Annotated in this window: 87 protein-coding genes and 1 tRNA gene (1 of these 88 only partly in view); 48 read left to right on the top strand and 40 right to left on the bottom strand. The window is 68.2% G+C overall.

Annotated elements, in window-relative coordinates:
* The first annotated feature begins 170 nt into the window (after nt 1–170).
* On the top strand, nt 171–1,412 hold the full coding sequence (locus JM664_RS15010) for a helix-turn-helix domain-containing protein (protein WP_406675811.1): 1,242 nt from the start codon (nt 171–173) through the stop codon (nt 1,410–1,412).
* Between the two features lie 69 nt (nt 1,413–1,481).
* Nucleotides 1,482–2,615, top strand: a complete 1,134-nt coding sequence (gene ispG, locus JM664_RS15005) for a flavodoxin-dependent (E)-4-hydroxy-3-methylbut-2-enyl-diphosphate synthase (RefSeq protein ID WP_227420726.1) — start codon at nt 1,482–1,484, stop codon at nt 2,613–2,615.
* Between the two features lie 70 nt (nt 2,616–2,685).
* Here ispG and JM664_RS15000 read toward each other — a convergent pair whose 3' ends face one another.
* On the bottom strand, nt 2,686–3,426 hold the full coding sequence (locus tag JM664_RS15000; protein ID WP_227420725.1) for a DsbA family protein: 741 nt from the start codon (nt 3,424–3,426) through the stop codon (nt 2,686–2,688).
* 133 nt (nt 3,427–3,559) lie between these two features.
* Between JM664_RS15000 and JM664_RS14995 the strand changes: the two genes are divergently transcribed.
* Nucleotides 3,560–4,699 carry a pyridoxal phosphate-dependent aminotransferase gene (locus tag JM664_RS14995; protein ID WP_227420724.1) on the top strand — a complete coding sequence of 380 codons (1,140 nt, stop codon included), beginning with the start codon at nt 3,560–3,562 and terminating at the stop codon, nt 4,697–4,699.
* A 3-nt stretch (nt 4,700–4,702) separates the two neighbouring features.
* Here the strand turns inward: JM664_RS14995 and JM664_RS14990 are convergent, their stop codons facing one another.
* From JM664_RS14990 to JM664_RS14960, 7 genes are all read right to left on the bottom strand, one after another.
* Nucleotides 4,703–5,467, bottom strand: a complete 765-nt coding sequence (locus JM664_RS14990) for a sulfite exporter TauE/SafE family protein (RefSeq protein WP_227420723.1) — start codon at nt 5,465–5,467, stop codon at nt 4,703–4,705.
* A gap of 37 nt (nt 5,468–5,504) precedes the next feature.
* Nucleotides 5,505–6,488: a D-2-hydroxyacid dehydrogenase family protein gene (locus JM664_RS14985; protein ID WP_227420722.1), complete on the bottom strand. Its 984-nt coding sequence runs from the start codon at nt 6,486–6,488 to the stop codon at nt 5,505–5,507.
* Nucleotides 6,485–8,155 (bottom strand): thiamine pyrophosphate-binding protein, encoded by a 1,671-nt coding sequence (locus JM664_RS14980; protein WP_227420721.1) that lies wholly within the window; start codon nt 8,153–8,155, stop codon nt 6,485–6,487. Before JM664_RS14980 ends, JM664_RS14985 begins: the two co-directional genes overlap by 4 nt.
* A 28-nt stretch (nt 8,156–8,183) precedes the next feature.
* Nucleotides 8,184–9,296, bottom strand: a complete 1,113-nt coding sequence (locus JM664_RS14975; protein WP_227420752.1) for a 4-oxalomesaconate tautomerase — start codon at nt 9,294–9,296, stop codon at nt 8,184–8,186.
* Nucleotides 9,293–11,308 carry a tripartite tricarboxylate transporter permease gene (locus JM664_RS14970; protein WP_406675810.1) on the bottom strand — a complete coding sequence of 672 codons (2,016 nt, stop codon included), beginning with the start codon at nt 11,306–11,308 and terminating at the stop codon, nt 9,293–9,295. The genes JM664_RS14975 and JM664_RS14970 overlap by 4 nt, the downstream gene beginning before the upstream one ends.
* A gap of 74 nt (nt 11,309–11,382) precedes the next feature.
* On the bottom strand, nt 11,383–12,477 hold the full coding sequence (locus tag JM664_RS14965) for a type 2 periplasmic-binding domain-containing protein (protein WP_227420720.1): 1,095 nt from the start codon (nt 12,475–12,477) through the stop codon (nt 11,383–11,385).
* Nucleotides 12,478–12,647: 170 nt separating this feature from the next.
* Entirely contained in the window at nt 12,648–13,718 is a 1,071-nt protein-coding gene (locus JM664_RS14960) for an AbrB family transcriptional regulator (protein ID WP_227420719.1), read from the bottom strand.
* A gap of 100 nt (nt 13,719–13,818) precedes the next feature.
* Between JM664_RS14960 and tcuA the strand changes: the two genes are divergently transcribed.
* Nucleotides 13,819–15,225, top strand: a complete 1,407-nt coding sequence (gene tcuA, locus JM664_RS14955; RefSeq protein ID WP_227420718.1) for an FAD-dependent tricarballylate dehydrogenase TcuA — start codon at nt 13,819–13,821, stop codon at nt 15,223–15,225.
* The gene (gene tcuB, locus JM664_RS14950; RefSeq protein WP_227420717.1) at nt 15,212–16,372 is read left to right on the top strand and encodes a tricarballylate utilization 4Fe-4S protein TcuB; all 1,161 of its coding nucleotides are present in this window, start codon (nt 15,212–15,214) and stop codon (nt 16,370–16,372) included. Before tcuA ends, tcuB begins: the two co-directional genes overlap by 14 nt.
* On the opposite strand, the gene JM664_RS14945 is transcribed toward tcuB, so the two are convergent.
* Nucleotides 16,305–17,543 carry an SAM-dependent methyltransferase gene (locus JM664_RS14945; RefSeq protein ID WP_227420716.1) on the bottom strand — a complete coding sequence of 413 codons (1,239 nt, stop codon included), beginning with the start codon at nt 17,541–17,543 and terminating at the stop codon, nt 16,305–16,307. The two genes, tcuB and JM664_RS14945, sit on opposite strands and share 68 nt — an antisense overlap.
* 207 nt (nt 17,544–17,750) lie before the next feature.
* Between JM664_RS14945 and aspS the strand changes: the two genes are divergently transcribed.
* Entirely contained in the window at nt 17,751–19,523 is a 1,773-nt protein-coding gene (gene aspS, locus JM664_RS14940; RefSeq protein ID WP_227420715.1) for an aspartate--tRNA ligase, read from the top strand.
* Nucleotides 19,520–20,212, top strand: a complete 693-nt coding sequence (locus JM664_RS14935) for a GNAT family N-acetyltransferase (protein ID WP_227420714.1) — start codon at nt 19,520–19,522, stop codon at nt 20,210–20,212. Before aspS ends, JM664_RS14935 begins: the two co-directional genes overlap by 4 nt.
* On the opposite strand, the gene gpt is transcribed toward JM664_RS14935, so the two are convergent.
* The 3 genes from gpt to fabI are packed head-to-tail and all read right to left on the bottom strand — an operon-like array spanning nt 20,209 to nt 22,155.
* Nucleotides 20,209–20,712, bottom strand: a complete 504-nt coding sequence (gene gpt / locus JM664_RS14930; protein ID WP_227420713.1) for a xanthine phosphoribosyltransferase — start codon at nt 20,710–20,712, stop codon at nt 20,209–20,211. The two genes, JM664_RS14935 and gpt, sit on opposite strands and share 4 nt — an antisense overlap.
* A gap of 16 nt (nt 20,713–20,728) precedes the next feature.
* A complete protein-coding gene (locus JM664_RS14925; protein ID WP_227420712.1) occupies nt 20,729–21,340 on the bottom strand; it encodes a LysE family translocator in 612 nt (203 codons plus the stop codon).
* Nucleotides 21,337–22,155: an enoyl-ACP reductase FabI gene (gene fabI / locus JM664_RS14920; protein WP_227420711.1), complete on the bottom strand. Its 819-nt coding sequence runs from the start codon at nt 22,153–22,155 to the stop codon at nt 21,337–21,339. The genes JM664_RS14925 and fabI overlap by 4 nt, the downstream gene beginning before the upstream one ends.
* A 123-nt stretch (nt 22,156–22,278) precedes the next feature.
* Between fabI and pdxH the strand changes: the two genes are divergently transcribed.
* The 3 genes from pdxH (at nt 22,279) to JM664_RS14905 (ending at nt 23,988) form a co-directional block, all read left to right on the top strand.
* The gene (gene pdxH, locus JM664_RS14915; protein ID WP_227420710.1) at nt 22,279–22,875 is read left to right on the top strand and encodes a pyridoxamine 5'-phosphate oxidase; all 597 of its coding nucleotides are present in this window, start codon (nt 22,279–22,281) and stop codon (nt 22,873–22,875) included.
* A 124-nt stretch (nt 22,876–22,999) separates the two neighbouring features.
* Nucleotides 23,000–23,533 (top strand): cold-shock protein, encoded by a 534-nt coding sequence (locus tag JM664_RS14910; RefSeq protein ID WP_227420709.1) that lies wholly within the window; start codon nt 23,000–23,002, stop codon nt 23,531–23,533.
* Entirely contained in the window at nt 23,530–23,988 is a 459-nt protein-coding gene (locus JM664_RS14905) for a DUF192 domain-containing protein (protein ID WP_406675809.1), read from the top strand. Before JM664_RS14910 ends, JM664_RS14905 begins: the two co-directional genes overlap by 4 nt.
* A 13-nt stretch (nt 23,989–24,001) precedes the next feature.
* Here JM664_RS14905 and JM664_RS14900 read toward each other — a convergent pair whose 3' ends face one another.
* Nucleotides 24,002–24,751: a hypothetical protein gene (locus JM664_RS14900; protein ID WP_227420708.1), complete on the bottom strand. Its 750-nt coding sequence runs from the start codon at nt 24,749–24,751 to the stop codon at nt 24,002–24,004.
* An 84-nt stretch (nt 24,752–24,835) separates the two neighbouring features.
* Here JM664_RS14900 and JM664_RS14895 point away from each other — a divergent pair.
* From JM664_RS14895 to JM664_RS14870, 6 genes are all read left to right on the top strand, one after another.
* Nucleotides 24,836–24,912 (top strand) — tRNA-Pro (locus tag JM664_RS14895).
* A gap of 269 nt (nt 24,913–25,181) precedes the next feature.
* Nucleotides 25,182–28,829, top strand: coding sequence for a vitamin B12-dependent ribonucleotide reductase (locus JM664_RS14890; RefSeq protein WP_227420707.1), 3,648 nt, complete (start codon nt 25,182–25,184; stop codon nt 28,827–28,829).
* A 229-nt stretch (nt 28,830–29,058) separates the two neighbouring features.
* Nucleotides 29,059–29,655 carry a VOC family protein gene (locus JM664_RS14885; protein ID WP_227420706.1) on the top strand — a complete coding sequence of 199 codons (597 nt, stop codon included), beginning with the start codon at nt 29,059–29,061 and terminating at the stop codon, nt 29,653–29,655.
* Nucleotides 29,656–29,690: 35 nt separating this feature from the next.
* Nucleotides 29,691–30,149, top strand: a complete 459-nt coding sequence (locus JM664_RS14880; RefSeq protein ID WP_406675808.1) for a GNAT family N-acetyltransferase — start codon at nt 29,691–29,693, stop codon at nt 30,147–30,149.
* Between the two features lie 41 nt (nt 30,150–30,190).
* A complete protein-coding gene (locus JM664_RS14875) occupies nt 30,191–30,871 on the top strand; it encodes a molecular chaperone DjiA (protein ID WP_227420704.1) in 681 nt (226 codons plus the stop codon).
* Nucleotides 30,872–30,902: 31 nt separating this feature from the next.
* Nucleotides 30,903–31,202, top strand: coding sequence for an AAA+ family ATPase (locus JM664_RS14870; RefSeq protein WP_227420703.1), 300 nt, complete (start codon nt 30,903–30,905; stop codon nt 31,200–31,202).
* Here the strand turns inward: JM664_RS14870 and JM664_RS14865 are convergent.
* Genes JM664_RS14865 through JM664_RS14850 form a run of 4 tightly spaced genes read right to left on the bottom strand, consistent with a single transcriptional unit; the run spans nt 31,199 to nt 36,725 of the window.
* On the bottom strand, nt 31,199–32,719 hold the full coding sequence (locus tag JM664_RS14865; protein ID WP_227420702.1) for a Ppx/GppA family phosphatase: 1,521 nt from the start codon (nt 32,717–32,719) through the stop codon (nt 31,199–31,201). The genes JM664_RS14870 and JM664_RS14865 overlap by 4 nt on opposite strands.
* 53 nt (nt 32,720–32,772) lie before the next feature.
* On the bottom strand, nt 32,773–34,938 hold the full coding sequence (locus JM664_RS14860; protein WP_227420749.1) for an RNA degradosome polyphosphate kinase: 2,166 nt from the start codon (nt 34,936–34,938) through the stop codon (nt 32,773–32,775).
* A gap of 37 nt (nt 34,939–34,975) precedes the next feature.
* A complete protein-coding gene (locus JM664_RS14855; RefSeq protein ID WP_227420701.1) occupies nt 34,976–35,674 on the bottom strand; it encodes a P-loop NTPase family protein in 699 nt (232 codons plus the stop codon).
* Nucleotides 35,658–36,725: an AI-2E family transporter gene (locus JM664_RS14850; RefSeq protein ID WP_227420700.1), complete on the bottom strand. Its 1,068-nt coding sequence runs from the start codon at nt 36,723–36,725 to the stop codon at nt 35,658–35,660. Before JM664_RS14850 ends, JM664_RS14855 begins: the two co-directional genes overlap by 17 nt.
* Before the next feature lie 102 nt (nt 36,726–36,827).
* Between JM664_RS14850 and proS the strand changes: the two genes are divergently transcribed.
* Nucleotides 36,828–38,168 (top strand): proline--tRNA ligase, encoded by a 1,341-nt coding sequence (proS, locus tag JM664_RS14845; RefSeq protein ID WP_227420699.1) that lies wholly within the window; start codon nt 36,828–36,830, stop codon nt 38,166–38,168.
* Between the two features lie 300 nt (nt 38,169–38,468).
* On the opposite strand, the gene JM664_RS14840 is transcribed toward proS, so the two are convergent.
* On the bottom strand, nt 38,469–38,921 hold the full coding sequence (locus tag JM664_RS14840) for a hypothetical protein (RefSeq protein ID WP_227420698.1): 453 nt from the start codon (nt 38,919–38,921) through the stop codon (nt 38,469–38,471).
* A 101-nt stretch (nt 38,922–39,022) separates the two neighbouring features.
* On the opposite strand from JM664_RS14840, the gene JM664_RS14835 reads away from it, so the two are divergent.
* Together JM664_RS14835 and JM664_RS14830 are read left to right on the top strand one after the other, a co-directional pair.
* Nucleotides 39,023–40,309, top strand: coding sequence for a lipoprotein-releasing ABC transporter permease subunit (locus tag JM664_RS14835; RefSeq protein ID WP_227420697.1), 1,287 nt, complete (start codon nt 39,023–39,025; stop codon nt 40,307–40,309).
* A complete protein-coding gene (locus JM664_RS14830; protein WP_227420696.1) occupies nt 40,302–40,985 on the top strand; it encodes an ABC transporter ATP-binding protein in 684 nt (227 codons plus the stop codon). The genes JM664_RS14835 and JM664_RS14830 overlap by 8 nt, the downstream gene beginning before the upstream one ends.
* 3 nt (nt 40,986–40,988) lie before the next feature.
* Here JM664_RS14830 and JM664_RS14825 read toward each other — a convergent pair whose 3' ends face one another.
* Together JM664_RS14825 and JM664_RS14820 are read right to left on the bottom strand one after the other, a co-directional pair.
* Nucleotides 40,989–41,858, bottom strand: a complete 870-nt coding sequence (locus tag JM664_RS14825) for a CAP domain-containing protein (protein WP_227420695.1) — start codon at nt 41,856–41,858, stop codon at nt 40,989–40,991.
* Nucleotides 41,855–42,571, bottom strand: a complete 717-nt coding sequence (locus tag JM664_RS14820) for a DUF1194 domain-containing protein (protein WP_227420694.1) — start codon at nt 42,569–42,571, stop codon at nt 41,855–41,857. Before JM664_RS14820 ends, JM664_RS14825 begins: the two co-directional genes overlap by 4 nt.
* 65 nt (nt 42,572–42,636) lie before the next feature.
* On the opposite strand from JM664_RS14820, the gene JM664_RS14815 reads away from it, so the two are divergent.
* The 3 genes from JM664_RS14815 (at nt 42,637) to JM664_RS14805 (ending at nt 45,252) form a co-directional block, all read left to right on the top strand.
* Nucleotides 42,637–43,020: a c-type cytochrome gene (locus tag JM664_RS14815; RefSeq protein WP_227420693.1), complete on the top strand. Its 384-nt coding sequence runs from the start codon at nt 42,637–42,639 to the stop codon at nt 43,018–43,020.
* Nucleotides 43,021–43,230: 210 nt separating this feature from the next.
* Nucleotides 43,231–43,809 (top strand): hypothetical protein, encoded by a 579-nt coding sequence (locus tag JM664_RS14810; RefSeq protein WP_227420692.1) that lies wholly within the window; start codon nt 43,231–43,233, stop codon nt 43,807–43,809.
* Nucleotides 43,810–44,214: 405 nt separating this feature from the next.
* Nucleotides 44,215–45,252: a hypothetical protein gene (locus JM664_RS14805; protein ID WP_227420691.1), complete on the top strand. Its 1,038-nt coding sequence runs from the start codon at nt 44,215–44,217 to the stop codon at nt 45,250–45,252.
* Nucleotides 45,253–45,258: 6 nt separating this feature from the next.
* Here JM664_RS14805 and parE read toward each other — a convergent pair whose 3' ends face one another.
* Nucleotides 45,259–47,223: a DNA topoisomerase IV subunit B gene (parE, locus tag JM664_RS14800; RefSeq protein ID WP_227420690.1), complete on the bottom strand. Its 1,965-nt coding sequence runs from the start codon at nt 47,221–47,223 to the stop codon at nt 45,259–45,261.
* A 220-nt stretch (nt 47,224–47,443) separates the two neighbouring features.
* On the opposite strand from parE, the gene JM664_RS14795 reads away from it, so the two are divergent.
* On the top strand, nt 47,444–48,049 hold the full coding sequence (locus JM664_RS14795; RefSeq protein WP_227420689.1) for an outer membrane protein: 606 nt from the start codon (nt 47,444–47,446) through the stop codon (nt 48,047–48,049).
* Between the two features lie 111 nt (nt 48,050–48,160).
* Nucleotides 48,161–49,081 carry an NAD-dependent epimerase/dehydratase family protein gene (locus tag JM664_RS14790; RefSeq protein WP_227420688.1) on the top strand — a complete coding sequence of 307 codons (921 nt, stop codon included), beginning with the start codon at nt 48,161–48,163 and terminating at the stop codon, nt 49,079–49,081.
* Here the strand turns inward: JM664_RS14790 and JM664_RS14785 are convergent.
* The gene (locus JM664_RS14785) at nt 49,066–49,863 is read right to left on the bottom strand and encodes a hypothetical protein (protein ID WP_227420687.1); all 798 of its coding nucleotides are present in this window, start codon (nt 49,861–49,863) and stop codon (nt 49,066–49,068) included. The two genes, JM664_RS14790 and JM664_RS14785, sit on opposite strands and share 16 nt — an antisense overlap.
* Before the next feature lie 86 nt (nt 49,864–49,949).
* Between JM664_RS14785 and JM664_RS14780 the strand changes: the two genes are divergently transcribed.
* Nucleotides 49,950–51,341 carry an MATE family efflux transporter gene (locus tag JM664_RS14780; RefSeq protein WP_227420686.1) on the top strand — a complete coding sequence of 464 codons (1,392 nt, stop codon included), beginning with the start codon at nt 49,950–49,952 and terminating at the stop codon, nt 51,339–51,341.
* On the opposite strand, the gene JM664_RS14775 is transcribed toward JM664_RS14780, so the two are convergent.
* Nucleotides 51,334–52,536: a pyridoxal phosphate-dependent aminotransferase gene (locus JM664_RS14775; protein WP_227420685.1), complete on the bottom strand. Its 1,203-nt coding sequence runs from the start codon at nt 52,534–52,536 to the stop codon at nt 51,334–51,336. The genes JM664_RS14780 and JM664_RS14775 overlap by 8 nt on opposite strands.
* A gap of 79 nt (nt 52,537–52,615) precedes the next feature.
* On the opposite strand from JM664_RS14775, the gene JM664_RS14770 reads away from it, so the two are divergent.
* From JM664_RS14770 to JM664_RS14760, 3 genes are all read left to right on the top strand, one after another.
* The gene (locus JM664_RS14770) at nt 52,616–52,990 is read left to right on the top strand and encodes a helix-turn-helix domain-containing protein (protein ID WP_227420684.1); all 375 of its coding nucleotides are present in this window, start codon (nt 52,616–52,618) and stop codon (nt 52,988–52,990) included.
* Between the two features lie 29 nt (nt 52,991–53,019).
* Nucleotides 53,020–53,247 carry an FAD assembly factor SdhE gene (locus JM664_RS14765; protein WP_227420748.1) on the top strand — a complete coding sequence of 76 codons (228 nt, stop codon included), beginning with the start codon at nt 53,020–53,022 and terminating at the stop codon, nt 53,245–53,247.
* Nucleotides 53,248–53,456: 209 nt separating this feature from the next.
* A complete protein-coding gene (locus tag JM664_RS14760; protein WP_227420683.1) occupies nt 53,457–53,954 on the top strand; it encodes a MarR family winged helix-turn-helix transcriptional regulator in 498 nt (165 codons plus the stop codon).
* Here the strand turns inward: JM664_RS14760 and JM664_RS14755 are convergent.
* Together JM664_RS14755 and JM664_RS14750 are read right to left on the bottom strand one after the other, a co-directional pair.
* Nucleotides 53,948–54,778, bottom strand: coding sequence for a DUF1194 domain-containing protein (locus JM664_RS14755; protein ID WP_227420682.1), 831 nt, complete (start codon nt 54,776–54,778; stop codon nt 53,948–53,950). The two genes, JM664_RS14760 and JM664_RS14755, sit on opposite strands and share 7 nt — an antisense overlap.
* Nucleotides 54,745–55,179: a VOC family protein gene (locus tag JM664_RS14750; protein ID WP_227420681.1), complete on the bottom strand. Its 435-nt coding sequence runs from the start codon at nt 55,177–55,179 to the stop codon at nt 54,745–54,747. Before JM664_RS14750 ends, JM664_RS14755 begins: the two co-directional genes overlap by 34 nt.
* 169 nt (nt 55,180–55,348) lie before the next feature.
* Here JM664_RS14750 and thyX point away from each other — a divergent pair, with 169 nt between their 5' ends.
* From thyX to JM664_RS19040, 3 genes are read left to right on the top strand one after another with little or no spacing between them, the layout of a single operon-like run.
* Nucleotides 55,349–56,269: an FAD-dependent thymidylate synthase gene (gene thyX / locus JM664_RS14745; protein WP_227420680.1), complete on the top strand. Its 921-nt coding sequence runs from the start codon at nt 55,349–55,351 to the stop codon at nt 56,267–56,269.
* Nucleotides 56,256–57,119 carry an SMODS domain-containing nucleotidyltransferase gene (locus tag JM664_RS14740; RefSeq protein ID WP_227420679.1) on the top strand — a complete coding sequence of 288 codons (864 nt, stop codon included), beginning with the start codon at nt 56,256–56,258 and terminating at the stop codon, nt 57,117–57,119. The genes thyX and JM664_RS14740 overlap by 14 nt, the downstream gene beginning before the upstream one ends.
* Nucleotides 57,016–57,624 (top strand): SLATT domain-containing protein, encoded by a 609-nt coding sequence (locus JM664_RS19040; RefSeq protein WP_406675807.1) that lies wholly within the window; start codon nt 57,016–57,018, stop codon nt 57,622–57,624. The genes JM664_RS14740 and JM664_RS19040 overlap by 104 nt, the downstream gene beginning before the upstream one ends.
* A 262-nt stretch (nt 57,625–57,886) precedes the next feature.
* On the opposite strand, the gene JM664_RS14730 is transcribed toward JM664_RS19040, so the two are convergent.
* The 3 genes from JM664_RS14730 to JM664_RS14720 form a co-directional block, all read right to left on the bottom strand.
* Nucleotides 57,887–58,093: a cold-shock protein gene (locus JM664_RS14730; protein ID WP_227420678.1), complete on the bottom strand. Its 207-nt coding sequence runs from the start codon at nt 58,091–58,093 to the stop codon at nt 57,887–57,889.
* Nucleotides 58,094–58,302: 209 nt separating this feature from the next.
* Entirely contained in the window at nt 58,303–60,255 is a 1,953-nt protein-coding gene (thrS, locus tag JM664_RS14725) for a threonine--tRNA ligase (RefSeq protein ID WP_227420677.1), read from the bottom strand.
* A gap of 95 nt (nt 60,256–60,350) precedes the next feature.
* Nucleotides 60,351–60,845, bottom strand: coding sequence for a GNAT family N-acetyltransferase (locus JM664_RS14720; protein WP_227420676.1), 495 nt, complete (start codon nt 60,843–60,845; stop codon nt 60,351–60,353).
* A 159-nt stretch (nt 60,846–61,004) separates the two neighbouring features.
* On the opposite strand from JM664_RS14720, the gene JM664_RS14715 reads away from it, so the two are divergent.
* The gene (locus JM664_RS14715) at nt 61,005–61,748 is read left to right on the top strand and encodes an alpha/beta fold hydrolase (RefSeq protein WP_227420675.1); all 744 of its coding nucleotides are present in this window, start codon (nt 61,005–61,007) and stop codon (nt 61,746–61,748) included.
* Between the two features lie 153 nt (nt 61,749–61,901).
* Here the strand turns inward: JM664_RS14715 and JM664_RS14710 are convergent, their stop codons facing one another.
* Nucleotides 61,902–63,875, bottom strand: coding sequence for a protein-L-isoaspartate(D-aspartate) O-methyltransferase (locus JM664_RS14710; protein ID WP_227420674.1), 1,974 nt, complete (start codon nt 63,873–63,875; stop codon nt 61,902–61,904).
* Between the two features lie 56 nt (nt 63,876–63,931).
* Complete coding sequence (locus JM664_RS14705; RefSeq protein WP_227420673.1) at nt 63,932–64,894, bottom strand: PfkB family carbohydrate kinase; 963 nt, start codon at nt 64,892–64,894, stop codon at nt 63,932–63,934.
* 94 nt (nt 64,895–64,988) lie between these two features.
* Between JM664_RS14705 and JM664_RS14700 the strand changes: the two genes are divergently transcribed.
* Nucleotides 64,989–67,667 carry a bifunctional acetate--CoA ligase family protein/GNAT family N-acetyltransferase gene (locus JM664_RS14700; RefSeq protein WP_227420672.1) on the top strand — a complete coding sequence of 893 codons (2,679 nt, stop codon included), beginning with the start codon at nt 64,989–64,991 and terminating at the stop codon, nt 67,665–67,667.
* Here the strand turns inward: JM664_RS14700 and JM664_RS14695 are convergent.
* Together JM664_RS14695 and JM664_RS14690 are read right to left on the bottom strand one after the other, a co-directional pair.
* A complete protein-coding gene (locus tag JM664_RS14695; RefSeq protein WP_227420671.1) occupies nt 67,664–69,217 on the bottom strand; it encodes a phospholipase D-like domain-containing protein in 1,554 nt (517 codons plus the stop codon). The two genes, JM664_RS14700 and JM664_RS14695, sit on opposite strands and share 4 nt — an antisense overlap.
* A gap of 79 nt (nt 69,218–69,296) precedes the next feature.
* Nucleotides 69,297–70,055, bottom strand: a complete 759-nt coding sequence (locus tag JM664_RS14690; RefSeq protein WP_227420670.1) for a M48 family metallopeptidase — start codon at nt 70,053–70,055, stop codon at nt 69,297–69,299.
* Nucleotides 70,056–70,202: 147 nt separating this feature from the next.
* Here JM664_RS14690 and treZ point away from each other — a divergent pair, with 147 nt between their 5' ends.
* The 4 genes from treZ (at nt 70,203) to JM664_RS14670 (ending at nt 76,410) form a co-directional block, all read left to right on the top strand.
* Complete coding sequence (gene treZ / locus JM664_RS14685; protein ID WP_227420669.1) at nt 70,203–71,954, top strand: malto-oligosyltrehalose trehalohydrolase; 1,752 nt, start codon at nt 70,203–70,205, stop codon at nt 71,952–71,954.
* A complete protein-coding gene (gene treY, locus JM664_RS14680) occupies nt 71,951–74,230 on the top strand; it encodes a malto-oligosyltrehalose synthase (RefSeq protein ID WP_227420668.1) in 2,280 nt (759 codons plus the stop codon). Before treZ ends, treY begins: the two co-directional genes overlap by 4 nt.
* A gap of 82 nt (nt 74,231–74,312) precedes the next feature.
* Entirely contained in the window at nt 74,313–74,612 is a 300-nt protein-coding gene (locus tag JM664_RS14675) for a hypothetical protein (protein WP_227420667.1), read from the top strand.
* Nucleotides 74,605–76,410, top strand: a complete 1,806-nt coding sequence (locus JM664_RS14670) for a methyl-accepting chemotaxis protein (RefSeq protein ID WP_227420666.1) — start codon at nt 74,605–74,607, stop codon at nt 76,408–76,410. The genes JM664_RS14675 and JM664_RS14670 overlap by 8 nt, the downstream gene beginning before the upstream one ends.
* Nucleotides 76,411–76,748: 338 nt before the next feature.
* On the opposite strand, the gene xrtD is transcribed toward JM664_RS14670, so the two are convergent.
* Together xrtD and JM664_RS14660 are read right to left on the bottom strand one after the other, a co-directional pair.
* Nucleotides 76,749–78,350: a VPLPA-CTERM-specific exosortase XrtD gene (gene xrtD / locus JM664_RS14665; RefSeq protein ID WP_227420665.1), complete on the bottom strand. Its 1,602-nt coding sequence runs from the start codon at nt 78,348–78,350 to the stop codon at nt 76,749–76,751.
* Nucleotides 78,351–78,572: 222 nt separating this feature from the next.
* Nucleotides 78,573–78,788, bottom strand: a complete 216-nt coding sequence (locus tag JM664_RS14660; protein ID WP_406675806.1) for a DUF1127 domain-containing protein — start codon at nt 78,786–78,788, stop codon at nt 78,573–78,575.
* A 266-nt stretch (nt 78,789–79,054) separates the two neighbouring features.
* Between JM664_RS14660 and JM664_RS14655 the strand changes: the two genes are divergently transcribed.
* From JM664_RS14655 to JM664_RS14625, 7 genes are all read left to right on the top strand, one after another.
* Nucleotides 79,055–80,227 (top strand): substrate-binding domain-containing protein, encoded by a 1,173-nt coding sequence (locus JM664_RS14655; protein ID WP_227420664.1) that lies wholly within the window; start codon nt 79,055–79,057, stop codon nt 80,225–80,227.
* 35 nt (nt 80,228–80,262) lie between these two features.
* A complete protein-coding gene (locus tag JM664_RS14650; protein WP_227420663.1) occupies nt 80,263–81,027 on the top strand; it encodes an ABC transporter ATP-binding protein in 765 nt (254 codons plus the stop codon).
* Complete coding sequence (locus tag JM664_RS14645) at nt 81,020–81,742, top strand: ABC transporter ATP-binding protein (RefSeq protein WP_227420662.1); 723 nt, start codon at nt 81,020–81,022, stop codon at nt 81,740–81,742. Before JM664_RS14650 ends, JM664_RS14645 begins: the two co-directional genes overlap by 8 nt.
* Nucleotides 81,739–82,272: a hypothetical protein gene (locus JM664_RS14640; protein ID WP_227420661.1), complete on the top strand. Its 534-nt coding sequence runs from the start codon at nt 81,739–81,741 to the stop codon at nt 82,270–82,272. Before JM664_RS14645 ends, JM664_RS14640 begins: the two co-directional genes overlap by 4 nt.
* On the top strand, nt 82,269–83,300 hold the full coding sequence (locus JM664_RS14635; protein ID WP_227420660.1) for a branched-chain amino acid ABC transporter permease: 1,032 nt from the start codon (nt 82,269–82,271) through the stop codon (nt 83,298–83,300). The genes JM664_RS14640 and JM664_RS14635 overlap by 4 nt, the downstream gene beginning before the upstream one ends.
* Nucleotides 83,297–84,355: a branched-chain amino acid ABC transporter permease gene (locus JM664_RS14630; RefSeq protein ID WP_227420659.1), complete on the top strand. Its 1,059-nt coding sequence runs from the start codon at nt 83,297–83,299 to the stop codon at nt 84,353–84,355. The genes JM664_RS14635 and JM664_RS14630 overlap by 4 nt, the downstream gene beginning before the upstream one ends.
* A gap of 86 nt (nt 84,356–84,441) precedes the next feature.
* Nucleotides 84,442–84,906: a response regulator gene (locus JM664_RS14625; protein WP_227420658.1), complete on the top strand. Its 465-nt coding sequence runs from the start codon at nt 84,442–84,444 to the stop codon at nt 84,904–84,906.
* 2 nt (nt 84,907–84,908) lie between these two features.
* Here the strand turns inward: JM664_RS14625 and JM664_RS14620 are convergent, their stop codons facing one another.
* From JM664_RS14620 to dctP, 5 genes are read right to left on the bottom strand one after another with little or no spacing between them, the layout of a single operon-like run.
* A complete protein-coding gene (locus tag JM664_RS14620) occupies nt 84,909–86,558 on the bottom strand; it encodes an alpha-amylase family protein (RefSeq protein WP_227420657.1) in 1,650 nt (549 codons plus the stop codon).
* 5 nt (nt 86,559–86,563) lie between these two features.
* Nucleotides 86,564–88,759 (bottom strand): xanthine dehydrogenase family protein molybdopterin-binding subunit, encoded by a 2,196-nt coding sequence (locus JM664_RS14615; RefSeq protein WP_227420656.1) that lies wholly within the window; start codon nt 88,757–88,759, stop codon nt 86,564–86,566.
* Nucleotides 88,756–89,745, bottom strand: a complete 990-nt coding sequence (locus JM664_RS14610) for an FAD binding domain-containing protein (protein ID WP_227420655.1) — start codon at nt 89,743–89,745, stop codon at nt 88,756–88,758. The genes JM664_RS14615 and JM664_RS14610 overlap by 4 nt, the downstream gene beginning before the upstream one ends.
* The gene (locus JM664_RS14605; protein WP_227420654.1) at nt 89,742–90,251 is read right to left on the bottom strand and encodes a 2Fe-2S iron-sulfur cluster-binding protein; all 510 of its coding nucleotides are present in this window, start codon (nt 90,249–90,251) and stop codon (nt 89,742–89,744) included. Before JM664_RS14605 ends, JM664_RS14610 begins: the two co-directional genes overlap by 4 nt.
* A 49-nt stretch (nt 90,252–90,300) precedes the next feature.
* Complete coding sequence (gene dctP / locus JM664_RS14600) at nt 90,301–91,332, bottom strand: TRAP transporter substrate-binding protein DctP (RefSeq protein WP_227420653.1); 1,032 nt, start codon at nt 91,330–91,332, stop codon at nt 90,301–90,303.
* 117 nt (nt 91,333–91,449) lie between these two features.
* Here dctP and JM664_RS14595 point away from each other — a divergent pair, with 117 nt between their 5' ends.
* Both JM664_RS14595 and guaB read left to right on the top strand, forming a co-directional pair.
* A complete protein-coding gene (locus JM664_RS14595; protein WP_227420652.1) occupies nt 91,450–92,232 on the top strand; it encodes an HpcH/HpaI aldolase family protein in 783 nt (260 codons plus the stop codon).
* A gap of 68 nt (nt 92,233–92,300) precedes the next feature.
* The gene (guaB, locus tag JM664_RS14590) at nt 92,301–93,752 is read left to right on the top strand and encodes an IMP dehydrogenase (protein WP_227420651.1); all 1,452 of its coding nucleotides are present in this window, start codon (nt 92,301–92,303) and stop codon (nt 93,750–93,752) included.
* A 6-nt stretch (nt 93,753–93,758) separates the two neighbouring features.
* Here the strand turns inward: guaB and JM664_RS14585 are convergent, their stop codons facing one another.
* A complete protein-coding gene (locus JM664_RS14585) occupies nt 93,759–94,256 on the bottom strand; it encodes a cupin domain-containing protein (protein ID WP_227420650.1) in 498 nt (165 codons plus the stop codon).
* Nucleotides 94,257–94,460: 204 nt separating this feature from the next.
* Between JM664_RS14585 and JM664_RS14580 the strand changes: the two genes are divergently transcribed.
* Together JM664_RS14580 and JM664_RS14575 are read left to right on the top strand one after the other, a co-directional pair.
* Nucleotides 94,461–95,630, top strand: coding sequence for an efflux RND transporter periplasmic adaptor subunit (locus JM664_RS14580; RefSeq protein ID WP_227420649.1), 1,170 nt, complete (start codon nt 94,461–94,463; stop codon nt 95,628–95,630).
* A protein-coding gene (locus JM664_RS14575) for an efflux RND transporter permease subunit (RefSeq protein ID WP_227420648.1) crosses the window boundary here: on the top strand, nt 95,627–97,383 show its 5' portion. Its footprint extends 1,360 nt past the window's final position; 1,757 of the gene's 3,117 nt are visible here — the first part of the coding sequence; the start codon lies at nt 95,627–95,629; the stop codon falls past the right edge of the window. The genes JM664_RS14580 and JM664_RS14575 overlap by 4 nt, the downstream gene beginning before the upstream one ends.

The following is a 97,383-nucleotide window of genomic DNA, read 5'->3' as shown; positions in this document are numbered from 1 at the left end:
GCTGGTGCGCGCGATGGACGAGCTCTGGTCACACTGCGCGCTGAACCGCGCAGAACTCACCGCTTGAGCAAACCGGGCAGTGTGCGTTAACCGGCGCTGTGCTACCATGGCTCATGATCGGGCGTGGATGACTCGCGTCGTTCATGTTTGAGCAAGAGCAGCGAAATCGGATGTCGGGACGTATGAGCAGGCCTTCCGCTGGCGCTGGCGCTGGATCGGAGAACACCACGCGCCCCCGTGGTTTCGACGACTTCGACCTAAAGCTCGGGGACGTGATGCGGGGCGAGCGCGCGACGCTGGGCAAGTCGCTGCTCGACGTGCAGCGCGAGCTCAAGATTAAGGCGTCCTACATCGCGGCGATCGAAAACGCCGACCCGTCCGTCTTCGAGACACAGGGCTTCATCGCCGGCTATGTGCGTTCCTACGCCCGATACCTGGGCCTCGAACCGGACTGGGCGTACGACGCCTTCCGTCGCGAAGGCGGCTTGGCACCCATAGGCGCGGGCACGCGTGAACCAAAAAAGGTAGGAGCCCGGCTTCCCGAGCAGCGCGATCCTTTCGGCAACCCCCGCGCTCCCTTCATTCCGAGCGAGCGCCCCCTGTTCTCGGGCTTCGAGCCGCGTGCCGTGACCTCGGTCGCGGTGCTCGCCGCTTTGATCGGCATCATCGGCTACGGCGGCTGGGCGGTCCTGCAGGAAGTGCAGAAGGTGCGCTTTGTTCCCATCGACCAAGCGCCTGAAGTCGTTGCCGATCTGGATCCGCTCAGTCGCGCGGTGACGCCCGAGGTCGACGCCGCCGGTCAGGATGTCGCCGCCGTGACGGCCGAGGCCTTGGACCGTCTCTACCGTCCAAAGGCGCTCGACGTCCCCGTCCTCGTCCCACGCGACGGACCGATCGCTGGGCTGGACCCCGCCACCGTCGGTGCCCTCGCTCCCGAGATGGGCGGAGAGACAATGCTGGCCGCACGGACGCCGGTCGGCGGCGGATCCGAGGCGCTGCCGCAATCGCCGCTGGAACGCGCCGTTGCCGAGGCGATGACGTCCGAGAGCGAGGTCCCGGTCGTGACCGAGCAGGTCGAAGCTCCCGAGTTGATGCTGGTGGCGGTCCAGCCAAGCTGGGTGCGGGTGCGCGCGGGAGACGGGACGGTGATCTTCGAGAAGATCCTCGACGCGAACGAAGAGTACGTCCTGCCGGAGGTGGAGGGCGTGCCGACGCTGCGCGCAGGCAACGCCGGATCGCTCTACTTTGCCGTGAACGGGCAGACCTACGGACCGGCGGGGCAGGGTCCGTCGGTGGTCAAGAATGTGCCGCTGACGCCAGACGACGTTACGCAGACCTTTGCGCTCGCCGACCCCGAGTCGGACGTGAACCTCGCGCGCTATTACGCCGAGGTTCGTGACGCGCAGGACTGACACAGCTCGGTTTGCCATCAGGGGCCTGCGCCTCTACGTTCTGCACCGACGCCAATTCCGGATGACCTCATGACCCTGAACCACGTCCGCCCCTGGCGGAACATCTACCGTCGCGCCTCGCGGCAGATCATGGTCGGCTCCGTTCCCGTGGGGGGCGACGCGCCGATCAGCGTCCAGACTATGACCAACACCGACACGTCGGACGTGGCCGCGACCGTCGCGCAGGTGCAGGCGGCGGCAGACGCAGGCGCCGATATCGTCCGCGTATCGACGCCCGACGAGTCGAGCACCCGCGCCCTGCGCGACATCGTGCGCGAGAGCCCGGTGCCGATCGTGGCAGACATCCACTTTCACTACCGCCGCGCGATCGAGGCGGCCGAGGCCGGCGCCGCCTGCCTCAGGATCAACCCCGGCAACATCGGCAAGGCGGATCGCGTGCGCGAGGTCATCGCCGCGGCGCGTGATCACGGCTGTTCAATGCGGATCGGCGTGAATGCGGGCAGCCTCGAGCGTCACCTGCTCGAGAAGTATGGCGAGCCGTGCCCGGACGCCATGGTCGAGAGCGCGCTCGACCACATCCGCATCCTGCAGGACAACGATTTCCACGAGTTCAAGATCAGCGTGAAGGCATCGGACGTCTTTCTCGCCGCGGCCGCCTATCAGGGTATCGCCGAGGCGACTGACGCGCCGATTCATCTCGGCATCACCGAGGCGGGCGGGCTCACATCCGGCACGATCAAGAGCGCGATCGGCTTAGGAAACCTGCTCTGGATGGGCATCGGCGACACCATCCGCGTCAGCCTCTCGGCGGATCCAGTCGAGGAGGTGCGCGTTGGCTACGAGATACTCAAATCCCTCGGCCTGCGCCACCGCGGCGTCAACGTCATCTCCTGCCCGTCCTGCGCGCGGCAGGGCTTCGACGTGATCAAGACGGTCGAGGTGCTGGAAAAGCGGCTCGAGCACATCAAGACGCCGATGTCGCTCTCGATCATCGGCTGCGTGGTCAACGGCCCGGGGGAGGCGCTGATGACCGACGTCGGCTTCACCGGCGGCGGCGCCGGCAACGGCATGGTCTACCTCGCCGGCAAGCAGAGCCATCGCATGTCGAACGACGAGATGGTCGATCACATTGTCGAACTGGTCGAGAAGCGCGCTGCCGAGATCGAGGCCGAAGCCGCGGCCGCACCTCAGGCCGCCGAATAGCGCGAAGCTGCGCGCGATGACGGTCGCGCCGGGCCAGCCGGGGTTCGATGCCCCCGGCGGCCGGCCCCCGTCAGTCCGCGCGCGCCTGCTCGACCACCTGCGCCATCGCCTCGAGCGGCATGTAGCCACGCAGAAGCTGATCGCCCACCACGAAGGTCGGCGTCCCGCTGATCCCCAGCGACTCGGCCAGCGCATGGTTCGCCGCGATTTCGGCCGCCACCTGCGGATCATCCATCGCGGCCTCAATCGCCTCGCCGTCTAGCTCCAAGTCCTCCGCGAGCCGGCCTAGCGACTGCTCCGTAACGTCCGCCCGCATCGTCATCAGCGCGTCGTGGACCTGCTCGTAGGCCTCGTCTCCCAGCGCGATGCGCGTGGCGATCGCGAAGCGCGAGGCGAGGAGCGACTGCTCGCCGAGAATCGGGAACTCCTTCACAATCAGCCGCACGTCGCCATCCTTCTCGACCAGGCTCTCGACCTCGGGATAGGCCCGGCGGCAATAGCCGCAGCGATAGTCGAGAAACTCCACCATCGTCACGTCGCCCTCTGGGTTGCCGCCGACCCATGAGTAGCCGTCGTCAAAGAGCGCCGTCGCGTGGTCCCGCACCAGCGCCACGTCCGCCTCGGCTTGCGCCTCGGCCTGCTGGCTCTCCAGCACGCCAATGGCCTCCATCAGCACCTCGGGATTGTCCAGGAGGTAGGCGCGCACCTCGGACCGGAACGCCTCCCGCTCCTCGGCCGACATGTCGAGAAGGTCTGCGGCGGCCGGCGCGGCGGTGAGCGTAAAGGCGGCGGCAAGGGCGAGGCGGGTCATTGTGTCTCCTCCGGAAAACTGCGCGCGCACCTTCGCCGCGGGGTGCGGCCGAGGCAAGGGCGGCAACTTCACGTTTGGTGGCGTTGACCACCGGACGGACCCGTGCCACCCCACGCAGCGAGGGAGCAGGCACATGAGACTTTCCGGACGCGGCGAGGTCGACCCGTTCATGGTGATGGACGTGATGGAGGCCGCGCGCCGCGCCGAGGAAGCTGGCCGCCGCATCATCCACATGGAAGTGGGCCAGCCGGGCACACCCGCGCCCGAGGGCGCGCGCCTCGCCGTGGCGCACGCGCTCGAGGCGGGGCCGCTCGGCTACACCGTCGCGCTCGGCCTGCCCGCGCTGAGGACGCGGATCGCGCGGCTCTACCACGACTGGTACGGCGTCGACCTCGATCCCGCCCGCGTGGTGGTCACCTCAGGCTCGTCCGCCGGCTTCATCCTCGCGTTCACAGCGCTCTTCGATGCGGACGACCGCGTCGCTCTCGGCGCGCCGGGCTACCCGTCTTACCGCCAGATCCTCCGCGCGCTGAGCCTCCGGCCCGTCGACCTCCAGACCGAGGCCGCCGATCGATACCAGCCGGTGGCGGAGATGCTGCCGCCCGACATCGCCGGCCTGATCGTCGCGTCGCCCGCCAACCCGACTGGGACCATGCTGGACCGGGACGCGCTCACGCGGCTGATCGAGGCTGCAGCAGCGCGCAATGCCGCTTTCGTCAGCGACGAGATCTACCACGGCATCGACTACGACCGTCCCGCGGTCAGCGCGCTGCAAGTCACCGACGACGCCTACGTCATCAACTCATTTTCCAAGTACTTCTCGATGACCGGCTGGCGGATCGGCTGGATGGTCGTTCCCGAGGAACACCTCCGCACAATCGAGCGGCTGGCACAGAACCTCTTCATCTGCCCGCCCCACGCGAGCCAGGTGGCGGCGCTCGCCGCGATGGAGTGCCAGGACGAGCTGCGCGCCAACCTTGCCGTCTACGGGCGCAACCGGCAGCTCATGCTGGATGGGCTGCCAAGGGCCGGCTTCGGCCGCATCGCGCCCCCCGACGGCGCGTTCTACGTCTATGCCGATGTATCCGACTTGACCGACGACAGCCCGGCGTTTGCGCGGCGCATCCTTGATGAGGCAGGCGTCGCGGTGACGCCGGGCGTCGACTTCGACCCGGTGCGGGGCCATCGCACGCTTCGCTTCAGCTACGCGAGGTCCGAGGCCGACATTGCCGAGGGCCTGTCGCGCCTCGCCGAGTTCATGCGACGCCTCTGACGCCTATCCGGTGCCCGCCAGGAGCTGGCTGCTACCGGACCAGATCAGGCGCGCGGCGAGCAGGAAGAGCACCGTGTTCAGCGCGATCTTGAAGCGCGGGTCGCCCAGCCGCGTCAGGACCTGCCGTCCCGCGACCGTGCCGGCGAAGCCTGCGGCAATCATCGCCGCCACGAACGGCAGCCACGGTCCAAAGGCAAAGCCGAGTAGGCCGAAGGCCACCGTCTTGACCGCATGCTGCACCGTCATGAGCGCGGCGTGTGTCGCGACGTGCCCGTGCCGTTCCAACTCGAGCGCCTTGGTGTAGGTCGCGACGAAGAGGCCGGTGGCGCCGAAGAACATCGTCAGGAAGCTTGAGATCGCGCCCGTGACAGCCGACCATCGCCGCATCAGGCGAGGCGGCCGCGCCACCACCGACCAGATGATGAAAAGTCCGAGGCCGAGCTGCACCAACGCCGGCGAGATCGACACCACGAGCATGCCGCCCAGTGCGGCGCCTACCGCCGAGCCGATGGCGAAGGCGGGCATCGCGGGCCATGAGATCCAGCGCAGCATGATTGCCGCCCGCCCGACGTTCGATCCGACCTGCACAATGCCGTGCACGGGGATCAGGACGGCCGGCGGCACCAGCGTCGCCATTACGGCAAGCAGCGCCACGCCGCCGCCGATCCCGAAAGCCGCCGTGATGAAGGACGCGCCGAAACTGGCCGCCAGCAGCCCCAGCAGCACCTCGGGCGCCATCCCAGGCGGCAGGAAAAGGTCCGGGCTCAACTTCGTGGACCGTGCGGGCGACGGCCGAGGGATGGCGTCATCGTCCGCTGCCGTCCCAAACCTCGGGGTTGATCATGTTGATCGGCTTACCCACGGCAAACGCGTTGATCTGGTCGTAGATGCCGGCGAACTGCAGGTCGAGTTCGTCTTCAGTCACGAAGCCGATGTGCGGGGTCGGTATCACGCGCGGGTGCGAGACGATCGGATCGTTTGGGTCCGTCACCGGCTCGCTGTCGAAAACGTCGAGCGCGATTGTGCCCGGCCGGCCCACCTCCAGCGCCGCAAGCAGTGCGCCGGGGGCGACGAGGCCGGCGCGGGAGGTGTTGACGAAGGTGGCGTCGGGTCTCATCGCCTGGAGGTCGTCGCTCGTGATGATCCCGCGCGTGGCCTCCTTGAGGCGAACGTGGACGCTCACGAAGTCGGACTCGGCAAAGAATGCTTCGCGACTTTTGGCGACCTTCTCGCCATCGGCTGCGGCGCGAGCGCGGCCCGCCTCGGAACTCCACCAGACGATCCGCATCCCGAAGGCGCGGCCGTAGCCAGCCAGCTGCCGGCCGATGCGGCCGTAACCGTAGAGGCCGAGGGTCCGGCCGTTCAGGCTCTTGCCGACGCCGGCCTGCCAGGTGCCGGCGCGCGCCGATGCGACCTGGCGCGGCAAGTCCCGCGCCGCCGCGAGGATCAGCGCGAAGGTGTGCTCCGCCGCCGCGCTCGACGGCGCATCCAGCTGCAGGTTCGAGCAGAGCAGCACGCCATTGCGCGTCAGAGCCTCCACGTCGACGTGCGGATATACGCTGCGCTGGCTGACGAGCCTGAGGTTCGGCAGCCGGTCGGCCAGGTCTGCACCGACCTCGGTCCGCTCGCGGAAGAGCACCAGCGCCTCGGCGTCGCGGAGACGCTCGGCCAGCGCGGCAGGGTCCGTGACATGATCGGTCCAGATGGTCACGTCGTGGTCCGCAAGGCGGCCAAAGCTCGGGAGCTGGCGCAGCGTGTCGAAGTAGTCGTCGAGGATATGGACCCTCATGTCCGCTGCGGCTCCCGCGTGTGGTGCGGCGGATGCGAGCGACGAACCACGGGCGAGGCCACGCGATCGGAGACGTGGAAGTCCCAGACCGCGGCGCCACCGGTGCGGCCGAACTCCGCCACGAGATCGGGCAGGGCCGAAAGGTCCTCCACCCGCGTCCCGTCGAGGCCGAAGCCGCGGGCGATGCCGGCGAAGTCGGGCCGGCCGAAGATCGCGCCGTCGTCCGGCAGGCCTTCGGCTCGCAGCTTGTGGATCTCGGAGCCGTAGGCGCCGTCGTTCATCACGCATATCGCAACGGAAAGGCCGTGGCGGCGGATCGTCTCCAGCTCCTGGACGTGCATCATCAGGCTGCCGTCGCCGTCGAACAGCACCACCCGGTTCCCGGCCCGTGCCGCGGCAACACCGATAGCGTAGGAGATGCCGTTGCCGATGGCCCCGAACTCGCGGATCGTGTGGAACCGCTCGACCGGGCGCCGTGGCATCTGCGCGAAGAAATACGAGCAGTGACCGGAGGAGTTCACCATCTCCCAATCGCCGGGCAAGGCGGCGTCGAGGGCCGAGACGACGTCGCGCGGGTCGTGCAGCCCCTGTTCGCGCTGAAATTCCTCGGGGTCTGCGGGGCTCTCGGCGATGCGGCGGGCGAGGTCGGGAGAGCGCCAGCCCGAGCGCTCCGACACCCGCTCGGCGAGCGCGGCGACGCCGAGTTTTGCGTCCGAGCGCAGGTGGAGGTCTGCGGCGCGGCGGCCCTGGCTGACGGCGAGCGGGCGCTCGTCGACGTGCAGGACGCGCGCCTTCGGGAAGAGCTTTCCGGCGTCGGTCGCGTGCGAGGCGAGGCGAGCGCCGATGGCGACGATCAGGTCCGCCTCCGCCAGGAACTCCCGCGCGACATGGGTCGAGAACCCGCCCATGATGCCGAGCGAGAACGGGTCGTCGTGGAAGAGGCCCCGCGCCGGCAGGGTCGTGGCGAGGAGGCCGCCGATCCGTCCGGCCAGCGTCCGGCAGTCAGGCGCCGCGCCGGCCAGGAACGCGCCGCGGCCGCCGACGACCACGACCCGCTCGGCGGCCTCGATCGCCTCGGCCGCGCGCTTCACCTCGTCCGGGTGCGGCATCATCGGCGCCAGGCGCGGCATGATGGCCTTCGACGGCTCCGGCAGCGCGGTGTCGCCCGTCCAGCTGCGGTCCTGCAGGTCGAACGGCACGCCGAGCACTACCGGCCGCCGCTCGGTCCGCGCCTGCAGGAACGCGTCGCGGACCTGCGTCGGCATGCGGGCCGGCTGGTGCATCGGGTGATAGGCGGCGCCCGTCGCGGTGACGAGCGGCCCCTGGTCGATCTCCTGGTTGTACCATGCCGCCTTGAGCGGCGCCTCGCCGGCGAAGATCACCAGCGGGATGCCGGCACGCACGGCGGCGGGAAGAGCCGTCAGGATCTGCGTCAGGCCGGGGCCGCACGTCACGGTTGCCACGCCCACGTCTCGCGTTGCGCGGGCGTAGGACATCGCGGCGGAGACCGCGCAATGCTCGTGCCGCACGTAGATCATGCGGCAACCCATCTGCGACAGGCGCGTGGCCCAGTTCATGTTGGCGTCGCCGAGGAGGGCGAAGCAAGTCGCGACATCCTCCTGCCAAAACGCCTCGGCCAGTACGTCAAAGGTCTTGCGGTCGCTCATGCGCTGCGTCCCCGGCGCCTCAAGGCGCTCATGCTGCCACATCGCGACGGGCGGCGGGCGCGTAGACCGAAGCCGGCACCATCACTTCGCCGCGCGCGATCAGGCGCGCCGTGCGGACGAGGCCGGCCGAGATGAGGCGGAAGCCGTCGTCGCCGACCTCGTAGTCGACCAGCACCTCGATCACGCCGGCCGGATGCTCAATCACCACATGCGCGGGCGAGCCGTCGATGCCGGTGACGAGCCCGTCTGCGACGGTGCCGGGCGTCAGTGCGCAGGAGGCGATGCACTGGGAGCCCGTCACGGCCATCGTCGGGTGGCAGTTCCACGGCATGCAGTAGCGCGCCGCGATCGTGCCGCCGGCGCGGGCCGGTGCCAGGATCCCGATCTTGGGCGTGACGGATTTGGTGACGTCGCCCAGGCCCATGCGGCGGCCGGCCTCGATCCGGATCGGCTCGAAGCGGTCGTAGAACGCCCGGTTGGCGTCGATCTCCTCCGCCGTCTCGTAGCCCGTGAGGCCGAAGGCATCTGCCCGCGCGAGAACCATGGGCATGGCGACATCGATGCAGGTCACCTCGATGCCGTCGATCACGTCCCGCACGTTGCCGGTGGGCAGGAGTGAGCCGGTGGAGGTGCCGACCACGTCGAGGAAGTTCAGAGCGACCGGCGCCGCGCTGCCGGGCACGCCGTCAATCGTGGCACTACCTTCGTAGTTCACCCGCCCGCCGGGCGTCTGGACCACCGCCTCGACCCGTGCGCCGGTGTTGACGGCACGGATGCGGACCCGCGTCTCGCCGTCCTGCGCCGGCACGAGACCCATCTCGATCGACGCGGGGCCCACGCCCGTGAGGATGTTCCCGCAGGTGGGGCGGTAGTCGACGATCCGGTCCCCGACGCCGCACTGGGCGAAGAAGTAGTCAACGTCGGTGTCCGGCGCCTCCGACCTGCTCAGCATCGCGACCTTGGTCGTGACGGCGGTGCCGCCCCCGATGCCGTCGATGCACCAGGTGTGGCCGGAGCCCACGATGCTCAGCAGTACCTCCGTCAGCGTCTCGCGATCCTCGGGCAGATCCGCGCGGTCGAAGTAGGGTCCGCGCGACGAGCCGCCGCGCAGGAAGAGGTAGGGGATCGCAGTCTGGGTCATGTGAATGGCCATGGCAGTTCGAGGAAACGTTGGAGCACGCCCGGCGGGAAGTCGCGCCCGAGCATAGCTGCGAGGAAGAGGATGAAGCCTATGCCGGCAGCCGCATAGAGCGTCGCCGCTACCCACGACACCCTGCCGCGCATGCGGAAGAACATCAGCAGGAAGATCACCGCGGCGATGATGTAGCCGAAGATCGCGGTCAGGATCAGCAGCACCACGAACCACGCCAGCGTCGACCAGAGGCCGTGCGGCGCCGCGGCATCGTCGCCGCCCGCCTCCAGGTCGATGAAGATGTCGTCCGTCTCCGGAGCGCGCCGCATCCGCCAGAGCAGCGCGAAGCAGCCCAGCAGGGTGATGCCGCCGATCGTCAGCGGGAAGATCTTGTCGCTGATGCGGTTGATCGTGAGGGCGTCGAACCATGCGACGATCAGGTAAAGCGTGATCAGGAGCAGGAAGAGGAAGGGCGCGCGCTTGCCGCCGGTCGGCGGGTCGATGTTCTCGCGGATGTTCTTGGAGGCTCGGATGCCGACGAAGATCGACACCAGCGTGAGCACAATGAGCCCGATCGTCAGCGGCGAGAGCAGGTAGTCGAAACCGGCTGCGGTGCTGCGAGCGAACCGCGCACCGGCGATCTGGTGCGCCTGGTTCGCGAACCGCTCTGCCTGACTCGAGAGCACGAAGCCGATCAGGAATGCAGGCCGCGAGAAGTCGAAACGCCGCAGCATGATCCCAAGCACGCCGATCGCCACCAGCGCCACGAGGTCGCCGATCGACTGGCGCGACTGGAACGCGGCGAAGGCGATGATCATGAAGAGGAACGGCGCCAGCAGCGTGAAGCGGATCTTGGTCAGCTTGGCGATCCAGCCCGAGAGCAGGATGCAGAGGCCGGCGCCGACGACGTTGGCCAGCGCCAGCGACCAGACGATGGTGTAGGTCAAGTCCAGGTTGTTGCGGACCATCTGCGGCCCGGGCGTCATGTTCAGGAGCGCGAGGCCGCCGAGGAAGATTGCCATCGAGCCGGAGCCCGGAATGCCGAAGATCAGCGTCGGGACGAGGCCGCCGCCCTCCTTGGCGTTGTTGGAGCTTTCGGGCGCGACGACCCCGCGGATGTCGCCCGAGCCGAACTGCGAGCGGTCCTTGGCGGTCTGCACCGCGGATCCGTAGGCGATCCAGTCGACGACCGAGCCGCCGAGGCCGGGGATCACGCCGATGACGACGCCGATGCCGGCGCAGCGCAGCGACAGCCACTTGTTGTGCCACCAGTCAGAGACGCCTCGGAACCAGCCCGAACCCAACCGGCTCTCGCCCGCAATGGGCTTGTCCTGGCGCAGCAGCGAGACGATCTCGGGGATCGCGTAGATGCCGAGACCGACGATGACGAGCTGCAGCCCGTCGACGAGGTAGGGGATGTCGTAGGTCGCCATCCTGAGGCTGCCGCCCGGACCGGCGGCGCCGATCGTGCCCGCCATGAGGCCGAGTCCCGCCGCGACGATGCCCTTGAGCGGGACGCGGCCGGCGAGGATCGCCACCATCGAGAGGCCGAGGATCGTAATCATCAGCATCTCGGGCAGGCCGAAGGCGAGGATCAGCGGCCGCGCAAGGAAGATGAGGAACGTCAGGATTATGGCGCCGAAGAGCCCGCCGAAGAGCGATGAGGCGAAGGCCGCCGACAGCGCGCGCGCCGCCTCCCCCCGCTTGGCCAGCGGGAAGCCGTCGAGAACGGTAGCTTGGCTGGCCGAGCTGCCGGGGATGCCGAGCAGGACGGAAGAGAAGGTGTCGGAGGTCGGGATGACGGCGATGAGCCCCACCATCAGGGCGAGGCCCGAGACCGGCTCCATGCCGTACATGAACGGCAGCACCAACGCGAGCCCGGCGATGCCGCCGAGGCCTGGCAGCACGCCGATCGACAGGCCGAGCAGGACCCCGGCGACCATGTAAGCCAGCTGCTGGACATGAAAGACCATGCCGAACGCCGACGCGAGGGCGGGCAGGGCAATATCAAGTGCGTCCACTGGGACTCCTCCGACGGGCGCCTGTGGCCGCCCCCGCCGTGAGGCGGAGGCGGTGTGTCAGGTGGGACTGCGGGTCACTCCATCGTGACGTTGTAGTCCTCTTCCAGCCAGTCGAGCACGTACTGCTTGGCCTCGTCGCTGATCGTCGTGGCCTGCTCGGTCGCCTCGATGGCCGCCTCGCCGGTCTGCTGCGGATAGACGCCGAGTTCCTGCGCCGAGATCTCCGCGAAGTCGGGCCGCGCCTTGATGTCCTCGAGCGCCTGCGTGTAGGCGTCCACCACCTCCTGCGGGGCCGAGCCGGGCAGGAAGATCGTCTTCTGGTTGGCGAAGCCGGCTACGAAGAACGCCTTCCACGCGTCCCAAGCGACGCCTTCGGTCTCGCAGCCCTCCGTCGCCTCGCAAACCTCCTTGAAGGACGGCAGGTCGGGGAAGGTCGGGTCGCGAACGATGTTGCCTTCCTCGTCGAGCGAGCCCCAGGTGAAGATCGGCACCGCCAGGCCTTGGTCGACCAGCGGCTGCACGTTGTCGATGTAGGCGGCCGAAGTCTGATAGTCGATGTTGGCTTCGCCGCGCTCGAACATCAGGCGGCCGTCGCCGCGGCCCTGCACGCCAAACACCGGGTCGACCTGCAGGCCCAGCATGTTGAAGGCAAGTAGCGGCACGAGGTCGAGCGTTGTCGCGCCCTGGCTGCCGTAGAGAAAGAACTCGTCCTTGAGGTCGTCCACGTCGCCGTCCCAGCGTTCGGCGAGGTCGGGCGGCAGGTAGACGACGCCGCCGGTGCCAGACGCCAGGACTGGCTGCCAATCGTCATACTCGTAGCGCACGCGAGGATCGCCCAGCAGGTAGGGGAACTTGGTCGAGCCGGAGTCGCCGAAAATCAGCACGCCGTTTCCGCTGCCCTGATTGCTCTGAAACCAGTTGGCACCCTCGGTCGAGCCGGCGCCGGGGCGATAGCGCACGACGACCGTCGGGCTGCCGGGCAGCGCCTCGCTCAGGAGCGGCGCGTAGAAGTTCGCCCACTGCGCCGAGCCGCCGGATTCGGAGAAGGGGATGACGTACTCGACCGTCTCACCCTGCAGGTTCGGCGCGTCCTGCGCCTGCGCCGCCACCGCGGCGACGACGCCCAGCGCCATGGCGGCGCCGTGTGCGCGGATGTTCATGTGGCTCATTCTTCTTGCTCCCTTTTTCGTCTCTGACACGCACTCTTCCGTGCGCTTGCATTGCGGCGCAGACGGTCCGCGCCTCTCCGGCGCTACACGGGGATCCGCCTGCAGCGCGCCATGGTATGCATGTGCCTCGCACCGTCGACAAACCCTTTCTTGCCGCCAAGCCGCATCGCTCAGCTTGTCCCGCGCTGACGCAGCAGCCGCCAGACGATGGGCGCCCCCGTGATCACGAGCATGACGCGCGAGACGTGATGGACGATGACGAAGCCCAGGTCCGCGTCCGCAAGGATCGCGAGGATTGTCATCTCGGCCTGTCCGCCTGGTGCGTAGGCGAGGAAGCCCTCGAGCGGCTGAGCGAAGCCCGCGAGCACCACGACTTCGGTAAAGCCGGCCGCGATGACCGCCAGGACCAGCACGAATGCAACGGCCGCCAGCACGTACTTCCTGAGCTCCTGCAGGGTTACGCCCACGTAGCCGATGCCGATGCCGATGCCGATGAAGAACTGCGCCGCCACGATCGCCTCGGCAGGGGGTCGCGAGTGGATCAGGCCGGTCAGCGACATTGCCACCGTCAGGATCATCGGGCCGAGCACGGCTGCGCCGAAGAGGCCGATGCGCTCGCCACCCTTCCAGCCGATGATCGCCGCCGCCGCCATCAGCGCCAGCTCGCGCATCGGCAGGTCGGCGGCGGACTCGCCGATCTGGTTGCCGAGGGTGACGCCGAATCCCAGCATCAGGATCCACGGTGCCAGCGCGATCAGGATCAGGATCCGCGTCGCGTGTATCAGGGAAAGCGCCCGCACGTCGGCACCCGCCTCCTGACCGAAGACGACCATGTCCTGCAGCCCTCCGGGCATGGCGGCATAATAGGCGGTCACTCGGTCTAGCCCGCATATCCGCGTGAAGAACGGAACGCCGATCAGCCCGATCAGCACAATGTATACCGGGATCAGTGCGAGAGATCCCAGCGTCTGCGGCAATTGATCGACGACGGCGGGCGTCACCGAGGATCCGACCGTGACCCCGACGATGGTGCGCGCGGCCTTCGAGACGGGCTCCATACCGCGCAGGGGTGCGCCGACCAGCGCACCCAGCAGGCACGCTGACATCGGGCCGAACAGGAACGGAAGCGGCAGGTTCAGCGCCCAGAACGCAGCCGTGCCCGCCGTCGCGACGACGAGCGTCAGCAATCGCCGGCGTGCCGGAGACAGCGATGTACGAGGAGATGCGGGACGTTGACCCATTTCGCATCCGACCGTATACAGCCGGATGCATGGAAGGAAAGGGGCCTCGCGAGGTGGACGCATCCGCAGAACAGGCTTCCCGGAGACGGGACGTGAGGGAATGAGCAGGCTGGGCCAGCTGACCGAGACGGAGTGGGACGTCGTCGTCGTGGGCGGGGGAAACGCCGCCCTCTGCGCCGCGATCGAGGCGGCGGAGCGCGGCTGCCGCGTGGTGATCCTCGAGGGGGCGCCGGAAACCTATCGAGGCGGAAACTCTCGTCACACGCGCAATTTCCGCTGCATGCACTCCGGGCCGCTGAGCGTGCTCACCGACAGCTACGGCGAAAACGAGTATTTCGACGACCTGATCCGCGTCACCAAGGGCCAGACGGACGAAGGCCTCGCGCGCCTCGCCATTCGCACGTCTGAGGAGTGCCTTCCTTGGATGGAGGCGCACGGAGTGCGCTTCCAGCCGTCGCTCTCCGGCACGCTGTCTCTCAGTCGCACCAACGCCTTCTTCCTTGGCGGGGGCAAGGCGCTGGTCAACGCCTACTACATCACCGCGGAGGATCTCGGAGTCACCATCGCCTACGAGGCGCAGGTGACACATGTGGAGGTGAGCGGCGGACGCTTCGATGCGGTGCAGGTGGAGATCGGCGGCGAGCGGCTCCGCGTCCGGGGCAAAGCGGTGGTGCTCGCCTCCGGCGGCTTTCAGTCGGACATCGACTGGCTCGCCCGCGCCTGGGGTGAGAGCGCGCGCAACTTCCTGATCCGGGGCACGCCATACAACCGCGGCGTAGTCCTCAAGGACATGCTGGACCAGGGCGCCGAGAGCGTCGGCGACCCGACCCAGTGTCACGCGGTGGCGATCGACGGTCGGGCGCCGCAATACGACGGCGGGATCGTCACCCGGCTCGACTGCGTGCCGTTCTCCGTCGTCGTCAATCGCGACGGCCAGCGCTTCTATGACGAGGGCGAGGATGTCTGGCCCAAGCGCTACGCGATCTGGGGCCGGCTTGTCGCCGCGCAGCCCGACCAGGTCGGCTACGCGATCATCGACTCGCGCAGCATCGACCTCTTCATGCCCTCGGTCTACCCGCCGATCGAAGCCGACACGATCGAGGGACTAGCCGAGGCGCTGGGCTTGCCGCCCGCGGCCGTGCGCGAGACGATCGACGCGTTCAACGCCGCCTGCCGCGAGGGCCCGTTTACCCCGACGGAGCTCGACGGCCTGGCGACCGAGGGGCTGGACCCGCCCAAGACGAATTGGGCCCGGCCGATCGTCGAGCCGCCGTTCTACGGCTATTCGCTCAGACCCGGCGTCACCTTCACCTATCTGGGGTTGAAGGTCGACCACGAGGCCCGCGTGACGGGCCCCGAGGGCCGCTACCACAACATCTGGGCCGCCGGCGAAATCATGGCCGGCAGCATCCTCGGGCAGGGCTATCTGGCCGGGTTCGGAATGACCATCGGCACCGTCTTCGGGCGGCTGGCCGGACAGGGAGCCGCCGCGCATGTCGCCGCTTGATACGACCGCCGAGAGCCCGACGATCGCCGAGGCGAAGCGTCAGGTCGAGATCTGCAACGCCTGCCGCTACTGCGAGGGCTTCTGCGCCGTCTTCCCGGCGATCAACCGGCAGCGGATCTTCGCGAGCGGCGACATCCAGCAGCTCGCCCATCTCTGCCACAACTGTCGCGGCTGCTACTATTCGTGCCAGTACACCCCCCCGCACGAGTTTGCGGTGAACTTGCCGCGCATCCTGGCCGAGACGCGGGCGGAGGACTGGGACCGCTTCGCCTGGCCTTCGGGCTTCGGCGGCCTGTTCCAGCGGCAGGGCCTCGCCATCGCAGGACTTCTGGTCTTGGCGCTGGCGGCGCTGTTCCTTGCCGTGCAGGGCATCCGGCCCCAAGGCGGCGAGGGCTTCTACGCCTACCTCTCGCATGGAGCCATGGTCGCAATCTTTCTGCCCGCCTTCGTCCTGCCGCTGGTCGCGATCGGCGTGTCGCTCCGCCGCTACTGGCGGACAGTGGGCGGCGGCGCGGTTCAATGGCGGCACGTGAAGGCGGCCCTGATGGACAGCGCCAGATTGAAGAACCTCTCCGGCGGGCAGGGGCAGGGCTGCAACTACGAGAAGGAGGATCGCTACAGCGATACGCGGCGCTGGATGCACCAGGCGGTGCTCTACGGTTTCCTGCTCTGCTTCGCCTCGACCTCGTCAGGCACGCTGCTGCACTATGCGGGCTATCCTGCGCCCTACGGTTTCTGGTCGCTGCCGAAGCTGCTCGGCATTCCCGGTGGCATCCTCCTGACAGTGGGCGGGCTGGGGCTCGCCTGGCTCAAGACGCAGGCCGATCGCGACCTCAACGCGCCGGCCTACTGGGGCGGCGAGATGGCGTTCGTGCTGCTGCTGACGGCGACCGGTCTCACGGGCCTGGTGCTCTATGCCGCGACGGGGACGGCGGCGGTGCAGCCGCTACTGGCGCTTCATCTGGGCACGGTCCTCGCATTCTTCCTGCTGATGCCGTACTCCAAGATGATCCACGGCTTCTACCGCGTCGCGGCGCTGATCCGCGACGCGCAGATCAAGATGAAGGATCAGCGCCCGACTATTCCGCAGCCACCTGTTCGAGCGGCTGTGTCGCCTCCGGCCTGGGATGCAGATAGTCGCGGGTGAGCGGCACGGCATCGAGACTGCGCGCCAGCTGCACCTGGTAGACCACCTGCCGGTTCATCCGGAATGTCTGCTCGCACGCGGCGAGGTAGTAGCGCCACATCCGGCAGAAACGCTCGTCATAGAGCGCGCGGGCGCGTTCGATGTTCGCCTCGAATCTGTCGAGCCAGTGGCGTATGGTCTCGGCATAGTGCAGCCGCCAGACCTCGATGTCCGTCGGCAGTAGGTTCGCGCGCTCGATGGCGCGCGTCATCTCGCTGAGGGCAGGGATGTAGCCGCCGGGGAAGATGTACTTCTCGATCCACGGGCTGTTGGTGCCGGGCGGCGTGGTGCGGCCGATCGTCTGGATCAGCGCGATGCCGTCCACGGTGAGCTTCTCGCTGACCTGACGGAAGTATGCGCCGTACTGCGGCGCGCCCACATGCTCGAACATGCCGACGGACACGACGCGGTCGAAGCGCCCCTCCACCTCGCGGTAGTCGCATAGGCGGAACGAGACCCTGTCCTGCAGGCCGGCCTCGGCGGCGCGGCGTGTGGCGGTGCGGTGCTGCTCCTCCGACAGTGTGATGCCAAGAACTTGCGCCCCGTGATCGCGCGCCAGCGTCAGCGCCATGCCGCCCCAGCCGCAGCCGATGTCGAGAACGCGCATCCCCGGCCGCAGCGCCAGCTTGGCGGCGATATGCGCCTTCTTCTGCGCCTGCGCCTGCTCGAGGCTGTCGTCGGGCGATCGGAAGTAGGCGCAGCTGTATTGCTTGTCCGAGTCGAGGAAGAGGTCGTAGAGCTCGCCCGAGAGGTCGTAGTGATGCGCGACGTTGCGCCGTGCGCGGCTGGTCGGAGTGTACTGCCGCAAGCGCCCGCGCAGGTAGCGCAAACCGTCGAGCGAGCGGTGCCAGGGCACGCCGACCACCCACTCGCTGTTGCGAACGGCGAGGCGCATGAAGCCTCTCAGGTCGTCGCCGTCGAACGTCAGGCCGCCGTCCATGTAGCCTTCGCCCACGCCAAGATCCGGGCTCTGCACGATCCGCCGCGGAAGCGTCGGGTCCAGAAGGCGCACGGTTACAGGCTCGCCAGTCTCGTCACCGTAACGGTAGGTGCGGCCGTTGGGCGCATGAAGCGTCAGGCTTCCCTTGCGGATCACCTGTTTCAGCATCCTGTCCAGCAGAGCCATCCACATCCTACCCTCCTCGCGGCCCGTTCCGATGGCCGTCCCTGTCAGGTGGCGCCCCGTTCGGCGCCCCGATGCATGCTCGACGGATATCTTGTCCAGTGGCGAAAGTGTTGTAAAGGCTGGATGTTCCCTGAAACTGGCCGCTCGGCTTGACTTCGCCCGCGCGGCACTGTGTATCGGCCCGATCCGCCAGCCCCGCCCGAGGACCGACCGATGCACGCCTACCGAACCCACACTTGTGCGCAACTCAACACGTCGAACGTGGGAGAGAATGTCCGCCTGTCCGGCTGGGTGCACCGCGTCCGTGACCATGGTGGCGTCCTCTTCATCGACCTGCGGGACCATCATGGCGTGACGCAGATCCTTGCCGACAGCGACAGCCCCGCCTTCGCCGAGGTCGAGAAGGTGCGGTCCGAGTGGTGCATCCGCATCGATGGCGAGGTGAAGGCGCGCTCACCCGAACTCGTCAACCCGCGTATCCCGACGGGTGAAATCGAGGTCTTCGTGCGCGACCTCGAGGTGCTGGGCTCGGCCGAGGAGCTTCCGCTGCCCGTCTTCGGCGAGCAGGACTACCCGGAGGAGACGCGGCTGCGCTACCGCTTCCTCGACCTCAGGCGGGAGCACCTGCACCGCAACATCATGCTGCGCTCCCACGTCGTGCGCAGCCTGCGCCAGCGGATGTGGGACACCGGGTTCACCGAATTCCAGACGCCGATCATCACCGCCTCGTCGCCCGAGGGCGCGCGCGACTTCCTCGTGCCCTCGCGCCTGCATCCGGGGCAGTTCTACGCGCTGCCGCAGGCGCCGCAGCTCTTCAAGCAGCTCATCATGGTCTCGGGCTTCGACCGCTACTTCCAGATCGCGCCCTGCTTCCGCGATGAGGACCCGCGTGCCGATCGCTCGCCCACGGACTTCTACCAGCTCGACGTGGAGATGAGCTTCGTCACGCAGGACGACGTCTTTCACGCCATCCAGCCGGTGATCCAGGGCGTGTTCGAGGAATTCGGTGGCGGCCGCACCGTGGACGCCGTCTGGCCGCGCATCGCCTACCGCGACGCGATGCTCTGGTACGGCACCGACAAGCCCGACCTGCGCTGTCACATCAAGATGCAGACGGTCTCGGACCACTTCCGCGACTCGGGCTTCGGCATCTTCGCGCGCCTCCTGAACCAGGACGGCACCGAGATTCGCGCGATCCCCGCGCCCGGCGGCGGCAGCCGCGCCTTCTGCGACCGGATGAACAGCTTCGCGCAAGCCGAGGGCCTGCCCGGCATGGGCTACATCATGTGGCGCGAGGCCGAAGGCGGGCCGGAGGGTGCTGGCCCGATCGCCAAGAACATCGGCCCCGAGCGGACCGAGGCGATCCGCAAGCAGCTCGGTCTCGGGGCCGGGGACGCGGCCTTCTTCCTCGGTGGCGCGCCGCACGACTTCGAGCGGGTGGCGGGCAAGGCGCGGGTCGAGGTCGGGCGCGAGCTTGGCCACTTCGAGGAGGACCGCTTCGCCTTCGCCTGGATCGTCGATTTTCCGATGTACGAGAAGGACGACGAGGGAAAGGTGGATTTCTCCCACAACCCGTTCTCGATGCCGCAGGGCGGTCTCGAGGCGCTCGAGGGCAATCCGCTGGAGGTGCTGGGCTTCCAGTACGACCTCGCCTGCAACGGCTACGAGCTCGTGTCGGGCGCGATCCGTAACCACCGGCTCGATGTCATGTTCAAGGCGTTCGAGCTGGCCGGCTACACCGAGGACGCGGTGCGGCGGCGCTTTGGCGGCCTCGTCAACGCGTTCCGCTTTGGCCCGCCGCCGCACGGGGGCTGCGCCGCCGGCATTGACCGGATGGTCATGCTGCTGGCGGACGAGCAGAACATTCGCGAGGTCATCATGTTCCCGATGAACCAGCAGGCGCAGGACCTGATGATGGGCGCCCCCTCGCAGCCCACCAATGAGCAGCTCCGCGAACTTGGCCTCCGCCTCATCCCGCAGGAATGACCGGTCCGCTCGCGGACTGGCGCCCGCCGCCGCTGCCGCCGCGGACGCCGATCGAGGGCCGCTACGTGCAACTGGAGCCGCTGGGGGCGGAGCACGCGCTTGCGCTGCATGAGGCTTTTGCCGAGGATTCCGAAGGCACGATTTGGCGCTTTCTGCCGGTGGGGCCGTTCGGCGCCGACGGCTATGCTAAATGGATCGAAGGTGCGCGGCTCCTCCACGACCCGCTGCACTTCGCGGTGCGGATGGAGGACGGGCGGCTCGGCGGGACGCTAAGCCTGATGCGAATGGCGCCGGCGGTGGGCAGCATCGAGGCCGGATGGCTTACCTTCGCGCCCCGCCTGCAACGCACGCGTGAGGCGACGGAGGCGGTCTTCCTGCTGATGCGCTGGGCGTTCGAGAGCGGCTACAGGCGCTTCGAGTGGAAGTGCGACGCGGCCAACCGCCCGTCGCGCGCCGCTGCGCAGCGCTTCGGCCTGAGCTACGAAGGCGTCTTCCGGCAGGCGGCGGTGGTGAAGGGCCGCAACCGCGACACCGCCTGGTTCGCCGCCATCGACGCGGAGTGGCCGCGCTTGCGGGAAGCGTTCGAAACCTGGCTCGCATCGGCGAATTTCGACGCGAACGGCCGGCAGCGGCACTCGCTGGCGGAGTCCACCCGGCCGATCCTCGTCGCGCGCGACCCGCTTGACTAGTCCCGCCCGCGGTAGGGCTGGACGTACTGCAGCGCCATGTCCCAGGGGAAGAAGATCCAGGTGTCCTGGCTGACTTCGGTGACGAAGGTGTGGACCTGCGGACGGCCCTGCGGCTTGGCGTAGACGGTGGCGAAGTGGGCCCGAGGGAACATCTCGCGCACGAGGCCAACGGTCTTCCCGCTGTCCACCAGGTCATCGACGACGAGGATGCCGCTGCCGTCGCCCATCAGCTCGGCGTCAGGCGACTTGAGGACGCGCACCTCGTGCTGGTCCTGGTGCTCGTAGGACTTGACGCTGATCGTGTCGACGGTGCGGATATCAAGTTCGCGCGCGACGATCATGGCGGGCGCCATGCCGCCGCGGGTGATGGCGACAACGCCGCGCCAGCCGCCGTTTTCCGGACCGTGCCCGTCGAGCCTCCATGCCAGCGCCCGCGCGTCGCGGTGCAACTGGTCCCAGCTGACGTGGAATCCTTTCTCGTGCGGCAGGCGGTCGGTCATGCGCATCTACTCCTCCTCAGAAGGCGGCGATCTTGATGCCGAAGGCAGCGATCAGTCCGCCGAAGGCGCGGTCCACCAGCCCCTTCGCCCGCGCGTAGGCGGCGCGCGCCCGCTGCAGCGAGAAAACCCGCGCCACCAGGATGTACCATAACGTCTCGTCCGCGAAGATGACCGCCAGCAGGAGCGCGACGGCGGCGAGATTGGCGTCGGCGGGAACGAGGCCGACGAAGACGGCGCCGAAGAAGATCGCGGGCTTGGGGTTGGCGAGCTGCGTCATCAGCCCCAGCCGTACGGCGGAGGCGACGCTCCGCGGCACCGCCACGTCTGCATCCGGCATGGGCTCCGCCGCGTGCCGCCAGGTGGCGACGGCAATCCAGACGAGGAAGAGGCCGCCCAGCACCTTCATTGCGGTGAGGAGCCAGGGCGCGATCTCGAAGAGCAGCGCGAGCCCGGTCAGCGCCGCCCCGGCCCAGACCAGCGCGCCGAGCCCAAGTCCGACGGCCAGCCCGGTCGCGGCCCGGAAGCCCTGGCTCGCGGCGGTGCGGACGGAGACCACGAAGGAGGGGCCGGGACTCATTGCCGCCAGCAGGTGAAGGAAGGCGATGGAGGCGAAGGCCGCCGCGCTCATTCCTTAGCGACCGCCTTTGTGATGTCCGGCGCGTCGGGCGCCTTCATGCCCACCACGTGATAGCCGGCGTCGACGTGCAGCACCTCGCCCGTGGTGGCCGAGCCGAGGTCGGAGAGCAGGTAGAGGGCGGACTTGCCCACCTCCTCCTGCGTCACGTTTCGGCGGAGGGGCGAATTGTACTCGTTCCACTTCATGATGTAGCGGAAGTCGCCGATGCCGCTCGCCGCGAGAGTCTTTATCGTGCCGGCGCTGATTGCATTGACGCGGATGCCGTCGCGGCCGAGATCCTCGGCCAAGTAGCGTACCGACGCCTCGAGCGCGGCCTTGGCCACACCCATGACGTTGTAATGTGGCATCACTTTTTCGGCCCCGTAGTAGGTCAGCGTCAGCAGCGAGCCGCCGTCCGGCATCATTGCGGCGGCGCGGCGGCAGACTGCGGTGAAGGAGTAGACCGAGATGTCCATCGAGGTGCGGAAGTTCTCGCGGCTCGTGTCCACGTAGCGGCCGCGCAACTCGGACTTGTCGGAAAAACCGATCGCGTGGACGACGAAGTCGAGCGTGCCCCATTTCTCCCGCAGGGCGTCGAAGAGGGCGTCGAGCGAGTCGCCGTCGCCCACGTCGCACGGCAGGACGAGATCCGATCCCACCTCCGCCGCAAGCGGATCGACGCGCTTCTTCAGCGCTTCTCCCTGGTAGGAGAAGGCCAGCTCGGCCCCGTGCTCGGCCGCGACCTTCGCGATGCCCCAGGCAATGGACTTGTCGTTGGCAAGGCCCATGACGAGGCCGCGCTTGCCCTGCATCAGACCGTCTGCCATGCCGCGCCCCTCTCGTACTGACCTCGAAGTCGTCTATGACATCGGTGGAAAGGCATCAAGGCCGGCCACTTGCGCCTCCGTGGGGTGCGGGCTACGCCACTAACGCCGAAGATGGAGAACCAAATGCTGCAGGACGACATCTTCGCGGGGGAAAGTCCCATCGCCATATTCCGGCGCTGGATGGAAGAGGCGGCGGCGACCGAGCCGTCGGACCCCAATGCCGTCGCGCTTGCCACCGTCGACCATGAGGGGATGCCGAACGTGCGCATCGTGCTCCTCAAGGAAATTGGTGAGGACGGCTTCGTCTTCTACACCAACTACGAGAGCACCAAGGCGCAGGAGCTGACGGCGAACGGCCGCGCCGCCCTTGTCTGTCACTGGAAGTCGCTGCGCCGTCAGGTTCGCGTGCGCGGCCCGGTCGTGCGCGAGGATGGACCGCTTTCCGACGCCTACTTTGCGTCGCGCAGCCTCGACAGCCGCCTCGGCGCCTGGGCGTCGCGCCAGTCGCGGCCGCTCGACTCGCGCGAGACCTTGATGGCCGAGGTCGCGCGTCTGCGCGATGAGCTTGGGGAGGCGCCGCCGCGACCACCCTTCTGGGGAGGTTTCCGGCTCCGCCCGGTCGAGATCGAGCTTTGGGCGGACGGCGTCCACCGGTTGCACGACCGCTTCCGGTTCACGCATTCGGGAAATGTGTGGGAGCGGATCCGACTTAATCCATGACAAGCCACGAAATGATGTTACCATTTGGTCGATGAGCATGGCTGCGACGCTCGACGACCTTTCGTGGTAGGGTATTTTGCTGAAAGACGAAGTTGTAGAAATTGAATCCCGTTCAGGCGCAGCAATGACAGAGCCCGAGGCCTCATCGGCGCGAACGATCGTAGGCCATGTGAAATGGTTCGATCCCGGTAAGGGGTTCGGCTTCGTCGTAGCTGAGGACGGGGGGCCGGACATCCTGCTGCACGCCAACGTCCTGCGCAACTTCGGCCAAAGTTCGGTCGCCGAAGGGTCGCGGATCGAGGTGGCGGTGCAGGACACGCCTCGCGGTGCGCAGGCTACGGTCGTGTACGACATAGAACCACCGGCAAGCGACGAGCCGGCGCTGCCGGACCTCGCGGGTCCGAACGTGCCAGCGGCCGAGGACCTGCCGCTCGAGCCCGCGCGGGTGAAGTGGTTTGACAAGTCCAAGGGCTTCGGCTTTGCCAACGTGTTCGGCAAGCCGGGGGACGTCTTCCTCCATATCGAGGTGCTGCGACGCAGCGGGCTCGCCGACCTTCAGCCCGGCGAGGCGGTCGGCCTCCGCATCATCGACGGCAAGCGCGGGCGCATGGCGCAGCAGGTCACGAGCTGGGAAGCGGCTCTCAAGGAGCGCACTTGATCCGTCTGCTCGCCGTTCTGGTCGCGCTCGCCGGCCCCGCCGCGGCCGCGTGCGACCCCGGCCGGGTCGAGCTGCGCGGCGACTGGGGCGTGGCGAGCTTCGGCGTCGAGATCGCGGACGACCCGGCGGAACGCGCTCAGGGGCTGATGCACCGCGAGTCGCTGCCGGCAAGCCGCGGGATGCTCTTTGTCTACGAGCAGCCGCAGAACGCCTCGTTCTGGATGCGCAACACGCTGATCCCCCTCGACATGATCTTCGCCGACGAAACCGGCCGCGTGACGCACGTGCACGAGAATGCGGTGCCGCTCGACGAGACGCCGATTCCAGGCGGGTCGGGCGTGCTCGCGGTGCTGGAGATCAACGGCGGCATGGCACGACGGCTCGGGATCGAGGAGGGGACGGAGCTACGGCATCCGGCCCTTGATCAGTCGATCGCCGCATGGCCCTGCGACTGAGCGCTGTCGAGGCTCAGCCGGTCACCCATTCGGATCGTCCGCCAGAAACGACCTTGGCCATGCCGCGGCTGTCGCGCCACTCGCGCCCGATGTCGGTGATGAGCGGGCCGCCGTCACGCGCCGGCAGCAGGCGGTTGCCATAGGGCGCCATGAAGTCGTGCAACTTCCTGTTGTGCGGCAGGTACATTTGTTTTTCGGGGTCGAGGTCCGGGTTCATGAGGCCGGCGCAGGTGCGAGCAAATGCGCCGTCGATGAAGCGCGGGCTGGTGCCGAAGGTGCCGGCGCGCCGGCGCCAGACGGTCCAGCCGAAAAGGCGTGTCTTGATGACATGGGTCTTGAACGGCGTCTTGCCGTTCCACTTGTGCTCGACGCTGAGCGGGACGACGGCGCGCGTCCGGCCTGAGAGCAGGGGCAGCACCCGATCGGGCTTGATATCCTCGTTCGCGATCCAGTCGTCCTCGAGGTGCAGGACGGTGCCGTCGGGCGCGTGCGACCAGAGCCGCTGCACGGCCGCGCCGAAGCTCGGCGTCTCGGGCTCGAAGATCCGGGCCTGCGGGAACGTGTCGCGGATCAGCCGCAGGCACGCCGCATGCTCGTCAGGCCCTCCCGCGAAGGGGTCGAGGTTGGCGTAGACATCGCTTATCTCGAAGTGACGGAAGACCCGTTCTGAGAAAGAAGCGAGGGTTTTCTGGAGCAGCGCCGGACGCCGGCCGCACACGAGCGTCAGCGCGAGGGTTGGTCGCTTTTCCTGCCGTTCCCGCATCCTTCGAGCCATACAGCCATGGACCTGCGCCACACAAGCGCCGCTCTTCCCTTTGGCGTGGCGACGGGCTAGCAGTGTGCGCGTCGGGGCGTGGCGCAGCCTGGTAGCGCGGCGGCTTTGGGTGCCGTAGGTCGGAGGTTCGAATCCTCTCGCCCCGACCATCCTACAACTCGCGGTAGATCGTCGATCTGGTTGGTCAAGTGAAACTAGCCACCAGATGTGGTGAAAGTTTCATTGACGTGGGCACGAGAATCGCTCCACCTTGTATCTACCGGCCGGCAAGACACCACATATAGGCGTCGCGGTGCGGGGGACGGACATCGGTAGGCGGGCGCCGGTTTCATGCAGGCACCTCGTAGACAGACGGAGCGCCCGTCTGCCGATGCAGCCTCGCGAGCCGGCAAACGAACCGGAACGAGAGGATAGATTCATGAAAGTCGCGCGCGAGTTCACCACTGCCGGAGCGGATGCCTACGAGCGCATCGACTTCACCACGACATCCTCCGAGATCCGTAACCCGGACGGCAAGATCGTTTTCCGCCTCGACGAACTCGACGTGCCGGCGCGCTGGAGCCAGGTCGCCTGCGACGTGATCGCGCAGAAATATTTCCGCAAGGCTGGCGTCCCCGCGCGTCTGAAGCGCGTCCGCGAGAAGGACGTGCCGGAGTTCCTGTGGCGCTCCGTCGCCGACGAGAGCGCGCTGGCTGAACTGCCCGAGGATGCGCGCTACGGCGGCGAGACGTCCGCACGGCAGGTCTTTGACCGCCTCGCCGGCGCCTGGGCCTACTGGGGCTGGAAGGGCGGCTACTTCTCGTCCGAGGAGGACGCCCGCGCCTACTACGACGAGATGCGCCACATGCTGGCCGCGCAGATGGGTGCGCCCAACAGCCCGCAGTGGTTCAATACCGGGCTGCACTGGGCCTACGGCATCGATGGGCCGAGCCAGGGGCACTTCTATGTCGACCACCGCAGCGGCAAGCTGACGAAATCGTCCTCGGCCTACGAGCACCCGCAGCCGCACGCCTGCTTCATCCAGTCCGTCGCCGATGATCTCGTGAACGAGGGCGGCATCATGGACCTTTGGGTGCGGGAGGCGCGGCTCTTCAAGTACGGCTCCGGCACCGGCACCAACTTCTCATCGCTGCGCGCCGAAGGCGAGTCGCTCTCGGGCGGCGGCAAGTCGTCGGGCCTGATGGGCTTCCTCAAGATCGGCGACCGTGCGGCGGGCGCAATTAAGTCGGGCGGCACCACGCGCCGCGCGGCCAAGATGGTGATCTGCGACGCCGATCATCCCGACATCGAGGACTTCATCAACTGGAAGGTCCGGGAGGAGCAGAAGGTCGCCTCGCTCGTTGCCGGCTCGAAGATGCATGAGCAGAAGCTCAACTGGATCTTCTCTGCCATTGCGTGCTGGGACGGCACGGTAGAGGACGCGACGGACCCGTTTAAGAACGACGCGCTGAAGAAGGCGATCCGCTCGGCCAAGAAGGCGGCGATCCCCGAGACCTATGTCAACCGCGTGCTGCAGTATGCGCGGCAGGGTTATACCTCGATCGAGTTCCCGACCTACGACACCGACTGGGACAGCGAAGCCTATGCCTCGGTCTCGGGGCAGAATTCGAACAACTCGGTGCGCGTCACCGACGCCTTCCTCCAGGCGGTGAAGGACGACGCGGACTGGGAGCTGCTGCGCCGCACCGACGGCAAGGTGGCGCGGACGATCAAGGCCCGCGACCTCTGGGAGCAGATCGGCCACGCCGCCTGGGCCTGCGCCGACCCGGGCATCCAGTTCCACGACACGATCAACGCCTGGCACACCTGCCCGGAGGACGGGGCGATCCGCGCCTCGAACCCGTGCTCGGAGTACATGTTCCTCGACGACACGGCCTGCAACCTGGCGTCGATGAACCTGCTGACCTTCTGGAGGAACGGCGCGTTCAAGGCCGAGCAGTACGTCCACGCGACGCGGCTCTGGACCCTCACGCTGGAGATCAGCGTGCTGATGGCGCAGTTCCCGTCGAAGGAGATCGCGCAACTCAGCTACGACTTCCGTACGCTGGGCCTCGGCTACGCCAACATCGGCGGCCTCCTGATGAACATGGGCCTTGGCTATGACAGCGAGGCGGGCCGGGCGATGTGCGGCGCGCTGACGGCGCTGATGACCGGCACCGCCTACGCCACGTCGGCCGAGATTGCCTCCGAGGTTGGCGCCTTCCCCAGCTATGAGCGCAACGCGCAGCACATGCTGCGGGTGATCCGCAATCACCGCACCGCGGCACGCGGCGGCGGCGCCTACGAGGGGCTGGCGGTGGAGCCGGTGGCGCTCGACCGCGCCAACTGCCCGGATGTGCGGCTGGTACAAATGGCGGGCGAGGCGTGGGACCGGGCGCTGGAGCTCGGCCAGCGGCACGGCTATCGCAATGCGCAGACGACGGTGATCGCGCCGACCGGCACGATCGGCCTGGTGATGGACTGCGACACCACGGGGATCGAGCCGGACTTCGCGCTGGTGAAGTACAAAAAGCTGGCCGGCGGCGGCTACTTCAAGATCATCAATCGAAGCGTGCCCGCCGCGCTCGAGACGCTGGGTTATGCACCGGCGCAGATCGAGGAGATCGTCGCCTACGCAGTCGGCCACGGCTCGCTCGGCAACGCGCCCGGCATCAACACCACCGCCCTCGTCGGCCACGGCTTCGGCCCGCGCGAGATCGCCAAGGTCGAGGCCGCGCTGCCGGGCGCGTTCGACATCCGATTTATCTTCAACCAGTGGACGCTGGGCGAGGACTTCTGCCGCGACGCGCTCGGCATTCCAGCGGACAAGCTCGCGGACCCGACTTTCGACCTGCTGCGGCACCTTGGCTTCACCCGCGCCGAGGTCGAGGCGGCGAACGACCATGTCTGCGGGACGATGACGCTGGAGGGCGCGCCGCATCTCGACCCCGCGCACTACCCGGTCTTCGACTGTGCCAACCCCTGCGGCAAGAAGGGCCGCCGCTACCTCGGCGCCGAGAGCCACATCCACATGATGGCGGCGGCGCAGAGCTTCATCTCGGGCGCGATCTCCAAGACGATCAACATGCCAAACAGCGCCTCGATCGAGGACTGCCAGCGCGCCTACGAGCTGTCGTGGAGCCTGGGCGTCAAGGCGAACGCGCTCTACCGCGACGGCTCCAAGCTCAGCCAGCCACTGGCCTCGGCCCTCGTCGAGGACGACGAGGAGGCGGAGGAAACGCTCGCCACCGGCTCGGCGCAGGAAAAGGCGACGGTGCTGGCAGAAAAGATCGTCGAGAAGGTGATCGTGCGGGATGCCGTCCGCTCGCACCGCGAGAAGATGCCGCAGCGCCGCCGCGGCTACACCCAGAAGGCGATCGTCGGCGGCCACAAGGTCTATCTCCGCACCGGCGAGTACCAGGACGGCACTCTGGGCGAAATCTTCATCGACATGCACAAGGAAGGCGCCGGCTTTCGCGCCATGATGAACAACTTCGCCATCGCCGTGTCGGTCGGCCTGCAATACGGCGTGCCGCTCGAGGAGTTCGTCGAGGCCTTCACCTTCACCCGGTTCGAGCCGGCGGGTATGGTGCAGGGCAACGAGACGATCAAGAACGCGACGTCGATCCTCGACTACATCTTCCGGGAGCTGGCAGTCAGCTATCTCGACCGCACCGACCTCGCGCACGTCCAGCCGGAGGGCGTCAGCTTCGACGACCTCGGCCGGGGCGAGGAGGAGGGTCGCTCCAACGTCTCGCCGGTGTCCGAGACCGCGGCGTCCAAGTCGCTGGAGGTGCTGCGCCAGATCAGCTCGACTGGCTATCTCCGCAAGCGGCTGCCGCACGAGCTCGTGGTGCTGCAGGGCGGGGCGGCGGTCACGCTCGACGCGAGCACATCAGCCGCTGTCGCCGCGCAGGCTGTCGCCACGGGAATGGTCGAGACCTCGCCGGCGGCGGATGCGCGCACCAAGGCGCGGATGCAGGGCTACGAGGGCGACCCGTGCGGCGAGTGCGGCAACTATACGCTGGTGCGCAATGGTACCTGCATGAAGTGCAACACCTGCGGCGGCACGAGCGGGTGTAGCTGACTGCGAGCACGCGAAACTGTTCGCTCGGGCCCGTCTCCGCTCCGGAGGCGGGCCTGCCGCGTCGGAGAGACGTCAGGTAAATATCGCTTGCATAAGAATGTGCGCATTCTCGTGGTGCCAAAACACCTTTATTGCGTTACACCGGATTGGGCGGTCGATTGTCTGTGCTTATGCGCATGTTCAGAGCGCTCGTCGCGCCCGTGGTTGTACCACTCGTCGCGAGGGTTGCATGAACCTGGATTCGCTCGTCGTCACGGCTGCCACGCTCGACGAGGGCACCGCGTATGTCGAGGATCTGTTGTCGGTGCGCCTCTCACCAGGAGGCCGTCACGACGGCGCGGGCACCCACAACAACCTGCTGTCGCTCGGGCCTGACTGCTACCTGCAGGTGGTCGCTGTCGATCCGGACGCGCCTCCGCCCGTACGACCGCGCTGGTTCAATCTGGACTGGTTCCGCGGTCCGCCGCGGCTCAGCGGTTGGTTCGTGCGGGTGCCGGATGTCGAGGAGGCAATTCGGTACGGGATGGAGGGGATGAGCCCGCCGCAGCGGATCGCGCGCGAGACGTTCGCATGGCGGATCTCCATTCCTCGCGACGCGATGGAGCAGGAGGTTTGCTGCGCGCCCGCGTTCCTCGAATTGCTGGGCGCGCCGATGCCGGACATCCTGCCCGACGTGGGATGCCGGTTGATCGAGCTGCAGGTCGGTCACCGCGATCCGCAGTCGCTGAGGCTCCCGCCGATCGAGCGCGTGAAGTTAACCGCGAGCGAGCATCCCGGACTGCGCGCCATCATCGCGACGCCGAGCGGTGGCCGGCTTCTGACGTGACAATACGACTGGCGCGACCTGCCGACGCGGCGTCCGTGGCCGCGATCTGGAACCCGCTGATCCGGGAGACGACGATCACCTTCAATGCGGCAGAGCACGCGGAGGACGCCCTCGCCGCCATGATCGGTGAGCGCGCGCAGGGCGCATGCGCGTTCCTCGTGGCCGACATCGACGGCGAGGTGGCAGGTTTCGCCACCTACGCCCAGTTCCGGGCGGGGATCGGCTACCGCCACACGATGGAGCACACGATCCACCTTGCGCCCTCTGCCCGGGGTCGCGGGCTGGGGCGGCAACTCATGGCGGCTCTCGAGACACATGCGGCCGAGCGCGGGGTGCATTCCCTGATCGCGGGCGTGAGCGCGGAGAATCCCGGCGGCCGCGCCTTCCACGTCGCCCTCGGCTATGACGAGATCGCGGTCCTGCCGGAGGTCGGCCGCAAGTTCGGGCGCTGGATCGGTCTCCACCTCATGCAGAAGGTGCTCGGGAAGACCTGACACCTTTCGCCCCCTGCGCCCCCATGCGATAGCCTGACGCCATGTCGATCTGGAGACGCATCGCAGCCGCTCTTTCGGCGCTTGCCTCGGGCGAGGGGCTGGCCGCGCTGTTCGACCGCCTGCGCAGCCCGCCGGAGCGCAGCGTCGCCTTCGCCATAGCGGTCATCGCGCTTGGCGCCAAGATGGCCAAGGCCGATGGCCGCGTCACCCGCGACGAGGTGACCGCGTTCCGCGAGGTATTCACCATCCCGCCGGGCGAAGAGGAGAACGCGGCCCGCGTCTTCAACCTTGCTCGAAAGGACATCGCGGGATTTCAGGATTACGCCCGGCGCATCGGCAGGATGTTCGGCGAGGGGAGCGAGACGCTCGCCGACCTGCTGGAGGGCCTCTTCCACATCGCGGTCGCGGACGGGGCCTATCACCCGGCCGAGGATGATTTCCTGCACCGCGTCTCGGTCCTCTTCGGCCTGCCGGACCGGCAATTCCGCAGCATCCGCGCGCGTTTCGTACCCGATGCGGATCCCGATCCCTACGACGTGCTCGGCGTGGAGCCCGGGACACCTGTCGCCGAAGTGCGGGCCGCGTGGCGCCGCCTCGTGCGCGAGACGCATCCCGACCGGATGCTGGCGCGGGGCGTGCCGGAAGAGGCGATCAAGCTCGCTGAGAAACGCCTGGTGGCCATCAACCGTGCCTGGCGCGAGATCAGCGGCGAAGCGGCCTGACAAGTCGCCCGACCGTGCTACCATACGGAGCATGAAACGACTTGTGGTGATACTGGTGCTTTGCGCCGCACAGGCACAGGCACAGGTGCAGGAGGACGGCGAGGTGGAGCGTGGCTTCGACCTCCTGTCGCGCGGGGCTGAGACGCTGCTGCGCGGCCTGCTGGGCGAGATGGAGCCTGCACTGCAGCAGCTTCGCGAGCTGGCCGGCGACCTCGACGCCTATGAGGCGCCGGAGATGCTACCCAATGGCGACATCATCATTCGCCGCAAGACGCCGCTGCCCGATGACGAGGTGCCGGAGGAGATGCCCGAGGGCGGCATCGAACTCTAGCGCCGCATCACCACGGGTGACGCGTCGAGGGCCGAGGCCAGCGCGTGGAAACGGCTCGCCGCGACTTCGCCGAAGAGCCCGTCCGCCTCGCGCGAGACGTGCATCTCCAGCCGCTTCTTGCGCGGGAACCACCGCATCTCGCCCATGGCGGCGGGGTCCTCCACGCTGAACATCGCGCCGAAGCGCATCGCGCGGCCGAGCACTTCGGCCAGCTTGATCTCCTTCGGCGGCAGGAGCGAGACCGCGGCCTCGAATCGGCCGTCGCGCGAGCCCTTGTAGCGGTGGAGCAGGGAGAGGCCGAGGAACACCCGCTCCTGATGCGTGAGCCCGCCGAGATTGGCGCGGGTGGCGTTGTCGAAGCAGACCTCGTGGCGATAATCCGGGTGCGCCCGCCAGCTCACGTCGTGCAGCAGGCAGGCGGCGCGGACGAGGCGCAGACGGTCGTCCGGCATCGCCTTGAAGATCGGCATCACGAAGCGGTAGAGCTGTCGACCGAAACCCGGCATCCGCGCGTCCTTGCTCTCGGCAAAGCGGCAGGATTCGATCAGCGGGTCGCGCGCCCGCAGCTCCGGCGGCATCTGCTCGTAGAGCATCCCCTCGCGGATGCCGTAGCTCGATATGGCGATTTCGCGCGGGCGAAAGCCCTTCACCACGCCGCGCAGCACGTGCGACGCCACCGGCACCAGCGCCATCCGCGCCTCGCTGAGGTCGGCGCGCTGGCGCAGCGCCTGGATGTCGTTCTGCGCGATCCAGTCCACCGTCTCGACCACCGCCTGCGGCGTCATCCGGTATTCGTGCAGGACCGTCAGCGGATAGTTCCGCCGCAGCATGTCGAGCCGCGCGATGGCACGCCATGATCCGCCGACGAGAAACAGGCGGTCGGGGGCCTTGCCCATCCGCTCGACGAGTCCGGAGACCATGCCCGCGATATGGCCCTTCAGCTTGGCCGGCTTCACCTCCGCCAGGCGGAACGGCCCCAGCGGCGATGTCACCCGCTCGCCCACCTTGCCGTCGCCGATCCGGGCGAGCTCCATTGATGAGCCGCCGATGTCGCAGATCAGCCCCTCCGCTCCGGGCCAGCCCAGCAAAACCCCCTGAGCCGAGAGCCGCGCCTCCTCCTCGCCGTCGATGACCCAGAGGTCGATGCCCGTTTCCTTGCGCACCTCCTCGCGGAAGGTCGGGCCGTCGGCCGCCTCCCGCACCGCGGCCGTGGCCACGGAGATCAGGGGCGAGACCGCCATGCCCTTGGCGATGAGGGCAAAGCGCCGTAACGCCGCGAGCGCCCTCGCGCGGCCCTCGGGGTGCAGACGGCCGGTCTCGTTGAAGCCGCGGCCGAGGCCGCACATGACCTTCTCGTTGTAGAAATACGCCGGGCTGCGGGCGGCTCCGTCGAAGACGACGAGGCGGACCGAGTTCGAACCGACGTCGATCACCCCGACGCGGCTGAGCGCACGGGCCTTTGGGCTGTCGAAGAGCGGCCGTCCGAACGGCCCCCATCCAGTGCCGTCATCTGCCATGGACGGTTCCTCCGCAGGTGCAGGGCTCAACCTGTCGTTCATGGGCCAGTGCGTCAATCGCTTGAATGGGTCAGTTCCGGAACATCGGCCGCGCCTGCCGAGCCCCGCCCCGAGAGCGACGGATTCTCCATGAAGAAACGGTGGCAGCTGAACGCCCGCTCGCCCGGCGGCACGTCGCGGTCGAACGTTCCGTCCGGCCTCAGCACCCAGCTTTGCGCCACGTCGGCCATGTTCGCCGCCATGATCTGACTGGCAATCTGCGCCTTCACCGTCGGGTTCCGGCACTCCACCAGCGTCTCGACCCTGCGGCCGAGGTTGCGGCCCATCCAATCGGCCGACGAGATGAAGACCCGTGCCTTGGAGTGCGGCAGACCGTGACCGTCGCCGAAGCAGACGATCCGGCTGTGTTCGAGGAAGCGGCCGACGATCGACTTGACGCGGATGTTCTCGCTGAGCCCCTTCAGGCCCGGTCGCAGTCCACAGATCCCGCGAACGACCAGGTCGATCCGCACACCGCGGCGCGAGGCGTCGTAGAGTGCGTCGATCACGTCCGGATCGATCAGCGCGTTCAGCTTGGCCCAGATCACGGCAGGCCGTCCCGCCTCGGCCTGCCGCGCTTCGGCGTCGATCATCTCAAGGAGCCGCGTCTTAAGCGTCAGTGGCGAGATTGCGAGGTTCTCCAGGCCGACCGGCTGCGCATATCCCGAAAGGTAATTGAAGACCTTCGTCGCGTCCCGTCCCAGCGCCGCGTCGCAGGTGAAGAGGCTGAGGTCGGTGTAGATCCGCGCCGTGATCGGATGGTAGTTGCCGGTCCCGTAGTGCGTGTAGGTCACGAGCCGCGTGCCTTCGCGCCGGACGACCGTCGCGATCTTGGCGTGCGTCTTGTAGTTGAGAAAGCCGTAGACGACATGCGCTCCTGCCCGCTCGAGCCGGCGCGACTGACGGATGTTCGCCGCCTCGTCGAACCGCGCCTTGAGTTCGACGAGCGCGGTGACGGACTTGCCCGACTCCGCCGCTTCGCAAAGCGCCGCGACAATCGGCGACTGGATCGAGGTGCGGTAGAGCGTCTGCTTGATCGCCACCACGTCGGGATCGGCCGCGGCCTGCGCGAGGAAGCGCACCACCATGTCGAACGTCTCGTAGGGGTGGTGCAGCAGCATGTCCTTCTGCCGGATCGCGGCGAACATGTCGCCGTCGTGGTCCTGCACCCGCTCCGGGACCCGCGGCGTGAAGCTGGGCCAGAGCAGGTCGGGCCGGTCGTCCACCACGAGTTCGGAGAGCGCGGCAATGCCGATCAGCCCCTCGATCTCGATCACCTCATGCGTGCGGACGTGGAGCTGGTCCATGATGAGCCGGCGCAGACCCTCCGGCGCGCCCGCCGACATCTTCATCCGTACCACCTCGCCGCGACGGCGGCGCTTGAGCGCCGTCTCGAACTCGCGCACCAGGTCCTCGGCTTCTTCCTCGACCTCGAGGTCGCTGTCGCGCAGTACGCGAAAGGCGCAGTTGCCGACCTCGGCATAGCCCGGGAACAGGCTGTCGAGCTTGAGAAGCAGCAGCTCTTCCAGCGGGAGGAAGCGGTGGCCGTCGCCCGGCAACCTCAGGAACCGGTCGATCTGGTGCGGGATCGGCAGCAGCGCCTGAAGCTTGCGGCGGTCCGACCGCCGCTCGAGCTGCAGCCCGAGGCAGAAGCCTGCGTTCGGGATGAATGGGAACGGGTGCGCCGGGTCGATGGCGAGCGGCGAGAGGACCGGGAACACCTGCTCGAGGAATGCCGCGTCGAGATGGCGCCGCTCCTCCTCGGTCAGCTCGGCTCGGGTCAGGATGTGCATTCCGGTCGCCGCCATTTCGCCCTGCAATACCTGCAAGACCGACTGCTGGCGCTTCATCAGCGCCCGCGCCCGTTCGTCGATCAGCACGAGCTGCTCGGCGGGCGTGCGGCCGTCCGCCGCGGGCGTCGTGTTTCCGGCGTGCGCGAGCTCCCTTAGGCCCGCGACGCGAACGGTATAGAACTCGTCGAGGTTCGCCGCCGAGATCGACAGGAAGCGCAGTCTCTCCAGCAGCGGCACGCGCTCGTTCTCGGCCTCCTCAAGTACGCGCCAGTTGAAGGCGATCCAGCTGAGCTCGCGGTTGAAGAAGCGCTGCGGCCCGTCCAGCGCGACGTCCTCCAGCTCGACCGGCGGGGGCAGGGGGGCTGTCAGGAAATCGGTCTCCGGGATTCGGCTGGCTTCCGGCGCTGCGGCCGAGGCGGTCAGGTCAGGCACGGGTTGCATGATCCTCCTCCAGCAGGCGGCGCGCCATCTCGCGGGTGATCCTCGAGCGTGAGGCCAGCGCGAGCCCGTCGAGCCGCGCCACGATCCGGCGCGCCGCGGCGAACGAGCGATCCATGTGCGTCGCAAGGTAGTCCACCAGCCGCGGCGAGACAGCCTGCTGGCAGTCGGCGAAGAGCTTGACCAGCACCGCGCGCAGGAGGTCGTCGTCCGGCGCATTGAGCCCGGCCAGCCCCGCCGCGCCGATGCGGCTGGCGAGATCCGGCAGCCGCACCCCCCAACGCGCTGGTGCCTCGCGCGCGGTCAGGAGGAGCGAGCCGCCACTCTCCAGCACCATGTTGTGCAGGTGAAAGAGCATCCGTTCGGCCTCCGCGTCACCCGCGATGCGGTCGGCGTCCTCGACCGCGAGATTTCCGGGCGCCACCTCGGCCGGAGTGGCCGACGCGAGATCCGGGGCCGCCAGGACACGCGCCTCCGCCTCGGCGGCCCAGATGTGGGCGAGGTGGGTCTTGCCGCTGCCGGGCGGTCCCGTCAGCACCAGCTTTCGCGTCGGCCAGTCGCGCCAGGCATCGATCTGCGCCAGCGCAACATCGTTGCAGGGCGAGACGAGGAACGCCTCGCGGCCCAGCGCCGGACGCGCGGGGAGGTCGAGGCCGAGCTGCCGTGGATCAGCTCTCGCCGCCATCGCCGATCCCGGTGTAGAGCGTGCTGTCACGGTAACGCTCGATGCCGAAACGCACGAGTACGCCGATGATGGCGGCGACCGGGACCGCCACGAGCAGCCCCACGAAGCCGAAGAGCGCCCCGAACGCCGAGAGCGCGAAGATCAGCCAGACCGGATGCAGGCCGACGCTGTCGCCCACGAGCTTCGGCGTCAGGATGTTGCCCTCGACGAACTGGCCCGACTGGAAGATCGCCCAGACGGCGACGATCCAGATCCAGTCGCCCCAGAATTGGAATAGCGCCAGCCCAATGGACATGACGCCGCCGACGAGGGCGCCGACGTAGGGGATGAAGGTCAAGAGCCCGGCGATGAACCCGATCACCAGTCCGAACGGCAGCCCCACCGCCATCAGCGCCACCGCGTAGTAGGTGCCGAGGATGATGCAGACCGTGCCCTGGCCCCGGATGAAGCCCGCCAGCGTGTCGTCGATCTCCCGCGCGAGGCGCCGGATCACCGGCGCGTGGTCGCGCGGCAGCAGCGCGTCGACACGCGCCACGATTCGGTCCCAGTCCATCAGCAGGTAGAACGTCACCACCGGCACGATGACGACCAGCACCAGCGCGTTCACCACGCTGCCAACCGAGGCAAGGAGGCCCTGCACCAGCTCGCCCCCCCGCGCGCGCACCGTCTCACCCACATCGCTCAGCGAACGACGCAGGATCGAATCCTCGTCGATGTAGGACGGGAACCGCTCGATCAGGAACGCCTGCAGGTTCTGAACGATCTCCGGCGCGGCCTCGGCGAGCGCCGTCGCCTGGTTCACCAGCGTCGGCACGACGAGGAGGACGAGCACCACGAAGATTAGCAGGGCGACGATGGTGATGACCATCGTTGCCCAGATCCGCGGCAGTCCACGCCGCTGCAGCCAGTCCGCCACCGGATCGAGGATATACGCAACGGCAGCGCCGAGGATGAACGGCAGGATGACGTCACCGAGCAGCCACAGCAGGAAGATGAACGCCAGTGTGGCGATCCCCCAGTATTTCAGCTGTTCGCGTACCGGCAGGGCCATGCAGCGTCATCGCTCAACCCCGTCTTTCGCGCAAGGGCCGCGGCTTGCCCGCCCCCCTGCGATCGCCTAGAGCGGACGGATCATTCTGCGCCGGAAAAGCACATGCGCCTGTCACGTTACTTCCTCCCCGTCCTCAAGGAGACGCCCGCCGAGGCGCAGATTGTCAGCCACCGGCTGATGCTGCGGGCGGGCATGATCAAGCAGGCCGCCGCCGGCATCTATTCCTGGCTGCCGCTCGGCTATCGCGTACTGCGCCGCGTCGAGCAGATCGTCCACGAGGAGCAGCAGCGTGCCGGCCACATCCCGCTCCTGATGCCGACGCTTCAGTCGGCGGACCTGTGGCGCGAGAGCGGGCGCTACGATGCCTACGGCGAGGAGCTCCTGCGGATCCGCGACCGGCACGACCGCGACATGCTCTACGGCCCGACGAACGAGGAGATGATCACCGACATCTTCCGCAGCCACGTCTCGAGCTACCGCGACCTGCCGCTGACGCTTTACCACATCCAGTGGAAGTTCCGCGACGAGGTGCGGCCACGCTTTGGCGTCATGCGCGGGCGCGAGTTCCTGATGAAGGACGGCTACAACTTCGATGTTGACCGCGACGCCGCCATCCACGCCTACAATCGCCACATGGTGAGCTACCTGCGCACTTATGAGCGGATGGGCCTGCAGGCTATTCCGATGCGTGCGGCCTCCGGCCCGATCGGCGGGGACGATACGCACGAGTTCCTGGTGCTGGCCGAGACGGGCGAGTCGGAGGTCTTCTACGACAGCGCCATCACCGACCTGCGCCTCGGCGACCGCGTCGTCGACTTCGACAGCCGCGACGAATGCCGCGCCATCGTTGACGAATGGACCGCCCCCTACGCCCGCACCGACGAGACCCACGACGAGGCGGCCTTCGCCGAGCGCGTCCCGACCGAGCGGCAGCGCCGGTCGCGCGGCATCGAGGTGGGGCAGATCTTCTACTTCGGCACCAAATATTCCGAGCCGATGGGCGCGCTCGTCACCAACGACGCGGGCGAGCGGGTCCCGGTCCACATGGGGTCGCACGGCATCGGCGTCAGCCGCCTTCTCGGCGCGATCATCGAGGCGAGCCACGACGAGAACGGCATCATCTGGCCCGAGGGCGTGACGCCGTTCCACTGCGGCATCGTGAACCTCAGACAGGGTGACGCCGCGACCGATGCGGCTTGTGAGCAGCTCTACGCCACGCTGACGGCGCGTGGACTCGATCCGCTCTACGACGACCGTGACGAGCGCGCGGGCGCCAAGTTCGCGACCATGGACCTGGTCGGCCTCCCCTGGCGTATCACCGTGGGCCCGCGGGGATTGAACGCCGGCAAGGTCGAGCTGACCAGCCGCCGGACCGGCCGGTCCGAGGAAATGTCTCTCGAGGACGCCGTGGCGCGCGTGGCAGATATCTACGCCGCCGCGTAAGTCCCTTCAGCCTCGCCCGCTGTGAGCCGCCTCGATGTCCGGACTGGTCGAGAAGACGACCGGCAGTCCGCGCACGCCCCGGGGCCATGCCGCGCACCCGCTCAGGATCAAGCAGGGGAGTCCCGACGTCCACCGCCGCGCCGCATCCGGAGTCGCCGACACTGCCAGTCCTCCGCCTGCTTCCCTGTTCGAGCCGAAACCTCGACGGTCATAGCAAAGCGTCATTCCGCGCCGTGGCGGATGCGGCCTCCCCAACTTGCGAAAGCGCTAGGCCTTGGGCCCTGCGCCGCGCGAAGCAGGTTAGCGGCAGACGGAGGGCAGGATCTCGACTTCCTCGATCAGCAGGCCCTCGCCCGCATCCTTAGCCTCGAGGTGCACCGTCAGCGGCCGGCTGCCCTGCATGACGTCCACCACGACGGGGATCGTCCGGCTCGTGCGGCTGGCGGAGGGATCTTCATACCGCCATCGGTAGGCGCGCTGGTCGCGGGCGTAGTCTGGGATCCAGAGCCATGTCTTCGTGCGCTCGGGAACGGCGGGGCGGATGGAGTCGGCAGCCAGGTGCACTGCCGCGTAGGAGATGCCGTCGGGGTCCGAGAAGGTCACATAGAATCGCGCCCGGCCGCCGCCGAGGCAGACCGTTGAGATCGGCTCCGCCGCCCTTGCTCCGGTGATCACTGCGGTGGGGGCGTCAGCCGAGGCGGCCGAAGCCGTAGCGAGTGCCGCCACCACAGCCAGTGTCAGGAACCGGATCATCGCGCACCTCCCTCAGTTGCGCGGAGGATGCCTGACAGAGCGGCGGCGGCAAGGCTAAAACTCGCTTGACCGCAACTTCGGCGCGGCCCACATCCCGCCTCGTGTCGCGCTCCACCACACCCTTCGCGGGCCATGAATGGCTGATCGCCTGGCGCTATCTCAGGGCGCGGCGGGCTGAGGGCGGGGTCAGCGTGATGACCTGGATCAGCCTGATCGGCATCACGCTCGCGGTCTTCGCTCTGATCGCGACGCTGGCTGTTCGCGCAGGCTTCCGGGCAGAGTTCGTGGACACGATCCTTGGCGCCAACGCCCACGTGACCGTCTATTCGCAAGGCCGCGTCACCGATACGGGCGCGAACGTAAGCACCCTCGGCGACTACGCCGCGATGGCCGAGCGGGTCGCCGCGGTCCCGGGCGTCACCCGCGTTGCGCCGCTGGTCCGCGGGCAGGTGATGGCCAACGCCCACGGCCAGAACGCGGGCGTGCAGGTCTTCGGCATCCACGAGGATGATCTCGCGGCCCTGCCGCGGATCGCCGACCCGCAGACCGGCATGGGCGACATCGGCCGCTTTACCGAGGGCATCGCAATGGGCGAGGGTGTGGCGCGCTCGTTGAGCGTCGGCGTCGGCGACACCGTCCGCCTGATCTCGCCCGACGGCGCACGTACCGCCTTCGGCACCAGCCCCCGCATCTCGGCCTACGAGGTGGTCTATGTATTCAGCGCCGGGCGCTACGACATCGACCAGACCCGCGTCTACATGCCGTTCGCCGAGGCGCAGACCTACTTCAACCGGCAGGGCGTGGCCGACGAGCTCGAGGTGATGGTCGAGGAGCCGGAGGCGGTCGACACCATCGCGCCCGCCATCGCCGAGGCCGCCGGTCAGGGCACGCTGCTCTGGACCTGGCGCGACGCCTCCGGCGCGTTCCTGCGTGCGCTCGATATCGAGGACAACGTGATGTTCGTCATCATGTCGGTGCTGGTCCTGATCGCGGCGATGAACATCGTCTCGGGCCTCGTGATGCTGGTGAAAAACAAGGGCCGCGACATCGGCATCCTGCGCACCATCGGCCTGACCGAGGGCGCGATCCTGCGGATCTTCTTCCTCTGCGGCGCGTCGACGGGGCTCATCGGCACCGTACTGGGCGTGGCGCTGGGGGTGCTCTTCACGCTCTACGTCCAGCCGATATTCGACGCGGTGGACTGGCTCTCGGGGGGCACGGCTTGGGACGCTTCGGTGCGCGGCATCTACGAGCTGCCGGCGGTGCTCCGGGCGCGCGACGTGGTCTCGGCGGTCCTGCTGTCACTCGGCCTCAGCTTTCTCGTCACGCTCTTTCCGGCGCGGCGCGCGGCGCGGATGAACCCGGTCGAGGCGCTGCGCTATGAGTGACGCGCCCCCGGTGCTCGAGCTACGCGAGGTCGCCAAGGCCTACAACCGCGGCAAGCCGGCAGAGGTTACCGTGCTGAGCGGCGCGACGCTCACGCTCCGGCGGGGGGAGCTGGTGGCGCTCGTCGCCCCGTCCGGCGCCGGCAAGTCGACGCTCCTGCACATCGCGGGCCTGCTGGACCGCCCCGACAGCGGCACCGTCCGGCTGGGCGGCGAGGACATGGATGGCCTCTCCGACCGCCGCCGCACCGCCGCCCGCCGCGGCGAGATTGGCTTCGTCTACCAGGCGCACCACCTCCTGCCGGAGTTCAGCGCCGAAGAGAACGTCGTGCTGCCACAGTTGGCCAACGGCACCCCGCGCCGCGCCGCGCGGGAGCGGGCGCGCGACCTGCTGGGTCACGTCGGCCTGGCCGCGCGGGCGGATCACCGGCCCGCCGCGCTCTCCGGGGGCGAGGCGCAGCGCGTGGCCGTCTGCCGGGCGCTCGCCAACCGGCCACGTCTGCTGCTGGCGGACGAGCCAACCGGCAACCTCGACCCGGCGACGGCCGAGAACGTGTTCGACGTGCTGATCGGCCTCGTGCGCGAAACCGGGCTGACCGCCCTGATCGCGACACACAACCTCGACCTCGCGGCCCGTATGGACCGCACGCTGCGCATGGCCGGGGGCCACGTCGCCTGAGGCTCAGCGCGTTCCGTAGACCGCGACGCCGACCTTACGTCCGTCGCCCTCTGCGTCGAGCGCGAAACCCGCGTGGCTGAAGCCGGCTGCATCCTCGGGCGCCAGCTCACCGGCGAACCAGGGCACGTCAGGCTCCGTCACTTCCGCGCCGCACGCCTCGCACGCGGCGACCCGCACAGAGAGGCCGGTCCAGCCGCCGCCACCCTCCGGCAGGAGCGAGAAGAGGTCGTTCGGGATTCCGGCAAGTTCCTCTCCCTCGAGCTCCACCGCGCCTGCGACGGAGCGCGCCACCTGATCCAGCGCCGCGGCTGGCTCGAGGTCGCCATCGTGCTGGGCCAGCAACCGGTCCGCCGCCTCGTCGGGTGAGATCGGCGTTGGGTCGACGTCGTTCGCCGCACCGCGGCTGCGGCCGGGGCCGGCGAAGGTCTGCACGGCGTAGACGGCGCGGCCGCGGCTCGCCATCGCGAAGCCGAAGCTGTCGATGCCACGGCGCAGGATGTTCTCGCGGTGACCGGGGCTCTGCATCCAGCCGCTCTGGAAGCCGTCGACGCGGGCGCGGTCGGCGCCGCCGCAGCCTTCGCACATGGCGATGTTCTCGGCGATCAGCTGCCCGCGCCGGCCGCCCGCCGCGCGGAAGCGGTCGCGGAGTGTGCGGCCCGAGGGCGAGACGTGGGCGTGGTAGTCGCGGCGTGCCATGTCCTCGGCGTGGGCGCGGGCGGCTTCCATCAGCGGGGGCGAGAGGGCGAGCGGGTTCAGGCCCTGCTCGGCACGTGCCTCGTTGACGAGGGTGAGGGCCTGGCGGGCGAGGTCCTGAGCGGGGCTGGCGGTCGCGAAGAGGACGAGGGCGAGGGCGGCGGCGAGGGTGCGGATCATCTGGCCTCGGCTGTTCGGCTGGCGGGGAGGGTTCCGGAAATTTCCAGTATCAACTTGCGCTTGACGGACTCGGCGAAGGTGTCGGGGCCTGCGGCGGTGACGACGAAGGCGCCGCGACCCCCGATCACGCGCTGTTCGTAGAGAAGCTCGAGGTCCGGGCCGGAGGGCTGGCCGGAGCAGGTGCGGCAGAGGACGGCGAGGGCGTTGATGGTGATGCCGGCGGCAAGGACCTCGTCGCGGGAGGTCTCGATCGGGGGGCCGGTCCAATTGTTGGCGCTGTCGCCGGAGAAGTCGATCACCTTGCGCCAACCCTCCAGATCGTTGTTTTCGATGAGTTCCTTGCCCTTGAGCAGCGCCGCGCCGATGCCGTTGCGGCCGAAGGCGCGCTGCGGCGGGGGCAGGAGGGCGGCGGCGAAGGCGGTGGCGGACTCGGCGCCGTCGATGACGGTCCAGGGGACGACGACGTCCTGCGAGGCGGCGCTGCCCCACTCGACATAGGTGACGGCGATGCTGCCGTAGGCGGTGTTGGAGATCGCGGCCAGCACCTCCGGGTCTGTCAACGCCGTCGCGTAACCCATTCTCTGAAAACGGATTTCATCTGGGTCGATGGAGCCGCTGGCGTCGGCGAGGAGGACGAGCTCGAGCTCGACGTCCTGCGCCGCCAAGGGGAGCGGAGCGAGCAGGAGGGTGAGGGCGAGGATCAAGTTCCGCATGGGAAACTCCCGATATCCGGGTAAGCTAGAGCCATCGGGCCGACCTGCCACCCTGGAGACTTGATATGAAAAAGCTGTTTCTTGCCATAGCGTTGCTGGCGCTTCCTGCCGCCGCGCAGGAGGAAGGGGAGGAGCTGTTCCAGACATTTTGCGCGACCTGCCATGGTGTGGACGCGCGGGGCGAGGGGCCGATGGCCGCGCTCTTGACCGTGCCGCCGACGGACCTGACCGGGCTCACCGCCTCACACGGGGGAGAGTTCCCGACATTTCAGGTGGTTAGGCGGATCGATGGGCGCGATCCGCTGCTGGCCCACGGGGGGCCGATGCCGGTCTGGGGCGGTTTCTTCGAGGGCGATGGCGGGGCGCTGCGGGAGGAGACGGGGCAGCCGATCCTGACGAGCTCGGCCATTGCCGATCTGGTGCGCTGGCTGCAGAGCGTGCAGGAATAGTTGCAAATACTTGCAAGACCGGAGGGCCGGTTTTGCAACTTCATGCAAGTCTTGCAAGACGGCCTGCGGCCGTCGTTGGGCCGCTCACGGCTGTTTCGCCGGCGCCGCTCATCCGGTCACCGCCTGTTAATTTCGTCTGTCTAGGGAGTGCGCATTGCGGGACGAAAGGCCGGAGACGGTCCCCGCGGCGACACCCAGATGGAGAGAACAATGGGCAAGACACTACTGGCTTCGGCCGCGCTGAGCCTGGCGCTGGCGGGAGCGGCGGCTGCGCAACAGGTCACCTTCGGCACGCTCGACGCCGACGCCGACGGGCTGGTGACGCTGCGGGAGCTCGAGGCCGTGTTCGGCCCCGCGGGTGCTGCGCGGGTTCTGGAAAACCAGGATCTGACCGGCGACCAGGCGATCTCGCGCGACGAGGCGCGGTCCGTCGACCGCGACGACAGCACCGGGCGCGAGCGCGCCGAACGGCAGGCCGCGGAGTCGCGGGGAACCCGCGATGACGAGCCGAAGCGTCTGACCCGGCTGTTCCAGCTGCAGCCCAAGCCGCCCGTGCCCGATCATCACGTGAAGCCCGATCCGATCGTGGATCCGCATCCTCTGCCCGAGCCGATCCCCCACCCGGAGCCCGAGCCGATCCCTGAGCCTGAACCCCAGCCCGAGCCTCAGCCGGAGCCCCAACCCGAGCCGGAGCCTCAGCCGGAGCCTCAGCCGGAGCCTCAGCCGGAGCCCCAGCCGGAGCCTGAGCCCCAGCCGGAGCCTCAGCCGGAGCCGGAGCCGCTGCCCTGACCGAATGCAACGACGCCCGATGCCGATCCGGCCGATAGCGGGAAACGTACCTCGGGCGAATTCTGACAATCTTGTGCTGACCTGCCGGCCATCGGCAGGTCAGCAAGCCGGACGCGCCGTCGCGCGCGAGCCGCATCCTCGCCACCGAGGACGCCAGCGGCGACGGCGTCCTCTCCCGCGCCGAGGCCGAGGCCGCGCTGGCCGAGGACGCGGACTGGCGAGACTATGAGGGGCGGGGCGAGTACGTCGCGGATTGAAGCCGGCGCGGGTGAGCCGAAGAAGTGGATGGCACCTAGCTTGCTCTCATTTCTCGCCGTGGAATCCGGCATGAGGCAGCAGAAGTATCTTGTTGATTTTCTTCGGCTTGTTCTAGTGTAAGCTTATTGGCTTGCGCGAGAACTACAGATGCAGCTTTTCACAATCTCATTCGATGTGCCGGATGCTTATCTCGATTTCGATACCTTTCTCGAGTCTGCAAGAGCGGCACAGCGAACAGCCTTCGCGCTTAATCGCGAGATCTTCGAAGACGCGCTACTAATAGAGTTCATAGTCAAGGCGCCCGAAGCAGGGAGTCTAAAACAAGTCCTCGGGATAATCGTCCACAGCGGCAAAGTGGCAGGTGTGGCCCTAGGAACTATGGCTGTAATCTTAGCGATTCTTGATAGCGAGACGCTTCAAGACGTGTCTGAGGAACTCACTGGAAAAGATCCCTCGGATCATATAATCGACGGCCTTCGGAATTTACAGTCTCGGATCGAGAGGGCCACGAGCGACGGAGTGGGCGAAGCGATCTTTGAGTCTGAGGAGGAAGCGCACCGCATCGTCGAAGATCTTCTATGTCGCGCCACCGCAAGTGCCCTTGGCTCTGAAAGGAATTCTATAGATAGACTTCCGCTTCCACCGTCCACCTTGTTCGAGATTGCAAGCTCGCAAAGCAAGTTGTTCCGCGCTTGTCTTGATGACAGCCGTGTGAAAGCGGTTGAATTCGAGGGGACTGGCATCCCTCCAATTCGAAGGGGAGATTTCGCGGAGCGAGCCGTGCCACCGACTAGGCTCGAAGAGGAGCCTGAAGGGGAGTGGATCGTTCGCATTGAAAAGGTGATAGTTACTTCTCCAAACTTTGACGCAAACGATCAAATCTATAGGCGTTGGAAGGGGAGAAACTCGGAAGGATCAGTGCGACTGTTTACTGTAGACGACGAGGATTTCTGGTTGCGCATTCGAAAGGAGGAATTTGCTTTTCGTGACGAGACAGAGTTACTGGTTCAATTTGCTGTCCGGCTTGAAGGTCGGCGTATGCGATTCCATGCCGTTCGAGTCTTGGAAGTGGAGGGAATTCGACTGGCTGATCCTCTGGATGATGAGGCATTAAAAGCTATGCTGGGTTCTTTCGAAAAGCGCTGGCCAGGCCCGTCTGAACCCGACCTTTTCGACATTTCTTGAAGCGAGCTATACATCCAGCTCTTCCACGAACTTCGCGTTCTGCTGGATGTATTCAAACCGTAGTTCCGGTTTCTTTCCCATCAAGCGCTCGACGAGGTCGGCGGTTTCGCCGGCGCTTTCCTCGGTCTCGTGGATCGAGACCTGGATCAGCTTGCGGGTGGCGGGGTTCATGGTGGTGTCCTTGAGGTCCTTGGCGTCCATCTCGCCCAGGCCCTTGAAGCGGGAGACGTCGATCTTGCCCTTGCCGCCGAGGCCCTGGGCCATCAGGCGTTCCTTTTCCGGCTCGTCGGTGGCGTAGACGCGGGTGGCGCCTTGCGTCAGGCGGAAGAGGGGCGGGCAGGCGAGGTAGAGGTGGCCGCGGTCAATGAGCGGCCGCATCTGGGTGAAGAAGAAGGTCATCAGGAGCGAGGCGATGTGGGCGCCGTCGACGTCGGCGTCGGTCATGATGATGACCTTGTCGTAGCGCAGGTCCTCGACGTTGAAGCGGGTGCCCATGCCGGTGCCGAGCGCCTGGCAGAGGTCGGCGATCTCCTGGTTGGAGCCGAGCTTGGACGAGGCGGCGCCGAGGACGTTGAGGATCTTGCCGCGGAGGGGGAGGAGGGCCTGAGTCTTGCGGTCGCGCGCCATCTTGGCGGAGCCGCCGGCCGAGTCGCCCTCCACGATGAAGAGCTCGGTGCCCGCGCGGTTCGAGGCGGTGCAGTCGACGAGCTTGCCGGGGAGGCGGAGCTTGCGGGTGGCGGACTTGCGCGCGGTCTCCTTTTCCTGGCGGCGGCGGAGGCGCTCCTCGGCACGGAGGATGAGGTGGTCGAGGATGGCGCCGGCGGACCTGGTGTCGGCGGCGAGCCAGTGGTCGAAGTGGTCGCGTACGGCGCCCTCGACGAGGCGCTGCGCCTCGGTGGTGGCGAGGCGGTCCTTGGTCTGGCCGACGAACTCCGGCTCGGAGATGAAGCAGGAGACGAGGGCGCAGCCGCCGGCTGTCAGGTCCTCGCGCGTGATCTGGGCGGCCTTGCGCTGGCTGGTGAGCTCGCCGTAGGCGCGGATGCCCTTGAGGATGGCGGACCAGAAGCCGGCCTCGTGGGTGCCGCCCTCGGGCGTGGGGACGGTGTTGCAGTAGGACTGGATGAAGCCGTCGCGGGCGGGGGTCCAGTTGATGGCCCATTCGACGGAGCCGGGGACGCCGTACTTCTCGGGGAAGCCGACGCGGCCCGCGAAGGGGCGCTCGGCGTAGGTGGCGGCGCCGGCGAGGGTCTCGCCGAGGTAGTCGGCGAGGCCGCCGGGGAAGTGGAAGGTGGCCTCCTGCGGGGTCTCACCGTCGTCCTGGACGGACTTCCAGCGGATCTCGACGCCCGAGAAGAGGTAGGCCTTGGAGCGGGCCATCTTGAAGAGACGGGCGGGCTTGAGGGCGAGGGGGCCGAAGATCTGCTCGTCGGGGTGGAAGGTGACGGTGGTGCCGCGGCGGTTCGGGGCCTGCCCGACCTCGGCCACGGGGCCCTGGGGCAGGCCGCGGGAGAACTCCTGCGCGTAGAGGGTGCGGTTGCGAGCGACCTCGACGCGGAGGTGGTCGGAGAGGGCGTTGACGACGCTGACGCCGACGCCGTGGAGGCCGCCGGAGGTCTGGTAGGCCTTGCCGGAGAACTTGCCGCCGGCGTGGAGGGTGCAGAGGATGACCTCGAGCGCGGACTTGCCGGGGAACTTGGGGTGCGGGTCGATCGGGATGCCGCGGCCGTTGTCGCGGACGGTGACGGAGCCGTCGGCGTGGAGCTCGACCTCGATCCGGTTGGCGTGGCCGGCGACGGCCTCGTCCATGGCGTTGTCGAGCACCTCGGCGACGAGGTGGTGCAGCGCGCGCTCGTCGGTGCCGCCGATATACATGCCGGGGCGCTTGCGGACGGGCTCCAGCCCTTCGAGGACCTCGATGGAGGATGCGTCGTAGGCGGCGTCCTGTGCGCCGCTGAGTAGGTCGTCGGCCATGACTGCTCGCTCTCGTTGATTGGCGGGCATCATGTCAGGTGCCGGCGGGACGGGCAACGTCATGCGCCGGATGCGTGCATTGGAGGCGGTTCGCGAGCCCCTCGGGCGAGAATTGCGGATTTTCCGGTAGTTGACAGCAGATTGGCTTGATTGCGCGGCCAGAGCGCGCATCTTTCAGGGCACGGCGGGGCGAGTCCCTCGCGAGACGCGGGAGAGTACCATGGCAAAGGTCGCGGGAACGCTGGCAGTGGTTCTGGCGGTGGGGCTGGCGGCTCCGGCATGGGCCGCGGGACCGTTCGAACCTGCGCCCGATCCGGTCGTGTCCGCGCCTGCGCCGGCGCCAGCGCCGGTTATAGTTAACACCGACTGGAGCGGTCCGTACTTCGGGGCGCAGCTTGGCTGGGGCCGGGCGGAAGCCGACGGCGACGAAGGTGACGGGCTGATCGGCGGGCTGACCGGCGGCTACCGGCAGGACCTCGGCCGCTTCGTGCTGGGCGGAGAGTTGCAGTACGACTGGGCCGACATCGACCTCGAGGACGATGCGGGCCAGCTCGACGACGTGTTCCGGGTCAAGGGCATCGCCGGGTACGATGCCGGGCGGGCGCTGATCTACGGCTCGGCCGGATGGGCGCGTGCTTCGGGCGAGGTTGCGGGCGACAGCGCCGAGGACCACGGCTGGCTGCTGGGCGCGGGCGTCGACTACCTGGTGCGCGACAACGTCGCGGTGGGCGGCGAGGTCACGCACCACAGCTTCGACGACTTCGACGACAGCGGCACCGACATCGACGCGACCACGCTGAACGCACGGGTGACGTTCCGCTTCTGACGGCCGCGCGCCGACACTCCTGGCCCGCCACCTCTCGACCTGACCAACCTGTTGGCCTCGTGCGCCGGGGCGCGCTACGTCGCGTGCCATCGGCAAGCAGGGGGAGGCCACATGAAGATTCTGTTCACCGGCGGCAGCGGCAAGGCTGGCCGGCACGTCATCCCCTACCTGCGGATGCAGGGGCACCATGTGGTGAACCTGGACCTGGTCCCGCTGGGGCAGGAGGGGGTGGTGGACCTGAAGACCGACATTACCGACGCGGGTCAGGTGGCGGGCGCATTCGCGAGCCGGGTGGACCTGACGACGCTGGACGAGGGGGGCGGCGGTGGCGGCTATGACGCGGTGGTGCATTTCGCGGCGGTGCCGCGGATCGGTCTGGTGCCGGACGTCGAGTGCTACCGCGTCAACGTGCTGGGCACCTACAACGTAATCGAGGCGGCGCTGCGGGCAGGCATCCGCAAGATCGTCATCGCCTCGTCGGAGACGACCTACGGCATCTGCTTTGCCGAGGGGCGGATGCAGCCCGACTACCTGCCGATCGACGAGGACCATCCGACGGTGCCGCACGACAGCTATGCGATGTCGAAGGTGGTGAACGAGGCGACGGCCCGCAGCTTCCAGGCGCGGTCGGGCGCGGACATCTATGCGCTGCGGATCAACAACGTGATCGAACCGCATGAATATGCGCGGGACTTTCCGGACTATTTTGCCGAGCCCGACATCCGCCGGCGCAACATCTTCGCCTACATCGACGCGCGCGACCTCGGCCAAATCGTGGACCTCTGCCTAAAGGCGGAGGGTGTCGGTTACCGCGTCTTCAATGCGGCCAACGACGCGCCGTCGGTGCATCTGCCGACGGCGGAGATCGTGGAGCGGTGGTATTCAGGCGTTCCGGTGCGGCGCGAGCTGGGGCGGTTCGAGACGCTCTATTCCAACGCGCGCATCCGGAAGGAGCTGGGATTTGCCGAGCGGCATCCCTGGTGGCGCGAGGTCGCCGACCCGCTGGGCGAGCGCGGTCAGGCAAGCGAGTAGCTGGCGCACCAGCGGCGCAGGCAGTCGAGGAAGCCGCGCTTGTCCTGCGGCGGGTCGAACGCCGGCAGCAGGCGCAGGATCGGCCGGTAGCGGTCGAAACAGGGGCCACGCTCGGCGGCCTCGGCGAAGGTGCGCAGGCTGGCGGGAATGCGCAGCGCCTCGTCCGAGGCGGAATAGAAGAGCGCGAAGGGCGAGGCGCGGAGCGACGAGCAAAGCTGCGTGAGCTGCGGCGCGAGGGTGTCGAACGAGGCCGGCTCGACCGGGTCGTAGACCTGGGTCAGCACGGCGAAGGCGCGGCCCTGCACCACGGTCTGCGTCGTGCTGAGGATGAAGCTGACCGACAGCGTCAGGATCACCATGCCGTTCACGCCCGGCAGCACGCCCAGCACGTACCAGGGCGTCGAGCCCGGCTCCGTGATGCCGGCGCCGAGGGTCGAGAGCTGGTGCCCGACGTGGCCGTAGACGTCCCACCAGCCGAGCGGGCGGGCGGCGTCGCTGCTGACGGTGACGGCGTCGGGAAAGGCTGCGAAGACGAGCGTCCAGCCGAGCGAGACGCCTGCGATCCAGAACGCCGCGAGCGAGGCCATGACGAGCGGGCCGGAGAGCCTGTGCAGCGGCCCGGAGCCGGTCGCGCGGGCGACGAGGCGGAGCGCGCCGAAGACGCCCCGCGTGACCCGGAGCGAGACCAGCGAATGGTCCTGCGATCCGATCGCGGTGAAGAGGAAGTCGATGTTGATGCCGGCGAGAAGCAGGAGCCCGGCGACGAGAGTTAGCCAATCCATGCGGCGCTACCTGTCCTTCCGGGCGGCGGTGGCAAGCGCGGGAACCACTACTTGCCGTGCCAGAGGGGCGGGCGTAAGCGGGCGCGATGACAGAGTTGGCCGGAGCGCGGGTGCGGGACGAAAGCGTGTGGCGTCACGCCGCGGACACGCTCTGGCTCGGCCTGCCGCTGATCGGCAGTCACCTGGCGCAGTTCACGGTCAGCATCGTCGATACGGTCATGCTGGGCTGGTACGGGATCGAAGCGCTGGCGGCCGTGGTCGTGGGCTCGTCGTTCTTCTTCCTGCTGCTCATCATGGGCTCGGGGTTCGCCTGGGCGGTGATGCCGCTGGTCTCGGCCGAGGCCGCGGCGGGCGCGGATGCGCAGGTGCGCCGGGTCACGCGGATGGGGATCTGGCTGTCGATCCTTTTCGCGATGCTGGCGCTGCCGGCGATGCTGTGGGGCGAGCCGATCCTGCTGGCGCTGGGGCAGAGCGCGCAGGTCTCGGCGGATGCGGGGCTCTATCTGGCGATCATGTGGCTGGGACTGCCGCCGGCGCTGGCGGCGAACACGCTCAAGAGCTATCTCGCGGCGCTCGGACGGACCGGCGTCGTGCTGGTCGTGACGGTGGTGGCTGCAATCTTCAACGGCTTGCTCAACTGGGCGCTGATCTTCGGCAACTGGGGCGCGCCGGAGCTGGGGCTGACGGGTGCGGCCTGGGCCTCGGTCCTCGCGCAGTGGGCGACGCTGGTGGTGATCGGGCTCTACGTGCGGCAGGCGATGCCGCAGCACGCGATGTTCCAGCGCTTCTGGCGGCCGGACTGGGAGGCGTTCTTCCGCGTCCTGCGCCTCGGCTGGCCCATCGGGATCACCGCACTGGCGGAGGTGGGCCTCTTCTCAGCCTCGGCGCTGATGATGGGCTGGATCGGGACGATCGAGTTGGCGGCGCACGGAATCGCGATCCAGATCGCGTCGGTGACGTTCCTCTTCCATCTGGGCCTCTCGAACGCGGCGACTATCCGGGCGGGGGCGGCGCTGGGGCGGGACGATCCCGAGGGGCTGCGGCGCGGGGCGCTGGCGGCGGCGGGGCTGTCGGCGGTATGGGCGCTGGCGACGGTGGTCCTGTTCCTGACGGTGCCGGGGTTCCTGATCGCGCTGTTCCTCGACCCGGCGGACGCGGCGCTGCCCGCGGTGCTGGCGGTCGGGGTGACGCTGCTGGCGCTTGCGGCGCTGTTCCAGCTCGCGGACGCGGCGCAGGTGATGGCGCTGGGGCTCTTGCGCGGCATTCAGGACACGCGGGTGCCGATGATCCACGCCGCAGTCGGCTACTGGCTGATCGGGATGAGCGCGAGCTACGTGCTGGCGTTTCCCATGGAGATGGGCGCGCCGGGGATCTGGCTGGGGCTGGTGCTGGGGCTGACCGTGGCGGGGGTGCTGCTCTCCACGCGCTTCTGGCGGCTGGCGGTGCGGCGCCGTCCGGTCGGGCCGGCGCCTAGCTGAGGCGAGCGCAGAACTCCGTGATGCGGCGGCACGCCTCCACGAGCGTCTCGTCCGAGGTGGCGTAGCTGATGCGGAAGGCGGGCGAGAGGCCGAAGGCGGCGCCGAACACCACCGCGACGCCGGCCTCGTCGAGGAGCGCCGTCGTGAACGCCTCGTCATTGTCGATGCGGGTGCCGCCGGCGCTGGTCTTGCCGATGAGGTTGCGGATCGTCGGATACACGTAGAACGCGCCCTGCGGCACCGGGCACTCGACGCCGGGCGCCTCGTTCAGAAGGCCGACGACAAGGTCGCGGCGGCGGGCGAAGGCGGCGTTGCTCTCGGCGATGAAGTCCTGCGGGCCGTCCAGCGCCTCGACGGCAGCCCACTGAGAGATGGTGCAGGGGCTGGTGGTGGACTGCGACTGGACCTTGCGGATGGCTGCGATCAGCGCCTCGGGGCCCGCGCCGTAGCCGATGCGCCAGCCGGTCATGGCGTAGGACTTCGACACGCCGTTCATGGTGAGCGTGCGATCCATCAGCCGCGGCTCGACCGCCGCGATGGTGGCGAAGCGGAAGCCGTCGTAGACGAGGTGCTCGTAGATGTCGTCGGTCAGCACCCAGACATGGGGGTGCTTCATCAGCACCTCGGCGAGGCCGGCGAGATCGTCGCGCGAGTAGGCGGCGCCGCTCGGGTTCGACGGCGAGTTGAGGATCAGCCACTTGGTGCGCGGGTTGATGGCTGCGTCGAGCTGGGCGGGTGTGATCTTGAAGCCCTGCTCGACCCCCGCCTCGACGATTACCGGCGTGCCGCCGGCGAGGAGCGTCATGTCGGGGTAGCTGACCCAGTAGGGAGCGGGGATGACGACCTCGTCGCCCGGATTGAGGGTCGCCATCAGCGCGTTGTAGAGCACGTGTTTGCCGCCACTGCCGACAGTGACTTGCGAAGGCCGGTAGTCGAGCCCGTTCTCGCGCGCGAACTTGTCGCAGATGGCCCGCTTCAGCTCGGGGATGCCGTCGACGACGGTGTACTTCGTGTGCCCTTCGTCGATGGCGCGCTTGGCGGCATCCTTGATGTGCTGCGGGGTGTCGAAGTCGGGCTCGCCGGCGCCGAGGCCGATGACGTCGCGCCCCTCGGCCCGAAGCTCGAGTGCGCGGCTCGCCGCGGCGACGGTCGGCGAGGGCTTCACCCGCGCAAGGGTGTCGGAGAGGAATGCCATCGCGTCGGGCTCCGGTTTGCGTGCAGACGTGCCTTGGCCTAGGGTGCCGGGCAACGGGGATCAAGGCGAAAGAGGAGCGATGCCTGAGGGAGATGGCGAACTGCCGGAGGTGGCCCCGGCGACGTTTGGCGGCAGGGTGACGGCGGGCCGCGAGGCGCTGGGAATGACGCAGCAGGAGCTGGCCCGGCGGCTGGGCGTGCGGCCCGAGACGCTGCGCGCGTGGGAGGGGGATCGCGCCGAACCACGCGCCAACCGTTTGCAGATGCTGTCGGGGCTGCTCGGCATATCGATGCGCTGGCTCTTGACCGGCGAGGGCGCGGGACCGGCCGGACCGGCGGGCCCGGAGACGGTGCAGGCGGTGCTGTCGGAACTCCGCGGCGTCCGCGTGGATCTCGAGCAGGCGGGCGAACGGATCGCGGCGCTGGAGCGGCGCCTGCGGGACATGCCGGCGTGACGGACGAGGATCGGCTGCGCCGTCTGAGAATGCGCTCCTGGCGCCGCGGGATCAAGGAGATGGACCTGATCCTCGGCCGCTTCGCCGATGCGCGACTGGCGGCGATGTCGGGCGAGGAGCTCGACGGCTACGAGGCGCTCCTGTCGGAGAACGACCACGACCTCTACGCGTGGATCGCGGGGCGTGCGCCTGCGCCGGAGCACCTCGCCCCGCTCGTCGGCCGCATCGCCGAGGAGGCGGGGGCGCGCCAGGGCTGACCCCGTGGTGTCGTGGCGGGGAGGCTCCCGCCCGTCATCGCGCCTCGCGGCGCTCTTCCCGTTGGGCCGGGCGCGCCGCTGGCGCGGCGCGCGGTGGCGCGGTTGTTGGTGCCGCGGCTGAGCTCGAGCTGGATCGGCGCACCTTTTAACGGATTTTTCGGGCTTTCCGCAGAATGTCCCCGCGGGACGAATACACGCGGAGAGCTCCAATGACCATCCACTCACAGCTGAGCGACGCGCGCGAGCGTGGGTTCATGGACGAGTATCTCGACTGCCTTGCGCTGGTCGAGCGGCTGCACCGCCTGCTGCTCGATGTCATCAAGGACGAGTTCGAGCGGCTCGGCGTGCTGGAGATCAACGCGGTCCAGGCGCTCCTGCTGTTCAACATCGGCGACAACGAGGTGACGGCGGGCGAGCTCAAGACCCGCGGCTACTACCAGGGCTCGAACGTCAGCTATAACCTCAAGAAGCTCGTCGAGATGGGGTACATGCACCACCAGCGCTGCGAGATCGACCGCCGTTCGGTCCGGGTGCGGCTGACGCCGAAGGGCCGGCGTATCCACGAGGCAGTATCAGCGCTCTTCGAGCGGCACGCAGACGGTCTGCAGGCGCGCGGTGTGGTCGACGGGTTGACGATCAACGAGCTGACCGAGACGCTGCGCCGGGTCGAGCGCTACTGGACCGAGCAGATCCGCTACATCTACTGAGCCGAGGCGAGCCGAGGGATCGGGAGCGAGCTGGCGAAGAGTCCCGCCGTGAGTTCCCGAAGGAGCTTGCGCTTCATCGCCTCGGCATAATCCTCGTACCCGCTGGCAGTCTCGACGAAGGCGTCCGCGCCGCGGATGACCTCGGCCTCGAGATAGGCGACGAGCTCGGGAAGACCGGGGATTCCTCCGGTCGCGGCGCTCGTCAGTCCCACGGCGAGCGCGTTGACCGTCAGCCCCGCAGTGGCGCCCGAGAGGTGCACCTGCCGCGGCGACGGCCAGTCGTTGTTCTTCCCGTCGCTCGAGATGTCCACCACGTGCCGCCAGCAGGCGGGGCCGTCGGCGAGCTGGGCCGCCGCTACCTCCAGCGCGGCGCCGAGGCCGGTGGCCTCAGGGGCGGATATCCGTTGCCAGCCGCGCAGTCGGCCGATGGCCGCGTCGAGTGCGGGGCCATCGATCGTGGTGCGGTCGATGATCTGGCGCTGGAACGCCGCCCCCGACCATTCGAATACCGCGAGGTCCACCGGCGCGTCGGACAGGGCCAGGATGGCGCTGCGCACCTCCGGATCCGCGAGAGCCTCGGCGAGGCCGTCGAGCTGCAGCCGGTACTCCCGGGCATCGACCGAGCCCGACACGTCGAGCGCCAGGATGAGCGCCAGCCGGCAGGCCGCCGCCGGACCGCCGGCGCCCACGGCCACGGCGAGAGCCGCCAGCCCCCACAGCCTCTTTGCTCCCTGAAATATCCCGGGGGAGTTGCCGGAGGCGACGGGGGCAGCGCCCCCTCCCTCGCCCGTCACCAGTGCCCGGTGTTCTCCATGCTCTTCCACGGCTCGGCCGGCTCCAGCGGGTCGCCCATCTGCAGCAGCTCCACCGACACGTTGTCGGGGCTGCGGACGAAGGCCATGTGGCCGTCGCGCGGCGGGCGGTTGATGGTCACGCCGTTGTCCATCAGATGCTGGCACATCTCGTGGATGTTCTCCACCCGGTAGGCGAGGTGGCCGAAGTGGCGGCTGTCGGACGGCAGCCCCTCGTCGCCGTCCCAATTGTACGTAAGCTCCACGTCGGCGCGGCCGTCCTCCTGGCCGGGCGGGCACATGAAGATGAGCGAGAAGCGGCCCTTGTCGTTGTCGACCCGCCGCCGCTCCTTGAGGCCCAGCAGCTCGTAGAACGCCATGGACTTCTCGAGGTCCTTCACGCGGACCATGGTGTGCAGGTATTCGATCTTCATTCGTGCGGCTCCCTTTTCTTCGCCGCGTGACCTAGCGCAGGTGGGGGCGAGGGGAAACCGCGTTGGCCCGCACACGTCGCGGACCTCTTATCCCCAAGCGAATGACCTCCAGCGCTTGACGGCACCACATCTTGTGGGCGACCATCGGGGCTCCACTAGGAGGCGCGAGATGACCGACATGACCGATACGCCAGCGACACCCGACGAGGAAGCCGCCCGCCTCCGCGAGACGCCGCACCAGACCCTGCGCGCCACGGCGCCGGGGATGGAGGCGCACCTGCACATGCCGATCCCGGTGCTCGACCACGGCTTCGTCCGGGTGGTGGACTACATGGGCGACGATGCCGCCGTGGTGCAGGCGGCGCGGGTCAGCTACGGCGCCGGCACAAAGGCCGTCTCGAACGACGAGGGGCTGATCCGCTACCTCATGCGCCACTGGCACTCGACCCCGTTCGAGATGGCGGAGATCAAGCTGCACGTGAAGCTGCCGATCTTCGTCGCCCGCCAGTGGATCCGCCACCGCACCGCCAACGTCAACGAGATCTCCGCCCGCTACTCGATCCTCGACCGCGAGTTCTACCTGCCCGACGCCTCGGCCCTCGCGCAGCAGTCCGCCGTCAACAACCAGGGCCGTGGCGAGCCGCTTTCCGAGGCCGACGCCGCCCGCGTCCTCGACCTGCTGCGGGACGAGGCCACCCGCACCTACGCCACCTACGAGAGCCTGCTGGGGGAGGACACCGGGCTGGCCCGCGAGCTGGCCCGCATGGTCCTGCCCGCCAACGTCTACACGCAGTGGTACTGGAAGACCGACCTGCACAACCTCTTCCACTTCCTGCGCCTGCGCGCCGACCCCCACGCTCAGATGGAGATCCGCGCCTACGCCGACGCCATCGCCGCCGTCGTGGCCGACTGGGTGCCGCTCTCCTGGCGCGCCTTCCAGGACTACCGGATGGGCGGCGCCCACCTGTCGGCGCAGATGCTTGACTGCGTGCGGCGGATGCTGGCGGGCGAGGAGGTCACGCAGGAGACGAGCGGGATGAGCGGGAGGGAGTGGCGGGAGTTTCGGGAGGTGGTTGATGAGTGTTTCTAGCGGTTTTAATGGTCTAGTTCGGAGTCTTCGGGCCACCGAAATAGAACTTCAGGAAGCTACCCTAAGAAAGGAAGCCATCCTGAGTCGTCTGCAGAAGGATTTCGGCACTACAGAGTTGGTGCGGAGTGGGTCGTTTGGTCATGGAACAAGTCTTCCGATTCACTCTGACATTGATTATTTCGCGGTAACTCCCCGCGAGAAGCTCAAAAGAGACTCGAACTCCTCCCTGCAGGGCTTCCGTTCCTCGCTACTCACAAGGTTTCCAACAACGAGCATTGTTGTACGGTCTCCTGCTGTTGTCGTGCCTTTCGCGAGTAGTGGCGTGCGGAACCATGAGATCGTTCCAGCCGACTACATAGAGTCGCGCAGCGGCTACCGCGTGTTTGACATCCCGGACCGAAGTGGTGGCTGGATGCGAGCTGCACCCACCGGTCACAATGGCTGGGTGAATCGTCTCAACAACGGCTTGAATGGCCGCCTGAAGGAACTTATACGCCTCCTCAAGTGCTGGAATTACATTCGGTCTGTTGGTCTACGCTCCTTCTACATAGAGATAAGGACAGCTCGGTCCATGCGTGATGAAAAAGCAATAGTCTTTAGCATCGATTTCTTAACTGTGCTCAGGAAGATGTCGTCTTCGGAGCTCGCAGTCTGCCGCGACCCCATAGGTGTGACCTCGAACATCTATCCATGCAGCGAGGCAGCAAAGGCATCGGCGCTAAGCAAGATAAGAAGCTCAATCTCATATGCTGAGAAGGCTCGCTCATACGAGAGTGAAGGCCGCGAGACGATGGCAGTGCAGTACTGGGATAATGTCTTCAACGGGCAGTTTTCGCGTCATGCAACCTGATGGTTTTCCAACCTCCGCTTTTGTGCGCGAGGCGAGTCGCATCGAGGAGGATGTTCTGTACTCTGAGAAAGCGAACTTTCAGGTTGCGACGCTGTGGCAATGGTCAAACTTCGTTCTGGGGTTAGCAAGCGCACTATCTGCCGCACTTACTGGCTTGTCGTCCACGGGAGCGATCTTTCCTGAGAGTACTCACAGGTTCGCTGTCGCAACTGCCGTACTAACGGTTCTCCTGACGTTCTTGGAGCCGGCCCGACAGGCTTCTCTGAGGCATCTAGCCGGAACCAGCTTTGCGGCACTTCGATCGCGGGCTCGTAGATTTCGAGAAATTGACGTGTTTTCTTCAGCTTCAGAACAAGCCTTGCGAGAGAAGCTTGAGATATTATCGGAAGAGAAAGCGCGCCTGATCGCAAGCACTCCGCATACTGGCGGACTGCCGTACTGGCTGTCATCTCGTTCCATAAAACGCGAACAACACCGGAACAAGGGTGACAAGGCTATCGCGTAACATTTATGCTGCTTGTCCCGCTCGCCCCTTGGCCCGGGCGACCAGCCCGGGCCGCGCCCGACCCTCCCCCCGGGAGGGCGCGTGGCGACGTCGCCCGCCGCCCCGCCGTCGTCCGGGGCTTTCGAGATAAACTGCTGACCACAACCGCCGCGCCGCGCCCACCCAGGCTCGGGCGCGTCCCTCTGCGCCTAAGTCCGCTGTCAGAGCGCAAAAAAAAGGCCCCGGCGGGTGGGCCGGGGCCTTGGAAGGGTCGGCGAAGGCGTCAGAGGGCCTTGAGGTCGCCGGCGCTCTGGCGGCCGTCGCGGCCCTCGGTCATGGTGAAGGACACCTTCTGGTTGTCGGCGAGGCCGGTCATGCCGGCGCGCTCGACGGCCGAGATGTGGACGAAGATGTCCTTGCCCCCGTCATCGGGAGCGATGAAGCCGTAGCCCTTGGTCGTGTTGAACCATTTTACGGTGCCGGTAGGCATTGCCGTTTCTCCTCTTCGTTGTCCGCCGCGACATGCGGTCGGTCGTGCAGCCTGTATTCCTGTCGTCCGGCTGCCCCACGAAGAGGGAGCGGTCTTGGAAGTCGGTCGCAGGGGCAGGGTGTCCCCACTTGCGCCAAAAATCAACGATTCCTCGCAACGGGCGGGCGAGTCGGCGCGAGAAGCCACCCGCGCCGCCCTGGGGTCGACGTTCAGCGGCACAGGTCGGGCGGCACCGACTCGGCCGCGAGCTCGGTCACGGCGACGTCGAGCGGCAGGGTCTGCGTCTGCTTCTCCCCCAGCCGGCGGAGGTTGACCGAGCCCTCGGCGACCTCGCGCTGGCCCACGGCGAGAATGACGGGGACCTTGCCGACGGAATGCTCGCGGACCTTGTAGTTGATCTTCTCGTTCCGCACGTCCGCCTCGGCCCGCAGGCCCGCCTTGCGCAGCCGCGCCACGACCTCGTGCGCGTAGTCGTCGGCGTCCGAGACGATGGTGGCGACGACGACCTGCCGCGGCATCAGCCAGAAGGGCAGGCGGCCGGCGTAGTTCTCGATCAGGATGCCGATGAAGCGCTCGAAGCTGCCGAGGATGGCGCGGTGCAGCATGTAGGGCCGGTGCTTGGCCCCGTCCTGGCCGATGTACTCGGCGTCGAGTCGCTCGGGCAGGTTCGGGTCGACCTGGAAGGTGCCGAGCTGCCACTCGCGGCCGATGGCGTCGGTCAGCTTGAAGTCGAGCTTGGGCCCGTAGAACGCACCCTCGCCGGGGTCGATCTCGTAGGCGTTGCCGGTCTGCTTGATGGCGTTCTCGAGCGCGGCCTCGACGCGGTCCCAGCTCTCCTCGGAGCCGACGCGCTTCTCCGGCCGGGTGGAGAGCTTGATGTCGAAGCGCTCGAAGCCGAGGTCGCGGTAGACTGAGGCGAGGAGCTCGATGAACTTCGCGCACTCCTCCTCGATCTGCTCCTCGGTGCAGAAGATGTGGGCGTCGTCCTGGGTGAAGCCGCGGACCCGCATCAGGCCGTGGAGCGCGCCCGACGGCTCGTAGCGGTTGCACGAGCCGAACTCCGCCATGCGCAGCGGCAGGTCGCGGTAGGACTTGAGGCCCTGGTTGAACACCTGGACGTGGCAGGGGCAGTTCATCGGCTTCAGCGCGTTGATGCGCTTCTCGCGCGCGTGCTCCTCCTCGACCTCGACGATGAACATGTGCTCCTGGTAGTTCGCCCAGTGGCCCGATGCCTCCCAGAGCTTGCGGTCGACGACCTGGGGGGTGTTCACCTCGACATAGCCGCCCTCTGTCTGGCGGCGGCGCATGTAGTCCTGCAGCGTGGTGTAGATCTTCCAGCCGTTCGGGTGCCAGAATATCTGGCCCGGCGCCTCCTCCTGGAAGTGGAAGAGGTGCATCTCGCGTCCCAGCCGGCGGTGGTCGCGCTTCTCCGCCTCTTCGAGGAAGGTCAGGTGGTCCTTGAGGTCCTGGCGGTTGCGGAAGGCGACACCGTAGATGCGCTGGAGCTGCTGGCGGGTGCTGTCGCCGCGCCAGTAGGCGCCGGAGACGCGCATCAGCTTGAAGGCATCGGCGGGGACCTGGCCGGTATGCTGGAAGTGCGGGCCGCGGCAGAGGTCCTGCCAAGGGCCGTGCCAGTACATGCGGATCGGCTGGTCGCCGGGGATCGCCTCGATCAACTCGACCTTGTAGGGCTCGCCGTTCTGCTCGTAGTGGGAGATGGCGCGGGCGCGGTCCCAGACCTCGGTGCGGACCTCGTCGCGGGCGGCGATGATCTCCTTCATCCGCTTCTCGATGGCGCCGAGATCCTCGGGCGTGAAGGGCTCGGAGCGGTCGAAGTCGTAGTACCAGCCGTTCTCGATGACGGGACCGATGGTCACCTTAACGTCCGGCCAGAGCTCCTGAACGGCGCGAGCCATGATGTGGGCGGCGTCGTGGCGGATGAGCTCGAGCGCCTCGGCGTCGTCGGACATGGTCTTGATGTCGATGGCGCCGTCGCGGTCGATCGGCCAGGCGAGGTCCCAGTGGGCGCCGTCGACACGGGCCGAGATTGCCTTTTTGGCGAGCGAATTGGAGATCGACGCGGCGACTTCGCCCGCGGTCACCCCAGCGGGGTACTCGCGCGACGCGCCATCGGGAAATGTCAGGGAGATCTGGTCGGCCATGTCGGCTCCTCGTCGGTTCGGCGCCCACGGAACGCCCGGCTGCGGGTATGTCAGGCCGCGATGTGACCGCAGCGCGAGGGGCTGTCAAGCAGGCCTCAGAGCCGTCGGTACATCACGTGCGCATCGACATCGCCGAGCGCGGGGTGCGCGAAGGCGCCGGGCAGGGTGCCGGCGATGGCGAAGCCCATCCGCTGCCAGAGCCGCACGGCGCGTTCGTTGGTCGCGACGACGAGGTTGAACTGCATCGCGCGGAAGCCGCGGGTGCGCGCCGTCTCCAGCGAGTGCGCGCACATTGCGGCGGCAACGCCGCGGCCCTGCGCCCGCTCGGCGGTGACGTAACCGCAATTCGCCACATGCGCGCCGCCGCCGGCCCTGTTCGCGCACATGTAGTAGGTCCCGAGGAGTTCGTTCGCGTCGGTGGCGACGAAGACGGCGTGACCGGGTGCGAACCAGTAGGCGAGGGCGTTCTCGCGCGTCATGTCGCGCGGCAGGGCGTAGGTCTCGCCCGCTCGGATGACGGGGCGGAGGATCGACCAGATGCCGTCCGCGTCGGCGGCCGTGGCGGGTCGGATCTCGATGGTGCTGTCCATGCCGCCCGGTGCCCCGGCGCGCGGCCGCGGTCAAGCCAAAGGTCGGAGCAGCGTGCCGCCGAAGGCGCGGCCGGGCCGGGGTTCGATGCCCCGGTCCGGCCGCCCCCCCTCGCGGCGCCGGGGGTTGCAGCTTGCGCGGCTCTGCCGGATGGTCCCGCCATGACCGATTTCCTCGAGACCGACAGCGGCCGCCGCATCGCCTACGTCCGCACGGACGGACGCGAACCCGGCGTCATCTTTCTTGGCGGCTTTCGCTCCGACATGAGCGGGACCAAGGCCCTTCACCTGCAGGACTGGGCGGAGCGGACCGGCCGCGCCTTCCTCCGCTTCGACTATTCCGGCCATGGCGAGAGTGGCGGGCGCTTCGAGGACGGGGCGATCGGCGACTGGGCCGAGGACGCGGCGGCGGTGCTCGGCGCGCTGACCGGGGGGCCGCAGGTCCTCGTCGGCTCGTCGATGGGCGGCTGGATCGCGCTCCTGCTGGCGCGTGCGATGCCGGAGCGGGTGGCGGCGCTGGTCGGCATCGCGGCGGCGCCGGACTTCACCGAGGATTCGATGTGGGCGGGCTTTTCTGACGACGAGCGGCGGCGCCTCGTCGAGGAGGGGCGGGTGGAGCAGCCGTCCGAGTACAGCGACGAGCCCTACGTCATCACCCGCCGCCTGATCGACGAGGGGCGCGAGCGGCTGGTCCTGCGCGATCCGCTGCGCCTGCCGTTTCCCGTGCGCCTGCTGCAGGGAACGGACGACGCCGACGTCCCGACCGACGTGGCGCTGCGGCTGCTCGATCATGCCGAGGGGCCGGACATCCGGCTGACGCTGGTCAAGGGGGCGGATCACCGTTTCTCGAGCCTCGAGTGCCTGCGGCTGATCGAGGCGACGGTCGAGGACGTGCTGCAGGATTGAGGCCAGGCGAGTCCTGCGCGAATGACCCGTGACGGGGGCGGGGGCGCCGGGGCATCGAACCCCAACGCGCCCGGCCTTCGTCGATCTCCGAGGCGCGGTTGCCGACCGCTCCCGACCGTGCCGCATGCTCGCGCAGGGCGGACGTGCTGCCCCTTAGAGGCCGAACGGATAGGTGTCGGCGGGGCCGTGCGGCTCGTGGTGCGGGGGCATGTTGACGGCGCGCGTCTCGTCGAACCAGACCCAGTGGTCGAACTGATCGGTCAGCGCAGCGTGGAAATAGTGGCTCTGCCGCTCGGTCTCGGGGCGGTAGATGACGCCGATTGCACGCTCCAGCCGGTCCTCCCGCAGCGCATCGCCGAGCGGCGAGCGCTGATCCCGCGTGAAGTCGAGGAGGAAGCGGCCGCCGCCGCTCTCGCGGCAAAGCGCCTCGACGCTGCCGGAGAGCGCCGGGCGGACGTCCTTGATCCGCATCTCGCCGCCCCAGTCGTCGGCCGCGGCGACGGTGCCGCCATCGGTGCCGAAGCCGACGAGGAGGACGTCCGCGCCGTGCCGCTCGCGGCAGAGCGAGCCGACCGTCACCTGCCCGCGCCGCCCCATCTCGGTCGCCCGCGCGTCGCCGATGTGGGAGTTGTGCGCCCAGACCACCGCCCGGGCGCCGCCGCGCGCCGCCCGCACCCGGTCGAGCGTGTCGACCATGTGGATGTCGCGCAGGTTCCAGCCACTCTCGCGGCCGCGGAACATCTCGCGGTAGTAGCGCTCGGCCGAGGCGACGAGGCGGGCATTTCCCTCTGCGTCGAGAAAGTCGTCGCCGTCCTCATGCATGAGGGCCGCGCGCCGCGCCATGACGTCGCGCAGCATGGCGGCGACCGCGTCCTCGCAGGCGTCGAACGACCTGCTGTAGGCGGCGCGGGCGTAGGCAGTGGGGTCCTCCTGCCACGGCGTGAGGCAGGCGTAACGCTGGCGGGCGAGGCGCGCGAGCTCGTCGTCCGTCTCGTCGAGATAGTCGATGACGGCGGCGATGGAGCTGTCGAGCGCGTAGAGGTCGAGGCCATGGAGCGAGACGCGGTCCTCGGCCGGCCGGCCGGCGTTGAACTCGCGCAGCCAGTCGACGAAGGCGCGGAACTCGCCGTTGCGCCACATCCAGGTGGGGAAGCGGGTGAAGGGCGGCTCGTCGTGCTCCAGCGGCGCACGGTGGCGGACATGGCGGTCGAGGCGGACGGCGTCGGGCCAGTCGGCCTCGAGCGCGACGATGCGGACGCCGTGGCGCTCGATCAGGCGGCGAGTGATGGCGGCGCGGGCGGTGTAGAACTCGGACGTCCCGTGCGTCGCCTCGCCCAGCCCGACGATGCCGGTACCGCGCAACCGGTCGAACGCCTTCGCGAAGGCCGGATCGCCGATGTCGGGCAGGGGGATTGCGGCGCGGTCGATTGCGGCGGGCAGATCGCGCTCGCCGAGGCGGGCGGGCGCGCAACCTTCTTCCTCATAGCCCTCGGCGCCGATCAGTGGGACGAAGCGCACGGCGCCGTGTGTCGCCTCGGCATAGCTGTTGGGTCCGGTCCGGCGGATCACCGTCAGGTTCTGGTAGCTTCCTGCGCTGACCGGAATGACGAGGCGGCCGCCGATCGCAAGCTGTCGCTTCAGCGTCTCGGGCGCAGCCGGCGCACCTGCCGCGACTAGGATGGCGTCGAACGGCGCGGCATCCGGCCAACCAAGCGTGCCGTCGCCGGTGCGGACGGTAACGTTGCGAACGCCCGCCTCGCGCAGGGCTGAGGCCGCGGCATCGGCGAGGCCGCCATGCCGCTCGACGGTGTAAAAGTGGTCGCCGAGGGCGGCGAGAACCGCGGCGGCGTAGCCCGATCCCGCGCCCACCTCCAGCACGCGATCGCCCGGTCCGATCTCGGCTGCTGCGGCCATGAGCGCCACGATGTAGGGCTGCGAGATGGTCTGGCCGAAGCCGATCGGCAGCGGCATGTCCCGGTAGGCGCTGCCACGCTGCTCCGGCGGGACAAAGAGGTGGCGCGGGACGGTGCGCATGGCCTGTAGCACGCGCGGGTCGCGGATGTCGCGCGCGGCAATGGTGCGGTCGACCATTCGCTCGCGCTCCTGTCGGAAGCTGTCGTCGGTCATGGATGCCTCCGTGCCGCCGTAGGAGACCAACGGGTGGCGGGGCCGCGCGTTCCCGGTCAGTCCGGCGGATCGAGCGGCTCGGCCTGGACCCCGGCCAGCAGGCGTTCGACGTCCTCGCGATCGGGATAGGCCGGTTGCGAGCCGTAGCCGGTGACGACGTGGCTTGCGGCGGCGGTGGCGAAGCGGACCGCCTCCACCGGGTCGCGGCCCTCGGCGAGCGCCACCGCGAAGGCGCCCGCGAAGGCGTCGCCCGCGCCGGTCGTGTCGGTGACGTCCACCTGCGGCGCACGGACGAGGCTGAGGCGGCCTCTCTCTGCCAGCACCGAGCCGCCGCCCGGCAGCTTGACGCAGGCGGCTCCCGCGCCGCGGTCGATCAGGCGACGTGCGGCGCGGGCGCCCGAGGCAGCGTCGTCGATGGCGATGCCCGTCAGTGCTTCGGCCTCGGCGGAGTTCGGGAGGACGAAATCGGCCTCGGCGAGCAGCGCGTCGTCAACACGCTCTGCAGGTGAGGGATCCAGGACGCGCGTCAGCCGGCGCCTGCCGGCGGCCGCCGCGGCGCGTGCGGCGACCTCGGCCGGAACTTCGCAATCGAGCACCAGAACGGCGCCTTCCGGCGCACCGGCGATGTTGGCCTCGAGCGCGGCGATGCCATCCTCGTCCCAGCGATCATTTGCGTTGGGGGCGAGCACGATGCCCTTGTCGCCATCCGGCGGGACGCTGATCATCGAGACCGCGGTGGCGCAGCCGTCGACGGGCGAGACGCCCGACAGGTCGACGCCCGCCAGACGCAGTGGGGCCAGCGCCTGCTCGGCCAGCGCGTCGTTGCCGACACGACCGAAGAGATGCGCCGGATGGCCCAGCCGCATCGCGAGGAGTGCGACGTTGGCGGCCTTGCCGCCTCCCAGCGCGCGGAAATCACGGCCGATCAGCGTCTCGCCGGGCTCGGGCCGGCGGTCGACTCGGACGTGGAAATCGGCGTTGATGCTGCCCAATGAAAAGATCGGCCGGCGGCTGGTCATCGCGCCTCCTTTCGCCCGTCGAACATGCGGGCTCGGGTGGCGGTTCCGGGGCGCCCGGCTAGATGGGCGCGCGAACGCAATGCAAGGAGCAGCCATGGGACCACATCCGCTGGCCACGCTGTTCGACCCGACCTCGATCGCGGTCTTCGGCGCGAGCGATTCCGCGTCCGTCGGCAGCCAGGTCTTCGCGAACCTCCTGGCGGGCGGCTTCGAGGGCGACGTGGTCCCCATCAACCCCAAGCATAGCGAGGTGGCTGGCCGGCGCTGTCCCGACCGTGTCTCGGACGTCGGGCGGCCGATCGACCTCGCTGTGATCGCGACGCCAGCGACGAGGGTGGCGAAGATCATTGCGGAGTGCGGCAAGGCGGGTGTGCGCAACGCCATCATCCTCAGCGCCGGCTTCACCGAGACGGGAGCGGCGGGGCGGCGGCTGCAGGACGAGGTGACGGAGGCGGCGCGCCGGCACGGCGTGCGCAGTCTCGGGCCGAACTGCGTCGGCCTCGTGCGGCCGTGGAATCAGATGAACGCATCGTTTCTCAAGGTGAACCCGCCGCCGGGAAACCTGGCGCTGGTATCGCAGTCGGGCGCACTCTGCTCGGCCATCGCCGACTGGGCGGGACCGAACGACGTGGGTCTATCGGCGCTGGTCTCGCTCGGCAACGCGGCCAACATCGACTTCGGCGACGCGATCGGCTTCCTCGCGCGCGACCCGCGCACCGCGGCGGTCCTGCTCTACGTCGAGGGCGTGCGCGATGCCGCGTCGTTCGTCAGCGCGCTGCGCGAGGCCGCGCGGATCAAGCCGGTCGTGGTGCTGAAGGCGGGGCGCCACGCGGTGAGCTCGGCTGCCGTCAGCACTCATACCGGCGCGATGGTGGGCGGCGACGAGGTGTTCGACGCGGCGCTGGAGCGGACCGGCGCGGTGCGCGCGGCGACCATCGGCCAGCTCTTCGCGGCGGCCGAGATTCTGGCGGCGAACAAGCGCGCCGCCGGCAAGAGGCTCTGCATCCTGACCAACGGCGGCGGGGCCGGCGTGCTGGCCGCGGACCGGGCGGAGGACCTGCGGCTGCACCTGGAGCCGCCCTCGCCCGAGACGGTGGAGACGCTGAACCGTCTGCTGCCGCCCTACTGGTCGCACCGCAACCCGGTTGACATTCTGGGCGATGCCACACCCGAGGTCTATGCCGAGGCGCTGGCGGCCTGCCTGAAGGACCCGGCCTACGACGGTGTCCTCGTGCTGCTGACGCCGCAGTCGATGACCGACCCGAGCGCCTGTGCCGAGGCCGTCGTCGCGGCGGCGGAGGGGGCACGGCGCAAGCCCTTACTCGCGTGCTGGATGGGCGAGACGTCGGTGCTCGAGGCGCGGCGGCTGATGAGCGCCCAACACATCCCTGATTTTCGGACGCCCGAGCGCGCGGTCGAGGCATTCTCCTACCTCGCGCGGCACGCCGTGCACCAGCGCCTGTCGCTGGAGATGCCGAAGCCCTGCCGCGACCTGCGCGAGCCGGACCTGCAGGCCGCGCGCGCCGCGATCGCCCGGGCGCTGGACGATGGGCGCACGATGCTCACGGACCACGAGAGCAAGGGCATCATGAGCGCCTTCGGAGTGCCGGTGATCACGACCGAGGGCGCGGCGAGTCCGGATGAGGCGGCCGTGGTGGCGGAGCGGATCGGCTATCCGGTCGCGCTCAAGATCGCGTCGCCGCAGATCAGCCACAAGTCCGACGTGGACGGGGTGGAGCTGAACCTCGGCGATGCCGACGAGGTGCGCGCGGCATACTCGATGCTCATGGAGCGGGTCCGGGCGCGGCGTCCCGACGCCGAACTGCGCGGCGTGACGGTGGAGGCGATGGCGCGGATGACGGACGGGCGCGAGCTGCTGGTCGGTGTCAAGCGCGACCCCGTGTTCGGTCCCGCGATCCTGTTCGGCGCGGGCGGAACCGAGGTCGAGGTGTTCCGCGACAGCGCCGTCGCGCTGCCGCCGCTGACCTCGGTGCTGGCGGAGCGGCTGATCGAGCGCACCCGCGTCTCGAAGTTGCTTGGGGAGTTCCGCAACCTGCGGCCTGCAAACCGCGCGGCCGTCGTTGACGTGCTGCTCAAGGTGGCCGACATGGTGGCCGAGCTGCCGGAGATCGAAGAGCTCGACATCAACCCGCTTCTGGCGCATCCCGCCGGCGCAGTCGTGATCGACGCGCGCATCCATGTGCGGCGGGCGGAGCCGGGAGCAGGTCCCTATTCTCACATGGCGATCGCGCCCTATCCGCGGCACCTGGTCCGCCACGACCGTCTGCCCGACGGTCGCGAAATCGTCATCCGTCCGATCCGGCCCGAGGATGCGGAGAGCGAGCAGGCGTTCGTGCACAAGCTGTCGGACGAATCGCGGCGCTTTCGGTTCCAGCACGCGCTGCGGGTGCTGACGCCCGAGATGCTGGTGCGCTTCACGCAGATCGACTATCGCCGCGAGATGGCGTTCCTTGCGGTGACGCCGGAGGAGGGCGGGGAGGTGCAACATGGCGTCTCGCGCTTCGTGGTGCAGCCCGATGGCGAAAGTGCCGAGTTCGCGGTGGTCGTGAGTGACGACAGCCGGAACATCGGCATCGGGACCCAGCTCATGACGGCGTTGCTCGAGACCGCCCGAAGCTGGGGACTGAGCCTGGTCGAGGGAGACATCCTCTCGGACAACGGGCCGATGCTGGCCCTCGTCTCGGAGCTTGGCTTCGACTTGCGGGTCCGGCCGGGAGAGCGTGGGGTCATGCACGCTACCCTCCGGGTCTAGCGGCGGCGACGAACTTCGTAGATTGCGCCGGCGACGCCCAGCGCGGCAAGCCCGAGCCATGCCGACAGCGGCACGCTGAGCGCGAGGCGCTTCGCCATGTGGGCGATGCGCCCTTCGGGGCCGCCAGGCAATTCGGGATCGGCGAGGTGCGCACGGGCCACGGCCTTCTCCGCCTCGTTCACCTCGATCCGCCGCACGGGACGCAGCGTGCGCCCCTCTGCGCGCTGCAGCCGCCGGACGGCTCCGATGAGCGACCCGCATTCCTCGACGACGCGACGCACCTCGGCCGGCTCCACGTCGAGATGCTCCCCGAGGAGGTCGTCGCGGATTGCCAGTATCGCGGCGCGGGTGGCGTCGTCGGTGGCATCGACGGCCAGGTCGCACTCGGTGTCGAAGCCCATCGAGCGATTGTTGACGTTGGACGAGCCGACGCGGATCAGGCGGTCGTCCACGATCAGGACCTTGGCGTGGACATAGATCGGCCGGCCTGCCTCGTTGACCGGATGGCAGATCGCGAAGCGGCCGTAGCAGTCGGCGCGCTGGATCGAGGCGAGGCGGAGTTCGCGCGCGACCTCCATCGTGTGCTCCTCGAGCCAGCCGATCATCGACTCGGGGTTGATCACCAGGATCTCGGGTCCATCCGGCTCTGCCAACCGCTCTTCGATGGCCTCGCAGATGCTTGCGGAGGCGAAGTACTGGCTTTCGAGGTAGATCGTTTTCCGTGCGGCCCGGATCGCGGCGCGGTAGAGGCGCTCGATCTCGTTGATGGCGGGGCGGTCCTCGTAGGCAGGCATCGTGCGGGCGATGCCCACCTCCACGTCCTGCATCTGTGGCGCGATCGACTTGGGCCAGATCGGGCGGCGCCAGCGCGGCGGCCGCAGTCGCTGCCCCGTCGCGACATGCCACCGCGCCCGCGCGAGGTCCCCCAAGGCCCGTGCGGCGTCACCGTCGACGGCGGTGGTGGCGTCGTGCCAAGGACCGGATAGCTCGCCGTCCGGGCGGCGTCGCCGCTCGTCAGCGGGCAGGTGGTCCCGTGTGTCCCAGCGGTTCGTCGTCATGTCGATGCCGCCGCAGAAGGCCAGCGCGTCATCGATCACGACGATCTTCTGGTGGTGCGCCGCGCCCCACGGATGCTTGCTATCGAAGCGCAGTCGGATGCGGTCGACCGAGCGCAGGTCGAGCGCCATGAGCGGCAGGAACTGACTCTTCATCATGTAAACTACGGCCATGTCCCACTTGAGGATGCGGATGCCCAGGTGAGGCTTGCGGCGGACGAGGTGCTTGAGAAACGGCCCCAGCTCCTGCGGTGCGCCGTCGTCAGTCTCGCCGGGGACAAGGTCGATCCTGAGGTCGAAGTCCCAGCCGATCAGCAGGATGCTCTCCTCGGCGTCGAGCATGGCCGCGCGGGCGGCGGCGAAGTAGTCGGCGGCGTCCACGATCACGCCGAGGCGATCGGCACGTGCGAGGCGCCAGCAGGTGTCGCCCGGATGCAGTATCCCGCCCCGCAACACGGGCAGCGCGTCATCGTCGGTCTGCTCAACGGCGTCCACTGCTTGTCCCGTCTCTCTCGTCACCCGGAGGGGAAACGGGATGTCGCAGGCCGGGTTCCGACCGGAATCCTGTCGCGCCTCAGCCCGCCCGGATCTCCGGCAGCATGGCCTCGATGGCCTCGATGCGCTGGGCCGGCGCCGGGTGGGTGGCTAGAAAGGCAGGCGCACGCGGTCCGCCCGCTGCCTCCATCCGGCGCCAGAGGTCCACCGCCTGGGCCGGATCGTAGCCCCCGGAGGCCATTATCTGGAGGCCCAGCCGATCCGCCTCGAGCTCCTGATTGCGCGAGTAGGGGAGGACCAGCCCAAACTCCACGCCGAGGCCGAGCGCCGCGGCGATCTCGGCGGCGAACTGCACGTCGCCCTGCTGCAGCAGGAAGGCGATGACCCGCAGGCCTAGGTCCTTGGCGACCTGCGTGTTGACCCGCTCGTGCCCGTGCTCCGCCTGCAGGTGACCGATCTCGTGACCGACGACGGCGGCGAGCTGGTCAAGGTTGCCGACCACGCCGAACAGTCCCTCGAAGACGCCGATCTTGTTGCCGGGCAGGGCGAAGGCGTTGATCTCGGGACCCTCGAAGACGACTGCCTCCCAAGCGTCGGTTCTCTCCCCCGCGGCCGTCAGCAGTCGTCCCGCCACGGTGTCCAGTGCGCGCTGCAGGTCCGCATCGTCCGAGCGGCGGGTCCCGGTGTGCATCTGCTGCCACGCCTCGAGGCCCATGGCCTCGATCCTGTCGTCGGAGACGAGATCAATTGGGAAGCCGCCGTCGCAGCCGCCGGCGAGGGAGAGCGCGCCGGCACCTGCGAGAAACCGACGCCGGCTGAGCCCGTGGCCGATGCACATGCTGAACTTCCCCGTCCTGTTCCCCTTGCCGGAACGCGACCGCCTCCGCGGCCGTTCCGGCGCGGCATCGCCGTCGGCCGGAACTCTTGCAGCGCCCAGACCTTCGGTTGTCGAGTATGATGCAGGACGAGAGGGGATCGAGCCATCGTGACCAGAGAGAGCCGGATCGAGGGAAGCACGCTGCATTTCCGCAAGAGCTGGGGCGCGGAGCCGGAGGGCGAGGGCTGGTCCTTCTCGGTCTGGGCGCCTGGCGCGCAGACGGTCGCGGTGCTGGTAGGCGAGGCGCGCCACGCCATGGTCGAAGAGGCGGACGGGTACCACCGCGCCACGGCTCCTGCGCGGGCGGACGCGGAATATCTTCTGGAAGTGGACGGCGCCAGGGTTCCCGACCCGGCGGCGCGGGCGCAGGTGGGGGACGTGCATGGCCCATCGCGCCTCGTCGATCCGCGCGCCTACCGCTGGTCGAGCCAATGGACCGGCCGGCCGTGGGAGGAGGCGGTGATCTACGAGATGCACGTCGGCACCTTTACGCCCGAAGGGACCTTCGCTGCGGCGGCGGAGCGGCTGCCGGAGCTGGCGCGGCTGGGAGTGACGGCGGTCGAGCTGATGCCGGTGGCGCAATTCTCGGGCGACCGCGGCTGGGGCTATGATGGGGTGCTTCCCTACGCGCCGCACCCGGCTTACGGCACGCCGGAGGAGATGAAGGCCTTTGTCGAGGTGGCGCAGGGGCTGGGGATCATGGTCCTGCTGGACGTGGTCTACAACCACTTCGGGCCGGACGGCGCCTACCTGCACCAGATCGCGCCGCGCTTCTTCGACGAGGCGCGGCACACCCCTTGGGGCGCCGGGATTGACTACACGCAACCGCAGGTGCGGCGCTTCTTCATCGAGAACGCGCTCTACTGGCTGACAGAGTTCCGGCTTGACGGGCTGAGACTGGACGCGGTGGACCAGATCCGCGACCCGTCGGAGCCAGAGCTGCTGGTCGAGCTGGCGCAGGCGGTGCGGGCGCGCGACTGGGGACGGCCGATCCACCTGACAACGGAGGACAACCGCAACATCACGCGGCTGCACCACCCCGAGGCGGGCCTCTACACCGGCGAGTGGAACGACGACTATCACCACGCGATCCACTGCCTGATGACCTGCGAGAGCGAGGGATACTACGCGCCTTACGCCGTCGACCCGATGGCGGACCTCTGCCTGTCGCTGGCTGAGGGCTACGTCGAGCAGGGGCAGGAGCGGCCGCCGAAGTCGGAGCGGCGGGGCGAACCGGCGGAAGGCCTGCCGTGGCCTGCCTTCGTCAACTTCAACCAGAACCACGACCAGATCGGCAATCGGGCGCGGGGCGAGCGGCTGCTGACACTGGCGGACGATCCGCGGGGCGTGAAGGTGGCGCATGTGCTGCTGCTGGTCGCCCCCTTCACGCCGATGCTCTTCATGGGCGAGGAGGCGGGGTCGCGCGCGCCGTTCCAGTTCTTCGTGGACTTCGAGGGCGAGCTGGCGGAGGCCACGCGCAAGGGCCGCGCGGAAGAGTTCGCCGACTTCGAGAGCTTCACCGGCCGGGTGCCCGACCCGACCGATCCGGCAACGTTCGAGGCCTCGCGGCCGCTGGACGGCCCGGATGCGGACGAGTGGCGGGAGCTGACGCGGCAGGCGCTGGCGCTGCGCCACGAGCGCGTGGTGCCGCTGGTGCGGTCAGGTCGAGCCAGGCCAGCGCAGGTGCAGCGCACCAGTCCGCGCAGCCTGACGGCGAGCTGGCCGTTCTGCGACGGCACGCTGACGGTGCGGGCGAACCTCGGCACCCGCGCCGAGGGTGGCGCCGCCAGCGGCGAGGCGGTCCTGAAATGGGGCAACCTCGAGACCAACGACTATGCCATCGAGGTGCAGGTTTCATGAGGCTGCCAAGCACGACCTACCGGATTCAGCTCCGCGCGGGGGTGACGTTCGAGACGGTGGAGGGGCTGCTGCCCTATCTCGACGATCTCGGCGTGAGTGACCTCTACCTCTCGCCGATCTTTCGCGCCGGCACCGGCTCGACCCACGGCTACGACGTGATCGACCCGACGGAGATCGAGCCGGAACTCGGCGGGCGCGAGAGCTTCGCGCGCCTCGCCCGTGCCGCGCGAGAGCGTGGGATGGGCGTCATCCTCGACATCGTGCCGAACCATACTGCCTTCTCGCCCGAGAACCCTTGGCTGCGCGAGGTGCTCCGCCACGGCCGCGAGAGCCGCTACGCCCGGCACTTCGACATCGACTGGTCCAAGGGGCGGCTGATCCTGCCTTTTCTGGCGGCGCCTTTCGAGACGCGGCTCGCCGAGGGCGCCATTGCCGTGGCCGAGGCGGCCGACGGGCCCGTCCTGACTGACGGCCCGCTCGAGATCCCGCTGCGGCCCGGGAGTGTGCCAGACGACCTCGACCCCCCAGCCCTGCGAAAGTTGCATGCGTCGCAGCCGTGGCGCCTGGCCGATTGGCGGCTGGAACGCGACGGCATCACTCACCGCCGCTTCTTCAACATCACCGGCCTGATCGGGATGCGGATCGAGGAGCCGGAGGTGTTCGAGGACATGCACCGCCTGACCTTCGACCTGGTCGACGAAGGCTTCGTCACCGCGCTGAGGGTCGACCATGTCGACGGGCTCGCGGACCCGACCGGGTACCTGCGCCGCCTGCGCGAGCGGGTGGGCGACCGGCCGATCTGGGTCGAGAAGATCCTCGTCGGGGACGAGGACCTGCCCGAGGAGTGGCCGGTCGAGGGCACCACCGGATACGAGGCCGCGCGTGCCATCGCGCAAGTGCTGACGGATGACGAAGGCCTCGTCCGCCTCGACTCGGCGTGGCGGCAGACGACCGGCCGAACCGGCAGTTTCATGCAGACGCTGCGGCAGGCGAAGGGCGAAGTGCTCCGCAACGAGCTGGCGGCAGAGCTGCACCAGCTGATCGGTCTCGCGCAGCGCGCAGCCGACCGCGCGCCACACGTCGAGGTGGGGCCGGAGTTCCTGCGCGAGGCGATCGGGGCGCTGCTGGTCGCCTTCCCGCGCTATCGCACCTACTTCGACAAGGATCCTGCGCGCGAGGAGGACGCGTCGCTGTGGGAGGCGGTGGTCGCCGAGGCGGTGGAGCGGCCGCGATCGGATGCTGCGATCCGGTTCCTCGCCGAGGTTGTCCGCAACCCGAAGACCAAGGAGGAGGTCGCCTTTCGCGCCCGCTTCCAGCAGGTGACCGGGGCGCTGCTCGCCAAGGCGCATGAAGACACGGCCTCCTTCCGCTATAATCGCTATCTCGCCGCCAATGAGGTGGGGGCCGAGCCGGACCATGCCACGCTCGATGCCGGCGGCTTCGACTGGCGACTGCAGAAACGGCTCAGGGTGCAGCCCGCCGGTCTGACGCTCACGTCGAGTCACGACACCAAGCGGAGCGAGGATGCGCGGATGCGGCTGGTGGCGATCAGCCACTTCCCGGAGGACTTCGTGACGCTCTACCGGGACGCCTCGTCCCGCGTGCCCGGCGCCTCGGACGTCAGCGCGAACTTTCGCTGGTATCTCTGCCAGTCGCTCCTGGCGATCTGGGACGAGGCGTCGACGGACCTGGGGGACCGCCTGGCCGACCATGCCGAGAAGGCGCTGCGTGAGGCCAAGCGTATCACCTTCTGGACCGATCCGGTGGAGGAGGCCGAGACGCCGGCGCTCGATTGGGCGCGGGCACTCGCGGCAGACTGGGGCCGGCACTTGCCAACTGCGGCGACCAGCATCATGGAGCGGGGGCGGGCGCTATCGGAGATACAACTTGCCCTCAAGATGACAATGCCAGGCATCCCGGACATCTATCAGGGTGCCGAGGCAGGCCATCACTTTTTGACGGACCCTGACAACCGGCGCCCGGTCGACTTCGATCGGCTGGCTCGGCTGGCCGGGGAAGACGGTGCCGACGGACGCAAGGCGCGTCTGACGCGGAAGCTGGCATGGCTGCGGCGCGATGAGGCGGAGTTCTTCGCAAAGGCGGAGGCGCACTTCGAGCGTGCGGCGGAGATGCGCTGGACAATGCGGCGCGTCGCCGGCGACCGGACGCTGGTGGTGACGATGGACGTCTCTGGCGCCGCTCCGCCCGACGACGGAGCGATCTGGCCGGGCGAGCAGGATCGCAGCGAGTCGTCCGTGTCCATGCACTGGGAGTAGGCCGGCGCCGCCGACGGCGCTTCATCTATCGTTAGCCAATTCCATGCGAAGCGGACGTCGAACCCGGACGATGGGCAACGGCGTGACGCGACTTATAATCGGAGCGGCCTTTCTCGCGGCGTTCGGCATCGGGCCGGCTGCCGCGATTGCCGTGGCGCGGCCTGTCGCAGGGGCGCCGCTGCTGGTCGTGACGCCGCCGTGGGTGGACCCGGCGGCGACGGTCGAGGCGGCCGGCGGGCGCGTGATCGGGCTTGGCCGCGCACCACTCGCCGTGTTGGCGGCCGGCGATGCGGAACTTGCGGATCGCCTCCTCGATGCGGGCGCGTGGCTGGTGCGCGACGGCACCGGAATCAAGTGGATGTGCGGGGGGCCCAATGGCTGACACGATGGATGGAAACGAACTCGCGGGTCGCGAGGCGGCGCACTTCATCCTGCTCACGAGCTGGGTCTGCGCGCCCGTCGTGGCGGTGACCGCGTGGCTTGCTGGCGGACCGCTGGCCCTCGCATTGGGCGCGTCGCTGCTCTTCGCGGGACTGGGCCACGCCACGCGCTGGATCGGAGAATCCGCCCTGCGCTCGGGCGCCGCCGTGGCGCTGATCGGGCAGGCGGTCGCGCTGACCTCGGCCTTCGCCGGTCATCCGTGGCAGATCGACAGCCATATGGCCTTCTTCGCCGCGCTGGCCGCCCTGGTTGCGCTGGTCGACGTGCAGGCAGTGCTGGTCGCGACGGGACTGATCGTCGTCCACCACCTGTCGCTTGGCCTCTTCGCGCCCGCGTTGGTCTATCCCAGCGCGGACATCGTGGAGAACATCGAGCGCACGCTGCTGCACGGCGCCATCGTCGCGTGCGAAACGATTGCCATCGTCATGGCAATACGCAACCGCCGGCAGATGAGCGTCGAGAACGAGCAGAGCCGCCGCGCTACGGAGGGGGCAGCGGCGCGTGCGGAGGCTGCGCTCGCCGACGCGGAACAGGCGCGCCGGCAGGCGCAGGAAGCGACGCGTCAGGCCGAGGCCGAGGCCAAGCGCGCGCGCGCGGCGGATCGCCTGGCGCGTGCCTCCGAGGAGCAGAACGAGCAGAAGCGGCGACAGATGCTGCTGACCCTCGAGGAGGAATTTTCGCGCCTCATCGCGCGTGGCATTGAAGGCGACCTCACCGGCCGTATCTCGGCGGAATTCGACGATGAGACGCTGGCGCGGCTCGCCGAGCGGCTCAATGCGCTCTTCGACGTTCTGGACGGTTTCATCGACGGCCTCGGGCGGCACATGGAGGCAGTCGCGGCAGGCGACCTGACCTCGACAATTGGCCTGCCGCAGAAGGGGCGCTTCGAGCAGCTCAGGCAGAGCGTCAACGAGACGGCGCTAGCGCAGCGGCAGGTGGTCGAAGCGATCCTGAGCTCGGTCGAGAACAGCCGCGCGGCCGCCGACCAGATCGAGCAGGCGGCCGGAGTCGTCGCGCGCCTGTCCGAGGAGAACGCGGCCTCGCTCGAGGAGACGTCGGCGACCATGAACAGTCTGTCGCATGCAGTGACGCGCAATGCGGGCCTCATCACCGAGGCGGAGCGAAACGTGATCGGCATCTCGGAGCGGACCAAGATCGGCCGGGAGAAGGTCGAGGCGGCCATCAAGGCGGTCAACCGGATTGCGGAGAGCGCCCGCCAGATCTCGCAGATCAGCGACGTGATCGACAACATTGCATTCCAGACCAACCTGCTCGCGCTCAATTCCGGCGTCGAGGCGGCACGGGCGGGCGAGGCCGGCAAGGGCTTTTCGGTGGTGGCCTCGGAGGTGCGGAGCCTGGCGCAGCGCTCCACCGAAGCGGCGGCCGACATCGCGAAGCTGATTGCCGAGAGCACGGCAAGCGTCGAAGCCGGTGTGATGATGGTCGGCGACACCGGCAGTGTGCTGAGCGAGATCCACCAGGCGATGTCCCGCTTCGCCGAGGACATCGGCGGAGTGTCTAGCTCTGGGCGCGAGCAGGCGACGGGCATCGAGCAGGTGGACGTCGCCGTCCGATCCATGGACCAGTACATCCAGAAGCAGTCGAGCGAGGCGGACCAGGCACTGGTCGCGGCGCAGCGGATGCGCGACGAGATCGCGATGCTGAGCGGCGTGGTCTCGCGCTTCAGCCTCGGCCATGGGCCGGCGCTGCGGCCCCGCCCGCTCGACGCGGTGGCCTGACCCCGTCACACGCGCGACCGCGACGGCTCACCGCTCCGCCTGATCCCGCGGCGGAGCGTGTAGGAAAGTAGATATCGAGCCAAGACCGTGGCTCTCGGATCCCGCCCTCTGGACCGGGCACCAATCGCAGAACGTGGAAATGGCAATCGCGCGAGCCTATGCCCTGCCGGCAACGGCGCTTGCCGGCGCTGCGGGATGACGTGTCGAGGGGGGGATCCTGCGGCAAGCAAGGGCTACCCACTTCGCCCGCGGGAATTGGGCGCGAATGCACGACGCCTTACGGCCTCAGGTCGCGGCGCCCACAAACTGCCGTTGGCGGTTCACGAGGCGGTGGGGGGTCATGCGCCGGGGATGAACCGCGGCAAGGGCTCGATCACCTCGACGAGGACGTCCTGCAGGCGCGCTTCGGCCGCAGCGTCGGTCTCGTCGTTCCGGATCAGCGTCGTCAGGCGCACCATCCCCCCGTCGCTGCGGCCGGTCGTCATCCCGTCGAGCATGAGGTATACCTTGGCGGCCATGTCCCACGCAATCTTCCGCCCCTTCTGGTCGAACCAGTAGTAGACCATCATCCGCGTCTCGCCCTTCTGGATGATGGCGCGGTTCAGGTCGAACGACTGGCCAAGCCCGATCTCGTCCGAGATGTCGACCCGCTCGAGCCACGCGATCTCCCAGCCCGAACCGGGCAGGCAGATCTCGGGCGAGTGAACGCCGCCGTCCGTCTGGTCGGAGTAGTAGGCCATGAAGAGGTCGACGGGCGCCGCGGCTTGTGCGTTGACGAGGTCGACCGAGAGATAATCGTCCGCGGCTAGGACTCCTTCGACGCCAGCGGAGAGACCTCTTGCGGGACCGGCTTGCCAGCCATCCATCTCGCGAGGGAAGAGGGCGAACGGGTCCCGCTCCACCACGACGGACGATCTCTCGGGTACCGCCTGCCAGGCCGCCGCCGCCACCACCATGAGGAGCGCGCCGGTGATTAGGGCGCGGGACGGCTGGATCAGACGCAGCCTGGCCGCCTGCGCCCCGAGGCCGGACGTGTCGAGGTCGAGCGCGTCGACGAGGCTCAGCCGGTCGCGGCGCAGGAAGAGCAGGAACCACGCCAGCAGGAACAGGATGAGGATGCAGGCGATGAAGATCACCCAGCCCTCGAAGAAGTGCGTGAAGCCCTCGACCCACTCGACGCCGTAGACGTTGACGACGACGCCCGCGATCGCGATCCGGACCGAGTTCATCAGGACTGTGATTGGAGCGGCCGAGATCAGCAGCACGGCCTTGTGCCACATAGGACCGCGGTAGAGCACCGCGAAGATGTAGCTGAACGACAGGATCGGGAACAGGTAGCGCAAACCCGAGCACGCCTCGGCCACGTGGAGCTTGTAGACGCCGAGGTCGATGATGTTGCCGTCGAGGAAGACGGAGACGCCGAGCAGCTTGAGAAAGACGACCCCGAGCTCGGACGAGATGAACTGCAGGTAGGTCGAGACCTTGTAGTAGAGCACAGCCGGCAAAGGTAGCATGTAGACGAGGTGCACGACCGGCGGCCAGAAGTGCTTGCCGGTATTCCACCCGAAACTGACGAGCAAAATCCCGTAGACCCAGATGATGAGCGCGTAGGCCACCAGGTCGCCCACCATCGACAGGTTGCCCAGAAAGCCGATCATCACGGCAAGGACGAGCACGGGGACACCTGGCCAGCGGTCAGGCAGCGCGCCATGCCGGACTGGCACTTCCTTGAGCTGCCGCAGGAAGAGCAGAGCAGAGAGGACCGGGATCAGGGGGCCGTGACTGTATTCCGGGAGCTGCCACGCCTCAAGCAGCTCGGCGATGCCGTCCCTAAAGAACACGCCCGCACCGAGCGTGGCGACGGCTAGCCAGAGCAAGCCCCATGTGAGGAAGGAGCCGAGCTCTCTCGGCGCTCGCGACACGTAACTCGCTACTGACATTGCGCTTGACCCTCGCTCGGAACCACTGTGGCTCAGATCGCGCGAATGCGGCAATACGATGTCGCGCGAGCGGTCCCGGCAAGTCCCGGGAAGCAGGGACGTTCCTTAGTCGTTCTGCGGATTCGCATCAAGCCTCGTGGCCTCACGAACCCGTTGAGACGCGTGCGCGCGCCGTAGACGAGGCGCGTCCGATCCTCGTCCCGCGGCGCGCCCGCGAACAGTTCACGCGCCGTAGGCTGCGTCGTGCGCAATCTGCGGGATCATCGAGCGGCTGATCCCGAGGTCGGCGAGGTCCCGGTCGCTCAACGACTGGAGCTCACGGTAGGTCTTGCGGCGGATTGTCTCGCGCTCGTTGCGCTCGTTGAGCTGCCGCGTCATCAGGACGAGGCGCTCGAGGAACCCGATGCGGTGCGTGCCGGCGTTCTGAACATGTTCCATACTGTCAAACTCTCTCTTTCGCGCGGCGCGATCATGCGCCGCCTTCGCAGAGCAACATGGTCGAATGCTGCATATGCACAATGTCCGAAGGTTCAATGCTGCCATGCAGAAAGCGCAAGCAACGGAGGGGAACCTTTACCAACATTCCGCGTGAGCTGCGCGACCTGGGGAAAGCCAGTCGGCGCAGCTTGTTGCGTCACACCGGGCGGTGTAGCCATGACCGCACAATTCTGTAAGCGCCGTACAGGCGCGTGGGGAGGTTGAACGTGAGACATATAGTGGCCGCCGCCGCGGCCCTCGGCGCCATTTCCGGCGCAGCTTCGGCAGAGATCACCATCGCGCATGTCTACGGCAAGACGGGGCCGCTCGAAGCCTACGCCGCGCAGAGCCATCAGGGCCTGATGCTGGGTCTCGAGTACGCGACCGACGGGACGATGCAGATTCTGGGCGAGGACATCGTGGTCATCGAGAAGGACACGCAGCTCGACCCGGCTCAGGGCAAGGCGATGCTGGAGGAGGCATACGCCGACGACGGCGCCGACATCGCCGTCGGGCCGGTCAGCTCCGGCGTAGCGCTCGCGATGCTGCCGGTCGCGCGGGACTACGAGAAGATCCTGATCGTCGAACCCGCGGTCGCGGACTCCATCACTGGGACCGACTGGAACCGCTATGTATTCCGCACTGGGCGCAATTCCTCTCAGGATGCGATCTCGAATGCCGTGGCGCTCGGCGGCGAGGACGTCAAGGTGGCGACGCTGGCGCAGGACTACGCCTTCGGCCGCGACGGGGTGGCGGCGTTCCGCACCGCGCTCGAGGCGACAGGCGGCGAGGTCGTCCACGAGGAGTACGTTCCGACCGACACCACGGACTTCACTGCCGCGGCGGAGCGCATCTTCAACGCGATGGACGGCGTGGAAGGCGAGAAGAAGCTTTTCATCATCTGGGCCGGCGGCAACAACCCGATGACCAAGATCAACGCGATGGAGCCCTCGCGCCACGGCATCGAGATTGCCACCGGCGGCAACATCCTGGCGGCGCTCACCGCCTACAGGGAGCTGCCGGGAATGGAGGGCGCGACCTACTATTACTACGAGATCCCGGACAACGCGGTGAACGACTGGCTGGTCGAGCAGCACCAGGAGCGCTTCGGAACCCCGCCCGACTTCTTCACCGCCGGCGGCATGGCGGCGGGCATCGCCATCGTGGAGGCGCTGGAGAAGGCCGGGTCGACCGACACCGAGGAGCTGATCGTGGCCATGGAAGGCATGGAGTGGGAGACGCCCAAAGGCACGATGCGCTTCCGGCCGGAGGACCACCAGGCGCTCCAGTCGATGTACCACTTCCGCACGGAGGTGCAGGAGGGCAAGGATTACGGGGTCCCGGTGCTGGTCCGCGAGCTGGGGATCGAGGACATGGACATCCCGATCCAGAACCAGTGAGGGAGCGGGGGCGTTTCAACGCCCCCCTTCGCCGCATGTCCCAGCCCCTCCTCGAGACCCGCGACCTGACGGTCCGCTTCGGCGGCCACGTCGCCGTAGACAGCGTCAGCTGCGGCTTTCGCGCCGGCGAGCTGACGGCCATCGTCGGGCCGAACGGGGCGGGCAAGACCACCTATTTCAACCTGATCTCCGGCCAGGTCCGGGCGACGGCGGGCCGCGTCCTGCTGGCGGGGCAAGACATCACCCGCGCCGGCGCCGCAGAGCGGACGGCCCGCGGCATCGGCCGCGCGTTCCAGCTCACCAACCTCTTTCCCGACCTCACGGTGCTCGAGAACGTGCGCCTCGCGGTGCAGGCCCGGCGAGGCTGCGGCTTCACGCTGCTGCGGAGGGCGGCCGACCTCTCTGGCCTCGCGGCCGCGGCGCGCAACATCGTCACGCGGGTGCGGCTCGACCGGGTGGAGACGGCGCGGGTCAGCGAACTCTCCCACGGCGACCAGCGCAAGCTGGAGGTCGCGATGCTGATCGCGCTCGATCCCGCCGTCTACATGTTCGACGAGCCCACGGCCGGCATGAGCATGGACGAGGCGCCGCGCGTGCTGGACCTGATCGCCGCGCTCCAGGCCGACCGCACCCGCTGCATCCTGCTGGTGGAGCACAAGCTCGACGTGATCCGCACGCTGGCCGACCGGATCGTGGTGCTGCACAACGGTCGGGTTGCCGCGGACGGGCCGCCGGCCGAGGTCATGGAGTCGGACGTGGTCCAGGAGGCCTACATGGGCCGGGGGCTGGACGTTGCCTGAGCCGATCCTGTCCCTCTCCGGCGTCTGCACCGACATCGCGCAGTATCGCATCCTGCACGGCGTCGACCTCGAGGTGGCGCGCGGCGGCGTCACGATGCTGCTCGGCCGCAACGGCGTCGGCAAAACGACGACCCTGCGCACGATCATGGGACACTGGCGGGCGCGGGCGGGAACGATCCGGCTCCACGGCCGGGACATCATCGCCGCGCCGACCGCCGCCATCGCCCGCGCCGGCGTCGGCTATGTGCCGGAGGGGATGGGCATCTTCTCGGACCTGACGGTGGAGGAGAACATGGTGCTCGCCGCCGTCTCCGGGCCGCTCGACCGGATGCGGCTGGAGCGGATCTTCGAGGCGTTCCCGCCGCTCCGCACCTTCTGGCGCTCGCCCGCAGGCACGCTGTCGGGCGGACAGAAGCAGATGCTCTCCATCGCCCGCGCCATGGCCGAAGAGCGGCGCCTCTACCTGATCGACGAGCCGACCAAGGGCCTCGCGCCCGCCATCGTCTCGACCATGGCGGCGGCGCTGCGCAACCTGAAGCGGCAGGGGGCGAGCATCCTGATGGTCGAGCAGAACTTCGCCGTCGCCCGCGCTCTCGGCGACACGGCGGCCGTCATGGATGATGGCCGCGTCGTCTGGACCGGTGCGATGGCCGACCTCGCAGGCGACACGGCGCTGCAGGAGCGCCTGATGGGCCTGAGAATGGAGGGTGCGTGAATATCGACCGGATCAGGGCGACCCTGACGGAGAAGTCCGAGCAGGAGAGGGCGCGGATGCGCCGAAATGCCGGATGCTGGCGCGACGGCGGCAGCGATGCGCAGCGCCAGGCTGCGGAGCGGCTGATCGTGGCGCTGGACGACGCCGTGCCCGCGCCGGCCGCCAGCGTATACGAGGCGCTAGAACCGGAGGAGCGGATCGCGCGCGTCACCGCCGCCTTCCGTGGCCGGCCGCCGTCGGAGACTGATCTGCGCTTCATCCAGGCGCTGTTCCGGCACCCGGACGACTCGTCGTCCACTCTGTCGAGGGTCTGTGGGTGGGACGGCCAAGCCTGGCACACGCACTTCGGCAAGATGTGCCATGAGCGGGGCGACTACCTCTGGCCGGTGGAGATGCGTCGCGACGGCACGCCGTTCTGGTCGGGGCTCCTCGCCGATTGGGACGATGAAGCGAAGACGTGGCGCATGAAGGACGATGTGCGGGTCGCGTTCGAGGGAATGGATCTGGTCGGCGTCGGAAGCGCCGCGTGAGCGAGGCCGCGGATCGCGCCGGCGTCGTCAGGCGGCTGCCGTTGGCCGACCGACTCTCGCGTCTGGCGCCGGTGCTACTGGTGCCGGTTCTGGTGCTGGTGGGATTGGCGGCGATTTCGTCGACCTCGTCCTGGCTCACGCTGACAGTTTCGGGACTGGCGATGGGGATGATGATCTTTATCATGGCGTCGGGGCTGACGCTGGTCTTCGGGCTGATGGACGTCATCAACTTCGGCCACGGGGCCTTCATCTCCGTCGGCGCGTTCGTCGGCGTCAGCCTGCTCATGGCGCTGGGGGAGATGACGGGCGCGCCGTCGCTGGCGCTGAACCTCGTGGCTCTGTTCCTCGCCGTGCTGGCGGCGATGGCGGCGACGGCCGTCATGGGCTGGGCGTTCGAGCGGGTGATCGTCCGGCCGGTCTACGGCGCGCACCTCAAGCAGATCCTCGTCACTGTGGGCGGCCTGATCGTGGTCGAGCAACTCATCGCCGTGATCTGGGGACCCGAAGAAATCTATCTGACGCGGCCGGAGATGCTCAAGGGCGCGGTAACCTTCGCCGGCGCCGCGCTCGAGCGCTACCGGCTGGTCGCGGTGGCGGTGGGTTTGGTGCTGTTCCTCGCGATGCGGTGGGTGCTGCGCCGCACGCGCATCGGGCTCATCGTCCGGGCGGGCGTGGAGGACGGCGAGATGGTGCAGGCGCTGGGCTATCGCCTGCGGCTGGTCTTTGTGGTGGTCTTCGTCGCGGGTTCTGCGCTGGCCGGGCTCGGTGGCGTGATGTGGGGACTCTATCAGGAGGTAGTGACGGCTGGCATGGGCGAGGAGATGATGATCCTCGTCTTCATCGTGGTCATCATTGGCGGGCTCGGCTCGGTCGAGGGGTGCTTCATCGGCGCCCTGCTCGTGGGTCTGATGCAGAACTACGTGGCCTTCCTCGAGCCGAAGCTCGCGCTGATGTCGAACATCGGCCTGCTGGTCGTCATCCTTATGTGGCGGCCGCAGGGCATGATGCCGGTGGTGAAGGCGAAATGATCGTTCACCTGCTCGCAGGCGACCGGCCGCGCAGTGCCGCACTGGCGCTGATCCTGACGGCGATCCTCGTCTCGCTCGCCTTCGCGCCGTTCTTGTTTCCCGGCACGCGCTCGCTGGAGACGGCGGCGCGGATCTGCATCTTCATCGTGCTGGTGGCGAGCTACGACCTGCTGCTCGGCTACACCGGCATCGTCAGCTTCGCCCACACCATGTTCTTCGGCCTCGGCGCCTACGGCGTTGCGCTGGGCTGCGAGCACATTGGCCGCAGCTTCCCGGCCCTCGGCGCCGGCGCGCTGGCGGGCGCATTCGCCGCGGTCGCGCTGGCTCTGGTGATCGGGCTATTCTCGCTCAGGGTCCGGGCAATCTTCTTCGCGATGATCACGCTAGCTGTGGCCTCGGCCTTCGCGGTGCTGGTCAGTCAGTTCTCAGGGCTCACCGGCGGCGAGGACGGGCTCAACTACTCCATTCCGCGGGCGCTGACGCCGGCGCTCACGATTGTGGAGGGCGAGCTCTTCGGTACGCGGCTGAACGGCAAGCTCCTGAACTACTACCTCGTTTTCTTCTCTGCGCTCATTTTATTCCTGCTCCTCCTGCGCATCGTGAACTCGCCCTTCGGCAGCGTGCTTAAGGCGATCCGCGAGAACGACTTCCGCGCCGAGGCGGTCGGCTACCGGGTGGTGCGCTATCGGATCGCCGCAACCTGCATCTCGGCCGCGGCGGCCTCCCTCGCCGGCAGCCTCTTCGCCATCTGGCTGCGCTACGTCGGGCCGGACACGGTGCTGAGCTTCGAGATCATGCTCGACATCCTGCTGATGGTCGTCATCGGCGGAATGGGCACGATGTATGGTGCGGTAATCGGCGCGACTCTCTTCGTACTGGCGCAGAACTACCTTCAGACACTGATGAGCGGAGCGTCCGAGGCGACGGCAGGATTGTTCCTGCTGCCCGATCTCCTGAATTCGGACCGCTGGCTGCTGTGGTTGGGGGTGCTCTTCATCCTCAGCGTCTACTTTTTTCCCGACGGCGTCGTCGGGAGGCTACGCAGAAGCCGCTAGGCTAGCGCACCGGCGCCTATGTGGGGCAGAATCGGCGCGCGCCTGCGAAACGCGGTTGAAAGAAAGCGACGCTCTGTTTTGATGGGTTGCGTGCCGAGGCGCACTGGCAACAGGAAGCGGTTGCCAATGCGTCACCTTGGCCCGATCCGCCACTGGAGGCGGCGCTTCTTGTAGGTGAGGTTCATGTGGTAGAGCGCAAGACAAAGGTTCTGATCGTCGAGGACGAGATCATCGTTGGGCTCGATCTCGCCGACGTGCTCAAGGACGAAGGTTTCGAGACCTACGGTCCGTACCGCTCGACAGGGGGCGCAATTGAGGCTTTCGAGGAGGTGGCGCCGGAGATCGGCGTTTTCGACATCAATCTCGGCGCCGACGGTACGAGCCACGAGATCGCGGAACGCTTCCAGCGCGACGGCAAGCCGTTTGTCTTCCTCACCGGATATGGCGCCGCCGGCAACGAGGTGATGTCACGCTTTCCCAATGCCCGCAGCCTGACGAAGCCGGTCGACCCGCGGGCTGTGGCCAGCCTCCTGCGTAGCGTCCTCGGCTGAACCTACCGCCGCTCGCCGTCCACGCGGAACCAGCGAAAGCCATAGGGCTCCAGCTCGATCGGCTGGTCCGCCGGGACCGTGTCTGGAGTGTCACATTCGAGCAGGCGGGCGAGGAACCTCGCATCTCGCAGCGTCACCCGCACCTGCAGCCGTTCAGCCGAGAAATTGTGGAGGGTGAGCACGCGATTGTCCCGCCAGTCCGCGATCATGGCCAGGACAGCGTCGGAGCCAACGTCGATGGCCTGCGTTTCCCCCCATCCAATCTCGGGGCAGGCGCGGCGCACCCGGATCAGTCGCTGGATCCGGCCCATCAGCGAATCGGGTCGGTCCCGCTGCGCCACCACATTGACACGTTCGAATGAGAACGGCCCCTCGTCGACCACCGGCCGAACGAGGTCGCTCTTGCTTTCGCAGCGCGAGAAGCCGGCGTGCGGCTCGTTCGCCCACTGCATCGGCGTGCGCACTGCACTGCGCTCCGGCTGCGACAGGTCCTCGCCCATGCCGATTTCGTCGCCGTACCATAGGACCGGCGTTCCGGGCAGCGCCAGGAGCAGCGAGTGCAGCATTGCCAGCCGCGTCTCGTCGCCGCCCATCATGGGGGCGAGTCGGCGCCGCAGTCCCCGCTCGTAGATCTGCATGTCGGGATCGGATCCCAGCGCGTCGAAGACCTCCTGTCGTTCGTCGTCCTCGAGCTTGTCGAGCGACAATTCGTCGTGGTTCCGAAGGAAGTTCGCCCACTGCGCGCCGTGCGACATCTCGCTCGGTCGGCGCTTCAGCGCTTCGATGACCGGAAGGGCGCTGCCGCGCACGATGCCGAGGTAGATCTGCTGGTTGAGCGGAAAGTCGAAGACCATGTGCATCCGGTCTTCGGCGCCGATCTGCTGTCCGCCGAAGTAGGCTCCGACGGTGTCATACGTGACATTGGCCTCTGCCAGCATGATTGCCCCGGCGCGCCGCCAGGAGAGGAAGTCCCGCATCTCGGTCAGCAGGAGCAGCGGCTCGCGATCGGGCTTCTCTTTCAGCCCCATGTACTCGACGAGGAACGGCACCGCGTCGATGCGGAAGCCGTAGACGCCAAGCTCCAGCCAGAAGCCCATGATCCGCTGGATCTCCTCGCGCACCTTCGGGTTCGCGATGTTGAGGTCGGCCTGGTGCGCGTAGAAGCGGTGCAGGTACCACGCCTCGGCCCGCTCGCTGTAGGTCCAAACCGCATCCTGAACCCCCGGGAAGATGATGCCCTCGTGGATGTCTTCCGGCTTTTCCTTCGACCAGACGTACCAGTCGCGATAGGGCGAGTCCTCGGACTCGCAGGCCGAGCGGAACCAGGGATGATCGGTCGAGGTGTGGTTCACCACGAGGTCGACGATCACCTTCATGCCCCGATCCGCCGCGGCGCGCGAGAAGTCGACGAAATGCCCCAGATGACCGAGGCGCGGGTCTACACCGTAGAAGTCCGTGATGTCGTAACCGTTGTCGCGGTTGGGCGTCGGGTAGAACGGGTTCAACCAGATGACATTGACGCCCAGCGCCTCGAGATGGTCGAGCCGGTGTGTCAGCCCTTCGAAGTCACCCACGCCGTCGCCATTCGCGTCCATGAATGTTTCGACGTCTAGGCAGTAGATGATCGCGTTCTTGTACCAGAGATCCAGCATCACGCTTACTCGGCCAATTGGGCGATGATCTTGTCCGGAGTCGCAGGATAGTCGCGCACCCGCACGCCGCAGGCGTTGTAGATGGCGTTGATGACCGCCGCGCCCGCGCCCGAGATGCCGAGTTCGCCGATGCCCTTCGACTGGATCGGGCTGGCATGATCGTCGCGCTCTTCCAAGAACGTCACGTCGAGATCCGGCACGTCCATGTTTACGGGGATGTGGTACTCGGCCAAGTCGCGGTTGACGATGTGCCCGTCGCGCGGGTCGTGTGCGATCTCCTCCGTCAGCGCCGAGCCGATGCCCCAGATCATCCCGCCGTGACACTGCGAGCGGGCGGTCTTCTCGTTGAGAATTCGGCCGGCGGCGAATACGCCCAGCATCCGGCGCACCCGCACCTCGCCAGTGACAGCGCTCACCGCCACCTCGACGAAGTGCGCGCCGTACGATGCCTGGCTGACCTCCTTCGCCGTCTCGCCCGGCTCGATGTGCCCCTCGACTTCGATCGAGCCCTCCGCCAGCAGGTCCCGCAGCGTCTCGCGCCGGTTCCCACCAGTCGCCACGCCGTCCTGCAGCGTCAGCGCCTCGGCGCCGCAGCCGATCCGCCGCGCGAGCGTCTCGCGGATGCCGCGGCAGGCCAGGAAGACTGAAGAGCCGGAGGACGAGGCACCCCAGGAGCCGCCGGAGCCAGCGGCGGGCGGCAGGTCGGTGTCGCCCAGCCGCACCTCCACGCTCTCGACCGGCAGGCCAAGCATCTCGGCCGCGAGCTGCGACAGGACGGAGTAGGTGCCGGTGCCGATGTCGGTCATGTCCGTTTCGACGAGGGCCGTGGCGTCCTCGCGCAAGGTGACGCGGGCGCGCGAATCCGACAGTATGTTTGGCCGCGCCGCCGCTGCGACGCCTATGCCGATCAGCCATTCGCCTTCGCGCCGCTGACCGGGCCGGAGATCGCGCTGCCCCCAGCCGAAACGCCTGGCGCCCTCGTCGAGGCACTCTGCAAGCGAGCGGGCGGAGTAGGGGATACCGTTTTCGGGGTGCGTATCGGGAATGTTGCGTTTGCGCAGCTCGATCGGGTCGATGCCCGCTGCCTCGGCCAGCTCGTCCATCGCCGCCTCGAGCGCCAGCATTCCCACTGCCTCGCCCGGTGCACGGACGGAGCCGGCGCAGGTACGGTGGACGCGCGCAATCTCGTTCTCGTGCCGCCGGTTCTCGCCACGATAGAGAAAGTGCGTCGCCTGCTGCACCGGCTCGCTGAAGCTCTCGCCAGGCAAGTTCGAGACCCGCGCGTCATGCTCCAGCGCCGTCAGCACGCCGTCCGCATCGACCGCGAGGCGCAGGCGCTGCCGGGTCTCGCTGCGGCGCATGGTCCCCTCGAACACCTGCTGGCGCGACATCACCACCCGGACCGGCCGCCCCAGCTCCCGTGCCGCCAGCGCCGCCGACACCGCCTCGGGCGCGATCCCGAGCTTCGAGCCGAAGCCGCCGCCGACATAGGGCGACAGGATCCGGACATTTTCCGGCGCGACGCCAATGGCATCCGCAAGTTCCTTCTTGTTGTACTTCAACATCTGGTACGAGCCGCGCAGGATCAGCCGGTCGCCCTGCCACTCGGCGACCGAGGCGTGCGGCTCCATCGGCGCGCTGCTGTGCGGCGGGGTGGTGTAGACGACGTCGACGCTCGCCGCCGCCGCCTGCATCGCGCCATCGACATCGCCCTGATCGAGCTGCTTCTTGTCGGGCCGGTCGACCTGCGCCGCGTGTTCGGGGTGCGTATCCGCCGGCTCGCCGGCGAAGGTCGGCCTGAGCTGCTGCGCCGCGTGCCGCGCCTGTTCGAACGTCTCGGCCACGACGAGCGCGACCGGCTGCCCGAGATAGGCCACCTCGGAGGCACCCTGCACCGGGGCCTTGCCCGCGCCTCCCTGCGCGGGATTGCGCAGGAACCGCTCGCCCGTGAAGACGCCAAGGATGCCGGGCATCCCCCGGACCGCCTCGTCGTTCAGCGACGTCATGCGCCCGTGGGTAATCGTCGCCCGCACCAGCACGCCCGTCGCCATGTTCGGCAGCTGGTATTCCGCCGAGTAGGCGGCGCGGCCGGAAACCTTGAGCGGCCCCTCCGGCCGGTCCAGCGGCCGGCCGAGCGTCCCCTGCGCCGTCTCGTCGAGAACCCGCTTCTGCGGCGCGTCCATCTTGAGGTGCTTGTTCATGCCGGCGCCTCCGTGCGCGTGACCTCGCGGAGGACCGCCTTGAGCGTCCGCCGGGCGAGGGGAATCTTGAAGTCGTTGCTGCCCTGGCCTTGGGCGTCGCGCAGCAGGATATCGGAGGCACAGTCGAAGAGCGCGTCCGACGGCTCCTGACCCTCGAGTGCGCGCTCCACCTCGCCGTCGCGCCAGGGCATCGGTCCGAGGCCGCCGAAGGCCAGCCGTGCCTCGCGGATCCGCGCGCCGTCCATCGCCACGACGGCGGCAACGGAGACGAGCGCGAACGCATAGGAGGAGCGGTCGCGCACCTTGCGATATACCTGCGTCGCTGCGGTGGGCGGCGGTGGCAGGATGACGGCGGTGATGATCTCGCCCTCCGCGAGCGACGTCTCGATGTGCGGCGTGTCGCCGGGCAGGCGGTAGAGCGCATCGAGGCCCATCCGGCGTGTGCCACCCGAACCCTGCACCTCCACCTCGGCGTCGAGGGCCCGCATGGCGACCGCCATGTCGCTGGGGTGAGTCGCGATACACTTGTCGCTCGCCCCGAGGATCGCGTGGATGCGGTTGAAGCCGGTCCTCGCGTGGCACCCCGACCCCGGCTCGCGCTTGTTGCAGGGCATGGCGGTGTCATAGAAGTAGTAGCACCGCGTCCGCTGCAGAAGGTTGCCGCCGGTGGTGGCCTTGTTTCTCAGCTGCCCTGTGGCGCCCGCGAGCAGCGCGCGCGACAGCACCGGCCAGTTGCGCCGCACGTCCGGATTTGCCGCAAGATCGCTGTTCGTGACCAGCGCGCCTATGCGCAATCCGCCCCCCGACGTCCGTTCGGTGTTGTGCAGGTCCAAACGTGTTATGTCGACCAGCCGCTCAGGCGCCATGACCTCCAGCTTCATCAGGTCGAGCAGGTTGGTGCCGCCCGCTATCACCGTCGCACCATTTCCTTTTGCCTCGGTCGCTGCCTGCAGATCCTCGGCGCGCATGTAGTCAAACGGCCTCATTCCGAAACCTCACCCGCGGTCTCCCGGATCGCTCGCACGATGCCGGGATAGGCTGAGCAGCGGCAGAGGTTGCCGCTCATCCGCTCGGCCACCTCCTCGCGGCTGAGCGGAACGTCGCCTTCAAGCGAGGCGCTGACGTGGCTGGGCCAGCCCTGCGAAACCTCGTCCAGCATTCCGGTCGCCGACATGATCTGACCCGGCGTGCAATAGCCGCACTGATACCCGTCGTGGCGCACGAACGCTTCCTGCATCGGGTTCAGCCGCCCCGGCTCGCCCAACCCTTCGATGGTCGTGATCTCGTCGCCGTCGTGCATCACGGCCAGCGTCAGGCACGAATTGATCCGCCGGCCGTTCAGGATGATCGTACACGCGCCGCACTGGCCGTGGTCGCACCCCTTCTTGGTGCCGGTCAGGTCAAGGTGGTGGCGCAGCGCGTCGAGCAGGCTGGTGCGCGGGTCGACATCCAGCGTCCAACTCTCGCCGTTGATCTTGAGGGTGGTCTGCATCGGGGCCTCCTTCTCATGGCATGACGCCCGAGGCTCCCGGCGGTTCCAGTCAATGTTTGGCGGTGGCAGGCCTGCGAGCGCGAACGTCCTGAAGCGTGTCCTGCAGGAGGCGATGGAGCTCCTCTCCCGGCAGGCCCTTGGCGCTCATGTCCGCGATCCACTGCGTACGTATGGGTGCGGCCATCTCCAGCAGGCGGCCTACATCCGTGCTCGACAGCGTGACCTGCTGGACGGCGTTCTCCTCCAGCAGGCTCTCCCACTGGACCATGAACTCCTCGTAGCTCGACAGGTAGTGCGCCAGCGCTTCCTCGATCGCGCCGTCCAGCGCCTCGTGGTGCTTTTCCGGCAAGACCTCCAAGGCGGCCGTGCTGACCGCGACGGGGCAGTTCACGGTGCCGAGGGGCAGGTTCGCGGTCCACCAGTCGCCGAGGTCGAGGGAGCGGAACGCCAGGTGCGCATGGGGCGCCAGTGCCACGGCGCTTATCACGCCGTCTTCGAGCGCCGCATGTGTCTGCGAGGCGGTGATCGGGACCGGCAGCGCCCCGATAGCCTGCAATGTTCGCCCGAGCCCGCCGGTCATGCCGATCCTCAGACCCTCGAAGTCCTCGAGGGAGCGCGGCGGATCGCCCCGCCCGGCAATGCCGTGCTGCGGCGTCGGCGACGGCAGGAGGATCCGCGCGCCCCAGCGCTCGAGGTCCGCCTGCGCCGAAGGATGAGCGTAAACCGCTTCGCTCACCGCGAGCTCCTCCTCGAGGGTCTGGACGTCAAGGAACGGCAGCTCCAGAACGGTCAGCGACGGCGTCTTGTCGGGATGATAGCCGGCGCAGAACTGCGCCATCTCGAACGCGCCCAGCCTCAGCCCGTCGAGGTTTTCGGTGTCCTTGGAAAGGCCGCCGTAGTTGATCCGGAGCGTGAAGTCGCCATCGGTCTTTTCGTCCAGCAGCTCGGCCAGTCTGTGCACGTGCTCCGTCAGCGGCCTGCGTTCGCCCCAGAGCGAGACGTCCCACTCGGTGGTTTCGGCCGCCGCACTTCCGATCGCGAGGCAGGTGGCAAGGGCTGCGCTGGCCAGCACCGATTTCATCGCTTTCCTCCGTCCGAAGTGCCTCGGCCACGACGTTAGCGACCCCTGTGCCGCTGTGCCAGCAACCCGCTTGGCAACAATTCGCGAGCGTGAGAGCGTGCCGCGATGGAGGCGGCAATGACGGCACCGACAAACCCGCTCAAGCAGGCGCTGGAGGAGCGAAGGCTGCAGATCGGCCTCTGGCTCGCCATGGCCAGCCCAGTGGCCGCCGAGATCGCCGCGCATGCGGGTTTCGACTGGTGCCTGATCGACGCCGAGCACGGGCCGAACGAACTGACCTCGATCCTGTCGCAGCTCCACGCGATGAACGGCGCGCCAGCGCATCCGGTGGTGCGCGTGCCGATCGGCGAGGCGCGGATCCTGAAGCAGGTCCTGGACCTCGGCGTGCAGAGCCTCCTCGTCCCGATGGTCGACACGTCGGAGGAGGCCGCGCGCATGGTGCGGGCGGTCCGCTACCCGCCGCGCGGCGTCCGAGGCGTCGGAGCCGGCCTCGCCCGCGCGTCGGGTTATTCGCGGTTGGCCGAGTATGCAGTAACGGCGGACGCGCAGGTCTGCCTGCTGGTACAGGCCGAGTCGCGGCGTGCGATCGAGAACATCGACGCGATCGCCGCGACCGAAGGCGTCGACGGCGTCTTCATCGGGCCCGCCGACCTTTCCGCCGACATGGGCCACCCGAACCGCCCCGACGCGCCGGAGGTGGTCGAGGCAATCGACCACGCGATCTCTCGCATCCGTGCGGCGGACAAGGCCGCCGGCATCGTCACCTTCGAGCCGGAGCGGATTGGCGATTACGCGCGGCAAGGCGTCACATTCCTCGGCGTCGGAGGCGACACGATTGCCCTGGCGCGGGCGCTGGCCGGTCTGGCGGCTATTGCGCGCGAGGCGGCGGGCAGCGGCTGAGGCCCGGTGCCTTTCCGTCCCGCCGTCGTTGTGCCATAGCGGCGGCGACGCTGAGACGGAGGCCGATGATGGACGTGCGTGAGGCACTCACCTTCGACGACGTGCTGCTGGTGCCCGCGGCATCTTCGGTGCTGCCGTCGACCGCCGACACCCGGACCCGGCTGACGCGGGACGTGATGCTCAACATCCCGCTCGTCTCCGCGGCAATGGACACCGTGACCGAGAGCCGGATGGCCATCGCGATGGCGCAGTCGGGCGGCATGGGGGTGCTGCACCGCAACCTCGAGGTCGAGGCGCAGGCGGCCGAGGTGCGGCGCGTGAAGCGCTTCGAGAGCGGAATCGTCTACGAGCCCGTCACGCTGCGCCCGGACCAGACGCTGGCCGACGCCAAGTTGCTCCAGGAGCGCTACAACATCACCGGCTTCCCCGTGGTGGACGAGGACGGGAGGCTGGTCGGTATCGTCACCAATCGCGACATGCGCTTCGCCGAGAACGACCGCACCCCTGTTCGCGCGATGATGACGTCCGACAATCTCGCCGTGCTGACCGAGCCCGCCGACCTGGACGAGGCGCGCAGCCTGATGCGGGCGCGGCGGATCGAGAAGCTGCTCGTTACCGACGGGCAGGGCAAGCTGACGGGCCTCCTCACGCTCAAGGACAGTGAGCAGGCGGTCCTGAACCCGCAGGCGTGCAAGGACCGGCTGGGTCGGCTGCGCGTCGCGGCGGCGACGACGGTGGGGGACAAGGGGTTCGAGCGGTCGGAGGCGCTGATCGACGCGGGCGTCGACGTCATCGTAGTCGATACGGCCCACGGCCACAGCCAGGCGGTCGGGCTGGCGGTGGAGCGGATCAAGCGCCTTTCGAACCAGGTCCAGATCATCGCCGGCAACGTCGCGACGGGCGAGGCGACGCGGACACTGATCGGCTCTGGCGCCGACGCGGTCAAAGTGGGCATCGGCCCGGGCTCGATCTGCACCACGCGCGTGGTGGCGGGCGTGGGCGTGCCGCAGCTGACCGCAATCCGCGACTGCGCGGAGGCCGCGGCCGACGAGGTGCCGGTCATTGCCGACGGCGGCATCAAGTTTTCGGGCGATTTCGCCAAGGCGATCGCCGCGGGCGGCTCCTGCGCGATGGTGGGCAGCATGATCGCCGGCACCGACGAGAGCCCAGGCGAGCTGATCCTCTACCAGGGCCGATCCTTCAAGACCTACCGCGGCATGGGCAGCCTCGGAGCGATGGCGCGCGGATCTGCCGACCGCTACTTTCAGAGCGACGCGGCGGGCGACAAGCTGGTGCCCGAGGGGATCGAGGGGCAGGTGCCCTACAAGGGGTCCGTTGGCGCCGTCCTCCACCAGATGGTGGGCGGGCTGCGCGCGGCGATGGGCTACACGGGCTGCGCGACAATCGATGAGATGCGGTCGAAGTGCCGCTTCGTCCGGATCACGAACGCCGGTCTCAGCGAGAGCCATGTCCACGACGTGTCGATCACGCGCGAATCGCCGAACTATCGTACTGGCTGAGCGTTTTCAGGACGGCCAGAGCTGGAAAATCGCGCCCTCCATATCGCCGACGGGATCGAAAGCGGGGCGTGGCACTGCGGCGATGGCAGCCAGCGTTTCACGGTCCGCACCGTCCCGACGCAGGTCCCACTCCTGTCCCTCAGGATAAGCCCCGACGACGAGGAAGCCGTCCCTCGCCTCGACCAGGCAATGACCGGTGCCCGCCGGCAGGACCACGACGTCACCAGCCGCTAGCTCGGCCTCGCGCCCGCCGGGACCGCCCAGCATCACCCGCGCCGAACCGGCAGCCACCCCCAGCGCCTCGTGCGCGGTCGAGTGATAATGGTGGTAGTCGAAGATCCCGTTCCGCCATTGCGGCGGCCAACCGTTGCGCCGGAAGAGCGTCTCCAGCGCTTCGGCCGATGTCTCGAAAGGGGCGAGAACCCGTCGATAGTGCAGAACAGGCAGGCGCGGATTGTTCGGGATCGCGTCATTCGGCTCCAGCTTGAAGGATTCCGGGGTCATGGCGTCTCCTGTAGTGACCTCGGCGAGCTTGTTGCGACGACGCGGGCCGAGTCCAGGAGATTGAAATTGCGCTTCGCCGCGACATGTGCTGAGGCGCTTCCCGTGGCCGGCGAGAGCGCAGCCATCCGCTTTGCCTCGTCGGACTCGGACTGGGCATGAGTTGCTCCCGAACCGCGCCACGCCCGCTGGCCGCCGCCGCTGAGGATGACTATGCCGCAATCCGCGACGACCGAGACCCCAGCGCTTTCGTTCCAGGATGACGGCGGTGTCTCCCGCTCGAAGTGGGTCGCTGCCGCGCTGATCCTCGCGCTCCTCGGATGGATGGCGAGCGGCTTCGTCCTGCCCGGCGAGGAGCCGGACACCAAGACCTCCGTCGCCGACGCTCCGCGGGAAATCGCGGTGGCGGTGCGGGAGTCGCGCGCCGAACCGGTGACGCGCATCTTCTCCGCCGAGGGGCAGGCGCAGCCGGACCGGCTGTCCTCGATCCGAACGGAGGCGACGGGCGAGATCGCCGAGGTCGCGGCGCGCAAGGGCGAGGCCGTCGAGGCCGCCCAGATCATCGCTCGAGTCGACAACACGCAGCGGCAGGCGGAACTGGAGAGGGCGCAGGAGGAGCTGACGCGGGCCGAGCGAGACTTCCGCAACGCCGAGACGCTGCTCGAGCGCGGCGCCTCGACGCTCGACCGTATCGCCGAGACGCGCTCGGCGCTGGCCGCAGCGCGCGCTCAGGTGGCGGCGGCCGAGGAGGCGCTGGAAAACACCATCATCCGCGCGCCCTTCGCCGGAACGCTGGACGAGCTGACGATCGAGGTCGGCGAGTACGTCACCGCCGGCGAGGAGGTGGGCGAGATCGTGGACGGCGAGCCGCTGACGGTCGTGATCCAGGTGCCGCAGCAGTCGCTGTCGGCGCTGGAGGTGGGACAGGACGCGGAGGTATCGTTCATCACGGGGCAGGTGCGGCAGGGGGAGGTCGCTTATATTGGTGTGAACGCCGATGCCGAGACGCGCACGTTCCGCGCCGAGATCGTGGTCCCGAACCAGGAAGATCCGGTTCCGAGCGGCGTCAGCGCCGAGGTGCGCATTCCTGTGGGCGAGACCGTGGCGCACTTTCTCTCGCCCGCGGTGCTGTCGCTCGGCTCCGACGGCGCGCTGGGCGTCAAGACGGTCGATGACGGAAACCGGGTGGAGTTCCACGAGGTCGAGATCGTGCGTGCCCAGACCGACGGCATCTGGATCTCCGGGCTGCCGGACGAGGTGCGGATCATCACCATCGGTCAGGGATTCGTGAGTGCGGGCGAGGCGGTGGCGCCGCGCACGGAAGACGAGGTCGCGACACTCGCCGCGACAGATGATCGGCGGGAGATGACCGAATGAGTGCCGTCATCGAGGCGGCCTTCTCGCGCGGGCGGTTCGTGGCGCTTGTCTTCGCGCTGATCATGGTCGTCGGAGCGGTCTCCTACGCGTTCATCCCGAAGGAGAGTTCGCCCGAAATCCCGATCCCTGTCATCTACGTCGTGACGACGCTCGACGGCATCTCGCCCGAGGATGCCGAGCGCCTGCTGGTGGAGCCAATCGAGACCGAACTCGCCTCGCTGACCGGCGTTGACGAGATGAGCGCGAGCGCGGGCGAGGGCTATGCCTCGGTCACGCTGGAGTTCGAGCCCGGCTTCGACGCCGACGAGGCCCTGACCGACGTGCGTGAGGCGGTGGACCGAGCCCGCCCGGAATTGCCCGACGACGCCTCGGAGCCCACGGTCAACGAGGTCAACACCGCGCTCTTCCCGATCCTGACCGCAATCCTCTCCGGTCCCGTGCCGGAGCGCGCCCTCAACAACCTTGCAAATGATCTCGGTGACCGGATCGAGGCGGTGCCGGGCGTGCTCGAGGTCGAGATCGGCGGCGAGCGGTCGGAGGTCATGGAGGTCCTGATCGACCCGACGGTCTTCGAGACATACAACCTCTCGTTCGACGAGCTGATCAGCCAGATAAACCGAAATAACCGCCTGATTGCAGCCGGCGCCATCGAGACCGAGGCGGGACGGCTGGTCCTGAAGGTCCCCGGCCTCATCGAGAATATTCAGGACGTGATGGAGCTGCCGGTCAAGGTGCGCGGCAACACGGTCGTGACCTTCGCCGACGTGGCGACGGTGCGGCGGACCTTCGAGGACCCGACGAGCTTCGCGCGGATCGACGGCCAGCCGGCGCTGGCGCTCGAGATCAAGAAGCGCGTCGGCGCGAACATCATCGAGACGGTGGCGGCGGTGAAGGACGTCGTCGACGAGGCGGATGAAACCTGGCCCGAGAGCGTGCGCATCACCTACCTGCAGGACGAGAGCGAGCAGGTCGAGACGATCCTCTCGGACCTCGAGTCGAACGTCATCGCGGCGATCATCCTGGTGATGATCGTCATCGTCTGGGCGTTGGGCTTCCGCTCGTCGGTGCTGGTCGGGCTGGCGATTCCAGGAGCTTTCCTCAGCGGCGTCGCGGCGCTCTGGGCGATGGGGTACACGATGAACATCGTCGTGCTCTTCTCGCTGATCCTGGTGGTGGGGATGCTGGTCGACGGCGCCATCGTCACGGTCGAGCTCGCCGACCGCAAGCTGCAGAAGGGGGCGAGCCCGCGCGACGCCTACGCCCATGCGGCCAAGCGCATGTCCTGGCCGATCATCGCCTCGACCGCGACCACGCTCAGCGTCTTCTTCCCGCTGCTCTTCTGGGAGGGGGTCGTCGGCGAGTTCATGAAGTTCCTGCCGATCACGGTGATCCTGACGCTCACGGCGTCGCTTTTCATGGCGCTGATCTTCATTCCGGTGCTCGGCGGGATCATTGGCAGGCGGCAGCCCCAGTCGGCGCGGCAGAAGGCGGCACTCGCGGCCGCCGAGCATGGCGACCCGCGCCACATCGGCGGCATGACGGGCGCCTATCTCCGCCTGCTCGAGCGCGCGATCCTCAGGCCGGTGACGACGCTGTTGCTGGCGGTCGCGCTGCTGCTCGGCGCCTTTGCGGCCTATGGCGAGCTTGGGCGAGGCCTCACCTTCTTCCCGGAGGTGGAGCCGGAGTTCATGCAGGTCACCGTCCGCGCGCGGGACAACTTCTCGATTTACGAGCGCGACGCCCTGGTACGTCA

The organism is Roseitranquillus sediminis, from assembly GCF_016918935.1.
Taxonomy (GTDB): Bacteria; Pseudomonadota; Alphaproteobacteria; order Rhodobacterales; family Rhodobacteraceae; genus Roseitranquillus; species Roseitranquillus sediminis.
Note: the sequence above shows the minus strand (reverse complement) of the source record. Positions and strands in the feature narration are given on the sequence as shown.

Bases quoted from the DNA above. Each gene is read 5' to 3' on its own strand.
- JM664_RS15010 (WP_406675811.1), top strand. From the start codon at position 171: ATGTCGGGACGTATGAGCAGGCCTTCCGCTGGCGCTGGCGCTGGATCG.
- ispG (WP_227420726.1), top strand. From the start codon at position 1,482: ATGACCCTGAACCACGTCCGCCCCTGGCGGAACATCTACCGTCGCGCC.
- JM664_RS15000 (WP_227420725.1), bottom strand. From the start codon at position 3,426: ATGACCCGCCTCGCCCTTGCCGCCGCCTTTACGCTCACCGCCGCGCCG.
- JM664_RS14995 (WP_227420724.1), top strand. From the start codon at position 3,560: ATGAGACTTTCCGGACGCGGCGAGGTCGACCCGTTCATGGTGATGGAC.
- JM664_RS14985 (WP_227420722.1), bottom strand. From the start codon at position 6,488: ATGAGGGTCCATATCCTCGACGACTACTTCGACACGCTGCGCCAGCTC.
- JM664_RS14980 (WP_227420721.1), bottom strand. From the start codon at position 8,155: ATGAGCGACCGCAAGACCTTTGACGTACTGGCCGAGGCGTTTTGGCAG.
- JM664_RS14975 (WP_227420752.1), bottom strand. From the start codon at position 9,296: ATGACCCAGACTGCGATCCCCTACCTCTTCCTGCGCGGCGGCTCGTCG.
- JM664_RS14965 (WP_227420720.1), bottom strand. From the start codon at position 12,477: ATGAGCCACATGAACATCCGCGCACACGGCGCCGCCATGGCGCTGGGC.
- JM664_RS14960 (WP_227420719.1), bottom strand. From the start codon at position 13,718: ATGGGTCAACGTCCCGCATCTCCTCGTACATCGCTGTCTCCGGCACGC.
- tcuA (WP_227420718.1), top strand. From the start codon at position 13,819: ATGAGCAGGCTGGGCCAGCTGACCGAGACGGAGTGGGACGTCGTCGTC.
- tcuB (WP_227420717.1), top strand. From the start codon at position 15,212: ATGTCGCCGCTTGATACGACCGCCGAGAGCCCGACGATCGCCGAGGCG.
- JM664_RS14945 (WP_227420716.1), bottom strand. From the start codon at position 17,543: ATGTGGATGGCTCTGCTGGACAGGATGCTGAAACAGGTGATCCGCAAG.
- aspS (WP_227420715.1), top strand. From the start codon at position 17,751: ATGCACGCCTACCGAACCCACACTTGTGCGCAACTCAACACGTCGAAC.
- JM664_RS14935 (WP_227420714.1), top strand. From the start codon at position 19,520: ATGACCGGTCCGCTCGCGGACTGGCGCCCGCCGCCGCTGCCGCCGCGG.
- gpt (WP_227420713.1), bottom strand. From the start codon at position 20,712: ATGACCGACCGCCTGCCGCACGAGAAAGGATTCCACGTCAGCTGGGAC.
- JM664_RS14925 (WP_227420712.1), bottom strand. From the start codon at position 21,340: ATGAGCGCGGCGGCCTTCGCCTCCATCGCCTTCCTTCACCTGCTGGCG.
- fabI (WP_227420711.1), bottom strand. From the start codon at position 22,155: ATGGCAGACGGTCTGATGCAGGGCAAGCGCGGCCTCGTCATGGGCCTT.
- pdxH (WP_227420710.1), top strand. From the start codon at position 22,279: ATGCTGCAGGACGACATCTTCGCGGGGGAAAGTCCCATCGCCATATTC.
- JM664_RS14910 (WP_227420709.1), top strand. From the start codon at position 23,000: ATGACAGAGCCCGAGGCCTCATCGGCGCGAACGATCGTAGGCCATGTG.
- JM664_RS14900 (WP_227420708.1), bottom strand. From the start codon at position 24,751: ATGCGGGAACGGCAGGAAAAGCGACCAACCCTCGCGCTGACGCTCGTG.
- JM664_RS14890 (WP_227420707.1), top strand. From the start codon at position 25,182: ATGAAAGTCGCGCGCGAGTTCACCACTGCCGGAGCGGATGCCTACGAG.
- JM664_RS14885 (WP_227420706.1), top strand. From the start codon at position 29,059: ATGAACCTGGATTCGCTCGTCGTCACGGCTGCCACGCTCGACGAGGGC.
- JM664_RS14875 (WP_227420704.1), top strand. From the start codon at position 30,191: ATGTCGATCTGGAGACGCATCGCAGCCGCTCTTTCGGCGCTTGCCTCG.
- JM664_RS14870 (WP_227420703.1), top strand. From the start codon at position 30,903: ATGAAACGACTTGTGGTGATACTGGTGCTTTGCGCCGCACAGGCACAG.
- JM664_RS14865 (WP_227420702.1), bottom strand. From the start codon at position 32,719: ATGGCAGATGACGGCACTGGATGGGGGCCGTTCGGACGGCCGCTCTTC.
- JM664_RS14855 (WP_227420701.1), bottom strand. From the start codon at position 35,674: ATGGCGGCGAGAGCTGATCCACGGCAGCTCGGCCTCGACCTCCCCGCG.
- JM664_RS14850 (WP_227420700.1), bottom strand. From the start codon at position 36,725: ATGGCCCTGCCGGTACGCGAACAGCTGAAATACTGGGGGATCGCCACA.
- proS (WP_227420699.1), top strand. From the start codon at position 36,828: ATGCGCCTGTCACGTTACTTCCTCCCCGTCCTCAAGGAGACGCCCGCC.
- JM664_RS14840 (WP_227420698.1), bottom strand. From the start codon at position 38,921: ATGATCCGGTTCCTGACACTGGCTGTGGTGGCGGCACTCGCTACGGCT.
- JM664_RS14830 (WP_227420696.1), top strand. From the start codon at position 40,302: ATGAGTGACGCGCCCCCGGTGCTCGAGCTACGCGAGGTCGCCAAGGCC.
- JM664_RS14825 (WP_227420695.1), bottom strand. From the start codon at position 41,858: ATGATCCGCACCCTCGCCGCCGCCCTCGCCCTCGTCCTCTTCGCGACC.
- JM664_RS14820 (WP_227420694.1), bottom strand. From the start codon at position 42,571: ATGCGGAACTTGATCCTCGCCCTCACCCTCCTGCTCGCTCCGCTCCCC.
- JM664_RS14815 (WP_227420693.1), top strand. From the start codon at position 42,637: ATGAAAAAGCTGTTTCTTGCCATAGCGTTGCTGGCGCTTCCTGCCGCC.
- JM664_RS14810 (WP_227420692.1), top strand. From the start codon at position 43,231: ATGGGCAAGACACTACTGGCTTCGGCCGCGCTGAGCCTGGCGCTGGCG.
- JM664_RS14805 (WP_227420691.1), top strand. From the start codon at position 44,215: ATGCAGCTTTTCACAATCTCATTCGATGTGCCGGATGCTTATCTCGAT.
- parE (WP_227420690.1), bottom strand. From the start codon at position 47,223: ATGGCCGACGACCTACTCAGCGGCGCACAGGACGCCGCCTACGACGCA.
- JM664_RS14795 (WP_227420689.1), top strand. From the start codon at position 47,444: ATGGCAAAGGTCGCGGGAACGCTGGCAGTGGTTCTGGCGGTGGGGCTG.
- JM664_RS14790 (WP_227420688.1), top strand. From the start codon at position 48,161: ATGAAGATTCTGTTCACCGGCGGCAGCGGCAAGGCTGGCCGGCACGTC.
- JM664_RS14785 (WP_227420687.1), bottom strand. From the start codon at position 49,863: ATGGATTGGCTAACTCTCGTCGCCGGGCTCCTGCTTCTCGCCGGCATC.
- JM664_RS14780 (WP_227420686.1), top strand. From the start codon at position 49,950: ATGACAGAGTTGGCCGGAGCGCGGGTGCGGGACGAAAGCGTGTGGCGT.
- JM664_RS14775 (WP_227420685.1), bottom strand. From the start codon at position 52,536: ATGGCATTCCTCTCCGACACCCTTGCGCGGGTGAAGCCCTCGCCGACC.
- JM664_RS14770 (WP_227420684.1), top strand. From the start codon at position 52,616: ATGCCTGAGGGAGATGGCGAACTGCCGGAGGTGGCCCCGGCGACGTTT.
- JM664_RS14765 (WP_227420748.1), top strand. From the start codon at position 53,020: ATGCGCTCCTGGCGCCGCGGGATCAAGGAGATGGACCTGATCCTCGGC.
- JM664_RS14760 (WP_227420683.1), top strand. From the start codon at position 53,457: ATGACCATCCACTCACAGCTGAGCGACGCGCGCGAGCGTGGGTTCATG.
- JM664_RS14750 (WP_227420681.1), bottom strand. From the start codon at position 55,179: ATGAAGATCGAATACCTGCACACCATGGTCCGCGTGAAGGACCTCGAG.
- thyX (WP_227420680.1), top strand. From the start codon at position 55,349: ATGACCGACATGACCGATACGCCAGCGACACCCGACGAGGAAGCCGCC.
- JM664_RS14740 (WP_227420679.1), top strand. From the start codon at position 56,256: ATGAGTGTTTCTAGCGGTTTTAATGGTCTAGTTCGGAGTCTTCGGGCC.
- JM664_RS19040 (WP_406675807.1), top strand. From the start codon at position 57,016: ATGCTGAGAAGGCTCGCTCATACGAGAGTGAAGGCCGCGAGACGATGG.
- JM664_RS14730 (WP_227420678.1), bottom strand. From the start codon at position 58,093: ATGCCTACCGGCACCGTAAAATGGTTCAACACGACCAAGGGCTACGGC.
- thrS (WP_227420677.1), bottom strand. From the start codon at position 60,255: ATGGCCGACCAGATCTCCCTGACATTTCCCGATGGCGCGTCGCGCGAG.
- JM664_RS14720 (WP_227420676.1), bottom strand. From the start codon at position 60,845: ATGGACAGCACCATCGAGATCCGACCCGCCACGGCCGCCGACGCGGAC.
- JM664_RS14715 (WP_227420675.1), top strand. From the start codon at position 61,005: ATGACCGATTTCCTCGAGACCGACAGCGGCCGCCGCATCGCCTACGTC.
- JM664_RS14710 (WP_227420674.1), bottom strand. From the start codon at position 63,875: ATGACCGACGACAGCTTCCGACAGGAGCGCGAGCGAATGGTCGACCGC.
- JM664_RS14705 (WP_227420673.1), bottom strand. From the start codon at position 64,894: ATGACCAGCCGCCGGCCGATCTTTTCATTGGGCAGCATCAACGCCGAT.
- JM664_RS14700 (WP_227420672.1), top strand. From the start codon at position 64,989: ATGGGACCACATCCGCTGGCCACGCTGTTCGACCCGACCTCGATCGCG.
- JM664_RS14690 (WP_227420670.1), bottom strand. From the start codon at position 70,055: ATGTGCATCGGCCACGGGCTCAGCCGGCGTCGGTTTCTCGCAGGTGCC.
- treY (WP_227420668.1), top strand. From the start codon at position 71,951: ATGAGGCTGCCAAGCACGACCTACCGGATTCAGCTCCGCGCGGGGGTG.
- JM664_RS14670 (WP_227420666.1), top strand. From the start codon at position 74,605: ATGGCTGACACGATGGATGGAAACGAACTCGCGGGTCGCGAGGCGGCG.
- xrtD (WP_227420665.1), bottom strand. From the start codon at position 78,350: ATGTCAGTAGCGAGTTACGTGTCGCGAGCGCCGAGAGAGCTCGGCTCC.
- JM664_RS14660 (WP_406675806.1), bottom strand. From the start codon at position 78,788: ATGGAACATGTTCAGAACGCCGGCACGCACCGCATCGGGTTCCTCGAG.
- JM664_RS14650 (WP_227420663.1), top strand. From the start codon at position 80,263: ATGTCCCAGCCCCTCCTCGAGACCCGCGACCTGACGGTCCGCTTCGGC.
- JM664_RS14630 (WP_227420659.1), top strand. From the start codon at position 83,297: ATGATCGTTCACCTGCTCGCAGGCGACCGGCCGCGCAGTGCCGCACTG.
- JM664_RS14620 (WP_227420657.1), bottom strand. From the start codon at position 86,558: ATGCTGGATCTCTGGTACAAGAACGCGATCATCTACTGCCTAGACGTC.
- JM664_RS14615 (WP_227420656.1), bottom strand. From the start codon at position 88,759: ATGAACAAGCACCTCAAGATGGACGCGCCGCAGAAGCGGGTTCTCGAC.
- JM664_RS14610 (WP_227420655.1), bottom strand. From the start codon at position 89,745: ATGAGGCCGTTTGACTACATGCGCGCCGAGGATCTGCAGGCAGCGACC.
- JM664_RS14605 (WP_227420654.1), bottom strand. From the start codon at position 90,251: ATGCAGACCACCCTCAAGATCAACGGCGAGAGTTGGACGCTGGATGTC.
- dctP (WP_227420653.1), bottom strand. From the start codon at position 91,332: ATGAAATCGGTGCTGGCCAGCGCAGCCCTTGCCACCTGCCTCGCGATC.
- JM664_RS14595 (WP_227420652.1), top strand. From the start codon at position 91,450: ATGACGGCACCGACAAACCCGCTCAAGCAGGCGCTGGAGGAGCGAAGG.
- guaB (WP_227420651.1), top strand. From the start codon at position 92,301: ATGGACGTGCGTGAGGCACTCACCTTCGACGACGTGCTGCTGGTGCCC.
- JM664_RS14585 (WP_227420650.1), bottom strand. From the start codon at position 94,256: ATGACCCCGGAATCCTTCAAGCTGGAGCCGAATGACGCGATCCCGAAC.
- JM664_RS14580 (WP_227420649.1), top strand. From the start codon at position 94,461: ATGACTATGCCGCAATCCGCGACGACCGAGACCCCAGCGCTTTCGTTC.